The organism is Jeongeupia sp. USM3 (genome assembly GCF_001808185.1).
Classification (GTDB): Bacteria; Pseudomonadota; Gammaproteobacteria; order Burkholderiales; family Chitinibacteraceae; genus Jeongeupia.
In genome coordinates this window covers 2,696,450-2,807,867 of sequence record NZ_CP017668.1, presented here as the reverse complement: position 1 = coordinate 2,807,867, position 111,418 = coordinate 2,696,450, and the positions used below count along the sequence as shown (strand labels likewise).

Sequence of the window (111,418 nt, the reverse complement as noted above, 5' to 3'; positions counted from 1 at the left end):
ACTCGCCGACCATGTCCGACACGAGGTCGGCCTTGGCCAGTTTCGCCGCGCGTTCGCAATCGGCGCGCTGCGCACCGAGCGCCGGGCCGATTTCGCCGGCGAGCTTGACGAGGCGTTCGACGCGCTCGTACTGGGTGCCGATCTTGTTGTGGTAGACGACGCTGCGCAGTCCTTCGACGCGCGATTCGAGTTTCTTCTTCTGGTCCTGCGCGTAGAAGAACTGTGCGTCCGACAGCCGTGCGCGCAGCACGCGCTCGTTGCCGGTGATGATGTGGCTCGGGTCGGCCGCTTCGAGGTTGGACACCAGCAGGAAGCGGTTCATCAGCTTGCCGGCCTGGTCGAGCAGCGGGAAGTACTTCTGGTTCTGCTGCATCGTCAGGATCAGGCATTCCTGCGGCACCTTGAGGAATTCGGCCTCGAAGCCGGCCTCGAGCACCACCGGCCATTCGACCAGCGCGGTCACTTCGTCAAACAGCGCGTCGTCGGCGGCGATGGTCGCATTGAGTTTCGCGGCGGCGGCCTTGAGGCGGTCGACGACCAGCTCGTGACGTGCGGCGAAGCTGGCGACCACCTTGCCTTCCTCGTACATCTTCTTCGCGTAGTCGTCGGCGTGACCGAACTCGACCGCGCCCTGCGACAGGAAACGGTGCCCCTGGCTGACGCGACCCGACTCGAGGTGCAGCACCTTGGCCGGCACCACGTCCGCGCCGTGCAGCGCGACGAGGCCGTGCACCGGGCGGATGAACTGGCCATCGCGGTCGCCCCAGCGCATCATTTTCGGCGCGGGCAGCTTCTTCAGTGCGGCTTCGATCAGCCCCGACAGCACGCTGGCCAGCGTTTCACCGGCCTTGGTGCTGCGGAAGATGAACACGTCCTGCTTGCCGTCCGAGCCCTGCTCTAGCGCAGCAATCTCGACACCGCACGAGCGGGCGAAACCGGCCAGCGCCGGCGTCGGCGATCCGTCCTTGTAGCCCGAGGCGACGGCCGGGCCGCGGCGTTCGATCTGCTGCTCGGGCTGGACCGCAAGCACGGCGGGAATCGTCACCGCCAGCCGGCGCGGGCTGGCGAACGGGTGGCAATCACCGTCCCTGGCGACGAAGCCGAGCTTGGCGAGTTCGTCGAAAATCGACCGGGCGAACGCGTCGCCCAGCTTCTTGAGCGCCTTCGGCGGCAGCTCTTCGGTAAACAGTTCGATCAACAGGGTCTTGCTGGACGGGGTATCGGACATGACGATCACTCTTTGTTCTGGGCCTTGTCGGCCATGATCTTGCAGACCTGGCGCACGAAATCGGCGCCGTAGCTGTCGGGTTCGGGAGCGGCGAACTCCCACTGGTAGCCGGGGACGTCGTAGCGGGCGATCTCGTCGCCGTCGAGCGTGCGCAGCGACACGGCGATCCCGGCCATCCGAGCGCTCGGGCAGTCGATCGCCTGGCGTGCGTACTTGATCCGGTAGCGCCCTTTCGATTCGCCGTCGATCTGGTCTTCGGCGAAGGTCTGGCGCATCCACACATAGGTGTAGTCGCTGCTGCCGGCGCGGTCGCGGTGCGAGATCGAATTGACGTCGACGTCGACCTTCATGCCGTCGGGCTCACCGTAGTTGCGCCAGTCGGCGCTCGTACCCGGCACCGGTTGCGGCCCGCGCGTGCCGTCCTCGAAGTCGCCGCAGGCAGCGAGCAGCAGGGGCAGGCACAGCGCGAGCGCCTTCATTGCATCAGGCTGCCGGGTTGCACATCGGGAAGCCGAGGGCTTCGCGGCTGTCGTAATACGCCTGCGCGACCATGCGCGACAGGTTGCGGACGCGGCCGATGTAGGCGGCACGCTCGGTCACCGAGATCGCGCCGCGGGCGTCGAGCAGGTTGAAAGTGTGCGAGCACTTCATCACCATCTCGTAGCCCGGCAGCGGCAGGCCGGCTTCGATCAGCCGCTGTGCCTCGCCTTCGAAATCGTTGAACAGCCTGAACAGCAGCTCGACGTTGGCGTGCTCGAAGTTGTACGTCGACTGCTCGACCTCGTTCTGGTGGTAGATGTCGCCGTAGGTGACCTTCTGGCCGTTCGGGTAGACGGTCCAGACGAGGTCGTAGACGTTCTCGACGCCCTGCAGATACATCGCCAGCCGTTCGACACCGTAGGTGATCTCGCCGAGCACCGGCTTGCAGTCGAGGCCGCCGACCTGCTGGAAATAGGTGAACTGGGTGACTTCCATGCCGTTCAGCCACACTTCCCACCCCAGCCCCCAGGCGCCCAGCGTCGGGCTTTCCCAGTCGTCCTCGACGAAGCGGATGTCGTGCACCGTCGGGTCGATGCCGAGTTCCTTCAGCGAACCGAGGTAGAGGTCGAGGATGTTGTCCGGGTTCGGCTTGAGCGCGACCTGGAACTGGTAGTAGTGCTGCAGCCGGTTCGGGTTCTCGCCGTAGCGGCCGTCCTTGGGGCGGCGCGACGGCTGCACGTAGGCGGCGTTCCACGGCTCGGGGCCGAGCGAGCGCAGGAAGGTCGCGGTGTGGAAGGTGCCCGCGCCGACTTCGAGGTCGTACGGTTGCAGCAGCGCGCAGCCCTGGCTTGCCCAGTAGGTCTGCAGCTTGAGAAGGATGTCCTGGAAGGTCAGCATGTCGGTCTTGGCCGGATGGTCCGGTTTCCGGTTCTGAAACCTGCTGATTCTACTTGCTTTTGCCCGTGGCCGGCGAGTCGGCCGCCTGCCGCTCGCGCGTCAGTTATGCCTTGCACAGCGTCAGGAAGCGCTGGGCACCTTGCGTCAGCACCTTGTCGCGGGCATGGATCAGGTAAAAGCACCGCGTCAGGTCGAGCGATGGCGCCGCCAGTGCGATCAGTTCGCCGCGCGCCAGCTCGGTCGCGACGGTGCGGCGTGACAGGCAGGCCAACCCCAGCCCGGCGCGCACCGCGCCCTTGACCGCCTCGCTGGTACCAAGTTCGAGCGCGACCTTCGGGCTGCCGACCAGCGGCGCCAGCGCGGCCTCGAGCACCTCGCGCGTTCCCGAGCCCTGTTCGCGCAGCACCCATTGCGCATCCTGCAGCATCGCCTGCGTCAGCGGCGCTGCGGCCCACGGGTGCGCAGGCGCCGCGACGACGACGAGCTCGTCGGCCAGCCACGGCTCGGCGATCACGCGCGCATCGTGGCTGATCCCTTCGATCAGGCCGAGGTCGGCGCGGTAGTCGGCGACGGCGGCGATCGCATCATGGCTGTTGCCGATGGCGATCTCGGCGCGGCTGTCCGGGTCTTCGGCCAGCAGCACGCCCAGCAGTTCGGGCAGCACGCGGTTGCCGATCGTCGAACTCGCTGCCAGCCGCAGCCGCGCCGGCGCATCGCCGCGAAAGCGCGCCTCGATCTCGCGCGCCTGCGCCAGCAGCGCTTCGGCCTGCGGCAGCAGCCAGCGGCCGTGTTCGTTCAACTGCACCCGCCGGCCGATCCGGTCGAATACGGTGACGTCGAGCCGGCGCTCGAGCTCGGCCAGCGCGCCGCTGGCCGCCGACTGCGACAAGCCCAGCTCGGTGCCGGCGGCGGTAATGCCGCCCTGCTGCGCGGTGGTCACGAACACTTCAAGCTCGCGCAAGGTCAGCCGGATCATTTCTTCCTCCCCGATTCATCGACACAACACCGGTAAAAACACCGAAGCGGCCATCACGCCGGCCGACGCCGTTCGCGCTACCGGCACGGCAAGCCGCGCCGGCGCTGGGTTTGCGGCGCATGGCGCCGGATAAATCGGTTTTACCAATTAAATATCGTCATATAACCGTTTTTACACATATAACCATAAAGAACATAGTTATCGCCATCAGCAATAACAACCGTCAGCCAGACAGCTTTCGGTCAAGGATGGCACCATGCACACCGTTCAAACCCACAGCCGCGGCCTGCTGCTCGCACTGGCGCTGGCCACCGTCGCCGCACTGCTCGGCGAAGCCTTCCCGCTGGTCGGCGGCCCGGTGATCGGCATCGTCCTCGGCCTCGCGGTCAACAACCTGTTCCACCCGGGCGAGCGTTTCCGCCCCGGCATCGGCTTTGCCGGCAAGCAGATCCTGCAGTGGTCGATCATCGCGCTCGGCGTCGGCCTCAACTTCACCCAGGTCGCGCATACCGGGATGCAGTCGCTCGAGGTCACGCTGGTCACCGTCGCCACGGCCTTCGTTTCGGCCATCGTGCTCGGCAAGCTGCTCGGCGTGCCGGACAAGCTCAAGGTGCTGATCGGCGTCGGCACGGCGATCTGCGGCGGCTCGGCGATCGCCGCGGTCACGCCGATCATCAAGCCGGACGACCACGAAACGGCGTTCTCGATCTCGACGATCTTCCTGTTCAACCTTGTCGCCGTGCTGCTGTTCCCGCTGCTCGGCCACCTGCTCGGCCTGTCGGACAAGGGCTTCGGCCTGTGGGCCGGTACCGCGATCAACGACACGTCGTCGGTCGTCGCCGCCGGCTACAGCTACAGCCAGCTCGCCGGCCAGTACGCGACCATCGTCAAGCTGACCCGCGCCACGCTGATCATCCCGGTCTGCCTCGTCATGGCGCTTATCGTGGCGCACCAGAACCACAAGGCCGGCAGCGGCAACTTCAGCCTCAAGCGCATCTTCCCGTGGTTCATCCTGTGGTTCGTCGTCGCCTCGCTCGCCAGCACCTTCGGGCTGATTCCGGCGGCGGTCTTCCCGTACGCTCACCATATCGCGCAGTTCCTGATTGTCGTCGCGCTGACTGCGATCGGCCTGTCGTCCAACCTCGGCCAGATGCGCGGCACCGGCTTCCGCCCCATCCTGCTCGGGCTCGGCGTGTGGATCTGTGTCGCGAGCAGCAGCCTCGTCGTTCAGCACCTGATGGGCCAGCTGTAAACGCCGATCCAGCAAGAAAAAAGCGGCCCGCGGGCCGCTTTTTCATCTTCAGTGACGGATCACGCCGCGGCGGCCAGCGCCTGTTCGAGGTCGTCGATGATGTCGTCGATATGCTCGATGCCGATCGACAGCCGCACCGTTTCCTCGCTGACGCCTGCCTTCTTCAGCTCCTCGGGCGACAACTGCCGGTGCGTCGTCGATGCCGGATGGCACGCCAGCGACTTGGCGTCGCCGATGTTGACCAGGCGCGTCACCAGCTTCAGCGCGTCCTGGAAGCGCGCGCCGGCTTCGCGGCCACCCTTGACGCCGAAAGTCAGCAGCCCCGACGCCCGGCCATCAAAGTACTTCTGCACCAGCGCGTGCGACTCATGCCCCGGCAGGCCGGCGTAGTTGACCCATTCGACCGCGCGATGGCCCTGCAGGTATTCGGCGACCTTGAGCGCATTGTCGCTGTGGCGCTCGATCCGCAGCGCCAGCGTTTCCAGTCCCTGCAGGATCAGGAAGGCGTTGAACGGCGAGATCGCCGCGCCGGTATTGCGCAGCGGCACGACGCGGGCACGGCCGATGTAGGCGGCGTCGCCGAGCGCCTCGGTATAGACGACACCGTGATAGCTGACGTCGGGCTCGTTCAGCCGGCGGAAGCGCTGCTTGTGCTCGGCCCACGGGAATTTGCCCGAGTCGACGATGATGCCGCCGATGCTGTTGCCGTGGCCGCCGATGTATTTGGTCAATGAATGCACGACGATGTCGGCGCCGTGCTCGAACGGCCGGGTGATGTACGGCGTCGGCACCGTGTTGTCGACGATCAGCGGAATGCCGTGCGCGTGGGCGACCTCGGCAAACGCCGCGAAGTCGACGACGTTGCCGAGCGGATTGCCGATCGACTCGACGTAGATCGCCTTGGTCCTGGCGTCGATCCGCGCGGCGGCGGCGGCCGGATCGCGGTAATCGACGAAGCGCGTTTCGATGCCGTACTGCGGCAGGGTGTGCGCGAACAGGTTGTAGGTGCCGCCGTACAGTGTCGAGATCGAGATGATGTTGTCGCCGGCCTCGGCGATGGTCAGGATCGAATAGGTGATCGCCGCCTGCCCCGACGCCAGCGCCAGCCCGCCGATGCCGCCTTCGAGCGCCGCGACGCGCTTCTCGAGTACGTCGGTGGTCGGATTCATGATCCGCGTGTAGATGTTGCCGGCGACCTTGAGGTCGAACAGGTCGGCCGCATGCTGGGTGTCGTCGAAGGCGTAGCTGCTCGTCTGGTAGATCGGCACCGCCACCGCCTTGGTGGTCGGATCAGGGCTATAACCGGCATGAATGGCCAGGGTATCGAAGCGCATGCGGAAAACTCCCGGGTGAACGAGGGCTGCGGCCACCGCGGCCGGGCAGCATCGGGACGAATCTAGCACCGCCGGCATATAACCGTTCATACCGATTGAGCGCTGTTTTTATTCCGCTTGATCCAGGTCAAGCTGACGACGGTGCCCGAAGCCGCCACCGTCGGCCAAGATCGCAATATGACAATTCACGTCAGCCCGTAACGGGCTTGGATTAGAATCGGACCACTCTGCCGCGCCGCCGCTGCGTGCGCCGGCGCCCCCGTTTTCGCCCCTTTGCCGGTTGAGCCATGATGAAATCGCTCCTTGCCCTGATCACCCTCGGCGCCAGCCTGTGCGCCCAAGCCCAGATCGACCTGACCCAGTTGCGCGAAGCCGCCCGCTCGCGCGATCTGGCGACGCTGAACCAGCTCGCGCAGAACGCCAACGGCGACGTGCTCGAGATGTACCCGCGCTACTACCTGCTGTCGGCGCAGATCAATACGCTGACCGAGGCGGACGTCGCGCCCTTCCTCGCGCGCTACGACGGCACGCCGATCGCCGAACGGCTGCGCGCCGACTGGCTCAAGGAGCTCGGCAAGCGTCAGGACTGGGTGTCATACGACACCGAATACCCGAAGCTCGACAGCCCGAGCGCCGAACTCAAGTGCTACGCCGCGCAATCGGCCGCGCTGCGCAACGACACCGGCGCGCTGGCGCAGGCCAGGCCGCTGTGGTTCAGCGCCAGGCCGCTCGCCGATGCGTGCAACCCGGTCTTCGACACCTTGTTCACCCGCAACGTGCTGACGCAGGACGACGCGTGGACGCGCATCCGGATGGCGCTGAATGCCAACCGCAGCGACCTCGCCCGCCAGCTCGGCGCGCGCGTCGGCTTTCCGGCCGAGCTGACCGCCAAATCACTCGCCCGCGCCGCCAACACGCCGGACAAGGTCTTCGACGCGGCGGCCGACGGCCGCGCTGCGCGCGAAATGCAGCTCTATGCAATGCAGCGGCTGGCGCGCAAGGACGCCGACCGCGCCGCACAACTGTTCCAGTCGGCGTCGATCAACTGGCCGGCGGCCGACCAGCGCTACGGCTGGCAGCAGCTCGGGCTGATCGCCGCCAAGAACCACAACGACAACGCCAGCGCCTGGTTCGAGCGCGGCGGCATGGCCGGCCTCGACGAAGCCGGGCGCTTCTGGGCGGTGCGCGCGGCGCTGCGCGTGCGCGACTTCAAGACAGTGCTTGCCCGGATCGACGCGATGCCGGCCGACGACCTGCAGCTGTCGGTCTGGCGCTACTGGAAAGCCGAAGCGCTCAGGGCCCAGGGTCGCGGCGCCGAGGCACAGCCGCTGCTGCTCGGGCTGACCGACGGCGACGACTTCTACGCGCTGCTCGCCCGCGAGGAAATCGGCCCGGTCGCCAGCGAGAAACCGCAGCACCGGCGTGCCGACGCAACCGAGCAGCGGACGATCGAGCAGGTGCCCGGCATCCGCCGCGCGCTGGCGCTGTACGCGCAGAACTGGCGCGTCGAAGGCGCACGCGAGTGGGCGTGGGCACTCAGGGGCATGAACGACGGCCAGATGCTCGCCGCGGCGACGCTCGCCGACGCCCGCGGCCTGTACGACCGCTCGATCGATACCGCCGAGCGGCTCAAGCCGCTGTCGGACCCGACCCTGCGCTACCCCTACCCGTGGCGCAATGTCGTCACCCAGGCCGCGCAGGATCAGGGCCTCGACCCGGCCTGGGTCTACGGGCTGATCCGCCAGGAAAGCCGCTTCGTCCCCGACATCCGCTCGAGCGCCGGCGCCGCCGGACTGATGCAGCTGATGCCGGCCACGGCCAAGTGGGTCGCCGGCAAGATGGGCCGCAAGCGCTTCGACCTGTCCGAGGTCACCGACATCTCGACCAACGTCAGCATGGGCACCTTCTACCTGCGCTACCTGCTCGACCGCCTCGACGAGCACCCGGTCCTGGTCACCGCCGGCTACAACGCCGGCCCCGGTCGGGCGCGCAACTGGCAGAACAACGACGCACTCGACGCGGCGATCTATATTGAAACGATCCCCTTCGACGAGACGCGCAACTACGTGAAAAAGGTGCTCGCCAACGCGCAGCACTACGGTGCGAGTTTCGGCTCGAACACCACCTTGCACCAGCGCCTCGCCGCCATTCCCGGCAAGCTCGTCACGCCGCCCCAGGACAACTCGCTCGGCGGCGCCGACGGCGGAGACGGTAACTGAGGTTCAGTGAGGTCCAGCATGCAAATCCTCGTTCTCGGTGGCACAGGCTTCATCGGCAGCAGCCTGGCCGCCCGGCTTTCCGGCGCAGGCCATGCGCTGACGCTGCCGACCCGGCACCGCGAACAGCACGTCGACCTCCTGGTACTGCCGCTGCTCGAACTGGTCGAGGCCGACGTCCACGACCCGGCCACGCTGGCCGAGCTCGTCCGCGGCCAGGACGCGGTGATCAACCTCGTCGGCATCCTGCAGGGCGACGCCGAACATTTCGAGCACGCCCACGTGGCGCTGACCGAGAAGCTCCTCGCCGCGTGCGAAGCCGCCGGCGTGCGCCGCTACCTGCACATGAGCGCGCTCGGCGCCGGCATCGCCGCGCCGTCGATGTACCAGCGCAGCAAGGGGCGCGCAGAGGAAAAGGTCGCCGCCAGCAAGCTGGCCTGGACGATCTTCCGGCCGTCGGTCGTCTTCGGCCGCGACGACCACTTCCTCAACCTGTTCGCCCGGCTGCAGCACCGCCTGCCGCTGATGCCGCTCGCCGGCGCCGACGTGCGCTTCCAGCCGGTCTGGGTCGAGGACGTCAGCCGCGCCTTCGCCACTGCGCTCGAGCGCGACGCGCTGATCGGCCTGCGCCTGCCCCTGGTCGGCCCCAGGGTCTATACGCTGTCCGAGCTCGTTCGCCTTGCCGGCCAGTGGTCCGGCCATCCGCGCCCGGTACTGCCGCTGCCCGACGCCGTCGCCCGCATCGAGGCCAGCCTGATGGCCCTGCTGCCCAAGCCGCCTTTGAGCCACGACAATCTCGACTCGATGAAAATTGATAATGTCTGGTCCGACGGCTTTCCGGCCGTGTTAGGCTGGGACCCGACCGCGCTCGAGACCGTGGCACCGCACTACCTCTCGCCGGACCATGCCGACGACCGCTATCGCCAGGAGGCGGTGAGCCACAAGCGCTCGCCCCCGCCATCCCCGTAAAATCCCTGATTGTAGGAGCCCCGCAATGACTGCGATCCTGATCGGCAACCTGCCGCCCGAAACCAGCGCCGACGACGTGCGCACACTGTTCACCGATCTGGGCATGAGCGCCGAGGTCAGTGACGTGACGATCGCCGAAGGCCTTGGCGAGAAGCTGGCGGCATCGGTAACGATCGCCTGCAGCAGTGCAGCAGCCGAAGTGCTGGTGCAGAAACTCAACGGCCATTTCTGGAACGGCCGCGAGCTCAACGCCAGCTACAACCCGTTCGGCCAGTAAGAACCTGTTCAATGTCTTTTCACGTCAGCGCCGGGCCGGAAAAAGGTCAGGCACAAGGCGTGCGATGCGGGCAATAACCGGTTATTGGCAAGGAGTACAACGCAGTGGATGACCTTTTTCCGGCCCGGCCCTTCGGGTTCGGGGCATTGCCGGCAGCGTGCGGCGTTGCAAACCGCTTGCGGTACCTGTACCGCGGCGCGGCTCGCGCCTTGCCCGCCCCCGGCACTACCCCGAACGCTGACGCGAAAAGACTTTGAACAGGCTCTAAGACTCACACGGACCCAGAGATGCGGATCGCGGTATTCGACAGCAAACGTTACGATGAAACCTCGCTGAACGCGGCCAATGCCCGCTACGGCCACGAGCTGGTCTACTTCGGCGACCGGCTCAACCGCAATACCGTCCCGCTCGCCGCGGGCTTCGACGCCGTCTGCCCCTTCGTCAACGACACGCTCGATGCGTCGACGCTGAACGCGCTGGCGCTGCTCGGCGTCAAGCACGTCGCGCTGCGTTGTGCCGGCTTCAACGGCGTCGATCTCGATGCCGCCAGGCAGCTCGGCATCACCGTGACCCGGGTTCCGGCGTACTCGCCCGAAGCGGTCGCCGAGCACCTGTTCGCGCTGCTGCTGACGCTGGTGCGCAAGACCCACCGCGCCTACACCCGGGTCCGCGACGGCAACTTCTCGCTCGAAGGGCTGGAAGGCTTCAACCTGCACGGCCGGACGTTCGGCGTCGTCGGCGCCGGCAAGATCGGCCAGGCGGCGATGAAGATCGCCAACGGCTTCGGCATGCGCGTGCTCGCGTTCGACCGCTCGCCCGACACCAAGCACGCCGCCGAGCTCGGTTGCACCTTCGTTCCGCTCGAGACGCTGCTGAGCGAATCGGACGTCGTGTCGCTGCACGTACCGCTGTTTCCGGAAACCCGCCACCTGATCAGTGCCGCCTCGCTTTCGACGATGAAGCGCGGCGCGGTGATCATCAACACCAGTCGCGGAGGGCTGATCGACAGCGCGGCGCTGGTCGGCGCGCTCAAGAGCGGCCAGATCGGCGGCGTCGGCCTCGACGTCTACGAGTACGAGGAAGGCGTGTTCTTCGAAGACCTGTCGGGCACCGCGCTGCAGGACGACGTGCTGGCACGGCTGATGACCTTCCCGAACGTCGTGATCACCTCGCACCAGGGCTATCTGACCCACGAGGCGCTGACCAACATCGCCGACACCGTGTTCGAGAACCTCGACGCGTTCGCCAAGGGCCTGCCGCTCGCCAACGCGGTCAGCGCCTGACGTGCGTCTCCCGCACGCCCCGGCCCGCTGGCTGCAGCCGCTGCCGGGGCTGATTGCCGCACTGTTCGCGCTGCTGTTCGCCGGCTTCCTGCTGGTGACGCGCGGCGAAACCGAGACGCTGCGCACCGCCCAGCTCGAGCAGGACATGCTGTGGCAGAAGCAGGCGATCGAACAGCAGGCCGAGGCCAACCGCGAGGCGCTGCTTGCGCTCGCGGCAACGCTGCCCGGCCAGGACTACACCGCGCCGGCCTTCCAGGCCCGGGTGCTGACGCTGATCCAGACCAATCCCGAAATCATCGGCCTGGCGCTGCACAGCGGCGGCCCGCGTGCGCGCTGGACCGCACCGCAGGCCCGGCATACCCAGCCCTTCGACGGCAAGACTGGCTGGGGCGAGCTGCAGACCATCGACGGCCAGCCCATTGTCACCTACACGACCGAAACCCCCGATCACGGCAATTTCGTCGTCGCGACGATCGCGCTCGACGTGCTGCTGCAGCACCAGGTGCCGTGGTGGCTGGGCCAGCGTTACCAGGTGAGCCTGCTCGGCCCCGACGGCAGGGTGCTCGCGTCGAAATACCAGCGCCAGTACGACCCGGGCGACAAGGCCTACACGGTCAGACTCGACAAGCCGCCGCTGGCGCTGACCCTCGTCGCGCGGCCCTACGGCACGCCGCGGACACTGCTCGCCGATCTGCTGCCGTGGCTGCTGTTCATACTCGCCGGCGCCATGCTCGCATCGACCTGGGCGCTGCGCCGGCACATCCGCAAACGCGAAGCCATCGAAGTGCGGCTGCGCAGCGAGACCGCGCTGCGGCTGGCGATGGAGAACTCGCTGGTCACCGGCCTGCGCGCGACCGACCTCGAAGGCCGGGTGCTGCACGTCAACCGCGCGTACACCGAGATGACCGGCTTCTCGAGCGAGGCGCTGATCGGCCTGCGCCCGCCGTTGCCGTACTGGCCGCCGGAGGAGATCGAGCGCTGCCAGGCGGCGTCGGATGCGATCCTCGCCGGCCGGCTCGACCCGAACGGCTTTTCGGTCCGCTTCATGAAAAAGAGCGGCGAGCGTTTCGACGTCCGGCTTTACGCATCGAAGCTGATCGACGGCGACGGCCGGCACATCGGCTGGATGAACGCGATGTACGACATCACCGAGCTGCGGCGCGAACGCAAGGCGCTGCAGGCGTCGCACGAGCGCTTCGTCACCGTGCTCAACGGCCTCGACGCCGCGGTTGCCGTTTCGGACACCGAGACCGGCGAGCTGCTGATGTCCAACCTGCAGTTCGACCGCGCCTTCGGCCTGCCGGACTGGCGCGGCCGCTGCTGCATCGTCCCATTCGTCAAGCGCCGCACCGAGCCCCCGGTCGATGCCGAGTGGTACGACCCGTTCAGCAAACGCTGGTACCAGATCAAGAGCCGCCAGAGCGTCTGGGTCGACGGCTCGGCGGTCTGGCTCGAGATCGCCACCGACATCACCGCGCTGAAGACTGCCGCCGAGCGCGAACGGCGCCAGAACGAGACGCTGCAGCAGACCGCCAGGCTGATCAGCATGGGCGAGATGGCGTCGAGCCTCGCGCACGAACTCAACCAGCCGCTCGGCGCGATCGCCAGCTACGCCTCGGGCTGCCGCAACATCCTCGGCAGCCCCGACCCCAACCTCAAGCAGCTGGCGCAGGCGCTCGACAAGATGGCCGAGCAGGCCAAGCGCGCCGGGCAGATCATCCGCGGCATCCGCGAGTTCGTGCAGCGCCGGGCGCCGTCGCGCAAGCGCTGCGAGATCGGCACGCTGCTCGACACGGTGCTCGACCTGCTGGGCCACGAGATCGTCCGCCGCGACGCCGACGTCTCGCTGCAGCAGTCGCCCGACCTGCCGTCGCTGTACGCCGACCCGGTAATGCTCGAGCAGGTGATCTTTAATTTGATCAAGAACGCGCTCGAAGCAATGGACACGACGCCGCCGGCGCGGCGCGCGCTGGCGATCTCGCTCGGCCGCGACGGCGACTACCTGCGCGTGACGATCGCCGACCGCGGCCCGGGGCTGTCGCCCGAGCAGCTCGAGCAACTGTTCAAACCGTTCTTTACGACCAAGGACACCGGCATGGGCATGGGGCTGAATATCTGCCGCTCGATCATCGAGCACCATCAGGGCCGGATGTGGGTCGAAGCCAATCCCGGCGGCGGCAGCCGCTTCATCTTTACCGTACCGTTCAGCGAGGAACCCGATGCCATCGAACCCTAACCGCCGCATTGCCATCGTCGACGACGACGACGCCCTGCGCGACGCGCTCGCCTGGCTGTTCTCGACCCGCAACCACGACGTCCAGCCCTTCCCGAACGCCGAGGCACTGCTGGCCGACTACACGCCGGACCGCTTCAGCTGCCTGCTGCTCGACGTGCGGATGCCCGGCATGAGCGGCCTCGAGCTGTTCCAGAAACTGCGCGAGTTTCCCTACCTGCCGCCGGTGGTGTTCCTGACCGGCCACGGCGACGTGCCGATGGCGGTCGGCGCGCTCAAGGACGGCGCAACCGACTTCATCGAGAAGCCGTTCAACGACAACGACATCGTCGACCTGGTCGAACGCTCGATCGCCGCCGACGCGCTCAAGCGCACGCAATGGCAGGTGAAGAACGCCGTCGAGGCAAGGCTCGAGTCGCTGACCCCGCGCGAACGCGAGGTGATGAAGCTGATCCTCACCGGCCGGCTCAACAAGCAGATCGCCGACGATCTCTCGATTTCGATGAAGACCGTCGAGGTCCACCGCGCGCGCATCCTCGAGAAAATGCACGTCAAGACCGCGATGGAACTGGCTGCGCTGCTGCGCGACGCCAAGATCGGCGAATGAGGAACGCGTAGTGCTGATGCTGATTTCACCGGCCAAGACGCTGGACTACGCCACCGCCTTGCCGACGCGGCGCCACAGCGAGCCGGATTTCCTCGACCGCAGCGCCACGCTGATCGACGTGCTGCGGCAGAAGTCGCCGGCCGAGCTGTCGCAGCTGATGTCGATCTCGGACGAACTCGCCGTGCTCAACGCCGGCCGTTACCAGGGCTGGCAGCCGCCGTTCACGCCGGACAACGCGCGGCCGGCGGTATTCGCGTTCAAGGGCGACGTCTATGAAGGGCTGAACGCCTACGGCCTCGGACGCGATGCGTTCGACTACCTCGGCCAGCACCTGCGCATCCTCTCGGGGCTGTACGGGCTGCTCAAGCCGTTCGACCTGATCCAGCCCTACCGGCTCGAGATGGGCACGCGGCTCGCCAATCCGGCCGGCACCAATCTGTACGCGCACTGGGGCGACACGATCACCGACGCCGTCAACGACGTTGGCGCCGGCACGCTCGTCAACCTCGCCAGCGACGAATACTTCAAGTCGGTCAAGCCGAAGAAGCTGGCGGCGAAGCTCGTTACGCCGGTGTTCGAGGACTTCAAGGGCGGCCGCTACAAGATCATCAGCTTCTACGCCAAGCGTGCCCGCGGGCTGATGGTCCGCTACGCCGCGCTCAACCGCATCCGCCAGCCCGAAGCGCTGCAGGGCTTCGACCTCGACGGCTACGCCTTCGCGCCCGGCGCCAGCGATGCGCAGCGCTGGGTGTTCCGGCGCCAGCTTGCGGAGTAGGCCATGCTCGATCTCGACTTCGGGCGCACCGCGCTGGTGCTGATCGACCTGCAATGCGGCATCGTCCGCGCCTTCGACGGCAATGCCGTCGTCGAACGGGCAGCCCGGCTGGTCAAGCGCTTCCGCGATCATGACGGCTTCATCGCCTTCGTCAACGTCGACTTCCACGACGGCCGCGATGCGCTTGCGCCACCGTGCGACACGCCGGCGGCGCCAGGGCTACGCCCGCCGGACTAGGGCCGCTTCGTCGAAGCGCTCGGGGTCGGCGACCGCGACTACACCGTCACCAAGCGCCAGTGGGGCGCGTTCTTCGGTACCGACCTCGACCTGCAGCTGCGGCGACGCGGCATCGACACGATCGTGCTTGCCGGCATCGCAACCAATATCGGCGTCGAATCGACCGCAAGGCAGGCGTACGAGCTCGGCTACGCGCAGTATTTCGTCGCCGATGCGATGAAGGCCGGCAGCCAGGAAGCGCATGACGCAACGGTCAAGCACATCTTCCCGCGCATCGGCCACGTCGTCGAGACGGCGACGGTCGCCGGCTAGCTGTGAAGAGTCAAGACGTTGTTTTTCGTTGCTGAGAGACGGGACATGGGCACGTGGCAGCCGATGCCGTGATGCGGACGGTGCCAGTTGTAATAATGATTCCAATACCTCAGGACTGCGCCGCGCTCATCCGAGTGTTGATAGGTTTGGCCGTAGGCCCATTCGCGCAGCGCGGACTGGATGAAGCGCTCGGCCTTGCCGTTGGTTTGCGGTCGGTAGGCGCGGGTGAACCTCTGCTTAATGCCCAGTTCAACGCAAACGCGGCCGAAGTCATGGGAGCGGAAGGCGGGCCCGTTATCGGTGATCAGGCGCTGGAGCGGTACGCCCAGCGTTTTGAAGTAGTCGTTGGCCGCACGCAGGAAGTCGATGGCGCTGGCGCGGCGCTCGTCGGGGTAGAGTCGGGTGAAGGCGATGCGACTATGGTCGTCGATCGCCACGAACAGATATTCCCAGCCGCTGTTTCGGCTGTTCTGGCGACGATCGCCGGTGATGCGATGGCCGACCTGCTCGAAGCGGGCGAGCTTCTTGATGTCGACGTGCAGCAGTTCGCCGGGCGTTTCGCGCTCGTAGCGCTGCACAGGCTCTGCGGGCTGCAGGTCGCTTAACCGCGATAGCCCTGCGTGTCGCAGCACGCGACTGACGGTTGCTTTGGACACGCCGATATAGCTTGCGATGCGAGCCTGCAGGAACAGCTTGCGACGCAATTCGATGATCGTCAGGGCAACGCTGGGCGCAATGGCACGTGGCGAGCGCTCGGGACGCGAGGATTTGTCGAGCAAGGCAGCCGCGCCGCCGACCAGATAGCGGCCCAGCCACTTGCGGGTGGTGACCGCGCTTACGCCATGGCGTGCCGCCGCCGCCGCGGTCGACAAACCATGCTCGGTGATGTCCTGAACCATTTCCAGGCGACGCAGATACGTCAGTCGGGCATCCTTATGTGTGTTCATCCGGTGTCTTGTTCTGTGACTGGGGGTTTGGCGATTTCCAGTCTCGCAGAACTTCTCCGGGTGAACACCCGAAACAACCTATTGAACCTTCACAGCTAGCGCCCCGGAAGCTGCCGGCGCTTTCCCGCGGCCGAACCGGCGCTATGCGCGGCTCGCCCCCGGCGTGACGATGCCGCGCATCGGCTGGGTCCGGCGCTCGCCCAGCCCCTGGCGGATGTTCAGCGCGTGGTATTTCGCCAGCGCAACGCGCTGTTCCTTCGGCAGCGTTTCGTCGTGATACGCCGCCTGGATCAGCTCCTTCTGCACGAAGGCCAGCTGGCGTGCCAGCATCTCGCAGTTCTCCATCGTTGCGCCGCGGTTCATTTCGGCGACGATCATCAGCGCGTCGCGCTTGATCCGGTAGGTCAGCGAATGCCGGAGCGGATGGCTGCCCGCTTCGCTGGCACGCCGCTGTGACGGCATCAGCTCGGTCGGCGGAAAGTGCGACGGCGCCGGGGCGACGAGCTCGCGCCGGAGCAGCTTGTTCAACCACTGTTTCATGCTTGTCCTCAGGCGAGACTCGCCAATGAAAACGGGACGCAGTGCGTCCCGTTGGCTAGCGTTGCCGCGGCTTACTCGCCGAGCAGGATCCGCAGCATCCGGCGCAGCGGTTCGGCCGCGCCCCACAGCAGCTGGTCGCCGATCACGAAGGCGCTGACGTACTCCGGACCCATATTGAGCTTGCGGACGCGGCCGACGCCGATTTCCAGCCCGCCGGTGATCGACGCCGGCGTCAGTTCCCTGACGGTAACGTCGCGGTCGTTCGGCACCCACTTCACCCAGTCGTTGCCCGACTTGATGATGGCTTCGACCTCGGCCAGCGGCAGGTCCTTGTTGAGCTTGAGCGTCAGCGCCAGCGAGTGGCAGCGCATCGCGCCGATGCGCACGCACAGGCCGTCGACCGGCACGGTTTCGCTGGTACCGAGGATCTTGTTGACCTCGGCCTGGCCCTTCCATTCTTCCTTGGACTGGCCGTTGTCGAGCTGCTTGTCGATCCACGGAATCAGACCGCCGGCGAGCGGTGCGCCGAAGAATTCGGTCGGCACGTCCGAACGGATCGCCTGCGCGACCTTGCGGTCGATGTCGAGGATCGCCGAAGCCGGCGTCGCCAGTTCGTCGGCCACGGTGCCGTACACCACGCCCATGCCCTTCAGCAGTTCGCGCATGTGGTTGGCGCCGCCACCCGATGCGGCCTGGTAGGTCATCGAACTGACCCAGTCGACCAGCCCTTCGCGGAACAGGCCACCGACGCCCATCAACAGGATCGAGTTGGTGCAGTTGCCGCCGATGTAGTTCTTCACGCCGCGCGACAATGCCGCGTCGATCACGCCGCGGTTGACCGGGTCGAGGATGATGACCGCGTCGTCTTCCATCCGCAGCGTGCTGGCCGCGTCGATCCAGTAACCGTTCCAGCCGGCCGCACGCAGCTGCGGGAAGACCTCGGTCGTGTAGTCGCCGCCCTGGCAGGAAATGATGATGTCCATCGCCGAGAGTTCGGCGATGTTCTTCGCATCCTTGAGCGAACCGGCGTCCTTGCCGAAATTCGGCGCGGCGCTGCCCGCTTGCGAGGTAGTGAAGAACACCGGTTCGATCAGGTCGAAATCCTTTTCTTCCTGCATCCGCTGCATGAGGACCGAGCCCACCATGCCGCGCCAACCGACGAGACCTACGCGTTTCATCATCAAATCCTTAGGAAAACAGTGAGATAGAGCGAGCTTCCGATCTTAGTGAAAATCCCGATTGATTGCCAGCACCCATAGGCAGGTCGGTGTAGTCGACGGTACTTGCTTACTAATCGGTAAATAATTACAGTTCGATTAAGAAAATCACCATCAGGGCCCAGCCTTGCTCAGTCGCCTGAAAACGCTGTTCAGTACCCAGCTTTCGGAGTTCGCGCCGCGAACGCGCGGCGCATCGCAACTGGACGCCGCGACCGTGCCGATGGAGCGGCCGCTCGGGATGCGCCGTGCCGCGTACCACGACCTGCTGTTCCGGATCGACATGGCCAAGCTCAACGGCCTGGCGCTGGCGATCCGCCTGCCGGTCAAGCAGCAGCCGCAGCAGTTGCGCGACATCGTCGCCGATCTGGACAAGCTGGCGCACTCGCGTCCGGACGAGGCCCGGATGCTCAGGCTCGAGCTCTTCGGCAGCCACGACCCGCACACGCCGGATCCGCGCAGCCGTTTTGTCAGTGAGGCAAGGCAGGCCAGCGTACGGATTCACAACCGCCAACGGCCAAGCTGACAGCACAGCACGCCGGCGCTACCATTTCCGCTTCGCCTCATCGCTAGGAAGCCGGTATGCGGGTCCTGTTGCAGCGCGCCACACGAGCGCACGTTTCGGTCGACGACGCCGTCTGCGGCCGGATCGGCCCCGGCCTCCTGCTGCTGGTCGGCATCGAGGATGCCGACACCGATACCGACCTCGCGTGGATGGCGAACAAGGTGGCCAGCCTGCGCGTATTCGAGGATGACAACGGCGTGATGAACCGCTCGCTGCTCGACACCGGCGGCGAAGCGCTGGCGGTGTCGCAGTTCACGCTCTACGGCAGCTATCGCAAGGGCAACCGCCCGTCCTGGGGCCGCGCCGCCAGGGGGGATGTCTCGCAGCCGCTGTTCGACGCCTTTGTCGAACGCCTCGGCGAGGTGCTCGGCAAACCGGTACCGACCGGGGTCTTCGGCGCCGAAATGCAGGTTGCGCTGGTCAACGACGGTCCGGTCACGCTCATGCTCGATTCGCGCCAGCCCGAGTAATCCGCCCGGCACTTGACGGACGGCGTCGCCGCTCAGCAGAATGGGGGCTCGTTACAGCGCCGATTTGACCCCTCAGCTTGCGGGCGCTGCCAATAAATCCGGCTAAAGCGTGCGAGCGAACCCGCGCCCTGCACGCGGGTTTTTTTACGGTCACGGATGCCGTCTCATCCGCCGCGCCGAGTTAAGCGACAACTTGCGGGGCGCGTACAAATGCCGCTAAAGCGTCGGCCGAGCAGTCGGCCGTCCCGTTCCGATTGGAGGCCGCCATGTACGATTGTCTCGAACCCTGCACCGTGAACCATTCTTCCACCGTCCGGCCACGTACCGGCAGCGAACCCAGCCTGTGTCTGAAGGCCCGCGGCGCGCTCGACGAGGCCGAACTGATCCGCGCCGGCGTCGTCGCCGCCGATCTGGGTTTCCCGGCCCGGCGCGACGGCCTCAGCCTGCATGTCCGCGGCATCGACGTTCACCTGGCCTTGCGGCTGCAGGCGCTGTTCCCGACGCTGATCGCGTGTTACGAGGTACCGACCCGGTACCGCTGTCTACGCCGCTGACCCACAAGGCGCGGCGCATCAAAGGAAGTCCGATGTTGCACCTGCGCCAAGAAGCCCGCGCCACCTGGACCCTCGCCTGGCCGATCATGATCGGCCAGCTGGCATCGACCGGCACGTCGTTCGTCGACGCGGTGATGGCCGGCCACGTCTCGGCCGGCGACCTGGCCGCGGTGTCGGTCGGCGCGTCGATCTGGGTGATGCTGATCGTCACGCTGATCGGTCTGAACCTCGCCGCCAGCCCGCTCGTCGCCCATGCGGTCGGCGCGCGCCGCGAAGCCGAGGTGCCGCCGCTGGTGCAGCAGGCGCTGTACCAGGGGCTGTGCTGGGCGCTGATCGCCTGGCTGATCGCGCTCGCCGCGGCGCCGATCTTTCCGCACCTCGGCCTGCCGCCCGACGTCGCGGCCAAGGCACACGGCTTCCTGATCGCCGTCAGCTGGGGGCTGGTGCCGTTCGCGCTGTTCCGCGTGCTCTATGGCTACAGCGCCAGCCTGGGCCAGACCAAGCCGATGATGGTGATTTCGCTGATCGGTCTGGCGCTGAACGTGCCGGCGAACTGGATGCTGATCTACGGCCACTTCGGCTTCCCGGCGATGGGCGGCGTCGGCTGCGGCTGGGCAACGGCATTCTGCATGTGGGTGACGCTGCTGCTGATGGTCGGCTGGATCCGTTATGCGCCGGCCTATCGCGCAACCTATCCGTTCCGCCGCTGGCAGCGGATCGACTGGCGCCGCCAGCGCGAGCTGTTCCGGCTCGGCGCACCGATGGGCGTGATGTTCTTCGTCGAGGTCAGCGCCTTCGGCGGCATCGCGCTGCTGATGGCACGGCTGGGCACGACCTCGGTCGCCGCGCACCAGATCGCGCTCAACGTCGCCTCGCTGACCTTCATGATCCCGTCCGCGCTCGGCACCGCGCTGACGGTGCGCGTCGGCCATGCGCTCGGCAGCGGCGACGCCCGCCGGGCCCGCGAGATCGGCAATGCCGGACTCGTGCTCGGTCTGATCGTCGCCTGCGCACTGGCGGCCATGATCATCGTCGGCCGCACCCAGATCGCCGGCTGGTATACCAAGGACGTTGCGGTGCTGGCGCTGGCCGGCGTGCTGCTGCTGTATGCCGGACTGTTCCAGCTCGCCGACGCAACCCAGGTCGTCGCGGCCGGCATCCTGCGCGGCTACAAGGTCACCCGCCAGCCGATGCTGGTCCACCTGACCGCGTTCTGGCTGGTCGGGATTCCGCTCGGCTATGCGCTGGCTTTCGGCTGGCAGGGCCAGCCCGGCAGCGGCGCCACCGGCTACTGGCAGGCGCTGGTGCTCGCGCTGGTCTGCGCCGCGGCCTTGCTGGTCTGGTTGTTCATCCGCACCAGCAGACGGCTCTCCAAGACGCCGAACCGATTACGGTAGACGAACGAGCGCCGGTAAAGTCAAGGCGGCCGGCGCGCAGGAAGCGCAACGGGCATGTGGCCGATGAGGATTTCGAGCGCCGCCCAGAGCTCACCAAGCGCAGCCGCCTACTCGCCCCAGCGCTGCATCAGCTGGTGCGGCACGCCAAGCTGGTCGAGGATGCGCGCGACGACAAAATCGACCAGATCGCCGATGCTCTGCGGATGATGATAGAAGCCGGGGTTCGGCGGCAGGATCACCACGCCGATCCGCGCCAGCCTGAGCATGTTCTCGAGGTGGATCACCGAGAACGGCGCCTCGCGCGGCACGACGATCAGCGTCTTGCGCTCCTTGATCATCACGTCGGCGGCGCGCTCGAGCAGGTTGTCGCTGGCGCCGCCCGCGATCGCCGCCAGCGCGCCCATCGTGCACGGCACGATCACCATCGCGTCGCCGGGGTTCGAGCCCGACGCCATCGGTGCAAACCACTCCTGCTGCCCCCAGACCTTGAGCCTGTCCTCGCCGACGCCGTAGTTGCTGCGGAACTGCTCGGCCAAGGCCTCGGCGCGGCCGGGCCAGGTCTGGCCGAGCTCCTGTTTGGCGACGATCTGCGCCGCCTGCGTATACAGCACGTGCACGGTGCAGCCGGCCGCCAGCAGGCATTCGAGCGTCCGCAGGCCATACGGCAGCCCCGAAGCGCCGGTAAAGGCGAGCGTGATGGTTTTCATGGTGAATCCTCGAGCAGATGGGCGGCAATCAGGCCGTTGACGATGCCGAAGCCCCACGCCGCGGCGGCAAACAGCGGTACCAGGTGTTTCAGGCCGTCGTGCGGGATCAGCCACAGCCGCGCGACAAGCAGTTGTCCGGCGATATGGGCAAAGGCCGCGATCAACGACAGGCTGAGCACGCCAAACCAGCGTGCCGGCAACAGGCGCGCCGGTGCCAGCGCCGCCAGACTCGCGATGCCGCCGGCAAGGCTGAGCACGAAGCCCGGCGACAGGAAGCCGCCAAGCAGGATCGCGCCGCCGAAGATCCGCAGCAGCGCCACCGCCGCGGCAACGCGCCAGCCATGGCGGACCAGCGCGTACAGCGTGACGATATTCGCCAGCCCGGGCTTGATCCCCGGCACCGGCGACGGAACCCCGGCCTCGAGCACCGCCAGCGCAATCGCCGCCGCCGCCAGCCGCGCGATCCGGATGTCGTCGGCGTCGGGAACGAGTTCAGTAACTGAGGCTGTCAAAGCCGCGCCCTCCCTGTCCGACCAGCTCGACACTGGTCCGGTTCGGCAGGCAGATCGCCGCCTCGCCGGCCCGGGTCAGCCAGCCCTCGCGCACGCAGTATTGGCGCGGACTCGGGTCTGCGGCAATCCGCGCCTTGCCGGCGGCGATTTCGACGATGGTCATGCCCAGCGGCCCCGGCACTTCGAGCCTGCGTGTCGCCGCCAGATCGACTTCGGCAAAGACCTTGCCGCCCTGGTACACGCGCACGCGCGCCGCATCGCCGCCGCGCCAGCCCCAGACCGCAGCGGCAATCACCAGCGCCAGCCCGAGCGCCAGCGTCAGCCAGTCGCCGGCGGGCCATCGCCGGATCACTGCTCGCGGTGCCGTATCAGTACCTGCCTGTGTTTGGCGAAGTGCCGGTTCAGCTGTTCGGCCAGATAGACCGAGCGGTGCTGGCCGCCGGTGCAGCCGATCGCCACGGTCACGTAGCTGCGGTTGTCGCGGTCGAACTCCGGCAACCAGCGCTCGAGAAACCCAAGAATATGGGTCAGATAGCGCCCGACTTGCGGCTGGCGTTCGAGAAAGTCGATCACCGGCTGGTCCTTGCCGGTCAGCGGCCGCAGCACCGGGTCGTAATGCGGGTTCGGCAGGCAGCGGACGTCGAAGACGAAATCGGCATCGAGCGGCAGGCCGTGTTTGAAACCGAACGACTGAATCACCAGCGTCAGCTTGCTGCGGTCGAGCGCGACGAATTCGCGCACCCAGGCGCGCAGCTGGTTGGCCGACAGGCCGCTGGTGTCGATCCGGTGCGCCAGCTCGGCGAAGTACGCCAGCATCTCGCGCTCCAGCTCGACCGCCTCGGTCACCGTCAGTTCACCGTGCGCCAACGGATGGCTGCGGCGGGTTTCGGAGAAGCGCTTGACCAGGGTCTCGCTGTTCGACTCCAGATACAGCAGGTGCACGTCAAGCCCGAGCTCGACCAGCGCCTCGTAGTGATGCGGAAAACTGGCCAGATTGTGCGCGCTGCGGGCGTCGATCGCGATCGCCACACGCGGATAGCCGTCCTCGTCGAGCATCGCCACCGTCTGCGGCAGCAGCGGCGCCGGCAGGTTGTCGATGCAGAAGTAGCCGAGGTCCTCGAGCGCCTTGAGCGCGACGCTCTTGCCGGCGCCGGACAGGCCGGACAGCAACACGACCTGCTGACGACTCCAAGCCATGGTCAACGCTCCTTCGGGCCTATTCGCCCATTTCCATGAAACGCTGGTGCCGCTCGATGAACTCTCGGGTCGAATCGATGCCGCGCAGCTGCAGGATGTAATTGCGCACCGCCGCCTCGACCAGCACCGCAAGGTTGCGGCCGGCCGCAACCGGGATCACCAGCTTGCGCGTCGGCACGCCGAGGATTTCCTGCGTCGCCGCCTGCATCTGCAAGCGGTCGATCGGCGCCAGCGTGTCGCCGCCGGCCTTGGCCAGATGGATGATCAGCTTCAGCGTCTTCTTCGGCCGGACCGCGGTTTCGCCGAAGATCGTCCGGATGTTCAGCACGCCGATCCCGCGCACCTCGAGAAAATCGCGCAGCATCGGCGGGCAGCGCCCTTCCAGCGTTTCGGGGTTGGTCCGGTAGACCTCGACGACGTCGTCGGCAACGAGGCCGTGGCCGCGCGAGATCAGCTCGAGCGCCAGCTCGGACTTGCCCATCGACGACTCGCCGGTCAGCAGCACGCCGACCTCGAGCACGTCGAGGAAAACGCCGTGCAGATGCGTCGATACCGCCAGTGCCTTGGCAAGGTAATAGCGCAGCACGTCCATCAGGTACGGCGACTGCTCGGGGCTGGTCAGCAGCGGCACGTGGTGACGCTCGGCCCCCTCGCGCAGCGCATCGGGTACCGGCTGGCCGTTGGCGATGATCATCGCCGCCATCTCGCTGGCGAACAGCCGTTCGACCGACTCGCGCTGCGCCTCGGGCGACAGGTCGAGGAAGTACTTGGTCTCGGCAATCCCGAGCACCTGGATCCGGTTCGGGTGGATGAAGTTCAGGTGGCCGACCAGCGCGAGGATCGGCTTCTGCTCGGCCGAATCGTTGGTCAGCAGGTTGTTGGCGCCGGACTGCCCCGCGACCCAGGTCAGCCGCAGCTTCTCGGCGTTGTCGATGAAGAGTTGCCTGGTCGTGATCTGCGGCATGGTCGCTCGGGGCTGAAAGAAAACGGGGCGAACGCATTGCGTCGCCCGTTGAGCTTACACGAGGAAGGACGGGCTCAGAAGCCCGCGTACGGCTCCCAGGTCGAAATCAGCTTGTACGCCTGGCCCGGCTCGTCGAACGTCGCGAGCTGCTCGCGCACGGTCTTGTCCGAAAACAGCTGCGCGAGCTCCGAGAGGATCTGCAGGTGCAAGTCGGTCGCATTGGCGGGCACCAGCAGCACGAAGATCAGCGACACCGGCTTGCCGTCCGGCGCGTCGTACGGAATCGGCGCCTTCAGCCGAACGAAGGCGCCGGTCGCCTCCTTCAGGCCCTTGATCCGGCCGTGCGGGATCGCCACGCCCTGACCTAGGCCGGTCGAGCCGAGTTTTTCGCGTGCGAACAGGCTGTCGAAAATCACGCTGCGGGCGATGCCGTGGCTGTTTTCGAACAGGATGCCGACTTGTTCGAACACGCGTTTCTTGCTGCCGACATCCATGTCGAGAAACACGTTCTGGGTCGGCAGTATCTTGGAAATCAGGCTCATTGCGAGAATCCATGAGCAGGAGGAACGTCGAAGCGCATCATTGTATCGCCAGCCGGCCCGTAAACAAAAACGGGAACCCGTTTAACGGGTTCCCGTTGGCAGGAAAAGAACACTTACTCTTCTTCGGATACGACCTGACGGCGGATGCTCTCGCCATCGTGGCCGTTGCGCTTTTCCTTGTGCTTGACGATCTGCCGGTCGAGCTTGTCGGCCAGCGCGTCGATCGCGGCATACATGTCTTCGTCGATCGCCTCGACGTGGATGTCCTTGCCCGGCACGTGCACGGTTGCCTCAATTTTCTGCTGCAGGCGTTCGACCGACAGGACGACGCCGACTTCGATCACCGCGTCAAAATGACGCGTCACCCGGTCGAGCTTGCTCGTGATGTAATCACGGATCGCCGGGGTCACTTCAAGGTGATGGCCGCTGATATTGAGGTTCATAGATCTTCTCCTTACAGGGAAATCGCCGTTACAGGCATTTGCGCAGATTGACGGGAGGGATTTGCATCGCCTCCCTGTATTTGGCAACGGTTCGTCGCGCAACCACGACCCCTTGCCCTGCCAACGCTTCGGCGATGGCACTATCCGACAACGGCTTGAGCTTGTCCTCCGACTGGATCATCTGGCGAATCTGCGCCTTGATCGCAGTCGCCGACGCTTCGCCGCCGGCCTCGGTCTCGACATGACTGCCGAAGAAATACTTGAATTCGAAGATGCCGCGCGGCGTCAGCATGTACTTCTGGGTGGTGACGCGCGAAACGGTCGATTCGTGCAGGTCGAGTTCGGACGCGATGTCGCGCAGCACCAGAGGGCGCATGGCGATCTCGCCATGCTCGAAGAAGGCGCGCTGCTTGTCGACGATGGCCTGGCCGACGCGCAGGATGGTATCGAAGCGCTGCTGGACGCTCTTGACCAGCCACTTGGCTTCCTGCAGCTCGCGGGCCATCGATCCGCCATCGCTGCGCTGCAGAATGTCGGCGTACATCCGGTTGACCCTGAGTTTGGGTCGGGCCGCGTCGTTCAACCGCACTCGCCATTGCCCCTTGAACTTGCTGACCAAGACGTCAGCGACCACATAATGCGACGATTCGTCGCTCCATTGTGCCCCTGGCCGCGGATTCAGGCTGACGATCAGCGCTTGCGCCGCCTTCAGTTCCGTTTCATCGCATTTCAGACGCCGTTTCAACCTAGTGTAGTCCCGTGCCGCGAGCAAATCGAGACTGTCCCGCACGATCTCGAGCGCCAGTTGACGCACGTCAGACACTGGCAACGCTGCGAGTTGAAGTGCCAGCGACTCGGCCATATCTCTGGCGCCGACACCGAGCGGCTCGAGCTGCTTGAGCCGCGCCAGCGCGATCGCCAGGTCATCGGGTTCGAACTCGAACTCGCCGGCAAGTTCCGCCGGCAGCAGCACGAGGATTTCCTCGAGCGGCTGGGTCAGGAAGCCGTCGTCGTCGAGCGCGTCAATCAGCCAGGTCAGCGCCGCGCGGTCGCGCAGCGGAATCGGCAGCAGTCCGGCCTGCGCCAGCAGGTGCTCGCGCAAGGTCAGCTCGCGAGCGATGTTGCTGGCGGGGTCGAAATCATCGTCGTCATCGCCGCCGCTGCGCGCGCCGCCGCCACTACCTTCCCAGCCCCAGTCGTCATTGTCGAATGCCGACTCGCTTGCCGGCGCATCATCGCTGCCGCTGTTCTCGGCCGGCGCCTCGGCGCCGCCTTCGCCCTCGCTTGAGGCGTGATGGTCTTCGCCGCGCTCAAGCAGCGGATTTTCGGCCAGGAAGCGCTCGACCTCCTGCTGGAAATCGAGCGTCGACAGCTGCAGCAGCTTGATCGACTGCTGCAGCTGCGGCGTCAGGTTCAGCTGTTGCGAGAGGCGGAGTTGCAGCGATTGCTTCATTCGCGCGCTTTAGACCCTGTTTACGATCTTTTCACGGCCGCGTTCCGGGCAGTGCCGGTGGCGGGCAAGGCGTGAACCGCGCCGCGGTACGAGTACCGCAAGCGGTTTGCAACGCGGCTCGCCGCCGGCAATGCCCGGAAGCCGAAGGGCCGAGCCGGAAAAAATGCATCCACTGCGTTGTACTCCTTGCCAATAACCGGTTGTTGCCCGCGTCGCACGCCTTGTGGCTGCATTTTTTCCGGCTCGGCGCGGTCGCGAAAAGATCATAAACAGGTTCTTACATCCGGAAGTGTTCGCCGAGGTAGACCCGGCGGACCTGCTCGTCGGCAATGATCGCGCTCGGCAATCCCGACGCCATCACCGAACCTTCGGAAATGATGTAGGCGCGATCGCAGATGCCCAGCGTTTCGCGGACATTGTGGTCGGTGATCAGTACGCCGATACCGCGCTCCTTGAGAAAACGGATGATGCGCTGGATGTCCATCACCGCGATCGGGTCGACGCCGGCAAACGGCTCGTCGAGCAGGATGAAGCGGGGGCTGGCCGCAAGCGCGCGGGCGATTTCGGCGCGGCGGCGCTCGCCGCCCGACAGGCTCATCGCGTTGTTTTCGCGCAGATGCGAGATATGCAGATCCTCGAGCAACTCGTCGAGCCGCTTGGCGCGCTCGACCTTGTCGGCGACGTGCAGCTCGAGCACCGAGAGGATGTTCTGTTCGACCGTCATCTTGCGAAAGATCGACGCCTCCTGCGGCAGGTAGCCGACGCCCATCCGTGCACGCTCGTGCATCGGCAGGTGGCCGATGTCGATGCCGTCGAGCCGGATCTCGCCACCATCCTTGGCGACAAGGCCGACGATCATGTAGAAGCTCGTCGTCTTGCCTGCGCCGTTCGGGCCGAGCAGGCCGACGACCTCGCCGGCGGCAACGTCGATCGACACGTCCTTGACGACGGTGCGCTTCTTGTAGCGCTTCATCAGCCCGCCGGCGCTCAGCACCGCCCTGGTCTCGCTCATTGCGCGTCCTTGCTCCACGAACCGCCGGCCTTCGGTGCACTCGCGACCGGCTTGCTGGCAACGGGCTTGGCCGGTTTAGGTGCGCTGGCGTCCTTTTTCTTCGGCATCAGCGTGATGTTGACCCGGCTGCCCGGCTTGCCGTCGGTCTGAGCCTGGTAGGTCGATGTCGCCATGTCATAGATGATCACGTCGCCGATCACCTCGTCGCCGGTATCGCGACGCACCCAGGCCTTGTTGATCAGCTTAAGGATGCCGGTCTTGCCGTCGTAATCGTAGTGCAGCGAGTTGGCGTCGACCCACTCGCCGGTGTCCATGCGCTGGCGGAACTTGACCGGCTTGCCGTCGCCCAGCGAGAACTGGTTGCCGTCGGCGTCCTGGCGCACGGTGACCTTGTCGGCCTTCAGCGTCATCGTCCCCTGGACGACGATCACGTTGCCGGTATAGACGCCGACGTTGTTCTTCTGGTCGAAGTTGGCGTAGTCGGCCGTGATGTTCATCGGCTTTTCGCGGTCGGCGGTTTCTGCCTGTGCCAGCGGGGCGGCCAGCAGGATCAGCGCCGATAGTTCAGCGGCGCGGCGGCGGCGGGACATAGGTCGTGCTCACTTTGGAGAGTAGTTCCAGGGTTTCCTTGTCGAGGTCGGCATTGAAGCCGACCCCGGACACGGTGTATGCGCCCATCTTGCCGTTGACCGGCGTCTTGGACCAGACGAAGTTCTCTTTCGGCTTGACCCAGACATCCGAGCTGACGACGTCGAGCTGCGGCTTGTCCGCGCTCGGCGCCCGGGTCAGCTTGGCATCGTCGGGAAACCAGACGAGGGTACCATTTTGTTCGGTGCGCGCGCGCCTGCCGACGACGGTCAGCTCTGCCGTATCGGGCTTGGTGTAGTGGATGCGCGGCTGGTCGAGCCAGTTGGTATCGCCGGCCGGATAGTGCCGGAGCCGATCGGCGTAGATCCGTGACAGCAGCTTGCCGTTCACGTCGAAACGGTAGGCGGTCGCGTTCTGCGCGATCAGGTCCGGCTCGTTCGGCCGCTCCGGCCGGCCGATGCCGGGCACCTGCGCGACCTCGTTGAGGATCAGCACCAGCGCACCGAGCGTTGCCAGCAGCAGGATGGGCAGGAGTTTGGTCGACAGGCCGCCCATGGATCAGCGCAGGTAATGGGCGATCAGCCCGTCGTAAGTGCCCTGCGCCTGCATGATCAGCTCGCAGACCTCGCGCACCGCACCATGGCCACCGGCGCGGCCGGTCACGTAGTGGGCATTCTGCAGCACGATTTCGGGCGAATCGGGCACCGCAACGGCGAACGCTGCGCGGCGCATCACCGGCAGGTCGATCACGTCGTCACCCATATAGCCGCACTCGGCCGCGCTCACGCCGGCCGCTTCGAGCAGCTCGCCAAACGTCGCCAGCTTGTCGTGCGCGCCCTGATAGACGAAGTCGATTCCCAGGTTGTTGGCGCGGTGTTCGAGCAGCCTGGATTTGCGACCGGTGATGATCGCCAGCTTCACGCCGGTTTGCTGCAGCATGCGCAGGCCGTGGCCGTCGAGCGAGTTGAACGCCTTCATTTCCTCACCGGCGTCGTTGTAATACAGACCGCCATCGGTCATGACGCCGTCGACGTCGAATATCATCAGCCGCACGGCGCGGGCTTTTTCCATCATCGCTTTCATCCTTGAGTTTCGGGTCAGACGACCCGGGCACGCAGCAGGTCGTGCATGTTCAGTGCACCGGCGAGTCTGCCGGCGTCGAGCACCAGCAGGCCGTTGATCCGGCGGCTTTCCATCACCTGTACCGCCTCGGCGGCCAGATGGTCGGCGTCTATCGTCAGCGGATTGCGCGTCATCACCTGCGCGACCGGCGTTGCCATCACGTCGCGGCCGGCGTCGAGCGCACGGCGCAGGTCCCCGTCGGTGAACACGCCGACCAGCGCCCCTGCCGCGTCGACGACGGCGGTCATGCCGAGGCCTTTGCGGCTGATTTCGAGCAGCGCGTCGCGCAGCAGCACGTCGTCGCGGACCACCGGCAGCGCGTCGCCGCCGTGCATCACGTCACGCACGTGCACCAGCAGCCGGCGGCCGAGGCTGCCGCCCGGGTGCGACAGCGCGAAGTCCTCGGCCTTGAAGCCGCGCGCGTCGAGCAGGGCAACCGCCAGCGCGTCGCCGAGCGCCAGTGCCGCGGTCGTGCTCGCCGTCGGCGCCAGATTGAGCGGGCACGCTTCCTGCGCCACGCCGGCGTCGAGCCAGATCTCGGCCGCACGCGTCAGGGTCGAATCTTCGCGACCGGTCATCGCGATCACCTTGACGCCAAGGCGCTTCAGGCTGGGCAGGATCGCCAGTATCTCGTCACTCTCGCCCGAATACGACAGCGCCAACACGACGTCGGCAGCGGTGATCATGCCGAGGTCACCGTGCACGGCTTCGGCCGGATGGATGAACATCGCCGTCGTGCCGGTACTGGCCAGCGTCGCGGCGATCTTGCGCGCGATATGGCCGGACTTGCCCATGCCGGTCACGACGACGCGGCCGGTACAGCCGAGCAGCAGCGCACAGGCGGCGTCGAAGCGATGGTCGAGTCGTTCGGCCAGCGCGGCGATCGCGTCGGCCTCGATCGCCAGCACCTGGCGCGCTCGCGCCAGTGATTGCGTGATTTCAGTCATGGACGTCAGTATAAAAGAGCCGTGCCGGACGCCGCCAGCAAGTAGGCCACACCGGCAGGTATAATTTTTGCCAGACCCATCACGGAACCTTCCGGCCGCAGCCCATGCCCGTCCATCTCTCGTCCCTGTTGCTGCTGCTCGCCGCCGCGGTGATCACCGTCGTGCTTTGCCGGCTGGTCAAGCTGCCGGCCATGCTCGGCTACCTGTTCGTCGGCATGCTGATCGGCCCGCACGTGCTCGGGCTGATCGCCAGCAGCGAGGAGGCGACCCATCTGGCCGAATACGGCGTGGTGTTCCTGATGTTCACGCTCGGGCTCGAGTTCAACCTCGCCAAGCTCAAGGCGATGCGCCGCATCGTGTTCGGCCTCGGCGCGGCGCAGGTCGGCGCGATGGTGCTGCTGGTGATCATCGGTCTGGTCCTGATCGTCCGGCTGAACTGGGCGGCCGGGCTGGCACTCGGTGGCGCGCTGGCGATGTCGTCGACGGCGATGGTCTCCAAGCTGCTGGCCGACCGCAACGAACTGAACGCCGCGCACGGCCAGAACGCGATCGGCATCCTGCTGTTCCAGGACCTCGCGGTCGTGCCGCTGCTGATCATGCTGCCAGTGCTCAGTCATCCCGGCGAAGAACTCGTCAACGCGCTCGGGCTCGCCGCGCTGAAGATCGTCGTCGTGCTGTTCCTGCTGCTCAACCTCGGCCAGAAGCTGATGCGGCCGTGGTTCAACCTTGTCGCCAAGCAGCATTCGAGCGAGCTGTTCATGCTCAATCTGCTGCTAGTGACGCTCGGCATCGCCTGGCTGACCGAACTCTCCGGCCTGTCGCTGGCGCTCGGCGCCTTCCTCGCTGGCATGCTGATCGCCGAAACCGAGTACCGCTACCAGGTCGAGGACGACATCCGGCCGTTCCGCGACCTACTACTCGGGCTGTTCTTCGTCACCGTCGGCATGACACTGAACTTCAGCCAGCTGGCGACGCAGTGGTGGCTGGTGCTGATCATCCTGGTCGTGCTGCTGCCACTGAAGATCGCAATGATCGCCGGACTTGCACGCTGGTTCGGCGCCAGCGCCGGCGTGTCGCTGCGCACCGGCTTCGCGCTCGGCCAGGGGGGCGAATTCGCCTTCGTGCTGCTGACGCTGGCCGGCAGCGGCAAGTTGCTGCCCGAACCGCTGCTGCAGGCGACGACGGCGGCGATCGTGCTGTCGATGCTGGCCACGCCGTTCATCGTCCAGCACTCGGACAAGCTGGTGCTGCGGTTCGCAGCGTCCGAATGGATGAACATGGCGGCCAACCTGCACCAGATCGCCGTGCGGACGATGCAGAGCCAGGGCCACGTGATCGTCTGTGGCTACGGCCGCAGCGGCCAGAGCCTGGCGCGCATCCTTTCGGAGGAAGGCATCCCGTTCTTCGCGCTCGATCTCGATCCGGAAAAGGTCCGTGAAGCCACCACCGCCGGCGAATCGGTCGTGTTCGGCGACGCCGCCAAGCGCGAGGTACTGATGGCCGCCGGGCTGATGCGCGCCCGCGCGCTGGTCGTCAGCTATGCCGATACGCATTCGGCGATGAAGATCCTCGAGCTTGCGCACCAGATCCGCCCGGAGCTGCCGGTGATCGTCCGCACCTACGACGAGACCGACATCGACAAGCTGAAGAATGCCGGTGCCACCGAAGTCGTCGCCGAGATCCTCGAAGGCAGCCTGATGCTGGCATCGCACACGCTGATGATGCTCGGCGTGCCGCTGAACACCGTGCTCAAGCGCATCCGCCGCGTCCGGGAGGACCGCTACCAGATGTTCCGCGGCTTCTTCCGCGGCACAACCGAAGACCTCGACGAGAGCGCCAACCTGCCGCGACTGCACACGGTGCTGCTCAGCAGCGACGCCAGCGCGATCGGCCGCACGCTCGGTGAACTCCAGCTCGCCGAGCTGCACGTCGAGATCAAGAGCATTCGCCGCAAGGCGACGCCATCGGTGCCGCTCGACAGCACGCTGATGCTGCAGGAAAACGACGTCCTGGTGCTGCTCGGCGAGCCCGAGAACCTCGCCGCGGCCGAGATGGTGTTGCTGCAGGGCAGCTGAAACCGCTAGCGACCGCTGAGTTTGGGCCGCCGGCCGATCTTCACCGTCACCGCCTGCTGCTTGCCGGCGCGGTAGATGTCCATCTTCACCTCGGCGTCGGGCTTGAGTTCGGCGATCTGGTTGAGCATGTCCGACGAGTCCTTGACCGGAGTGCCGGCGATCGCCAGCAGGATATCGCCCGGACGCATGCCGGCCGCGTCGGCCGGGCCGGCACGGACGACGCCGGCGATCAGCGCGCCATGTGCGTCGGCAAGCCTGAACGACGCCGCCAGCTCCGGCGTCACGTCCTGCGCCTCGATGCCGAGCCAGCCGCGGGTGACGCCGCCGTCCTTGATGATCGCGTCCATCACCTGCCGGACCGTCGTCGACGGAATCGCGAAGCCGATGCCGAGCGAGCCGCCGGTGCGCGAATAGATCGCCGTATTGATCCCGACCAGATTGCCGTGGGTGTCGACCAGCGCGCCGCCCGAATTGCCCGGATTGATCGCCGCGTCGGTCTGGATGAAGTTCTCGAAGGTGTTGATGCCCAGCTGCGAGCGCCCCAGCGCCGAGACGATGCCCATCGTCACCGTCTGGCCGACGCCGAACGGATTGCCGATCGCCAGCACGACGTCGCCGACCTGCATCTTGCCGACATCGGCGAAGGCCAGTGTCGGCAGCTTGTCGAGTTCGACCTTGATCACCGCGATGTCGGTGTCCGGATCGCTGCCGATGATCGTCGCCTCGGCGGTCCGGCCGTCAGCGAGCGCGACCTCGATCTCGTCGGCCGATTCGACGACGTGGTTGTTGGTGACGATATAGCCGCTGCCGGAGACGATCACGCCCGAGCCGAGACTCGAAGTGCGCTGCGTCTCGTCGCCGCCGAAACGGTCGCCGAAGAAGCGCTTGAAGAACGGATCGTTCAGCAGCGGATGGCTGCGCGCCTTCACGTCCTTGGCCGTGTAGATATTGACCACCGCCGGCATCGCCTGGTGCGCCGCATCGTGATAGCTGTTCACCACCGCCACGCCCGACGCGTCGGGTGGCGCCGTCACGACGCCGCCCTGCTGCCGCGGCAGCCATTGCGGCGCGACCAGCGAGATCACGAACCAGACGGCAAGGCCGACCGTGGCGGTTTGTGCGAAAATCAACCAAAGCTTTTTCATCGGCAGAGACGACGTTGATCGCAAGACTCGAATTGGAAAATTATATCGGACAACTGCTCGCGGTTGACCGCTTCCGCGACTATTGTCCGAACGGGCTGCAGGTCGAGGGCCGGGAATCGGTCGGCAAGATCGCGACCGCAGTCACCGCTAGCCAGGCCGCCGTCGATGCGGCGATTGCCGCCGGTGCCGACGCGCTGCTCGTCCATCACGGCTATTTCTGGAAGAGCGAGAGCCCGGCAATCCGCGGCACCAAGAAGGCGCGGATCGCCGCGCTGATCAAGGCCGACGTCAACCTGTACGCCTACCACCTGCCGCTCGACGCGCACGCCGAGCTCGGCAACAACGCCCGGCTCGGCGCCAAGCTCGGCCTGAACCCGACCGGCCGCTTCGGCGACCAGGACCTCGGCTGGCTCGGCGAAGCCGCCGAACCGTCCACGCTGGCCGACCTTGCCCGCCGCGTCGCTACCGCACTTGACCGCGAACCGCTAGTGATCGGCGACGCAGCCAGGCCGATCCGCCGCGTGGCATGGTGCACCGGTGGCGCGCAGGGTTATTTCCACCAGGCCGTAGAACTCGGCATCGACGCCTTCATCACCGGCGAAGCGTCCGAATTCGTCACCCACCTCGCCCGCGAAACCGGCGTCGCCTTCATCGCCGCCGGCCACCACGCCACCGAACGCTATGGCGTGCGCGCGCTCGGGGAACATCTGGCCGGGCATTTCGGTCTGGCACTTATCCATCTCGACATCGAGAACCCGGTATGAACCGTCGTACCCTCATCCCCATCGTCGTCGCGCTGCTGCTCGCCGGCTGTGCCACCCCGACGCAGCCGCCGGTGAGCGAACCCGCGCCGGCCCAGCCGCCGTCGCAAACGTCCTCGGCGCCGAGCGTGATCATCGACGGCCGCACGCCGCAGGCGATCCTCGACGACGTCGTCGCCTACCGCACCCAGAAAGGCATGCGCGTGCTCGCGCGCACGGCGAACCGCGTCGAGTTCAAGCAGGTCGTGCCGAAGGCCAAGGTGCCGACCGAAGCGCGCATGCGTTACGAGCTGACCCCGAGCGGCAAGAGCTGGAAGCTGTCGGCGCGCGTCTTCCAGGTCAGCCATCCGGGCACCACACGCGAGGCGGTCAGCGACATCACCCCGCAAGTCGCCGACAAGCTCGCCGACGAACTGCCGCGCTACACGCGCGGCGGCGCAAGCTGGTAGCAAGCCGAACACCCGATCCCTTTCCCGCCCACACCGGCCGCGCGGTCAGCTTCCTGTTCCCCCGCCGCTCGGGTAGAATTCACGGGTTTAGGTATTAGTTCCAGACATCAGGGATTGGGTATGAGTGACCAACAAGTCGATAACAGCAAGCGGCGCTTCCTGCTCATCGCCACCAGCGTCGCCGGCGCCGGTGCGGTGGCGGGCATTGCGACTCCGTTCATCGCGAGCTTTCTGCCATCCGAGCGCGCCAAGGCCGCCGGTGCACCGGTCGAGGTGGACATCAGCAAGCTCGAGCTGGGCCAGCAGATCAACGTCGAATGGCGCGGCAACCCGGTCTGGGTGCTCAAGCGCACGCCGGAAATGCTCGCCAACCTGCCCAAGCTCACCGGCCAGTTGCTCGACCCGAAATCCGAAGCCAGCGAACAGCCGGACAACTGCAAGAACGAGGCCCGCTCGATCAAGCCCGAGATCCTCGTCGCGGTCGGCGTCTGTACCCACCTGGGCTGTTCGCCGACCTACCGCCCGGACCTCGGCCCGGCCGACCTCGGCGGCGACTGGCTCGGCGGCTACTACTGCCCCTGTCACGGCTCCAAATACGACCTCGCAGGCCGCGTCTACTCGGGCGTCCCGGCCCCGAAGAACCTCATCATCCCGCCCTACAAATACCTGTCCGATGCCCGGATCATGGTTGGCGAATAGGAGACCTGAGGCATGAGCAAAGCACAACAAGTCGGACAACAGGTCCTGAACTGGGTCGATGAGCGCTTTCCGCTGACGTCGACCTGGAAGGCGCACGTATCGGAATACTACGCGCCGAAGAACTTCAACTTCTGGTACTTCTTCGGTTCGCTGGCGATGCTGGTGCTGGTGATCCAGATCGTCACCGGCATCTTCCTGACGATGAACTACAAGCCGGACGGCAGCCTGATCCCGGGCACCAATGTCTCGGTGGCGTTCAACTCGGTCGAATACATCATGCGCGACGTCGCGGGTGGCTGGATCATCCGCTACATGCACTCGACCGGCGCGTCGATGTTCTTCGTCGTCGTCTACCTGCACATGTTCCGCGGGCTGATCTACGGCTCGTACCAGAAGCCGCGCGAACTGGTCTGGGTGTTCGGCACGCTGATCTTCCTGTGCCTGATGGCCGAAGCCTTCCTCGGCTACCTGCTGCCGTGGGGCCAGATGTCGTTCTGGGGCGCGCAGGTGATCGTCAACCTGTTCGCATCGCTGCCGATCATCGGCCCGGACCTGTCGACCTTCATCCGCGGCGACTTCGTCGTCTCGGACGTGACGCTGAACCGCTTCTTCGCGCTGCACGTCATTGCCGTGCCGCTGGTGCTGCTGGCGCTGGTCGTCGCCCACCTCGTCGCGCTGCACGAAGTCGGCTCGAACAACCCGGACGGCGTCGAGATCAAGAAGAACAAGGATCCGAAAACCGGCATTCCGCTCGACGGCATCCCGTTCCACCCGTACTACACGGTCAAGGACATCTTCGGCGTCGCGGTCTTCCTCGCGGTGTTCTCGGTCATCGTGTTCTTCTTCCCGAACATGTTCGGCTACTTCCTCGAGAACAACAACTTCATCCCGGCCGACCCGCTGAAGACGCCGCCGCACATTGCGCCGGTCTGGTACTTCACGCCGTTCTACGCGATCCTGCGCGCGGTGCCGTCCTTCCTCGGCACCCAGGTCTGGGGCGTGCTGGCGATGGGTGCGGCCGTGGTGGTGATCGCCTTCCTGCCGTGGCTCGACCGCAGCCCGGTCAAGTCGATCCGCTATCGCCCGGCGTTCTTCAAGTGGATCCTGGCCGTGTTCCTGGTCGCGTTCTTCGGCCTGGGCATCCTCGGCGCACTGCCGCCGGACGGCCCGCGCACCATCCTGTCGCAAGTGTTCTCGGTGATCTACTTCGCGTTCTTCCTCGGCATGCCGTTCTACACCCGCTGGGGCAAGACGCTGCCGGTGCCGGAACGCGTGACCGAGACCAACGGCCGCCGCCAGATGATCTTCGGCATCCTGATGCTGGTGACCTTCCTCGGCTCCGCGATTTTCGCGAAACTGGTTTGATTGAGGACGACCACAAATGACCAAGCAATTCCGTCGTTTCCTGGCCGCCGTGGCACTCCTCGTCCCGGTTGCCGGCTTTGCCAGCGAGGCCGACGTCCACCTGGACAAGGCCCCCGTCAACCTGCGGGACGTCGAAGGCCTGCAGCGCGGTGCGCAGACCTTCGCCAACTACTGCCTGTCGTGTCACGGCGCAATCAATATGCGCTACAACCGGCTGCAGGACATCGGCCTGACCGAGGAGCAGATCAAGGCCAACCTGATGTTCGCCTCCGAAAAGGTCGGCGATCCGATGAGGATCGCGATGCGGGCCGCCGACGCCAAGGAATGGTTCGGCGCGACGCCGCCGGACCTGTCGCTGATCGCGCGTTCGCGCGGCGCCGACTGGCTCTATACCTACCTGCGCGGTTTCTACCGTGACGACTCGCGTCCGACCGGCTGGAACAACACCGCCTTCGACAAGGTCGGCATGCCGCACGTGCTGTGGGAGCTGCAGGGTATCCAGGAACCGGTCTACAAGACGGTGAAGGGCCATGACGGCAAGGAGCAGAAGGTGCTCGAGGGCCTGAAGCTGGTGAAGCCGGGCCTGCTGACCCAGGTCGGCGAGAACAACCAGTACGACCAGCACGAGTTCGACAAGCGTGTCGGCGATCTGGTCAGCTACCTCGTCTACATGGGCGAGCCGGCACAGGTGAAGCGCCAGCAGATCGGTTACGGCGTGCTGCTGTTCCTGCTGTTCATCCTGATCCCGATCACCTACCTGCTGAAGAAGGAATACTGGCGCGACGTGCACTGAGCACGCACTCCAGCGAAAAAGGCGCCTTCGGGCGCCTTTTGTTTTTCACGAATTCCCCATTAGATTCATTGGCTTAGGTCATTCCTGCTGGCTTATCGAAGGCAAGCTCGCTAAAATCGGCGCCATCGTTTGAACCCAAGGGAAGCCTGCCGTCATGATGAAGCTCTACTCCGGTACCTCGTGCCCGTTCAGCCACCGCTGCCGCATCGTCCTGTTCGAAAAAGGCATGGACTTCGAGATCCTCGACGTCGACACGCACAGCATGCCGGAAGACCTGGCGGTGATGAACCCGTACAACGAAGTGCCGGTGCTGGTCGAACGTGACCTGACCCTGTACGAGTCGAACATCATCAACGAGTACATCGACGAGCGCTTCCCGCACCCGCAGCTGATGCCGGCCGACCCGGTGATGCGCGCCCGCGCGCGACTGATGCTGTTCAACTTCGAACGCGAACTCTTCGTTCACATGAAGACGCTCGAAGACGGCACCGCGACCAAGAAGGTGCTCGACGCGGCCCGCATCGCCGTGCGCGACAGCCTGACCCAGATCGCCCCGCTGTTCGCCAAGCAGAAGTACATGCTCGGCGAGGAGTTCTCGATGCTCGACGTTGCGATTGCGCCGTTGCTGTGGCGCCTCGAGCACTACGGTATCGAGATGACCAAGCCGCTGGTGCCGATCCTCAAGTATGCCGAACGCCTGTTCAGCCGCCAAGCCTTCATCGACTCGCTGACGCCGAACGAAAAGGCCATGCGCAAGTAAGCCAGCGACCCGTAAAACTGCTGCGCTGACGAACTGCTGCGTCATGCGGTGCTCGCAATCCTCACGTACCACCCGTACGTTCCGGTTGCTGCGCTCCTGTTCCTTGCATTTCGTCAGCTCACGACGTTTTCCGAATCACTGCCAGGCCAATACTTAGCCGATTGTCCTCGGAGCCAGCCATGCAATCCGTTTCGACCAAGCCCTATCTGATCCGCGCGATCCACGAGTGGTGTTCCGACCACGACTTCACGCCCTACCTCGTCGTCGCCGTGCGCGGCAAGATGCAGGTGCCGATGGAGTACGTGAAGAATGCGGAAATCGTGCTCAACATCAGCTACAACGCCACGCGCAACCTGAACCTGGGCAACGACTACATCAGCTTCTCGGCGCGCTTCAACGGCGTATCGCGCGACATCACGATTCCGGTCGGCGCCGTCGTGTCGATCTTCTCGCGCGAAAACGGCGAGGGCATGGGCTTCGAGTACGAAGGTCCGACCGATGGCGAGCAGGAAGATGCACCGGAAAGCGCATCGGCGGGCAAGGACGACGACGAGCCGCCGCCCAGCCGCCCGAGCGGCGGTCGCCCGTCGCTGCGGGTCGTCAAGTAGTCAAAAAGCCCGCTTTCGCGGGCTTTTTTTCTGGCCGCCGGGCGACTCAGCCGCGCTGCATCACCGCGGCAAAGAAACCGTCGGTACCGTGCCGCATCGGCGACATCTGCAGGCAGTCGCCGTCGAGCCCGAGGTCGATCTTCTCTTTTGCCAGCAACTCGCGCACGTCGACAAGCTGGAATTCCGGATGCTCGGCGAGGAAGGCGTCGACAATCTTGCGGTTCTCGCTCGGCAGAATGCTGCACGTGGCGTAAACGAGCCGGCCACCGGCCTTCACCAGCCGCGACGCCGACGCGAGGATGCTGGCCTGCTTGGCGTTCAGTTCGGCAACGCTCTGCGCGCTCTGGCGGTACTTGAGGTCCGGATTGCGGCGCAGGGTGCCGAGGCCCGAGCACGGTGCGTCGACCAGCACCGCGTCCATCTTGCCGGCGAGCCGCTTGACCTTGGTGTCGTTCTCGCTGGCCAGCAGTTGCGGCCGCACGTTCGACAGCCCCGAGCGCGCCAGCCGCGGCTTGAGGTTGGACAGGCGTTTCTCGGAAATATCGAACGCGTACAGCGAGCCCGACGACTGCATCATCGCGCCGATCGCCAGCGTCTTGCCGCCGGCACCGGCGCAGAAATCGGCGATCATCTGGCCGCGCTTGGCACCGGTCAGCAAGGCCAGCAGCTGGCTGCCTTCGTCCTGAACCTCGAACGCGCCTTCCTTGAACAGCGTCAGCCTCGAGAGCCCCGGCTTGCCGGTGACGCGCAGGCCCCACGGCGAGTACGGCGTCGGCACCGATTCGATGCCCTGCGCCGCCAGTTCGGTCTGAACCGGCTCGCGCTTCATTTTCAGCGCATTGGCGCGCAGGTCGAGCGGCGCCGACTGCAGCATTGCCCGGCCGATTTCGAGGATCGCGGCCTCGTCGAACCCGTCGGCGATCATCGCGTCGACGGTCCATTGCGGCAGCGCCGCGCGGACCGCCAGCGGTGCATCGTCCCAGCGCACCGCCTTGTATTCCTTGGCCTGCTCCATCCGGCGCGCGTCGAAGATCGCCGTCAGCTCCTTGAGGTTGCGCTTCTCGACCGCGGCCCAGTAGGCAACCATCCAGTCGATCACGCCGGCCTTGTCGCCGCACGCCCACTTCAGCCGCGGCAGGTGGCGCAGCAGGCCGAAGACGGTTTCGGCGATCTCGGCGCGATCGCGCGCGCCGAGTTTGGGGTGATCGCGAAAGTAGCGCGACAGGCACACGTCGGCCGGCGCGGTGAACGGCAGCACGGTGTGCAGCACGTCGAGAATGGCATCGAATTGGGTCTTGTTCATATCGGTAGCGACGTAGTTTGGTTGGTGCGGGCTCCTGCCCGCCTGAGTCGTTTGCGCTGCACGGCTAGCGCAGCTGCGGATTGTTGCGGTTGCTGCCGTTGGCCGACGACAGCGGCTTGAGCACCTGCTCGCCGTTGATCGTGATCGCATTGGCGAGGATGTCGATGCTGCCGCTGTCCTTGCCCAGCGTCAGCTGGATGCGCACCGGCATGTTGTTCCATTGTGGCGCCAGCCAGAAGTCGAAGCTGCGGTCCTCGAAATCGCCGTGCAGCAGGATCGCGTCGACCTTCTGGTCGCCGAGCCGCAGCGTCGTCTCGCCGCGAATCTCGAACGTGACCTCCGGGTAGAGCTTGCGACCGCTGACCATCGCGAAAGTGAAGTTTTTCATCTTCGCACCCTGCAGCGCGAACTGGAATGCCGCCGAGAACAGGTCCTGATCGCCGGGCGAGATTTCCTCGGTCTTCAGCTTGCCCTTGTCGTTCAGCGTCACCGTTTTCGCATCCCAGTCGAAGTTCGCCTCGTTCAGCAGCTTGCCGTCCTTGTGGTCGGAAAAGCGCTGCGGCACGACGCCGTGCCTGCCGACCTTGCCCTCGCTCTCGATCACCCGGGTCCGGCCGAACAGCGCGCCTGCGAGCTTGAGCCGGTAGTCGCCCTGCTCGACCTGCCAAGTCATTCTGACCGGGAACACGCCGTAGACATAGGTGATTTCGACATTCTTCGGAAAAGCCCTGGCCTGTTTGCCAAACCCGGCCGGTGCACTGGCTTGCGCCGCACGGCCATTCTCGGCCGGCGCAGAGGCGGCGACGACAACCGGTGCGCTGGCGACCTCCCGCTCCGGCGTGCTTGCCGCTGCGCTGGCGACCACGGCACTGGCGACCTCGCTGGCAATGCCGCTCGCCACGGTGCGGATGTCGGCGGCGGCCTGCGTCACCGGAGCCGATGCGACGGCGAGCCGCTTTGCCGGCTGCGGCTTGGCAACGGGTTTGGCGGCCGGCCTGGGCGCCGGGCGCGGCGGCGGCACCAGCTCGGCCAGCGGCCGCAGGTAAACGACCTGCTTGTCCGCCGGCTTGACCCCGGCGAGTCCGGCCGGCCTGGTCTCGTCGTCGAGCTCCTGCGCCGCGAGCTGTTGCGTCGGCTTGCGCAGCGGCGTGTCGTCGCCGCGCGGCCGCTCCCACCATGCCAGCGCCAGCTCGCCGAACAGGCCAGACAGGTGCAGCAGCAGCGAGGCGATCAGCGCGAACGCAAGCAGCCGGCGGCCGAGGCGCAGATTCATCGGCGTGTCAGTCCCGGCGCAGCACGCGCTGGCCGGCGATCGTCAGCCGGCCGGCGACGAAGTCGGCAACCGCCTGCGGATACAGCCGGTGTTCCTCGACGAGGATGCGTGCGGCCAGTGCCGCCGCGTCGTCGGCGTCATGGACCGGGACGACGGCCTGCGCAACGATCGGGCCGTGGTCGAGCTCGGCGGTGACGAAATGCACCGTGCAGCCGGCGAACTTCACGCCCTCGGCGATCGCGCGCTCGTGCGTATGCAGGCCGGTGAACGCGGGCAGCAGCGAGGGGTGGATGTTCATCAGCCGGTTTTCATAATGGCCGACAAAACCCGGCGTCAGGATGCGCATGAAGCCGGCGAGAATGACCAGATCGGGCGCAAAGGTGTCGATCAGTTCGGCCAGCGCCGCATCGAAGGCGTCGCGGCCGTCGAAGTCCTTGTGGTTGAGCGACGCGGTCGTGATGCCGCGCGCGCGCGCCCACGCCAGTCCCTCGGCGTCGGCCTTGTTCGAGATCACCGCAGCGATGCGCGCGCCGGCAATCCGTGCATCGGCGATGGCCTGCATGTTCGAGCCGCGGCCCGAAATCAGGATGACAATATTTTTCATGGTTCCAAAAATGCGCCTACTTCAATCTCTTGCTTTCAATAGCAAAGGGCGAGGTGTCGCCACCTCGCCCGGTCCGGCCTGCGCCTGTTCGGAACTTGTCCCGATAGGTGAGCGAGCCAAGACAGTTTGACCTCGCCCGGAGCGCAGGAACCGGAATGGACATGCAGTCCATGAGGATTCCGAGCACCGGACGAGGTCAAAATGCGCAGGCGCAGCCGCCTAACGGGATAAGTTCTCAGGCGACCTGGGTCTGGTGCTCGTCACCGTTGCGTGCGCGAACCGCACCCAGCGTGTAGACGGTTTCGCCCTCGGCTTCGAGCAGCGCCTTGGCAGCGGCCGCATCCTGTGCCGAAACGATCACGACCATGCCGACGCCGCAGTTGAACGTCTTGTACATTTCCTGCGCTTCGACATTGCCTTCCTTCTGCAGCCACTGGAACAGCTTCGGCAGCGTCCAGCTCTTGGCGTCGATCTGCGCGACGACATTGGTCGGCAGCACGCGCGGCACGTTCTCGGTGATGCCGCCGCCGGTGATGTGCGCCATTCCCTTGACCGTGAGCGACTCGAGGAGTTTCAGGATCGGCTTCACATAAATGCGCGTCGGCGCGATCACCACGTCGGCGAGGCTCTTGCCGGCATCGAACTCGGCGGCGTAATCGGCCTCGGTCAGATGTAGGATCTTGCGCACCAGCGAGTAACCGTTCGAGTGCGCGCCGTTCGACGCCAGGCCGAGCACGACGTCGCCGGCGACGATGCTGTCGCCGGTGATGATCTTGCTCTTTTCGACCACGCCGACGGCAAAACCGGCCAGATCGTACTCACCGACCGGGTACATGCCCGGCATTTCGGCGGTTTCGCCGCCGATCAGCGCGCAGCCCGACAGCTCGCAGCCGTGGGCGATGCCGCGGATCACTTCGGTCGCGGTGTCGACGTCGAGCTTGCCGCAGGCGAAGTAGTCGAGGAAGAACAGCGGCTCGGCGCCCTGGACCAGGATGTCGTTGACGCTCATCGCGACCAGATCCTGGCCGACGGTGTCGTGGCGGTTCAGCTCGAACGCGAGCTTGAGCTTGGTACCGACGCCGTCGGTACCCGATACGAGCACCGGCTCCTTGAATTTCTTGGAGATTTCGATCAGCCCGCCGAAGCCGCCGATGCCGGACAGCACTTCGGGACGCATCGTGCGCTTGGCGAACGGCTTGATGTTTTCGACCAGCTGATCGCCAGCGTCGATATCGACACCCGCGTCGCGGTAGCTCAGGCTTTGGGAACTCATGAACGGCCTCGTGAAGGAATTCGGGTTCTGCAGCGCGCCAACTCGGGTAAAATGGCGGCAAGCTGCTGAAAACGCGGTAGTTTACCGCATCCTGCCATGAAACGCCTGTCCGCCCGCCGGCGCACCGCGCCACCGGCCACCTGCCCTGTCCCGAGTTCCCCGCACGCTGCCACCACGGCCGTGCGCGCCCGTGCGTCCGCCCCGATTTGCCGATGAAGCAGCTTGTTCTCGACCTGATGCTCCCGCAGCCCGCGGGTTTCGCCGGCTTTGTCCCCGGCGACAACGCCGAACTGCTGTTCATGCTCGGCGACTGGCTGGCCGGCAGCGACGACGTGCGCTTCCTCTACCTGTGGGGCGGCTCCGGCGTCGGCAAGAGCCATCTGCTCGACGCCGCGGCCGCTCGCTTGGCCGACGCGATCCGCGTCGACGCCCGGCACGGCGCGCTGCCGACCGAGATCGCCGCCGATGCGGCGCTGATCGTCGACAACGTCGAGGCGCTCGACTTCGAGCAGCAGATCCGCCTTTTCGACCACTACAACACGCTGCGCGAAGGCAGCGGCCGGCTGCTCGCGGCCGGCCCGCTGCCGCCGATGCTGCTCGACCTGCGCGACGACCTGACGACCCGGCTCGGCTGGGGCCTCGTCTACCAGCTCAAGGGGCTGTCGGACCGCAACAAGGCGGCGGTGCTGCAGCAGCTGGCGCACCAGCTGGGCTTCGAGCTCGCCGACGAGGCGTGCGACTATCTGCTGCAGCACGCCAGCCGCGACCTCACCGACCTGCAGGCGCTGATCGGCCGCGCCAACCGCTACGCGCTGTCGCTGCGCCGGCCGGTGACGCTGCCGCTGCTGCGCGAGGTGCTTGGCGGTGCCGATGCCGGCAACGACTGACCTGCCGCGCCTGAAGCAGAAACCCGCCATGTGGCGGGTTTCCGGGCATGCAACACCTGGGATCAAGGCAGGATCCGGATACTCAGCCCCACCTGACCGGTCTTGCTCCAGCAATCTGCATTGGCCTGATACTGATTGACCGCCACGCCGACCGCGGCCGAGCTGCGGATATTGCCAGCGTTCGGCACGCCGTCGTCGTACTGGCTATCCAGTGCGCAGACATAACGGATATCTGTAGCCGCCGTATTGGTCGCCGGTCCCGAGGTCAGGTAACTGATATTGGTCGTGGTCCCGCCGACACCGTTCGCGCCGGCTGCAACGCCCCACTGCGTACCGAACGGCGTGGTGCGCTCGGCGTTGGTCAGGATGGCCGTGTTGATCAGCAGGGTCCAGAACGCCGCAATCTCATCAGCCCCGTTGATCAGCCCGTTACGTGCCCCATTGCATTGCGCGGGCTGCGCCACACCTGCCGGGCAGCCGTCGCCCGGATAAAACTGGTAGCGCTCGAAGAAAATATTGACTGCCGCCTGAATCTTGTTGGCACTGGCCTGCGCGCTCTTGACCCGCGCGCCGTCGATCAGGTCGCGCCCCTTGAACGCCAGCCCGAGGATCAGGCCGACGATCACCAGTACGATCGCCAGCTCGACCAGGGTAAAACCACGTTGCTTCATTGCTTCTCTCCTTGGTTGTTCACTGCTTGGTTTGAATCGGTTTTGCATCACGGCAGCCGGCCGGCCGCCAGCATGCGGCTGAGCACCGTGGTCGGCGCGAGCCAGTCGGTCAGGTCGTCGTAGACCACGGCGCCACCCGGGCCGTCGACGCGATCCCGGCTGACAAATTCGGCGTCGTCACCGGTGTTCCCTGCCTCGTCACCGTTGCCGCCCGGCTCCAGGGGGCCGGGGCCGTTGCGGCCGTGCGAGACGACGACCGCGGCAATGTCGCGCGCCAGTTCCGCAGCCGAACCGGCCTCCGGCCGCACGACGATGTCGCCCAGCGAGCACATCGCGAACGACACGCCGGCCGGCGGTGGTGCGCCATTGCATTTGTCTCCGGGAGAGGAAGCCGTCGTGTCCGGGCTGGTGTCGGCGTACCAGCCGGTGACCCGGTAGCTGAACGGCCGGCCGAACGCATCGGCCCGGCCAAGCCCCAGCGTTGCCCACGGCAGCAGCCCCTGCAGGCGGTTGCAGGCGCCGCCAGCGGCGCGGTCTTCGGTGCCGACCGCTGCGCCGGCCTCAGCCGGGCTGGCCGGACAAGGCAGGCGCCCCACCCGCACGACGAAGCCCAGCAGCGCCTCGCGGATCTCGCCGAGCTGGGCGCGGGTGTCGCGGACGCGCTGCGCGTCGTCGAGCGAGCGCGTCGCATGCAGGGCGCCGGCCATCAGCAGGCCGATCGCGGCCAGCACCACGGCCAGTTCAATCAGCGTGAATCCAGTGCGTCGTTTCATTGCTTCTCACCAGCAGATGGAGGCTGTCGTTACCGCCGGGGCGGGTGTATTCGTCGGGCCGGGCCGGCGGGGCATCCCAGGCCTGGCGGTTGAGCGCCGGATCGACGCCGACGGCCGGGCCGGACGGCTCGAGGTAGTTGGCCAGCGCGGCCTTGTCGGCGGCGCTGGTACGCCGCTGCCCGGACTGCACCGGGCCGGCGCCGATCATCACGCCCAGGAGCGTCGCACCGGGTGGCAGGCCCACGCCATGCACCGCCGGCGTCGCTGCGCAGCCCGGCAGCGGCGCATCACGCAGCGCCGCGGTTCCGACGGCATAGTGGAACTGCTGTTCCCAGCGGTTCCGGTACAGCCAGTCGTAGGCCTTGAGGCGCGCCGACCATGCCGCGGCACCGATGCCGGCCGGCCGGTAGGCGCTACGATCGAGATCGCCGGTCAGCGCCGCCGTTTTCGGCAAACGGCCGCGGCAGCGCGCCGCATCCGGCCGGCACCCGAGCTGATCGAAGCCGCCGCCGCTCTGCGTGCAGCCCGGATCGGCAGGGTCGGCCGGGTTCGGCCAGCTGCCGGTCGAGGCCGCCCAGAGCGCCAGCAGCTGCTGGTACTCGTGCGCGGCGCGGCGCGCCACCGGCCCCATGATCTCGCTACGCCGGATCGGCAGGACGCGGTCGTTCAGCGCGCCCTCCAGCGGGCCGTCGAGAAAGCGCGCCCGGCCGGGATCGCTATTGGAAAAACGCCCGTAGGCGGTGGCCGCGGTTTCGAGGTAGTTGGCCGGATTGCGCTGTTGCGCATCGCTGCCCCGCACTTGCCCCGGCAGCGGCGGCCCCGGTGCGATCAGCACCGCGACCACCGGGTCGGCATCGGCCGACAGTGCATCGCGGCCGGCGCTGGCCCAGACACCGAACCACGGCGCACCGTTCTCGGGGACGAAATCGTCGTTGAGCGGCGTGTCGTCCTGATTGTCGAGGCCGCGTACCAGCGCGTACCACAAGGGCTCGCCGCTGCCATCGCGCAGCGCCGGTTGCGACAGCGTTGCCGACGGCAGCCGGCCGAGCCGCGCCGCGTTCGACGGACACGTTACCGTTCCGCCCAGTCCGGCACGGCCGGCGTCCGCCGAAGCCGGCGCGTTCCGGTCGGGACACGGCAGCGAGCCCGGCCGGTTGTTGTTGCCGATGCCGACCGGCTGCTGCGCGACCGCCATCGAGATCAACTGGCGCTTCGCGTCGGCCAGCACCCGCATGCTCACCGCATCGCGGCGCCCGGCATGCAGCCGGATTAACGCGCTGGCCGATGCCAGCGTCGCCGCGATCAGCACGAGCAGGAACAGCGCCATCGCCAGGCCTTGCTCCGCGGACCGCATCTCAGCGTTCGTCCGCTTGATAGGCATCGCGCACCTTGCCGTCGACCCGCCGCTGCCCCGGCTTGAGCCCGGCCGGTGCATCGCGGCGCGCAACACCGTCGACCCAGCGGATCGCGCCGCGCGGGCCGCGGACCTCGCCGTCGAAGCGGACCGCGGCCGCCGAAGCCTGCTGTGCCGCATCGCCACGGCGCTCGGCCGGCGAGGTGAACAACGTGCCCCAGCCGTCGTCGGCGATGGCCGCGCCGGCGATCAGCCACGCGCAGACGGCGTGATGCAGCCTCATTCCGCCACCCCGGATTCGGCCCGGTCGATGCTCAGCCAGTCGTAGCTGCAATCGATCTCCAGGCCCGCGTCACCGCGTCCGATCCGGCAGCGGCTTTCGACCGGCCAGCCGGGCAGCCTGCGCAGGCCGGCATTGAACGCCGACCACGCGGTCTCGTCGCCTGCCGCGAAACGGACGTCCAGCCTGCTGGCGTAGAGTTGCAGCCCGTCTCGCGCCGCCACGCCGGCCACCGCCGCGCGTGCGCCGATCCGGTAGTCCAGTCCGCGGTGGCGGCGTGCTTCGGCGTCGAGGTACTCGACCCACTCGAGCCGGTGCTCGCCGCCGATCACGCCGCGGCGGCGCAGCATCTGGTAGTCGCGCTGGTGGCCGGCCAGATGATCGAGCTGGGCCCGGGCCTCGCCGACCCTGGCCTGCGCTGCGCCCCTGGCGGCGCGCACCTGCTCGAATGCCGTCGTTGCCGCATCCCGGCTGCGGGCGACGACGACGACAAGCGCAATGCCGAGCACGAGCAGCAGCGCCAGCACGCACAGCTCGGCTCGCAGCAAGCGCCAATCGGAACGACGGCTCATTGCAGCGCACCGTCGGCCAGCGTCAGCTTCAGCGCGAAGTGCATCGCCTCGGCCGCCTCCGCCGGGCGCCCCTGCAGCGTCGCATGCGACCGGACGTCGAGCGGCAGCGTGACCACGTCGACGCTCAGCCCCGGCTCGGCACGCAAGCGCCTGACCAGCGCGTCGACGCGCGCCAGCGCCTGGCGATAATCCGCCGGCGCTTGTACCTGCCCTGCCAGCGAAAGCGTCTGCACCCGGGTGTTCGGCGCGGCCGGGCTCGCCCCCTGCGACGCCACGCCGCCGGTCGACGGCTCGGCGTCGGTCGCCGCTTCATCCGGCGGCGCGGCCGGCAGCGCCACGTCCCATTCGAGCGCGTCGATCCGCAAGCCCGGATACGCCGCCATCACCCTGCTGAGCCGGCGCGCACTGGCCTCGGCGCTCGGCCACGACGCCATGGTGCCGCGATAGAGCGCATCGACCGCGCGCAGCGCGACCGGATCGCCGACATCGCGTTTGAGCAGTGCGTCGCTGACGCGCTGCGACTCGCGCTGCAGCGACCGCAGCGCGGCCTGTTCGGCCACGGTCCGCGCCTCGAGTTCGCGCACGCCGTGCCAGACTGACGCCGACCACAGCAGCGACGCGGCCAGCACCAACCCGCCGGCGGCGCGCAGCGCCAGACCGGCGCGGCGGAGCGTTTCGAAACGGCGCACGTCGGCGGCCGCATAGTGCGCCGGCCAGCGGCCGCGGCCGATCTCGCCGGCCAGCAGCGCCGGCAGATCGGGCCCGGACGAACCGCCAGGCCCGGACAGCGGCACGACGTGCACCCCTTCGCCCGATTCGGCCAGTTGCCGTTGCAGCAGGCCGGCCAGCGCGGCGACGCGGCTGCCGTCGTCGAGCAGGAGCACGGTCACCGTGCTGCCGCGCTGCAGCACGCGTTCGCTCGTCAGATACTGCAAGGTCAGACGGACTTCGTCGGCCAGCACCGGCGCCAGCGCCTCGGCCGGCAGTCCGGCAAAGGACGCCTGCCCCTGGCTCAGCCGGGTGAAGCGCAGGCCCGCCGCGGTCAGCCACGCCTGCTGGATGCCGGCGTCGGCCAGCGGCGACAGCAGCAGCGTCGGCCCGTGGACGGCACCGATCCGGAACAGCATCGCTTCGATCAGCGCCGACGTCGCGTGGATGCCGGCAACGGCGCAGCGCGCATCGAGCAGGGTCTGGACCACGGCGTCGAGCGGCGCCCGCTGCGTCAGCGCCGACAGCACCAGCGTGCCGTCGGCGAGCAGCCGGGCGTAGCGGTACGGCATGCCGCGGTACGCCTGATCGAGCCGGCGCTGCATCAGCGCCCGGCGATCGCGGCGGCCGAGCGGCGGCAGCGTGTCGAAACTGAACGCCTCGTCGCCACCGGGAACCAGAATGCGGAAGCGCCGGTAGCCCCGGTGACGGCAATAGGCGGCAAAGTCGGCCAGCCCCGCCGCATCGGAGGCGAAGTGCGCATCGGCGACCCACGCTCCGGCAGCCAGCGCGCCGACCGCAAGGCCGCGTGGCGACAGCACGATCAGGCCGTCGGGGGCCAGACCGGGCCACATCAGCGCAACCTGCCTATGGTGTCGAAAATCGGCCCGAGCACCGCCGACATCACCCACAGCAGCAGCAGGCCGAGCACGACGGTCATGGTCGGTTCGATCAGCCCCTGGATTCGCGCGATCGCCTCGCGCACGTCGCGGTGGAAGAAATAGGCGACGTTGCGCATGCCGGTATCGAGGCCGCCGGTCTGCTCGCCGACCTTGAGCATGCGCAGCACCAGCGGCGGGAACAGCTGCTCGCGCTCGAAGCTGGCGGCAATGCCGCCGCCCTGGCCGATCTGCACCCGCACGCGGGCCAGCGCAGCGGCGATCGCCCGGTTACCTACGACGCTTTCGCAGATCGCAAGCGCGTCGAGAATCGGCAGCCCGGCCGAGTACAGCAGCCCGAACTGGTCGGCAAAGCGCGCCAGCGACAGCTTCTTCAGCGTGCCGCCGACAAAGGGAGCGGCCAGCTTGAGCGCATCGAGCCGCAACGCCAGCGCCGGGTTACGCCGCGCCCAGAGCAGCACGCCGGCCCACAGTACCGGCGGCAACAGCAGCAGCCACGCACCGTAGCCGACCAGCAGCTCCGACAGCGCGATCAGCAAGCGGGTGTTGAACGACAGGTCCTGGTTGATCGAACGCATGAACTCGACCAGCTGCGGCACGAGGTAACTTAGGAGGAAGGCGATCACCGCGACGACGACGACGGCGACGAACACCGGGTAGGACAGGACTTTCTTTGCCTGTGCGGCCAGTTCGTCCTGCCATTTGAGCGATTCGGCCAGGTTCGCCAGCACCGTCACCAGCTGGCCGCTGGCCTCTCCGGCGCGGACCAGACTGACGAAGAGCGGATTGAAGACGGCCGGGTGCAGCGCCAGCGCCTGCGAGAACAGCCTGCCGCCCTCGATCTCTTCGACCAGTTGCGCGATGACCATGCGAAACCGCGGATGCTCGACGCTGTCGCGCAGGTCGACCAAGCCTTCGATCAGCGGCACGCCGGCCCGGCTGGTCTGCTCGAGGTGAAAGCAGAACGAGACCAGCTCGCGCCGGCCGATCCGGCCGGCCAGCAGGCCGGGCAAGGCACGCGCGGGCCGGGCGCTGATCAGCGCCAGCGCCAGCCGCTTGAGCCGCAGCTCGAGGTCGGCGGCGTTGGCGGCGTCCATCGTCCCCCGGCGGATTCGGCCGTCGCCGTCGACAGCACGATAGCGGAACTGCATCAGCCTGCCGCCCGCGCGGTCATGTCGACGACGCGCGAGACCTCGTCGAGCGTCGTCGAACCGTCGCGCACGCGCCGGCACGCGTCGTCGATCAGCGGCACGAAACCGGTCGCCGCGACGGCGGCGCGCAGCTCGCGCAGGCTCGCACGGCGGGCGACGAGTTCATCGAGTTCGTCGTTGAACTTGAGGATTTCCATCACCGACATCCGGCCCCGGTAGCCCTGATGGTCGCAATGGCCGCAGCCGGCAGCCCTGTACAGCGTGACCGGCGCGTCGGCCGCTTCCGCGCCGAGCAGCCGCAGCTCGAAGTCGTCGGCCACGTAGGCCTCGCGGCAGTGGCGGCACAGCTTGCGCACCAGCCGCTGCGCGACCACGCCGATCAGGTTGCCGGCAAGGATGTCGGGCAGCACGCCGATGTCGAGCAGGCGGGGCAAGGCGCCGAGCGCCGAATTGGTGTGCAGGGTCGAGTAGACCTGGTGGCCGGTCATCGCCGCGCGCAAGGCCATCTCGGCGGTGTCGTGGTCGCGGATTTCGCCGACCAGGATCACGTCGGGGTCCTGGCGCATCAGCGAGCGGATGCCGTCGGCGAAATCCATCTTCACCGCTTCGTTCAGCGAGGTCTGCCGGACCAGCGGCAGCGGATACTCGACCGGGTCCTCGAGCGTCATCACGTTGATCGCTTCGGAACTCAGGTGCTTGAGCACCGAATACAGTGTCGTCGTCTTGCCGCTGCCGGTCGGGCCGGTGACGAGGATCAGCCCTTCCGGCCGGGCGATCATCAGCTGCAGCAACTGCAGGTTGGCGTCGGTCAGGCCGAGCGCGTCGAGCGGCACGAGCCCTTTCTGCCGGTCGAGGATGCGCAGCACGACGTTCTCGCCCCAGGTCGTCGGCTGGCTGGCGACGCGGAAATCGAGCGGCCGGCCCGCGAGCGTCAGCGAAATCCGCCCGTCCTGCGGCGCGCGCGTCTCGGCGAGGTTCATCTTCGCCATCACCTTGAGCCGCACGACCATCGCCGGCCAGTAGGTCCGATGCAGCGCGCGGATCTGCCGCAGCACGCCGTCGATCCGGTAGCGGATGCGCACGAAGCTCTGCTCGGGCTCGAAATGGAGGTCCGACGCGCCGCGCGACACCGCGTCGGCCAGCAGCGCGTCGATCAGCCGCACCACCGGCTGGTTGTATTCGGCGCCCTGCGACTGCAGGCCGCGCTCGTCGATCTCGCCGGTCTCGATCTCGTGCAGGATGCCGTCGATCGACAGCTCGAAACCGTAGTACTGGTCGATCGCATGGTTGAGCTGCGACTCGGCCGCAAGCTGCGTGACGATGGCGTAGCGGTTGCCGAGCTGCAGCCGCAGCTGGTCGAGCGCGACCAGATTGTTCGGCTGGACCATCGCCACCGTCAGCGTCGCCGTCTCGGTGTCGAGCGCGATCGGCAGCAGTTGCAGGCGCTTGGCCACGTCCTTGGCGATCAGCGCGACCGCGCGCGGGTCGGCGATCGTGTGCGCCAGATCGACACTGTCCTGCCCGAGGCTTACCGACAGCGCATCGCGCAGGATCGCCTCCGACACGAAACCGAGCCGGACCAGGATCTGCCCGAGCGGCAGGTTGCTGCGGCGCTGCTCAATCAGGCCGATGCGCAACTGATCGTCGCTGAGCAGGCCCTGACGAACGAGCTGTTCGCCGAGCGGCAGCCGGTGCGGCGCGTTCATTGCGCCCCCCCCAGCCCGTCGAGCCGCGCGCGCACCGCCGCCGGATCGAAGCGGCCCGGCCGGTCGGCGGCCAGCGCCAGCGCACGCCGGTAATAATCGGCGGCCAGTTGCGCCTGCTGCAGCCGGTCGAGGCTGATCGCCAGGTTGTAGGCGTAATCGGCCGACGTCGGCGAGCGGGTGAATGCCTGGAAGTACGCGGCCTGCGCCTCGGCCCAGCGCCCTTCGGCCGCGAGGCCGTTGCCGAGCACGAAGGCGGCATCGCCGTCACCACCGTCGGCCTGCTGCCTCAGCGTCGCGCGCTGGCGCTCGTCGCCCTGCCGCAGCGCAGCCAGCCCCGCCGATACGGCCGCGTCCTCCGGGTAGAGCTGGCCCAGCCGGCGGTACACGTCGGTCGCCGCGGCCGTCTTGCCCTGCCGCGCCAGCGTTGCGGCAAGGCCGAGCAAGGCGTCGCGCGAACGCGGATCCTGCCGTTCGGCCAGCCGGTAGTGCTGCTCGGCAAGGTCGAGCCGGCCCTGCTGGTAGGCATCGAAGCCGGCCTCGACCGCGACCGGAACGCGTTCGGCCGCCTCGCTGCGGCGCACCTCGACACGCTCCGCCGGCAGCGCCTGCTGCGGCTCGGTCCGGTCGTCCCGACCGGCTTTCTCGACGGCCGTCTCCACGGCAGCCGCTGCAACGCCGGAAGGCTGCGGCGTCGGCAGGGTGGCGGCCGGCGTCGACGCGACCACGGCGGGCCGTACCGGCTCGGCTTCGGCAGGCAGTGCAGCCGGCGCCGCGACCTCGGTCACCGGCAGCGGCCGGGTGGCGTACCAGACCCAGACGGCCGCCGCGAGCAGCGCAACGGCCAGTGCCAGCCACAGGTGGTAGGGCCGCTGCGGCCGGGCGGCCGCAGCAAGGAGGATCCGCGCATGCGCGGCGTCACCGGCCGGCGCCTTCACCGCTGCCGGTTCGACCGGCGCGACCGGCTCGGCGAGCGGGGGCAGCGCCTCGGCCGCTTCGGCCGGAGCCTCGGCGACCTGCTCCAGCGCCAGCGCCATCGGCGCGTCGGCCGGCAGGTCGAGCCCGCGCTTCTGCGCGTCGGCGCGCTTGAGCGCCTGCAGCAACAAGCTCACCGCGTGCCCCTGTTCGGCGACGCGGTCAGCCCGCCCTGAAAGGCGGAGAGGTCCTGATCCTGCGGCTTGTCGAAGAAGTCGGCGCCGGGCAGATAGCCCTTGAGTCCGGACAGATCGCCGTCGACGCTCGCGTTGCGGACCACCATCGGCCGCAGGAAAACGACGAGTTCGATCTTGCGCACCTTGTCGTCGCGAAAGCTGAACAGATCGCCGGCAAGCGGAACGCGCGAGACACCGGGCACGCCCGAACGGTGGGTGTCGAGCAGGTCCTGGATCAGCCCGCCGAGCACGGCGATCTGCCCGCTCGGCACCTTCAGCGTCGAATCGAACTCGCGCACCTGCAGCACCGGCACCAGGCTCTGCAGGCTGACCCTGGCCTGCGCCGCCAGCAGGGCCACCGCCGGGTCGGCAACATAACCGCTGATATTGGTGATCGTCGGCCGCACGTTGAGCGAAATCGTGCTGTCCTCGGCGATCTGCGGCGTCACCTGCATCACCAGCCCCACCGGTACGGTATTGAGCGTGCTGGTCAGGTTGGTCACGGTCTGGCTGTCGTTCTGGTTGGTCTGCTGCGTGATGGTGAAGTAGACCTGCTCCTCGACAACCTTCATCAGCGCGGTCTGGTTGTTCAGCGCGATGATCTTCGGGCTCGACAGCACACGCGTGCGGCCGAACTGCTCGAGCATCTTCACGGTCACGTCGAAGCCGTGGTTCGGATTGCTGTACGACACCGCGGTGAACGGCGCCTGCGCCAGCGCGGCACCGATGTTCTGCACCGCGAAATTGACGCCATTGGTCGCGATCCGGCTCCAGTCGACGCCGGCCTGGTATTCGTTCGACAGCGCAACCTCGACGATCGTCGCCTCGATCAGCACCTGCCGCGATGCGCTCGCCTGCACCGCTGCGAGCATCTCAGCCACGCGCAGCTGGTCCTTGTGCGCGGCACGCACGGTGATCGTGCCGGTTTCCGGATGCACGATCACCTGGTTGGCCACCGGGGCCGGCGGCGGCGCCACGGGCACCGTCCTTGCCAGCAGCGCACCGGTCTCGGCCTGCGCCTTGCCGGCCTGCGCCAGCGTTTTCTCGATCTGCGCCAGCTGCTGCACGGTTTGCGGCGTGACCGGCGACGCCATCGCCACCTGCGCGGCGGCCTGCTGCGCGACACTGGGCGACGCACCGTCGGTGATGCCCAGCATCACCTTCAGGTTGTTTTCCAGCCGGCGCCAGAACTGGTGCTCGGAAGCCATTTCCAGCTGCGTACTCGATGTGTTGCCGTAATCGCCGGCACTCGACGGCGCCGGCGCCGCGCCGCCACTGGCGGAGCCGCTGCTGCCAACGCTCGATACCGAATTGAGCACGTTCACCGCCGACTTCACGTTGCGCGACACATTCATATAGTCGAGCGAATACGTCTTCAGGTACGGCGCATCCGGCATCACCGTCAGCACGCCGTCGGCAAGCGTCCAGCGGATATCGGCCTGGCGCGCAACGCGGTCCATGATCTGCGGCAGTGTCTGGTTGATCGCGTTCAGCGTGATCACGCCGGCGGCGTCCGGATGTACGTCGACGTTGACCCTGGCATCGCGGCCGAGCGCGAACAGCAGCTCGGCGAGCGGCAGCCTGTGCACGACGACGCTGAATGTCTCGGTTCTGGGCGCCGGGCGCGGCCTGGGGAGCGGCGGCAGGCCGTTGACCGTCGGCGGAATCGCCGCAGCCGGCGCGCTGGCCGCGGCCAGATGCCGGGCGGGCGGGATCGTCAGCCCCGCATTGCCGGCGCAGCCGCCCAGCAAGGCCGCAAACAGCGGCCAGAACGGGCGCGGATCAAGCACGGGACCACCTGCCGGCGAACAGCGCGCCGAGGCGCTGCCAGTACCGCGGCCGGCGGTAGGCGCAATCGGCCACCGCAGCCCGGGCATGCCGGCCGCGGACCGCGTGCTCGCCGTCGGCAAACGCCGCCAGCAAGGCCTTGTCGGCCAGGATGTTGGCGCGCCGGGCCAGGCCGCCGGCGGCGCCGGCAATCCGCCGCAGCGCCGCCGGCGAGAACGGCTGCGGGCCGCGATAGCCGGCCGCGCGCAAGCGGAACTCCAGATACGCCGACAGCTCGTCGCGCCCGAACGGGCCCAGCGCAAACGCATGGGTGATGCGCTCGGAAAGCTGTCTCAACTCGTAACCCTGCAGTCGGGAATCGAGCTCGGGCTGACCGAACAGCACGATCTGCAGCAGCTTGTCGTGGCCGTGATCGAGGTTGGACAGCAGCCGGATCGTTTCCAGCCCCTGCACCGGCATCGCATGCGCTTCATCGACGACGACGACGACGCGCCGGCCCCGGGCAAAGCGTTCGATCAGCGCCAGTTGCAGCGCCTGCACCCGCAAGCCGGTCCGCCCCGGCTCGAGCGGCAGACCCAGCTCGCCCGCGATCGCCTCGAGCAGTTCGTCGCGGTCGAGCTGCGGATGCGGAATGAAGACGAGGTCGGCATCGCCCGCCAGTCGCTCGAGCAGCATCCGGCACAACATCGTCTTGCCGCTGCCGACTTCGCCGACTACCTTGATCAGGCCTTCACCGTTCAGCACCGCGTAACGCAGCGCCGCCAGCATTTCGCCCCTTCGCCCGCCGGCAAAGAAGAACGCCGGGTGCGGCGTGATCCGGAACGGCGGGGCATCGAGGCCGAAATGTTGCAAATACATGACAATTGGTAATATTCACGAAATTTTTGTCAGCCGGATACTAGGCGGGACGTGAATATTTGCCAAGTTTTCTTACACTGTATGTGTTGTATCGGCGGTTCTTTGTCATGGCCCTGAACATGACAGCCGTCGTACAATGACCAATCCCTGTACTCATCAGTCTAGTCAGCCACCTTGTCCAATTCGCCCGCCATGGTCGTCTTCGACGACGTCTCGTTTGCCTACGGCGAGCAGTCCGTGCTGCGCGACCTGTCGCTGCGCATCGACCGCGGCCAGGTGGTCGCGATCATGGGCGGCTCGGGTTCGGGCAAGACCACGCTGCTCAAGCTGATCGGCGGGCAGCTCCGTGCCGGCACCGGCCGGGTGCTGGTCGACGGCGACGACGTCGGCGCCATGAACGAGGCGCGGCTCTACGGCATGCGCCGCAAGCTCGGCATGCTGTTCCAGTTCGGCGCACTGTTCACCGACCTCTCGGTCTACGACAACGTCGCGTTTCCGCTGCGCGAACGCGGCAAGGTGCCCGAATCGGTGATCCGCGACCTGGTGCTGATGAAGCTGCACGCGGTCGGCCTGCGCGGTGCGGCGCAACTGATGCCGAACGAACTGTCGGGCGGCATGGCCAGGCGCGTGGCGCTGGCACGGGCGATCGCGCTCGACCCGCGCATCATGCTTTACGACGAACCGTTCACCGGGCTCGACCCGATTTCGCTCGGCGTCACCGGCCAGCTGATCCGCGAGCTCAACGACGCGCTCGGCGGCGCATCGATCGTCGTCACCCACGACGTCGCCGAATCGCTGGCCATCGTCGACTACGTCTATTTCCTCGCCGACGGCGCGGTCGTCGCCCAGGGCACGCCGGACGAGGTGCGTGCCTCGACGCACCCCTTCGTCAAACAGTTCGTCAACGGCGAGCCCGACGGCCCGGTGCCGTTCCACCGCGAGGCCGAACCGTACGCGGCGGCACTGAACCTGGAGCGGCCATGACGAATCCGCTTTCCCGCGCGCTGCAGAGCCTCGGCGCCCCGGTCACCGGCGCGCTGATCAAGCTCGGCTTCGCCTGCCGCTTTCTCTGGTCGGTGCTGAAGGCATCGCCGTTCGCGCTGAGCCGTTTCTCGCTGACGATGCGCGAGATCTGGTTCGCCGGCGTACTGTCGGTGCTGATCGTCGCGGTCTCGGGGCTTTTCGTCGGCATGGTGCTGGCACTGCAGGGTTACGAGACGCTGGTGCGTTTCGGCGCGTCGAGCTCGCTCGGCGTGCTGGTCGCGCTGTCGCTGGTGCGGGAACTCGGACCGGTGATCGGCGCGCTGCTGTTCGCCAGCCGCGCCGGCAGCGCGATCACCGCCGAGATCGGCCTGATGAAGGCGACCGAGCAGTTGTCGGCAATGGAAATGATGGCGGTCAACCCGGTCGCGCGCGTCGTCGCCCCGAAGTTCTGGGGTGGCGTGATTTCGATGCCGTTGCTGGCGGCACTGTTCAGCGCGATGGGGATTTTCGGCGGCTACCTCGTCGGCGTGCATCTGCTCGGGCTCGATGCCGGCAGTTTCTGGAGCCAGATGCAGGCCTCGGTCGATTTCCGCCTCGACGTGATCAACGGCGTGATCAAGAGCGTGTTTTTCGGCATCGCGGTCAGCCTGATCGCGGTGTTCGAGGGCTACGACGCGCCGCCGACGGCCGAAGGCGTCTCGGGCGCAACGACGCGCACCGTCGTCACCAGCGCGCTGGTGATCCTCGGTCTGGACGTGCTGCTGACGGCCTTCATGTTCCGCGGCGTTTGACGCGGCCGCAGGACGGCACACAATTAACACAATTGGATACTTGAGATTGTTGCGATGAAACGGACAATGATCGACTTCTGGGTCGGGCTTTTTATTGCGATCGGCATCGTCGCGCTGCTGTTCCTGGCGCTGAAGGTCAGCAGCCAGAGCAGCCTGCCGGCGGCGAGCACCTACACGGTCACCGCCAACTTCGAGAACATCGGCGGGCTGAAGGTGCGCGCACCGGTCAAGAGCGCCGGTGTCGTCGTCGGCCGGGTATCGGCGATCTCGCTCGACCCGCAGCGTTACGTCGCCAGCGTGACGATGAAGCTCGACGACCGTTACCGATTCAGCCGCGATACCAGCGCCGAGATCCTCACCTCGGGCCTTCTGGGCGAACAGTACATCGGTCTCGAGCCGGGCGCCGACGACAAGATGCTCAAGGATGGCGACCGGATCACGATCACCTCGTCGGCGATCGTGCTGGAACAACTGATCAGCCGCTTCCTGTTTTCCAAGGCAGATGAAGGCGGCACGAGTACTACGGAGAAATAAGACATGAAAAAATGGATTGCTGCCCTGCTCTTCTCGTTGCTGCCGGCCTTCGCGCTCGCCGCGGCGGAGCCCGAACAGATCGTCCGTGGCGTCAGCAACGACGTGCTGGCCATCCTCAAGCAGGGAGACAAGGACCCGGCCAGGGTACGCGACCAGGTCGACGCCCGCGTCTCGCCGCTGGCCGACTACACCCGGATGACCTCGCTCGCCGTCGGCAAGTACTGGCGCCAGGCCACGCCGGAGCAGCAGCAGGCGCTGGCGCGGGAGTTCCGCACCATGCTGGTCCGCACCTATATGTCGGCGCTGACGATCTACAAGAACGCCGAAGTCGACGTCAAGGGTTCCCGCCCGGGCGCCGATTCGAGCGAGCAGACCGTCCGCACCGAGGTGTCGATTCCGGGCCAGAAGCCGATCCCGCTCGACTTCTATTTCGAGAAGGTCGGCAGCAACTGGAAGGTGTTCGACATCGCCGTCGACGGCATCAGCTTCACCGTCAACAACCGCAACCAGTTCGGTACGGTGATCCGCAAGGACGGCATCGACGGCCTGATCAAGACGCTGTCCGACCGCAACGCCAAGCTCGCCGCCAGTGGCAAGCAAGGTGGCTGATGTGCGCAGGCTCGCCATGAACGGCGAGCTAACCCTTGCCACCGCGGCCTCGCGGCTGACGCTGGCCGACTGGCCGGCCGCGAACGGCAGGCTCGACATCGACCTGGCCGACGTCACCAAAGCCGACTCGGCCGGTGTCTCGGTCCTGCTGCACTGGCTGCGCGAAGCACGACGACGGCAAGTAACGCTACACTTTGTCAATCTGCCACCGACGCTGGCGCAACTGGCGCGCCTTTATGGCGTGGCCGACTGGTTGCACGAACGCTGAAAACCGGCCGCACTTGCGGCCGGTGCTCTTTCATCCTGCACCCCGGTGCAGACGCGCTACCCTGAACAGACCATGACCCACAAAGCCTTGCGCCTGGCGGGCCTGATGCTCCCGCTGCTGCTGACTGCCTGTGCAACGCCACAGAACAACTACGACCCGATCGAGCCGGTCAACCGGGGCGTTTTCGCCTTCAATCGCGCGGTCGACCGTGCGGTACTGCGCCCGGTGGCGCAGACCTATGTCGATTACGTACCAGGTCCGGTCAAGGACGGCACGTCCAACTTCTTTTCGAACATCGACGACCTGTTCGGCTCGGTCGCCGCGCTGTTCCAGGGCAAGTTCTCCGAGGCCGGGACCGGTGCCGGCCGCGTCCTCGTCAACACCACCTTCGGCATGTTCGGCCTGTTCGACTGGGGCACCCGGATGGGGCTGGAAAAGGGCAACGCCGATTTCGGCCAGACCCTCGGCCACTGGGGCGTCGGCTCCGGCCCCTATCTGATGGTGCCGTTCTACGGCCCGCTGACCTTGCGCGACACCGCCGACCCGCTGGTCCGGCTGACCTGGGGGCCAATCGACTACATCGACCCGCTGGCCGGGCAGATCGCCTACTACGGCGTCTACTTCGTCGACGCGCGCAGCCGGCTGCTGCCGCTCGACGCGATGCTCGACAGCCAGATCGATCCGTACGCGTACATGCGCGACGCCTACCTGCAGGCACGCTGGAACAAGGTCTACGACGGCCAGCCGCCGCATCCGCTGCAGCTGGGTGACGACGACGATGACGACATCGCGCCGACCGCCTCCGGCGTCGCAGCGGAAGCCGCCAGCGCCGCGGCCGCGATCGATCCGTCGGCTTCGGCTTCGGCTTCGGCTTCGGCTTCGGCTTCGGCTTCGGCTTCGGCTTCGGCACCAGCATCGGCCACCGCGTCCGAACCGGCCGAAGCACCGGCGCCCGCCACGGCAACGCCATGAGCGCCATCTCGTTCGACCGCGTCGTCAAGCGTTACGGCGACTTCAACGCGCTGTCCGGCGTCAGCTTCGACGTCGCCGAGGGCGATTTCTTCGCCCTGCTCGGCCCGAACGGCGCCGGCAAGACCACGCTGATCTCGATCCTCGGCGGCCTGGCGCGCGCCAGCAGCGGCCGCATCTCGGTGATGGGCCACGACGTCGCCGACGACTACCGTGCCGCGCGCCGCGCGGTCGGCATCGTGCCGCAGGAGCTGGTGTTCGACCCCTTCTTCAGCGTGCGCGAGTCGCTGGTGTTCCAGTCCGGCTACTTCGGGCTGAAGAAGAACGGCGACTGGATCGACGAAATCCTCGAGAACCTCGGCCTGACCGCCAAGGCGAACGCCAATATGCGCGCGCTGTCGGGCGGGATGAAGCGCCGGGTGATGGTCGCCCAGGCGCTGGTCCACCGGCCGCCGGTGATCGTCCTCGACGAGCCGACCGCCGGCGTCGACGTCGAGCTGCGCCAGACGCTGTGGGATTTCGTCCAGCGGCTCAACGACCAGGGCCACACCATCGTGCTGACGACGCACTACCTCGAAGAAGCCGAGGCGCTGTGCAACCGGATCGCCATGCTCAAGCAGGGCAGGCTGCTGGCACTCGAAGACAAGCACACGCTGCTCGATCACGGCCGCAGCCGGACCTTGCGGCTCAGGCTCGACGGCGCGCTGCCGGCCAGCCTTGCCCCGCTGGCACTGCGCGGCAGCGACGGCCTGGTCGAGCTGAAGCTCGCCGACGTCGGCGCACTCGAAACCATCCTCGCAACGCTGAAGTCCGCGTCGGTCACGGTCCGCGACATCGAAGTCGTCAAGCCGGACCTCGAGGACATCTTCGTCGAAATGATGCACAGCCAATGACCCCGACAACGATCCGCCCGGCGCAACTGACCGATGCACCCATCCTCGCCCGGCTGATGACCTCGCTGGGCTACCCGAGCACCGACTGCGAGATGCAGACGCGGCTCGGCCAGCTCGACAAGGCCGGCGGCTACGGTGCACTGGTCGCCGAGCAGGACGGCGCCGTCGTCGGCCTGATCGGCCTCGCACTCGGGCTGTCGCTCGACCAGGACGGCGCGCACGCGCGCATCATCGCCCTTGTCGTCGCCGAACACTGCCGCGGCGGCGGCGTCGGCCAGGCGCTGCTCGCCGCCGGCGAAGCGTGGGCGCGCGAGCACGGCGCCGACCGGCTGATCGTCAACAGCGCCCACCAGCGCGAACACGCCCACCACTTCTACGAAACGCAGGGCTACCGCGATACCGGGCTGCGCTTCGTCAAAACGCTGGATTAACCCGCAGGCTCCCGATGCAAGGCTTTACCACGCTGTTCTACAAGGAGCTGCTGCGCTTCTGGAAGGTTTCGTTCCAGACCGTCGCCGCGCCGGTGCTCACCGCGCTGCTCTACCTGCTGATCTTCGCCCACGTGCTCGACGCCCATGTCCAGCCCTACCCTGGCGTGCGCTACACCGCTTTCCTGATCCCGGGGCTGGCGATGATGAGCATGCTGCAGAACGCGTTCTCGAACACGAGTTCGAGCCTGATCCAGTCCAAGATCACCGGCAACCTGGTGTTCATCCTGCTGCCGCCGCTGTCGCACTTCGAGTTCTTCGCCGCCTACGTGCTCGCCGCCGTCGTGCGCGGTGTCATGGTCGGCGCCGGCGTGCTGCTGGTGACCTTGCTGTTCGCGGTGCCGCCGGTCGCCAACCCGCTCTGGGTGCTCGCATTCGCGCTGCTCGGCAGCGCGCTGATGGCGGTGCTCGGGCTGATCGCCGGCATCTGGGCGGAGAAATTCGACCAGCTCGCCGCGTTCCAGAACTTCCTGATCATGCCGCTGACCTTCCTGTCGGGCGTGTTCTACTCGATCCACTCGCTCCCGCCGTTCTGGTACAGCGTGTCGCAGTGGAACCCGGTGTTCTACGCCATCGACGGTTTCCGGCACGGATTCTTCGGCGTCTCGGACGTTTCGCCGTGGCAAAGCCTCGCGGTCGTCGGCGTGGCGCTGATAGCGCTGTCGCTCTGGGCCTACTCGCTGATAAAATCGGGCTACAAAATCAGGCACTAAGCCCCACCAAGCCCATGACTCCCGAATTCGTCCAGCAACTGATCACCGACCGTCTCGATGCCACCCACGTCCACGTGAACGGCGACGGCCACCACTTCTACGCCCGCATCGTCAGCCCGCGCTTCGAAGGCCTCGGCCTCCTGGCGCGGCACCGGCTCGTCAAGGACGCGCTGAAGGACGTGATCGACTCGGGCGAACTGCACGCGCTGTCGCTGGAAAAGACCGCCACGCCGGCCGAATGGGCCGCGCAGTGAGCGAGCCGAACGAGCGCTTCTCGCTCGACGCGATCGAGCGCGAGCGCGCCAAGCTCGAAGCCGCCAAAAAAGCGGCCATCGAGTCCGGCAAGCGCGACCAGACCCACGGCCTCGTGGCGCTGACCAACCTGCCGTGGCTGATCGCCGCGGCCGCGCTGGCCTACTGGTACTTCTTCCGCTAGCCCCCAATCAATCCGCCGGCGCCCTGCGCGCCGGCCCAGTCGTAGACACACCATGGACAAACTCAGAATCATCGGCGGTACGCCGCTCAATGGCGAGATCACCATTTCCGGCGCCAAGAACGCCGCCCTGCCCATCCTCTGCGCCAGCCTCCTGACCGCCGACACGCTGCGCCTGACCAATGTGCCGCAACTGGCCGACGTCAAGACGACGCAGAAACTGCTGCAGGGCATGGGCGTGCGCGTGATGACCGACAACGTCCACGAGTACGAGATCACCGCCAGCCACATCAGCAGCCTCGTCGCACCGTACGAGCTGGTGAAGACGATGCGTGCGTCGATCCTCGTGCTCGGCCCGACCTTGGCGCGCTTCGGCGAAGCCCAGGTGTCGCTGCCCGGCGGCTGCGCGATCGGCGCGCGCCCGGTCGACCAGCACATCAAGGGCCTGCAGGCGATGGGCGCCGAGATCGTCATCGAACACGGCTACGTCAAGGCCAAGGGCAAGCTCCGTGGCGCACGCTTCCGCTCGGACATGATCACCGTCACCGGCACCGAAAACCTGCTGATGGCCGCGACGCTGGCCGAAGGCACGACGGTGCTGGAAAACGCCGCACGCGAACCCGAAATCGTCGATCTGGCCGAGCTCTTGATCAAGATGGGCGCAAAGATCAGCGGCCACGGTACCGACACGATCACGATCGAAGGCGTCGAGCAGCTGCACGGCGCCGAGCACGCGATCGTCGCCGACCGGATCGAGACCGGCACCTTCCTCGTTGCCGCTGCCGCCGCACAGGGCCGCATCGTCTGCCGCAACACCCGCGCCGACATCCTCGGCGCCGTGCTCGACAAGCTGGTCGAGGCCGGTGCGCACATCGAGGCCGGCGACGACTGGATCGCGCTCGACATGAAGCAGCGCGCCAAGGCCGTCGACATCCGCACGCTCGAATACCCGGCGTTCCCGACCGACATGCAGGCGCAGTTCATGACGCTGAACGCGATCGCCAGCGGTACCAGCGTGATGACCGAAACGATCTTCGAAAACCGCTTCATGCACGTGCCGGAGCTCGGCCGGATGGGCGCGCAGATCAAGGCCGAGGGCAATACCGCCATCGTCACCGGCGTCGACCGGCTGTCCGGCGCCACGGTGATGGCGACCGACCTGCGCGCGTCGGCCAGCCTGGTGATCGCCGGCATGGTGGCCGACGGCGAGACCATCGTCGACCGCATTTATCATCTCGACCGCGGCTACGAGCACATCGAAGCCAAGCTCGCCGGCGTCGGCGCGCAGATCGAACGCCTCTCCTGAACCGGATGACCGCATGCTGACGCTCAACCCCAAACCCCGCGGCGACGACAACGACGGCAAGCCGCGTCCGCCGCAGCCGGTCGAAAAGGGCTTTGCCGCGCTCGCACATCTGGCCGGGCTGTTCTGGATTCCCTACCTGCCGATGCCCATCCTCGCGCTGGTGATCCCCTTCCTGATCCTGCAGTTCGCCCGTGTCCATTCGGAGTTCGTCGAACAGCATGCGGTGCAGGCGGTCAACTTCCAGCTGCTGATGGGCAGCCTCTACCTGTTCGCGATGATCGCCGGCTTTGCGCTGCACTCGATGCTCCTGATCTGGTGGGTTGCGATCGGCTCGACCATCTTCTCGATGTGGGAAGGCGCCAAGGCCATCAATGGCTGGCAGTCCAAATACCCGCTGACCATTAAACTCTTCAAGTGAGCCTGCGATGATCACGATCGCGCTGTCCAAGGGACGCATTTTCGAAGAAACGCTGCCGCTGCTCGCCGCCGCCGGCATCACCCCGGCCGAAGACCCGGAAGCGAGCCGCAAGCTCATCATCGGCACCAACCGCGACGACGTGCGGCTGATCATCGTCCGCGCCAGCGACGTGCCGACCTATGTCGAGTACGGCGCAGCCGACCTCGGCGTTGCCGGCCGCGACGTGCTGATCGAGCACGGCGGCGCCGGCCTGTACCAGCCGCTCGACCTCGAGATCGCCCGGTGCCGGCTGATGGTCGCCACGCGCAACGGCTTCGACTACGACGGCGCCGTGCGCCAGGGCGCACGGCTGAAGATCGCGACCAAGTACGTCCAGCAGGCGCGCGAGCACTTCGCCGCCAAGGGCGTTCATGTCGACATCATCAAGCTCTATGGCTCGATGGAGCTCGCCCCGCTGGTCGGCCTCGCCGACGCCATCGTCGACCTCGTATCGACCGGCGGCACGCTCAAGGCCAACGACCTCGTCGCGGTCGAGCACATCCGCGAGATTTCGAGCCGCCTCGTCGTCAACCAGGCCGCACTCAAGCTCAAGGAAGAGCGGATCCAGCCGATGCTCGAGGCCTTTGCTGGTGCAATCGGCTCCAGCGCGATCGGCTCCGGCGCGACCGGCCAGTAAGCCCGGCCACGCCACCGTCAGCAAAGCCGGCGCAATGCCGGCTTTTTTGCGTCATGAATCCGCAAGCGTCGACGTTTTTCTTGCTCGAAACTGAATCAAACAATATCGTCACTGGAAATAAATCCAGACCGGAACCGACCGATGCACGACCCCGTTCGCCTCGTCCTGACCGGCGAGCTGCAGCCCGGCGTATCGCCTGAAACCGCGACGGCCAACCTCGCCGCGCTGCTGAAGATCGACATCGAACGCGCACGCCAGTTGCTCGGCACGGCACCCAAAACCATCAAGCCCAGCGTATCCGGCAGGGAAACGGCGGTGTATCTGGCGCATTTGAAACGTGCCGGCGTCGTCGTCCGCGCCGAGCCGCTGCCCCCGCCGGCCGGCATCGACCACCAGCGGCGCATCGTCAGCGATGATCTCGACATCGCCAGCCTGACCGTCGAACCCGCCGCCGGGCCCGCCATCGAGAACGGCGTCGCCTGCCCCGCCTGCGGACGGCAGCAGCCACCGCGCACGCTGTGTCTGGGCTGCGGCGTCGACATGCCGCGTTATCGTGCAGCGCAGGCAGGCCAAGCCGCCCAGCAGTCGGGGGGCGCTCGCGACACCGCGCCGACACCCCCCGTACTGAATGGCCGGGTTCCCGATGACGACATCGACTTTCTTACACCATCGCTGCTCGGTGTATTCATTGATGGCCGACTGGGCCGGATACGCTACCTCGCCTACAGCCTTGCGCTGTTGGTGGTGATTAGCGCGGCGGCGCTACTGGGCTCACCGTTGCTGGTGCTGCTCGACGGCTTTATCTACGCCTTTGCTGCCGGAGCACTCTGGCTGATGCTGCGCCTTACCATGCTCAGGCTGCATGATTTCGACTTTTCCGGCTGGTGGTGCCTGGCCGCAATCGCCCTTTCCGCAGTCGCCTATGCCATCGACCCGCGTTTGGGGATGCTGCTGTCGGGTGGCGTTTCGCTCGCTTCGCTCGGCCTGTGTCTGGTCCCCGGCGATACCGAAGTCAACCGCTTCGGCCCGCCGGCAGCGCCCCCGACTGCGCTGATCCAGATCGGCGCGGCCCTGTGCCTGCTCGCCGGCATCGCAACGCTACCAGCTGCGCTGAAATCGCCGAAAGCACGCCAGGCGATATTCGATCACCCGACCGCGAGCGAAACCACGACAGCGGAAGGCGATGCACCGAAGATCTACGACAATCACGGCCGCGAAATCACCGATGCGCAAGTCCACGAAATAGCCGAACGGTTGCGCGCGGCCGGTATTGACGTCAGCGATGCCGAAATGCGTGAAAAACTGCTGCAAAAACAGGCCGAACGCGACCGCGAGGCGGATTGAGCAGCAGCAAGCCGTACACAGGCAGACGGCAGGTATAATCGGTGAAACCCCAATGTCCAGCCTGAGCCGCCATGATCCGCCGCCTCGACACCCGCACCAAAGACTTCGAATCCGAACTCGCCGCGCTGCTGGCGTTCGAAACCTCGCAGGACCCCGAGGTCGACGCCCGCGTCGCCGCCATCCTTGCCGACGTGAAAGCGCGCGGCGATGCCGCCGTGGTCGAGTACACCAACCGTTTCGACGGCACGTCGGTGAAGGACATGACCGCGCTCGAGCTGACGCAGGACGAACTCAAGGCCGCGTTCGAGCGGCTGCCGCAGGTGCAGAAGGACGCACTGAGCTTCGCCGCCCGCCGCGTGCGCAGCTACCACGAACACCAGAAGATGAGTTCGTGGAGCTACGAGGACGAAGATGGCACGCTGCTCGGCCAGCAGATCACCGCGCTCGACCGCGTCGGCATCTACGTGCCCGGCGGCAAGGCCGCGTATCCGTCGTCGGTGCTGATGAACGCGATTCCGGCCCACGTCGCCGGTGTGGCCGAAATCATCATGGTCGTGCCGACGCCGAAGGGCGAGCGCAACGATCTGGTGCTGGCCGCCGCTTATGTCGCGGGCGTGTCGCGCGCGTTCACCGTCGGCGGTGCGCAGGCCGTCGGTGCGCTCGCCTACGGCACGCAGACCGTGCCGCAGGTCGACAAGATCACCGGCCCGGGCAACGCCTACGTCGCCAGCGCCAAGCGTGCGGTGTTCGGTGTCGTCGGCATCGACATGGTCGCCGGCCCGTCGGAAATCCTCGTGCTGTGCGACGGCAGCACCGATCCGGACTGGGTGGCGATCGATTTGTTCAGCCAGGCCGAACACGACGAAATCGCCCAGGCGATCCTGCTGTGCCCGGATGCGGCATACATCGATGCCGTCGCCGCCAGCATCGAGAAACTGCTGCCGGGCCAGCCGCGCCGCGACATCATCGCCGCGTCGCTGAAAAACCGCGGGGCGCTGATCCACGTCGCCGACCTCGACGAGGCGTGTGCGATCTCGAACCGGATCGCGCCGGAGCACCTTGAACTGCAGGTCGCCGATCCGAAGGCCTGGGTCGAAAAGCTGCGCCACGCCGGTGCGATCTTCATGGGCAAGTTCACGTCCGAGAGCCTCGGCGACTACTGTGCCGGGCCGAATCACGTGCTGCCGACCGCACGCAGCGCGCGCTTCTCCAGCCCGCTTGGCGTCTACGACTTCCAGAAGCGCTCGAGCCTGATCATGGTGTCCGAGGCCGGCGCACAGACGCTCGGCCGCGTCGCCGCAACGCTGGCGCACGGCGAAGGGCTGACGGCACACGCGAACGCCGCCGAGCTGCGGCTGAAATAGGCGCGACCAAGCAAATCCTGCTGGCTGCGTTGCGCTCGCTTGCCGTACTAGCTTGTACTGTCTGCGCTCGCACGCCTTGCCAGCATCGTTGCACTGGATTTGCTCGGCCGGGCCAATCCCCCCTCTTGTAATCGGGTTAATCGGCCCGACATGCAATCCATGACAGGCCGCGACCGATGTCGCGGCTTTTTACTATCTACAGACAGGACCTGATCCATGGCCATTCTCGTCAACGGCGTTGAAATCACCGATGCACAGATCGAAGCGGAACTGCCGCACCACCAGGACGCGCCGAGCCCGGTCGACGCCACCGTTCAGGAACTGATCCTGCGCGAACTGCTGACCCAGCGCGCGCGCGCCAAGGGCATCGAAGCCGCCGACCCGCAGGAAGCCGTCGGCGAGCTGCTCGGCCAGGAAATCGAGGCGCCGAAGGTCGACGAAGCCCAGGCCCGCGCCTTCTACGATGCCAACCCGCAAGCCTTCGTCCAGGGCGAGCAGGTCGAAGCCAGCCACATCCTGTTCAAGTCCACGCCGGAAACGCCGGCTGCGCTGCTGCGCGGCAAGGCCGAACAGGTGCTGATGGAACTGCGCCTCGCGCCGCACCTGTTCGAAACCCGCGCCAAGGAACTGTCTGCCTGCCCGTCGGGCCAGCAAGGCGGCGCACTCGGTGCGTTCGGCCGCGGCCAGATGGTGCCGGAGTTCGAGCAGGCCGCGTTCGCGCTCGGCGAAGGCGAGCTGGCCAAGGAGCTGGTCGAAACCCAGTTCGGCCTGCACATCATCAAGGCCGGCAAGAAGACCGAAGGCGCCAGCGTCGGCTTCGACGAGGTCAAGGAACGCCTGACCGCCTACCTGACCGAGATGGAAGCGCGCCGCGCGATGCACACCTACCTGCAGGGTCTGGTCGAAGCCGCCGACATCCAGGGCTACGACCTCAAGGCCGCCGGCTAAGCCCCCCATTAGGCGGTTACGCCTGCGCATTTTGTCCCCGTCCGATGCTCGGAATCCTCATGGACCGCCCGTCCATTCCGGTTCCTGCGCTTCGGGCGGGAACAAACTGCTTTGGCTCACTCGCCTATTGGAATGGCTTCGCATCCCACATGCAATCGCCCCGGCCCCCACCGGGGCGATTGCTTATCCACAGCCGCAGCGCAGCGGCATAAAATGACCGGTGTATAGTCCAAATGGACTAGCCTGCCTGCATCGACAGGCGAACAGCCCTTGCCCCACGATCCGCCTAGAATGGCAGCATGAGGAGGAGGCAATGCTCACCGACCCCAAGCTCACCAACCGCCCGCTGATCGACCGCTTCGGCCGTTCGATCCGCTACCTGCGCGTTTCGGTCACCGATCGCTGCGACCTGCGCTGCAGCTACTGCATGCCCAAGGGCTTCCACGGCTTCGAAGAGCCCGAGCACTGGCTGAGTTTCGACGAGCTCGAACGCCTCGTCGCCGCCTTCGTGCGCGCCGGCGTCGCCCGCGTCCGCCTCACCGGTGGCGAGCCGCTGCTGCGCCGCAACCTTGCCGACCTCGCCGGCCGGCTCAAGGCGCTCGACGGCCTCGACGACCTGTCGCTGTCGACCAACGCCACCCAGCTGGTCCGCCACGCCCGCGCGCTGCGCGCCGCCGGCGTCGACCGCCTCAACATCAGCCTCGATACGCTCGACCGCGGCTGCTATGAAAAGCTCGCCGGCCGCGACGCCTTCGACGCCAGCCTTGCCGGCATCATGGCCGCGCGCGACGAAGGCTTTGCGCCGATCAAGCTCAATATGGTCGCGATGAAGGGCGTCAACGAAGCCGAGATCGAACGGATGACCGAGTTCGCGATGCGGCACGGCTTCATCCTGCGGCTGATCGAAACGATGCCGATGGGCGACACCGGCCGCAACGCCCAGTACCTCGACCTCGCGCCGGTGCGCGCACGACTCGTCGAGCGTTTCGGCCTGACTCCCGAAGCCGACGAACTCGGCGGCGGCCCGGCGCGCTACTGGAAAACTCCCGACGGCAGCGGCCGCGTCGGTTTCATCACGCCGATCTCGCAGCATTTCTGTGCCACCTGCAACCGCGTCCGGCTGTCGGTCGACGGCACGCTCTACCTGTGCCTCGGGCAGGAAGAGAAATTCGAGTTCCGCCCGATGCTGCGCGCCGGCTGCAGCGATGCCGACCTCGACGCGGCGATCGCCCGGGCGATCGAACTCAAGCCCGAGCGCCACGAGTTCACCGAGGCACCGACCAAGCTCGTGCGTTTCATGTCGCAGACGGGCGGTTGATGGCGCGCGTCTTCGGCATCGTCGGTTACTCCGGCAGCGGCAAGACCACGCTGACCGAGCGGCTGATCGCCCACTTCAGCGCCCTCGGCCTGAAGGTCAACGCGATCAAGCACTCGCACCACGATCTCGAACTCGAGCCGCCGGGCAAGGACAGCGCGCGCTTTCGCGCCGCCGGCGCCGGCGAGGTGCTGGTCGCATCGCCCTACCGCTACGCGATCGTCCACGAGCTGCGTGACCAGCCCGAACCGGCGCTCGCCGAGCAACTCGCCCGGCTGTCGCCGGCCGACCTGACCCTGGTCGAAGGTTTCAAGCGCGAAGCCATCCCGAAGCTCGAAGTCTGGCGTGCCGCCACCGGCAAGCCGCTGCTGCACCCGGACGACCCGTTCATCGTCGCCGTCGCCAGCGACGGCCCGGTCGAGATGCCGATTGATCACGGACTGCCGCTGCTCGACCTGAACGACGCCGGCGCGATTGCCGGCTTCATTGCCCGCCACCTGTCACTCACCCTGCCGCCCCTGGACCACCATGCTGACCGTTGATCAGGCACTCGCCCAGTTGCTGGGCGGCGCCCGCCGCATTACCGACACCGAAACACTGCCGCTGGGTGCGGCGCTGGGCCGCACGCTCGCCGCCGACGTCGTCTCGACGCTGGCCGTCCCCGGCTTCGACAACAGCGCCATGGACGGTTACGCGCTCAACGTCGCCGACTTTGGCCCCGGCGCGACGTTCAGCGTCGTCCAGCGCATCGCTGCCGGCGATACCGGCGACGCGCTGGCGCCCGGCGAGGCCGCGCGCATCTTCACCGGCGCACCGGTACCCGACGGCACCAACGCGGTCGCGATGCAGGAAGACTGCGCCGTCGAGGGCGGCATTCTCAGCATCGGCACACCGCTGCGGACCGGTCAGCACATCCGCCGGCGCGGCGAGGACGTGATGGCCGGCGCCGCCGTGATCAAAGCCGGCACCCGGCTCGGCGCGGCCGAGCTCGGCCTGCTGGCCGCCGTCGGCGTCGCGCGCGTCGGGGTCATGAGGCAGCTGCGCGTCGCGCTGCTGTCGACCGGCAACGAACTGGTCGAGCCCGGCGCGCCGCTGGCACCGGGCAAGATCTACAACTCGAACCGCTATGCGATCTCGGCGCTGCTGACGGACGCCGGCTGCATCGTCGACGACCTCGGCATCGTGCCCGACCAGTTCGCCGCCACCCGCGACATCCTCGCCGACGCGGCGGCAACGCACGACGTCGTGCTGTCGACCGGCGGCGTCTCGGTCGGTGAAGAGGACCACGTCAAGGCGGCGGTCGAATCGCTCGGCGCGCTGTCGCTGTGGAAGATCGCGATCAAGCCCGGCAAGCCGTTCGCCTTCGGCCGCATCCCCGCCGGCGAGGTCCGCGCCGGCTCCGGCGGTGAGACCGGGTCCGACCCGGGCGCCGACTTCATCGGCCTGCCCGGCAACCCGGTGTCGAGCTACATCACCTTCCTGCTCTTCGTCCGGCCCTTCCTCGCCGCTCGCGTCGGCGGAGAAGCACCGGTGCAGGCCGTCAGGGTTCCGGCCGGTTTCGCGATCGGCCGCGCCGGCAACCGCCGCGAATACCTGCGCGCGCGGCTCGAAAACGGCCGCGCCGTGCTCTATCCGAACCAGGGATCGGGCGTACTGACGTCGGTGGTCTGGGCCGACGGCCTCGTCGTCATCCCCGAAGGAGCGACGGTCGCCGACGGCGACGCCGTCGACTTCGTGCCGCTCGCCGCATTGAGGTAAGGCCATGAACACCATCCAGTTGCTCTACTTCGCCCGCCTGCGCGACGTCTTCGGCCTGGCCGCGGAAACGCTGGCCGTGCGCGACGGCAGCGCCGTCGCCGACCTGATCGCCCAACTGATCGGCCGCGGTGGCGCCTTTGCCGACGAGCTCGGCGGCACGCGCGTGTTCCGCGTCGCGGTCAACCAGGAAATGGCCCGGCCCGACGACGTGATCCCGGCCGGTGCCGAGGTCGCGATCTTTCCGCCGGTGACCGGGGGCTGAAATGAGCGTGCGTATCGACATCCGCGTCGGTCAGGCCGACTTCGACCTCGGCGCCGAATACGCAGCACTCGTCAGCGACGAGGCCGCCAGCGGTGCCGTCGTCGCCTTTGTCGGCCGGGTCCGCGACCTGAACCTCGACCGGCACGTCGCCGTCCTCGAGCTTGAGCACTATCCGGGCATGACCGAGAAGGCGCTGACCAGGATCGCGACCGAAGCCGCCGCGCGCTGGCCGCTGACCGCGGTGACCATCGTCCACCGCGTCGGCCCGCTGCATCCGGGCGACCAGATCGTGCTGGTGCTGACCGCCAGTGCCCACCGCCACGCCGCCTACGACGCCAATGCCTTCGTGATGGATTACCTGAAGACCGAGGCGCCGTTCTGGAAGCGAGAATCGGACGGAACCAGCGCGCACTGGGTCGACGCGCGCGAGAGCGACACCGAGGCGATGGCCCGCTGGCACCCTGAAGACGCGCCATGAGGATCGAAACCGTCGTCTTCGCCGGCGGAGGTACTCGATGAAAATCGCCGCCATCATGCTTTCCGGCGGAGGTACTCGATGAAGATCGCCGCCGTCGTCCTCGCCGGCGGCGAAGGCCGGCGCATGGGCGGCCGGGACAAGGGCCTGCTGCCGCTGGCAGGCCGGCCGCTGGTCGAGTGGGTGCTCGCCGCACTTGCCGCGCAGACGCGCCCGCCCGATTGGGTGACGATTTCGGCCAACCGCAACCTCGACGCCTATCGCCGTTACAATGTACCGGTACTGAGCGACGCGCCTCCCCGCGGCCTCGGCCCGCTCGGCGGCATCCACACCGCGCTGGCCGCGACCGACGCCGACGCGCTGCTGGTGTTGCCGTGCGACGTACCGGTACTGCCCGACGACCTCGTCGCGCGCCTTGCCGACGCGCTGGCCGACGAACAGGCCGCCGTCGCGCATGCCGGCACTGCGATCCAGCCCAGCATCTGCCTGGTGCGCCGCAGCGCCGCCGACGCGCTGGCCGGGCGGCTGCAGCGGCGCGAGCTGAAGCTGCGCGACTGGCTGGCAAGCCTGGCCGCCGTACCGGCCGTCTTTCCGGCCGACGCCTTCGCCAACCTGAATACGCCGGAAGCGCTCGCCGCCTTCGGCAAGGACCAGCCTTCACCATGAGCGGACTCACCCATTTCAACGATCAAGGCCAGGCGCACATGGTCGACGTCGGCGCCAAGGCGGACACCCACCGCGTCGCCCGCACCGAAGGCCGGATCCGGATGCAGCCGGCGACGCTGGCGCTGGTCGCCCAGGGCGGCCACAAGAAGGGCGACGTGCTCGGCATTGCCCGGATCGCCGCGATCATGGCGGCCAAGAAGGCGTCCGAGCTGATTCCGCTGTGCCACCCGCTGCCGCTGACCCGTGTCGACGTGGCGTTCGAACTCGAAGCCGACGGCGTGCGCTGCGAGGTCGTCGCCGAAACCGTCGGCAAGACCGGCGTCGAGATGGAGGCGCTGACCGCGGTCAACGTCGCGCTGCTGACGATCTACGACATGTGCAAGGCGGTCGACCGCGGCATGGTGATCGGCGACATCCGCCTGCTCGAAAAACGCGGCGGCAAGTCCGGAGACTGGCGGGCCGGCGACGGCCAGGCCGCCGGGGCCGGCTGATGGTCAACGCCGACGCCTTGCCGGCGCGCAAGCAGCTCTCGCACAAGGTCGTCACGCTGCTGCTGGTTTCGCTGCTGGCGGGCCTGACCGCCGTCGGCATGACGCTCTACCTGTCGTGGCAGCTCGAAGGCGGTGCAGCGGCGATCAACGCCGCCGGCAGCCTGCGCATGCAGACCTACCGGCTTGGCTATACGCTGCAGCTGAACCGCGAAAGCCCGACCCCCGAGCTGGCGGCGCAGATCGACGCCGAACGGCGCCAGTTTGCCGACACGCTGGCGCTGCTCGACCACGGCGATCCGGCGCGGCCGCTCTACCTGCCGGGCGACCCGGCGGTGCGGGAACGCTTCAGGGCGATCGAAGCGCGCTACGCGCGGCTGCTGGCCGCACCACCGAGCACGCTCAAGCGTGCCCCGGCGGAAATGCGCGTGCAGATGGACCATTTCGTCGAGCAGATCAACGCACTCGTGCTCGACATCGAGCAGTACAACGCCCGGCGGACCATGCTGCTGCGCGGCTCGCAGATGCTGCTGATCGTGCTGGCGGTCGTCGGCACCGTCGCGCAGATCTACCTGATGTTCCTGCTGGTGTTCCGGCCGCTGTACCGGCTCTCGGGCGGCATCTCGCGCATGGCCGAGCGGGACTACAGCGTCCGGCTGCCGGTCGAGACCGACGACGAGTTCGGCGAGCTGACCCGCGGCTTCAACCGGATGGCCGACCGCGTTGCCGACGCGCACGGCTCGCTCGAGGCGCGGGTGCAGGCCAAGACCGCGGCGCTCAACACCCGCAACCGCGAACTGGCCCTGCGCAACGACATCGGCGCCGGGCTCAACGCCGGGCTGTCGGCCGAGGCGATGTGCCGCGACTTCCTCGGCAAGCTGATGACCTGGTTCGACGCCGACGGCGGCAGCGTGCGCATCGTCGACCCGCAATCGGACGCCGCGCACATGGTCGTCTACGAGGGCATCTCCGACGCGCTGGCGGCGGCCGAACACTGCCTGCAGCCGGGCGACTGCCTGTGCGGCGCCAGCCTCAAGGACGGTGTCGCCGTCGTCCACGATTTCCGCAAGCTGCCGAGCGCGGCCGCACCGTACTCGTGCGAGCGCGAAGGCTTCGTCCAGGTCAGCGCCTTTCCGGTCCGCGCCCGGACGCGGTCGACCGGCCAGTTCAACCTGCACTTCCGCCGCAGCCGCGACATCGGCCGGAGCGAGCGCGCACTGCTCGAGGCACTGGGCGAACAGCTCGGCATCGCGCTCGAGAACCTGCGGCTGGCCGCGCGCGAGCGCGAGATCGCCGTCTACGAGGAACGCAACCTGCTGGCGCAGGGGCTGCACGACAGCATCGCCCAGGGACTGTCGTTCCTGAACCTGCAGGTGCAGATGCTCAACGACTCGCTCAGGCGCGGCGCGATGGCCGAGGCGCTGGACGTCGTGCCGCTGCTCAAGGCCGGGGTGCAGGAAAGCTACGACGACGTGCGCGAGCTCCTGAACAACTTCCGCACGCGGCTGGCCGAGGGCGACCTCGTTTCGAGCATGCGCGCAACGATCGAGCGCTTCCGCCGCCAGACCGGCATCGCCGTCGACTTCGATGCGAGCGGCTCGGGCGCGCCGCTGCCGGCCGAGGACCAGCTGCAGCTGCTGTTCGTGCTGCAGGAGGCGCTGTCGAACGTGCGCAAGCATGCGTATGCAACCGCGATCCGGGTCCGCTTTGCCAACGAGCGCGACGTGACACTGGAAATCAGCGACGACGGGCGCGGTTTCGACGCGGCCGAGGTCGCGGCGCGCGCCGAAGGCCATGTCGGGCTTAAAATCATGCAGGAACGTGCCGACCGCTTGTCGGCACGGCTTGTCGTCGAGTCGGATCACGGCGCCGTCGTGCGGCTGACCATTCCGTCCGAAGCACGCCGGCTCGACGAACGCACACAGGAAAGGAAGGGGCCTCATGGCGATCAGGGTATTGCTGGTTGACGATCACACGCTGTTCCGCAGCGGCATCAAGCTGCTGCTGTCGCGCCAGCCGGAGTTCGACGTCGTCGGCGAAGCCGCCGACGGGGCCGAAGGCGTCAAGCGCTGCCACGAGCTCGCGCCCGACGTGGTGCTGCTCGACCTGAACATGCCCGGGCTGTCGGGCCTCGAGGCGCTGCAGCTGATCCTCGAGGACAACCCGAAAACCGCCGTGCTGATGCTGACGGTGTCCGAAGACGCCGAAGACCTCGCCGAGGCGCTGCGCGGCGGTGCGCGCGGCTACCTCTTGAAGAACATCGACGCCGATTATCTCGTCGGCGCCATCGTCCGCGCCCACGCCGGCGAGGCCGTCGTTGCCGAAGCGATGACGGCCAAGCTCGTCGCCCAGTTCCGCAGCGCGGCGGTCCCGGCCGAACCGCGCGACGAGGACCGGCTGACGCCGCGCGAACGCGAGATCCTCGGTTTTCTCGCCCGCGGCGACAGCAACAAGGCCATCGCGCGCGAACTCGACCTGGCCGAAAGCACGGTCAAGATCCACGTGCAGAACATCCTCAAGAAGCTCGGCCTGTCGAGCCGGGTCCAGGCCGCCGTCTACGCGGTCGAGCACGGACTGGGCCGGCCGGCTTGACCCTGCGCAGGAAGCCCTCCGCCGCACGGCGCTAAGCTGGAGGAGGTACCACTTGGATCCGGAGGCCGTATGCGCGTGCTGCTGCAAGTCGATTTCGTTTTCTCTCCCGACGCCCTGACCGGCGAGGCGCTGCCGGCGCCGCTGCTCGCGCTGGCCGACTCCATCAACCGCGAGCCGGGCTTCGTCTGGAAGGTCTGGACCTTCAGCGAGGCCGCCGGCCGCAGCGGCGGCGTCTACCTGTTCGAGAACCGCGCATGTGCCGAGCAGTATCTGGCGATGCACTGGCTGCGGCTGAGCGAGATGGGCGCCACCGACATCCGTTCGATCATTTTCGACATCAGCGAACCGCTCAGCCTGATCAACCACGCCCCGATCGCGTGAGTCGTGCGTCCCGGCTCGCCACCGGGCGCCCGATTCGCTAAGCTGCTCGGTTTTCCCGGAGCGAGCCCATGGAACCGATCCGCCTTTCCAAACGCATGGCCGAACTCGGCCTGTGCTCGCGCCGCGAAGCCGACGAATACATTGCCCGCGGCTGGGTCCGCGTCGACGGCGTCGTCGTCGACGTGCTCGGCAGCAAGGTGCTGCCGACGCAGACCGTCACGCTGAACAAGGCCGCCGAGCGCGAGCAGGCCGGCCGCGTCACCGTACTGATCAACAAGCCGATCGGCTACGTTTCGGGCCAGGCCGAAGACGGCTACCAGCCGGCGGTGGTACTGGTGAAGCCCGACAACCAGTGGGCCGAGGACCAGAGCGGCATCCGTTTCGAGCGCGAACACCTCAAGAGCCTCGTCCCCGCCGGCCGGCTCGACATCGACTCGGTCGGCCTCTTGGTACTGACGCAGGATGGCCGCATCGCCAAGCACCTGATCGGCGAGAACTCGAGCGTCGAGAAGGAATACCTCGTCCGCGTCAGCGGCCAGCTGGCGCCGGGCGACCTGAAACGGCTCAACTACGGGCTGGAGCTCGACGGCCAGAAGCTCAAGCGCGCCGAAGTCTGGTGGCAGAACCGCGACCAGCTGCGCTTCATCCTGCACGAGGGCAAGAAGCGGCAGATCCGCCGGATGTGCGAAATGGTCGGCCTGCGCGTGGTCGGCCTCAAGCGCATCCGCATCGGCAAGGTCGAGCTCGGCGACCTGCCGACCGGCCAGTGGCGCTACCTGCAACCGGGCGAAGAATTCTGATGGCCCGCGCCGATGTACTGCTGGTCGAGCTCGGGCTCGCCGGTTCGCGCACCCATGCGCAGCAGCTGATCGCCGCAGGCCGGGTCAGCGCGGAAGGCAAGATCGTCGGCAAGGCGAGCGCCAAGCTCGACGCCGGCATGGCGATCGCCATCGCGGCCGATGAGGAGGCTGACCGCTTCGTCTCGCGCGGCGGGCTCAAGCTCGCCGGTGCGCTGGCACATACCGGTCTCGATGTTACGGGCATGACCGTGCTCGACGTCGGCCAGAGCACCGGCGGTTTTACCGACTGCCTGCTGCAGGCCGGTGCGCGCCACGTCATCGGCCTCGAGGTCGGCCACGACCAGCTGCACCGCAGCCTGATCGGCGATGCGCGCATCGTCACGCTCGAAGGCCTCAACGCGCGCCATCTGGCGGCGGGTGATCTGGACGATCATCTGGATGCACCGGTCGACCTGATCGTCGGCGATGTGTCGTTCATCTCGCTGGCGCTGATCCTGCCGGCGCTGGCAACGCAGCTCGCATCGGGCGGGCTGCTGCTGTTCCTCGTCAAGCCGCAGTTCGAAGTTGGTCTGGCGGGCCTCGGCAAGGGCGGCATCGTCCGCGACGCAAGCAGCTACCCCGAGGTCGAGGCAAAGATTCGCAGTGCGGCGCTCGACGCCGGTTTCGACGTGAGCGACTACTTCGACAGCCCGATCACCGGCGGCGACGGCAACCGCGAGTTCTTCATCTACGCTCGGCGCCGCTGATCGACGCACGAATGAAAAACGGCCCGGATATCCGGGCCGTTTTGACTTGAACGGGCTTACTCGCCGTCGTGCGGCTGCTTGCCGAACATTATTTCGGCATCGCCGACCGGTTTGGCCAGCGCCTGCACCCGGGCATCATGAGGGAAGCGCGCCAGTTCGTCGCGGAAGTAGTCGAGGCTTTCCGGGTAGGCGAATGCGGCCTGCCGCATCAGCGTCTGCCCCAGCGCAGCGTCGCCCTTGATCGCGTGCATGATCGCCGCATCGGACAGCTGGCCCGGATACGGCCGGACCGCGTTGAGCCGGTCGAGGATGTCGAGCTTCCAGGCGATGTTCTCGCCGCTGGCGGTGATGTAGTTCGACAGCGCGTAGTCGGCGTAGAAATCGACCAGCGGGTTGTGGCGCAGCTCGCCGAGCGTCTTCAGGTTGCGCTCGTTGGTCGCGACATTGTCGCTCGGGTCGATGATCGGGTAGATCTTCAGGTAGGTCAGCCCGCCGAACACCGCAACGGCGACCGACGCCACGCCGTAGAGCGCGAAGCCGGCCCGCGACGTCGCCGGCCCCTTGCGTGGCGCGGCGCCGAAGGCGAGGAAGAGCATCAGCGCGAACGGCCCGAAGAAGTGGTAGTACCACAGCGGGTATTCGACCAGGCTGTGCAGGATGGATACAGCGACGAGCGCCGCGGCAAACATCGCCACGTCGTCGTTGCGACGCGACCACAGCCCGAAGAAGGCGGCGAGGATGCCGCCAACGACGATGACGGTGCCGACGATGCCGGTCTCGGCCATCAGGTTCAGGAGCGAGTTGTGCGCATGGGTGAACAGCACGCTCTCGACGACCTTGGCGAACTCCGGCTGCACCTGCAGCGCAACGCCGTGGGCCGGGTACTCGCCCCAGCCGACGCCGAGCCACGGATGCGCCTGGAACGTCAACCACGCCTTGTGCCACTCGACCAGCCGGCGCGCGCCGTTCGAATCGAGCCGGTCGAGACCGGTCGGCACTTCGTTCTGCGAGCGCAACAGGCTGCCGATCACGTCGTTGATCAGCGGCGCGACGAACTGCATCGCGACGATCAGCGCACCGGCGATCATCAGCAAGCGGCCGAGGCGACGGACGACGTCGTCCTTGCCGAACGCCAGCAGCAGCCCGAACACCAGCCACGCGACCGCGTACAGGAAGGGCGAGCGGGAACCGCAATACGCCATCGACAGCGCAAACCACAGCGACAGCGTCACCGTCAGCCAGCGCGGCATCCTGCCGGTCGCCGACAGCCACATCACCGAAGCGAAGCCCCAGGCCAGATAGTGGCCGTACATGTTCTTCTGGCCGATGTGGCCGAAGATCAGCCGCGGGCCGGTCGTGATCAGCTGGTAGATCTGCTCGACCGCGACCGCCGAATTGAACAGCGCACCGGCCACCAGCCCCCAGGCGAGCGCCTGCGCCAGCGGCACGATGCCGAACTCGTCACGCGCACGCGCCAGCGCCCACACCGACATGCCGGCGGTGACCATGTACAGCGCCGGAATCGTCAGGTCGGACCAGTACGGCACCGTCAGCACCAGCGCCTGCAACCCGAGTACGGCAGCGAGGCCGAACCAGATCGCCGCCATCCACGGCATGCGCGTGGGCTCGGTCCGCCGCTGCGGCAGCCCGGCGGCGGCGAGCACCAGCAGGGTCGCCAGCGTGTACGCGGCAAGCTCGGACGGAAACACCGGATTCGGCGGATAACGGAACGGAATGCCGCACGGTACGGCGGCAAGCAGGAAGAGCAGGACTTGGAAAACGCGGAGCATGAGACTCAGGCAGGAATGGGCGAACGGGGGGAAATCAGCCGGGCGATCACGCAACCGAGCTCGTACAAGAGCCACAGCGGGATCGCCAGCAGGCATTGCGACAGCACGTCGGGCGGCGTCACCACCGCGGCGATCACGAAGGCGCCGACGATCACGTAGGGCCGCCAGCTGACGAGCTGGGCGACGCTGACGATATTGAGGTAGACGAGCACGACGATCGCCACCGGCACCTCGAAGGTCGTGCCGAAGGCGAGGAACATGCCGAAGATGAAGTCGAGGTATTCGCCCGAATCGGGCAGCCACTGCATCGACGCCGGCACGACCGAGGCGATGAACTTGAACACGACGCCAAAGACCAGGAAGTACGCGAACGCCATGCCGGCAAGGAACAGCAGCGTCGACGCGACAATCAGCGGCAGCACGAGCTTCTTCTCGTGCGCGTACAGCCCCGGCGCGATGAACGCCCACACCTGGTACAGCGTATGCGGCAGCGTGACGATGAAGGCGGCCAGCGCGGCGATCTTCACCTGCAGCAGGAACGGCGTTGCGATGCCGATCGACACCAGTTTCTGTCCGGGCAGCACGTGGGCCAGCGGCGAAACGATCAGGTCGTAGAGCTGCGCCGAGTAGGCAAAGCACAGGCCGAAACCGAGCAGGAAAACCAGCCCGGCACGGACCAGCCGGTTGCGCAGTTCGATCAGGTGGGCCAGCAGCGGCTGGAAGTCGGCAGCGTTCATGGATCAGCGGCGGTCGCGCGCCGGCAGCGGCGCGGGGTCGGCAAGGAACAGGTCGGGCTGGCGCTCGTCCCGGACGGGTTCGGGGGATGGTGCCTCGGCCCCTTCGGGGACCGGCTCGGCAGCCGGATCGGCCGTCACTGCGCCGGCGGCCGGCTCGCTCAGCATGCCGCGCGCGTCGGCCAGCGTTTCGCGCAATTCGGCAACCGGTGCATGGATCGTCTGTCTGAGCTGCTCGCCCTCGGCACGCAGCTCGGCCTCGATCTGCGCAAGCTCGCTGCTGCGGACCTCGCGCTCGAGATCGGCCTTGACGCTGGTGACGAAGCGCTGCGCGCGGCCGATCAGCGCGCCGACGGTACGTGCAACCGTCGGCAGGCGCTCGGGGCCGATCACCACCAGCGCCACTGCGCCGATGATGGCGAGTTCGCCGAGACTGACGTCGAACACTTAGCGCCTGCTCAACGCTTGTCCTTGTCGACCACGTCGATCACGCGGCCGGAATCGGGCGACACGTCCTTGGTCTCGGACTTGTCGGACTCGCCCTCGCGAACGCCCTCCTTGAAGCCGCGCACGGCCGAACCGAGGTCCTTGCCGATGCTGCCCAGCCGCTTGGTGCCGAAGACGAGAATGACGATGACCAGCACGATGAGCCAGTGCCAGATGCTGAAGGAACCCATGTGTTTGTCTCCTTGGAGTCAGTGGGTACTGAGGTCGACGATCTTGGTCGGCAGCGGCGCGCCGCCGATCACATGCAAATGCAGGTGGAACACGCTCTGGCCCCCGCCTGCGCCAGTATTGATGATGGTGCGGAAGCCCTTGTCCAGCCCCTGTTCGGCGGCGACGCGTGCGGCGACCAGCATCAGCTTGCCCAGCAAGGTTTGGTGTTGGACCCCCGCGTGCGCCATAGATTCGATGTGCGGCTTCGGAACGACGAGAAAATGCACCGGCGCAACCGGATGCAGGTCGTTGAAGACGAGGATGTCGTCGTCCTCGTAGAGCTTGGCCGTCGGAAACTCGCCGCTGGCCAGCTTGCAGAAAATGCAGTCGCTCATGGTGCCTCCGTCTCAGCCCGCGGTTCGCGAGGCTTTTTCGTCGATGCCCGAAATGCCTTCGCGCCGGGCCAGTTCGGCCAGCACGTCCTCGTGGCTCAGGCCCTCGTGGGCGAGCAGCACCAGGGTGTGGAACCACAGGTCGGCGACTTCGCGCACCAGGTGCAGCTTGTCGCCGTCCTTGGCGGCCATCACGACCTCGAACGACTCCTCGCCGACCTTCTTGAGGATCGCTTCCTGCCCCTTGTGGAACAGCTTGGCGACGTAGGACGTGGACGGATCGGCGTCGCGGCGGCTCGCCAGCGTCGCGGACAGGCGTTCGAGAATCTCGGTGGAAACCATGCGGGGCCTCGGAGGTGGGCGTGATTTAGCGGCAATTATATTGCCGTTTGGTGACACTGGCGTGGCAGAAAGCCCGGTGCGGTCCAAAAAAGCGCGGCACCAACGAAAACAGGCCGGAAACCGGCCTGTTGCTGGATTGCGCTGCAATCAATGGTGCTTGTGGTAGATCGCCGCCGGATCCTTGAGCACCGGATCGACCGTCTCCCATTCGCCGTCGCTCAGCACGCGGTAGAAACAGCTCTCGCGGCCGGTGTGGCAGGCGATGCCGCCGTCCTGCTCGATCACGTAGATCAGCACGTCACCGTCGCAGTCGAGGCGAATCTCCAGCACGTGCTGGAAGTGGCCGCTCTCCTCGCCCTTGTGCCAGAGCTTGCCGCGCGAGCGGGTCCAGTAATGCGCGGTACCGTGTTCGGCGGTCTTCTCGACCGCGTCGCGGTTGGCGTACGCGAACATCAGCACCCGGCCCGTGTGCGCATCCTGCGCGATCACCGGCACCAGGCCCTTGTCGTCCCACTTGATCTCGTCGAGCCAGCTCACAGTCTCACCTCGATGCCGGCCGCGCGCATCGCCTCCTTGGCCTGGCGCACCGTGTATTCGCCGAAATGGAAGATCGACGCCGCCAGCACCGCATCGGCATGGCCGTCGATGACCCCGTCGACCAGATGCTGCAGATTGCCGACACCGCCCGAGGCGATCACCGGAATGTCGACGGCGTCGGACACCGCACGCGTCAGCGGCAGGTTGAAGCCGATCCGGGTGCCGTCGCGGTCCATGCTGGTCAGGAGGATTTCGCCGGCGCCCAGTTGCTGCATCTTCACCGCCCACTCGACCGCGTCGAGCCCGGTCGGCCGGCGGCCGCCGTGGGTGAAGATTTCCCAGCGGGTATTGGTTTCGTCGACCGCCTTGGCGTCGATCGCGACAACGATGGCCTGGCTGCCGAAGCGGCTGGCCGCCGCCTCGACGACTTCAGGGTTGCTCACCGCGGTGGTGTTGATCGACACCTTGTCGGCGCCGGCGTTGAGCAGCCGGCGCACGTCGTCGACCTTGCGCACGCCACCGCCGACGGTCAGCGGAATGAAGACCTGCGACGCGACCGCGTCGATCACGTGCAGGATCAGGTCGCGGTCGTCCGAGCTGGCGGTGATGTCGAGGAAGGTCAGCTCGTCGGCCCCCTGCGCGTCGTACTTCCTGGCGATCTCGACCGGATCGCCGGCGTCGCGCAGGCCGACGAAATTGACGCCCTTGACGACGCGACCGGCGGTCACGTCGAGGCAGGGGATGATGCGTTTGGCGAGCGGCATCAGGCTTCCACGGCTTCGAGCTTGCCGTCGGCGAGTTCCTGCGCCGCCTTGAAGTCGATCGTGCCTTCGTAGATCGCCCGGCCGGTGATCACGCCCTCGATGCCTTCGGACTCGACTTCGACGAGTTTCTTCACGTCGTCGAGGTCGGTCAGCCCGCCCGAGGCGATCACCGGAATGCGCAGTGCCTGCGCCAGTTTCACCGTCGCTTCGATGTTCACGCCCGAGAGCATGCCGTCGCGGCCGATGTCGGTGTAGATCACGCTTTCGACGCCGTAGCCTTCGAAGCGCTGCGCCAGGTCGATCACGTCGTGGTCGGTGACCTTGGCCCAGCCGTCGGTCGCGACCTTGCCGTCCTTGGCGTCGAGGCCGACGATGATGTGGCCCGGAAACGCGTCGCACGCCTCGTGCAGGAAACCGGGCTGCTTGACCGCGGCGGTGCCGATGATCACGTAGTCGATGCCGGCATCGAGGTACATCTCGATCGTGTCGAGGTTGCGGATGCCGCCGCCGAGCTGCACCGGCACTTCACCGTCGATCGCCTTGATGATGCTCTTGACCGCATCGAGGTTCTTCGGCTTGCCGGCAAAGGCGCCGTTCAGGTCGACAAGGTGCATGCGGCGCGCGCCCTGGCCGAGCCAGTGGCTGACAAAGCTCGCCGGATCGTCGGAGAAGACGGTGGCGTCGTTCATGAGGCCCTGGCGCAGGCGAACGCACTGGCCGTCCTTGAGGTCGATAGCAGGAATGATCAGCATGATGCGGTATCAGAGTTGAAGTGGTTGATTACGCGGCGTTTTCAGTCGCCACGGCCATCCCAGTTTACGAAATTGCCCAGCAATTGCAGCCCGGCGCGATGGCTCTTCTCCGGGTGGCACTGGATTGCGAAGATGTTGTCGCGCGCCACCGCGGCGGCGAAGCGGTACGGATAGGCCGATTCGACCACGGCGATGTCGTCAGCACCGGCGAAATGGTAGCTGTGGACGAAGTAGAAGCGCTCGCCGTCGGCAATGCCCTGCCACAGCGGGTGGGCGCGCCTGATGAACATTTCGTTCCAGCCCATGTGCGGCACCTTGAGCTTGCGGCCCGCGTCGTCATGCATTTTCTCGGGAGGAAAGCGCACGACCTCGCCCGGAAACACGCCGAGACTCTCGGTCGGGCCTTCCTCGCTGCGTGCGAACAAGAGTTGCGCACCGACGCAGATGCCGAGGAAAGGCCGCTCGCTTGCTGCCTTGAGCACTTCGGCCTTGAGGCCGGACTCGTCGAGGTGGCGCATGCAGTCGGGCATCGCGCCCTGGCCCGGAAACACGACCTTGTCGGCCGATGCGACCACAAACGGGTCGGCGGTCAGCACGACCTCGGCCCGGCCTTCGGCGACAAGCTCGAAAGCCTTGGTCACCGAGTGCAGGTTGCCCATGCCGTAATCGACGATGGCGATTTTTTGCATGGTCAGCGCCTGTCCAAGGTCTTTTCACGGCAGCGTTCGGGGCAGTGCCGGATGGAGGGCAAGGCGCAAGCCGCGCCGCGGTACGAGTACCGCAAGCGGTTTGCAACGCCGCGATCCGCCGGCAATGCCCCGAACCCGAAGGGCCGGGCCGGAAAAAGGTCATTCACTACGTTGTACTCCTTGCCAATAACCGGTTATTGCCTGCGTCGTACGCCTTGTGCCTGACCTTTTTCCGGCCCGGCGCTGACGTGAAAAGACCTTGGGCAGGCGCTTAGCCTACCAGCGTGCCCTTGGTCGACGGCGTGATGCCGGCCATGCGTTCGTCGTGCTCGACCGCCATGCGCAGCGCGCGGCCCAGTGCCTTGAAGATGGTCTCGGCCTGGTGGTGGGCGTTCTTGCCCTTCAGGTTGTCGATATGCAGGCTGATCGCCGCGTGGTTGACGAAGCCGCGGAAGAACTCGCCGAACAGGTCGACGTCGAAGCCGCCGATCATCGCGCGGGTGTACTCGCAGTCGTATTCGAGACAGGGGCGGCCCGACAGGTCGACGACGACGCGCGACAGCGCCTCGTCGAGCGGCACGTAGGCGTGGCCGTAGCGGCGGATGCCCTTCTTGTCGCCGACGGCCTTGGCAAAGGCCTGGCCGAAGGTGATGCCGACGTCTTCGACGGTGTGGTGCGCGTCGATGTGCAGATCGCCGACGGCCTTGATGTCGATGTCGATCAGCCCGTGGCGGGCGATCTGGTCGAGCATGTGCTCGAAGAACGGCACGCCGGTATCGAACTTGGACTGGCCGGAGCCATCGAGATTGATCGAAACCGTGATCTGGGTTTCGAGGGTATTACGGGTAACGGTAACCTGACGCATGGATGGCCCCGATTGCGGGCGGAAGTTGGACGTGATTAATGCAGATTCTCCAACAGTTTGCCCGCGGCGGGAAGGGGCGCGCCGACATGCGCGCCCTCGCCGTGGCGGCCGGCGTCACCGGAACGCGTCGCGGACGCCCGGATTTGTCCGCCGCCGGTGCATGCGTGCGGCGCCCGGGGCCGGTCGTCCGACCGCTCCGGGCACGGCCAAACCCCGTCACGACTTCCGTTTGGTGGCCTGCGCACGCAGTGCGGCCTCGAAAGCGGTGCGCGCCCAGCGGAGCAGTTCGGACGTGTCGTCGAGCGCCGCATCGGGCAGGGTGTAGTACGACATGGTCTGGGTCTTGCCGCGAACCGCATAGCTGAACGGCCGTGTCGCGGCGGCAACGAAGGCCGCCCGGCTCACGTCGTCGGCCTTCAGGTACAGCACGTCGTCATCGACGATGGCGAAGAACGCCTCGTCGCAGTACAGCCCCCATGCGCCGAACATGCGCCGGGCGCGGATGGGGCCGAGCGGCGCCAGCTCGTCGATCAGCCAGTCCAGATACTCGCTGCGTGCGCGCACTCAGCCTCCCTTGACCGTCCTGCCGAGCGATTCGCCAAGTCGGCGCATCGCCGACGACGGGTCGTCGGCGGCAAGCCTGACCGCGATCAGCGTCGGCCGGTCCGTGTTGGACAGCGCATGCTGCCACGCCGCGTCGAACGCCTGCTCGTCGCCGACGCTGAACGCGTACAGCGGGCCGAACACCCCGGCCAGCGCGTCGAGCCGCCACGGCGCGATGTCGTTGAACGGGCCGTCGAGAATGAAGCGCTCGGTGCTGTAGCCGCCGTTGTCGAACACGATCACCACCGGGTTGAGCCCCTTCCACGCCGCCGTCGACAGCTCCATCCCGGTCATCTGGAACGCGCCGTCGCCGACAAGGACCAGCGGCCGCAGCCCGCTGCCGAGCTGGGCGCCGAGCGCCGCCGGTACCGCGAAGCCCATCGTCGTGTAGTACGCCGACGCGAGAAAGCCGGTGCGCGGGTGCGTGCGCAGCTCGAGCGATGCGAACAGGCAGTCGCCGGTATCCGAGACGACGATCATGTCGTCGGGCAGCGTGTCGTTGAGGCGGCCGATCAGCCGCGACACCGTCATCGCGTCGCCCGGCTCGGGAAAACCCGGCGCCGACGGCGGCAGGCTGTGCGCCGGCCATTCGGCCCGGCGCTCGGGCAGCGCCGCGATCAGCGCGGCGACGAAATCGGCGAGCCGCACGTTCGGGTAGCGGTGGTGGCGCACGCAGACTTCGTCGTTGCGCGCCTGGATCATGTGGCGCGGATCGAGCCTGGCGGTGAACACGCCGAGATCGACATCGTTGAGCGCCGAGCCGAGCAGCAGCAGGATATCGGCGCCTTCGACCACGTCGCGCGCGTAGTCGGCGCCCATCGCGCCCTCGTAGATGCCGAGATAGGCCGGGTGCTGCTCGGACAGCACCGACTTGCCCGACAGAGTTGCCGCGACCGGCCAGCGCAGCCGTTCGACCAGCGCCGCCAGTGCATCCTGCTGCCGGTAGCGGTGCAGCTCGACGCCGGCAAGGATCGCGCCGCGCTCGGCACCGGCGAGCAGCGCAACGGTTTCGGCGACGGCCTCGGCGAGCGCGTCCGGATCGCTGCCTTCATCCTCGATCACGCATTCGGGCTGCAGGTGGATCACCGTATCGACGCGGTCGCGCGGCAGCTCCAGATACACCGGCTTGCTGTAGCGCTTGGCCGCCGCCAGCGCCCGGTCGATCTGCCGCGCCGCGAGCAGCGGGTCGTCGAGCACCGCGCAGTAGCACGTCAGCCGCTCGAAGATCTCGCGCTGGAAGTGGTAGGGCCCGAAGCGGTGGTGCAAGAGCGGATGCTCGCGCTGCTCGACCACGCCCGGCGCACCGGAGATCACCACCACCGGCGACGACTCGGCCGCCGCGCCGGCGACCGCGTTGACGACCGACAGCGCGCCGACGCCATAGGTGACCGCCAGCGCGCCGAGGCCGTGGACGCGGGCGTAGGCGTCGGCGGCAAACGCCGCGTTGTCCTCGCGCGTGGCGCCGACCTGGATCAGCTCGCTCTGCGCGAGCTGCTGGTACCAGCGCAGGATGTAGTCGCCCGGCACGCCGAAGACGTGGCGCACGCCCTCCTCGTGCAGCCGTTGCAGCAGGTACTGACCGATGCTGGTGCTCATGACGTTCTCCCACGCCGTGGACTCTGGTTTCAATCTAGACCGGGGTTGATGGGCAAGATCTGTTTAGCGCCTTCGCCGCTGGGTAAAAGCGTTGATGCCGGTTCCGCCCGGCGGATGCACAAGCGGGCCGTTTAGCGCCTTCGGCGCGAGCTAAAGACATTTGACGCGCGTTCCGCCGCGCGTACGGGAAGGGGGCTTTGTCTCGCCAAAGCCCCCTTCACCCCAAAGGCGTGCGCTGCATCGCGCGTCGCTAGGCGGCAGAGCCGCCAAGCTTTGGCGTGACCGCGCCCTGCGGCCCTCCGGGCTGCCCTCGATCGGTCGCGAGCCAAGCCATAAGACCGGCTCGTCTCGCTCCACTCCTCGGCGCTGGCGAACGGGATGAAAGGCAGCGCACTGTTCACCGTAACGCGTGTTTGTTCGCTGCCGATTGCATACCGCCCGTATCCCCTCAGAAGCGCCGAGCAGCGCAAGTCGACACGGGGCAGTCGGGAATCGCTGTTTGAGCGCAGCGAGTTTGCGATTCCCGCCGTGGCGGCTGAGCAGCACAGGGCACCCGCAAAGCGGGCGCGGATGCGGGGTCGTCTTTGGGGTGAAGGGGGCTTTGGCGAGACAAAGCCCCCTTCCCGTTCGCGCGGCGGAACGCGCATCAAAATGCCTTTACCCGCGCCGAAGGCGCTAAAACCCGACCCACCCAGCCCACAAATGCAAAAAGGGCGCCCGCAGGCGCCCTCCTCGCTTTCAGCCAGCCAGACTCAACCGCGCGGCCGCACCAGTTGCCATGCCCGGGTCACATAGCCGGCAGCACCGAAGCCGCTCCACACGTGCACCAGCCGGGTGAACGGGAAGATCACGAACAGCGTCATGCCCATGAAGATGTGCAGCTTGAAGATCCCCGGTGCATCGACGATGTAGGTCGCCGCGTCGCCACGGAAGGTCAGGATGCGCTGCGCCCATTCCATGAACAGCGTCATCATGTGGCCGTCGAGGTGGTCTTTCGAGACGAAGATCGTCGACAGGCCGAGGATCAGCGTCACGGTGATCCAGCCCAGGGTCAGCTTGTCGCGCCAGGTGGTGATCGCGCGCAGCCGCTCGCTGCTCCAGCGCCGGTAGATCAGGATCAGCGCACCGATCAGCCCCATGCCGCCGAAGATGCCGCCGGCGATCATCGCCAGCAGCTGCTTGGCGCTGTGGCTGACGCCGAGCGCATCCCAGACCGCCAGCGGCGTCAGCAGGCCGACGAGGTGGCCGGCGAAGACGCCGAGCACGCCGATGTGGAACAGGTAGGAACCGGCGCGCAACAGACGGCGGTCGATCAGCTGGCTCGAATCGCTCTTCCACGTGTACTGCTCGCGCTCGAAGCGCACCAGACTGCCAAACAGGAAGATCGCCAGACCGATGTAGGGGTAGACCCCGAAAACGAAATGATGCAGATAAGTCATGGCCGGGCCTCCTGGTTGCGCGGGTAGAACTTCACCGTCTGGGGCCCTGCGGCCTGCGACAGCAGCGGTTCGGTGCCGTCGGCACCGGGTCCGAAGGTTTCGAGCATCTCGTCCATGTCGCGGATCGGTGGCGCGACCAGCGGCTGGATCTTGACGCTGGCGAGCGCGACCAGCGCGTTCATCACGCAGGCGTAGCGGCTTTCGGCTTCGCCGAGGCGCTCCGCCAGCGCGGCGATCACGTGAACCGCCTCGTTGAGGAAGTCCTGCGCCGTCGCAGCGTCGACGCTGCCGAGGAACTCGAGGAACAGCGGCAGGTAGTCGGGCAGCTCGTTGGCGTCGATCTCGAAACCGTGCTCGCGGTAGGCGTTCATCAGGTCGACCAGCGCCGGGCCGCGTTCGCGGCTTTCGCCGTGGATGTGCTCGAACAGGTGCAGCGAATGGCCGCGCGAGCGGTCGAACGTCGCGACATAGCCTTCCTGCGCGGCGATCAGGTCACCCGCCGCCAGCTCGGCCAGCAGCGGCGCAACGGTGATGCGCAGCCCCGTCGGCGCGTTGGCCAGCGCGGCGTCGAGTTCGGACAGCGCGTCGATCAGCTCGGCTTCCGGGTACTGCAGCAGCGCCGAGAGGACACGGAAATGCAGTGTGTCGGTCGTCATGGTTTACACCTCCGCCTTGTTCTTACGCGATTTGGGCATGTCGACGAAGATCACCGAGCCTTCCTTGCGCGCGCCGAACAGCCCCTGCGGCGAGGTACCGCCCGAGCAGCCGTTGCCGAAGGTGAAGCCGCAGGCAGCCTTGTCGTTGAAGCTGTCCTCGACCTCTTCCTTGTGGCTGCTCGGAATCACGAAGCGGTCTTCGTAATTGGCGATCGCCATGATCTTGTACATGTCCTCGACCTGCGCCTGCGTCAGCCCGACCTGCTTGAGCACTTCGAGGTCTTCGCTGCCGTGCACCGACTTGCCGCGCATGTAGACGCGCATCGCCAGCATCCGTTCGAGCGCCGACAGCACCGGCGCTTCGTCACCGGCGGTCAAGAGGTTGGCCAGATACTTGACCGGAATGCGCATTTCGCTGACGTCGGGCAAGAGGCCCTTCTGGTTCATCAGCCCGCGTTCGGCCGCCGACTGGATCGGCGACAGCGGCGGGATGTACCAGACCATCGGCAGGGTGCGGTATTCCGGATGCAGCGGGAAGGCAACCTTCCACTCCATCGCCATCTTGTAGACCGGCGACTTCTGCGCGGCGGTCAGCCACGAATCCGGGATGCCCTGACGGCGGGCTTCTTCGATCACCGCGTCCGAATGCGGGTCGAGGAAGACCTGCAACTGGGCCTTGTAGAGGTCCTTCTCGTCGGCAACGCTGGCGGCGGCTTCGATCTTGTCGGCGTCGTACAGGATGACGCCGAGGTAGCGGATCCGGCCGACGCACGATTCCGAGCACACCGTCGGCTGGCCGCCCTCGATGCGCGGGAAGCAGAAGGTGCACTTCTCGGCCTTGCCGCTCTGCCAGTTGTAGTAGATCTTCTTGTACGGGCAGCCCGACACGCACATGCGCCAGCCGCGGCACTTGTCCTGGTCGACCAGCACGATGCCGTCGTCCTCGCGCTTGTACACCGAGCCCGACGGGCACGAGGCGACACAGGCCGGGTTCAGGCAGTGCTCGCACAGCCGCGGCAGATACATCATGAAGGTGTTCTCGAACGTGCTGTACATCTCCTTCTGCACGTCCTCGAACAACTGGTCCTTGCTGCGCTTGGCGAACTCGCCGCCAAGGTCGTCTTCCCAGTTCGGACCCCAGTTGATCTTGTCCATCTTCTTGCCGGTGATCACCGACACCGGCCTAGCCGTCGGCGGCGTCTGCACCTCCGGCGCGTTCTGCAGCCGGTCGTAGTCGTAGGTGAACGGCTCGTAGTAGTCGTCGATCTCGGGCAGGTTCGGGTTGGCGAACATGCTCGCCAGAATCCGCAGCTTGCCGCCCTGACGCGGTTCGAGCTTGCCGTTCGGAAGCCGTTTCCAGCCACCGTTCCACTTCTTCTGGTTTTCCCATTCCTTCGGGTAACCGATGCCGGGCTTGGTCTCGACGTTGTTGAACCACGCGTACTCGACACCGTCGCGCGAAGTCCAGACGTTCTTGCAGGTGACCGAACAGGTATGGCAGCCGATGCACTTGTCGAGGTTGAGCACCATCGCTACCTGGGCGCGAATCTTCATGCTTTTTCTCCCTTGAGTTCGCCTTCCATCCAGTCGACCTTCTTCATCTTGCGGATCACGACGAACTCGTCACGGTTGGCGCCAACGGTGCCGTAGTAGTTGAAGCCGTAGGCCTGCTGCGCGTAGCCGCCGATCATGTGCGTCGGCTTGGTCACCGTACGCGTCACCGAGTTGTGGATGCCGCCGCGCTTGCCGCTCTGCTCGGCGCCCGGCACGTTGATGATCTTTTCCTGCGCGTGGTACATCAGCGTCATCCCTTCCGGAACGCGCTGGCTCACCACGGCGCGGGCGGTCAGCGTGCCGTTGACGTTGAACACCTCGATCCAGTCGTTGTCCGCTATGCCGGCCTTCTTGGCGTCGGTTTCGGACAGCCACACGTGCGGGCCACCGCGGCTCAGCGTCAGCATCCGCAGGTTGTCCGAGTAGGTGGAGTGGATGCCCCATTTCTGGTGCGGCGTGATGAAGTTGAGCACGATCTCCTGCTCGCCGTTCGGCTGGCGGCCGAGCATCGGCTGCACCGTCTTCAGGTCGATCGCCGGCTTGTAGACGGCAAAGCCTTCGCCGAAGTCGAGCATCCAGCGGTGGTCCTGATAGAACTGCTGGCGGCCGGTCAGCGTGCGCCATGGGATCAGCTCGTGGACGTTGGTGTAACCGGCGTTGTAGCTGACTTCCTCGCTCTCGATCCCCGACCAGGTCGGCGACGAAATGATCTTGCGCGGCTGCGCCTGCACGTCGCGGAAGCGGATTTTTTCATGCTCGCGGCCGTTCGCCAGATGGGTGTGGTCGCGTCCGGTGACCTTCGACAGCGCCGCCCACGATTTCACCGCGACGTGGCCGTTGGTTTCCGGTGCCAGCGTCAGGATCATCTCGGCGGCGTCGATCGCCGTGTCGAGCTTCGGCTGGCCGTTGGCGGCGACGCCGTTCAGCGCGGCCAGTTCGTCGATCTCATGACCGGTCTGCCAGAAGATGCCCTTGCCGCCGTTATTGACGTTCTTCAAGAGCGGGCCGATGGTGGTGAACTTCTCGTAGATGCGGGCGTAGTCGCGCTCGACCACGGTCATGTTCGGCGCGGTCTTGCCCGGAATCAGCTCGCACTCGCCCTTCTTCCAGTCCTTCGGCGCAAACGGCTGGCCCAGCTCGCCCGGGCTGTCGTGCATCAGCGGCGTCAGGACCAGATCCTTCTGCACGCCCAGATACGGCCCGGCGATTTCGGAGAACTTCTTCGCGATCGCCTTGTAGATTTCCCAGTCGGTCTTGCTCTGCCACAGCGGTTGCACGGCTTCGGACAACGGGTGGATGAAGGGGTGCATGTCCGAGGTGTTCAGGTCGTCCTTCTCGTACCACGTCGCCGTCGGCAGCACGATGTCGCCGTACAGGCAGGTCGTGCTCATCCGGAAGTCGAGCACCGTCAGCAGGTCGAGCTTGCCTTCTGCAGCCGGGCGGACCTTGATTTCGGACGGCGTGATCGCGTCGTTTTCATCCGAGAACACGGCGTTCTGCGTGCCGAGCAGGTACTTGAGGAAGTACTCGTGGCCCTTGCCCGAGCTGCCCAGCAGGTTCGAGCGCCAGACGAAGAGGTTGCGCGGGAAGTTCTTCGGGTTGTCCGGGTCGTCGCAGCTCATGTTGAGCTGGCCGGATTTGAGCTGCTCGGCGGCAAACTCGGCCGGATTGCGCCCAAGCGCTTCGGCCTGGCGGACGACGTCGAGCGGGTTGGTTTCGAGCTGCGGTGCGCTCGGCAGCCAGCCCATCCGTTCGGCCTTGGCGTTGAAGTCGATCAGCGACAGGTCCTTGTACGCATCGACATTGGCGCTCGGGCCGAGGATTTCGGAGACCGAGAGCTTTTCGTGCCGCCACTGGCTGGTGTGGGCGTAGAAGAACGAGGTGCCGTTCATCTGGCGCGCCGGGCGCTGCCAGTCGAGCGCGAACGCCAGCGGCGTCCAGCCCGGTTGCGGGCGCAGCTTTTCCTGGCCGACGTAATGCGCCCAGCCGCCGCCGCTCTGGCCGACGCAGCCGCACATCATCAAGAGGTTGATGATGCCGCGGTAGGTCATGTCGTTGTGGAACCAGTGGTTCAGCGCCGCGCCGACGATGACCATGCTCTTGCCGTGGGTGTCGTGGGCGTTCTGGGCGAACTCGCGCGCAACGGTCTCGACGTCGATCGCCGGCACGCCGGTGTGCTTGACCTGCCACGCCGGGGTGTACGGCACGTCGTCGGCGTACGAGGTCGCAACGTTGGCGCCGCCCATGCCGTTGTCGACGCCGTAGTTGGCAAGCAGCAGGTCGTAGACGGTGGCGACCAGTGCGGTCGAGCCGTCGGCCAGGGTCACGCGCTTGGCCGGGACGTTGCGGAACAGCAGGTCTTCGGCTTCACCGCCGAAATAGTCGAAACCGACCGAGGCGACGTCGTCGTGTTTCCCCTTGAGCGACAGCAGCGGATCAATCTCGACGCCGTCAGCGACGTTCTTCATTTCGAGGTTCCACTTGCCCTTGCGGCCCTCGGACTCGTTCCAGCGCGAGCCGATCGTGCCGTTCGGCACCGTCAGCGCGCCGGTGGCGGCGTCGATCAGCACCGTTTTCCAGTCCGGGTTCTGCGCTTCGCCGAGGTTGTCCGGCAGTTGCGAGGCGCGCAGGAAGTGGTCGGCGACAAAGCCGTCACCCTTGGCGCGCAGGGTCACCAGCATCGGGAAGTCGGTGTACTGCTTGCCGTAGTCGCGGAAATAGTCCGAGGCGCCGGTCTTGTGGAACTCGTTCAGCACCACGTGGCCCATCGCCATCGCCAGCGCCGCGTCGGTGCCCTGCTTCGGCGCCATCCACAGGTCGCCGAACTTGACCATTTCGCCGAAGTCGCTCGAGACGGCGACGGTCTTGGTGCCCTTGTAGCGGACCTCGGTGTAGAAGTGCGCGTCCGGCGTGCGCGTCATCGGCACGTTCGAGCCCCAGACCATCAGATAGGTCGAGTTGTACCAGTCGGCCGATTCGGGCACGTCGGTCTGCTCGCCCCAGACTTGCGGGCTGGCCGGCGGCAGGTCGCAGTACCAGTCGTAGAACGACAGCGGCACGCCACCGATCAGGCCGAGGTAACGCGCGCCGGCGGCGTAGCTGACCATCGACATCGCCGGGATCGGCGAGAAGCCGATCACCCGGTCCGGGCCGTAGTTCTTGATCGTGTACGCGTTCGACGCGGCGATCAGCTCGGTGACCTCGTCCCAGCCGGTGCGCACGAAACCGCCCAGACCGCGGACCGACTTGTACGACGCCGACTTGGCCGGGTCTTCGACGATGCTCGCCCATGCGGCGATCGGGTCCATGGTCTTGCGCGCCTCGCGCCACAGCCGTGCGAGCCGGCCGCGGATCATCGGGTGCTTGACGCGCTGTGCCGAGTAGACGTACCACGAATAGGAGGCGCCACGCGGGCAGCCGCGCGGTTCGTGGTTCGGCAGGTCCGGCCGGGTGCGCGGGTAATCGGTCTGCTGCAGCTCCCAGGTGATCAGCCCGTTCTTGACGAAGATGCGCCAGCTACAGGAGCCGGTGCAGTTGACGCCGTGGGTCGAGCGGACGACCTTGTCGTGGGTCCAGCGGTTGCGGTAACCGTTCTCCCACTGGCGGTCTTCGTTGACCACGGCACCGTGGCCGTCGGCGAAGGTGTCGCGGGTCTTGGAGAGGAACTTCAGTCGGTCCAGAAAATGGCTCATGCTGCCTCCGGTTGCGGTTCTGGTCAGCGCGCGAAGGCGCCTCTTTGGATGAACCGAGCTTACGGCGGGCATGCCAAGCGCAACATTCGCCGCACGATCAGGCCGTGCGGCGCAATCGGCTTAGCGGCCCTAGTCCGAAGTGACTAGATGTGAAGAGTCAAGACGTTGTTTTTCGTTGCTGAGAGACGGGACATGGGCACGTGGCAGCCGATGCCGTGATGCGGACGGTGCCAGTTGTAATAATGATTCCAATACCTCAGGACTGCGCCGCGCTCATCCGAGTGTTGATAGGTTTGGCCGTAGGCCCATTCGCGCAGCGCGGACTGGATGAAGCGCTCGGCCTTGCCGTTGGTTTGCGGTCGGTAGGCGCGGGTGAACCTCTGCTTAATGCCCAGTTCAACGCAAACGCGGCCGAAGTCATGGGAGCGGAAGGCGGGCCCGTTATCGGTGATCAGGCGCTGGAGCGGTACGCCCAGCGTTTTGAAGTAGTCGTTGGCCGCACGCAGGAAGTCGATGGCGCTGGCGCGGCGCTCGTCGGGGTAGAGTCGGGTGAAGGCGATGCGACTATGGTCGTCGATCGCCACGAACAGATATTCCCAGCCGCTGTTTCGGCTGTTCTGGCGACGATCGCCGGTGATGCGATGGCCGACCTGCTCGAAGCGGGCGAGCTTCTTGATGTCGACGTGCAGCAGTTCGCCGGGCGTTTCGCGCTCGTAGCGCTGCACAGGCTCTGCGGGCTGCAGGTCGCTTAACCGCGATAGCCCTGCGTGTCGCAGCACGCGACTGACGGTTGCTTTGGACACGCCGATATAGCTTGCGATGCGAGCCTGCAGGAACAGCTTGCGACGCAATTCGATGATCGTCAGGGCAACGCTGGGCGCAATGGCACGTGGCGAGCGCTCGGGACGCGAGGATTTGTCGAGCAAGGCAGCCGCGCCGCCGACCAGATAGCGGCCCAGCCACTTGCGGGTGGTGACCGCGCTTACGCCATGGCGTGCCGCCGCCGCCGCGGTCGACAAACCATGCTCGGTGATGTCCTGAACCATTTCCAGGCGACGCAGATACGTCAGTCGGGCATTCTTATGTGTGTTCATCCGGTGTCTTGTTCTGTGACTGGGGGTTTGGCGATTTCCAGTCTCGCAGAACTTCTCCGGGTGAACACCCGAAACAACCTATTGAACCTTCACACCTAGAAGCGCCCGCCCGAAACGCGGCGGATGCCCCAAGGGCGCTTCCTGCCGGGCGCAAACCCGGCGCGCCGGCAAGGCGCACGAAACGTCCCGCGGGGATGCCCTTCGGCCGCGGCGGTACGGGCAGTACGGCAAGTGATGCAGCCGGCAGGATTTCGTCAGCCGTGCCAAGGAGGAAGTGATGCGCAACCTCGTGATCCTGGCCCACCCCCATCTGGGCAGTTCGGTCGTCCATGCCCGGCTGGCCGAGATGCTCGCCGAAACCGGCGACGTCTCGCTGCACCATGCCGACACGCTGATCTTCGAGGGCGCCCTCGACGTCGACGAGGAGCGCGATGCCTGCGGCCACGCCTCCCGGCTGGTGCTGCAGTTTCCGCTGTACTGGTTCGCGCCGCCGGCGTCGCTCAAGGTCTGGCTCGATACCGTGCTCGACCCTGCGTGGGCGCTGGCCGAGCCGAAGCCGCTTGCCGGCAAGACCGTGCAGGTCGTCGCCAGCTACGGCAGCCCGCGCTGGGGCGAATCGGCACCGGCATTGCTGCTGCGACCGCTGATCGAAACCGCGCACCTGTGCGGCATGCACTGGGCCGAGCCGCTGCTGCTCGACGTCGGCGATGCGCCGCTCGCGGTGATCGGCCCGTTTGCCGAGCGCTACCGGACGCTGCTCGAAGCGCCGGCCTGACAAGACAAAACCCCGCCTTGGCGGGGTTTTGTCTGGCGAGAGGCCGAAATCAGCAAGGCATTTCGGCGTTCTTGCGCGAGAAGTACCACCAGGTGATCACCGCGCACGACACGTAGAAGGCGATGAACGCGTACAGCGCCGCTTCGGCCGCCCCGGTCGCCTTCATCGAAAAACCGAAGGTCTGCGGAATGATGAAGCCGCCGTAGGCGCCGATCGCGCTGATGAAACCGGCGGCAGCCGCCGATTCACGGGCGCCGTCGGCCTCGGCTTCCTTGATCGACGCGGCATCCTTGCCCTTGGCTTCGCGCATTGCCAGCGTCGAGAAGATCGTCGGAATCATCCGGTAGGTCGAGCCGTTGCCGATCCCGGCCAGCAGGAACAGCGCGAGGAAGCACAGGAAGAAGCCCATGAAGCTGCCGGCGCCGCTGGCCCCCGGCAGGAAGGACAGCACGCCGAACACCGCGACCACCATGCCGACGAAGATGCCGAGCGTGACCTTGGCGCCGCCGACCTTGTCCGACACCATGCCGCCGATGGGACGGATCAGCGCGCCAACCAGCGGGCCGATGAAGGCGACCTTGGTCGGGTCGACGTCGGGGAACTGGGTCTTGGAGAGCAGCATGAAGCCGGCCGAAAAGCCGATGAAGCTGCCGAAGGTGCCCAGATACAGCCAGCACATCAGCCAGTTGTGCTTGCGCTTGAAGATCACCGCCTGCTCGGCGAACGAGGCCTTGGCCGATGCGAGGTCGTTCATGCCGAACCATGCGGCCAGCGTTGCCGCAGCAACGAAGGGCACCCAGACGAAGGTGGCGTTCTGCAGCCAGATCTCGCCGCCGTTGGGCAGCGCCTGCGGGTTGCCGCCGAAGGCACCGAACATGCCGACGGTGATCGCCAGCGGCATCACGAACTGGGCGATCGACACGCCGAGGTTGCCAAGGCCGGCGTTCATGCCGTTGGCGTAGCCCTTCTGCGACTTCGGGAAGAAGTAGGCGATGTTGGCCATCGAGCTGGCGAAGTTGCCGCCGCCGAAACCGGTCAGCAGCGCGATGATCAGCATCACCGGGTACGGCGTGGTCGGATCCTGCACCGCGTAGCCGAGCCAGATCGCCGGAATCAGCAAGGATGCGGTCGAGAGCGTCGTCCACTTGCGCCCGCCGAGCATCGACGGCAGGAAGCTGTAGAAGATCCGCAAGGTCGCGCCCGACAGCGACGGCAAGGCGGTCAGCAGGAAGAGCTGGTCCTTGGTGTACGAGAAGCCGACTTGCGGCATCTTCAGTACGACGATGCTCCAGACGATCGAGCACGAGAAGGCAAGCAGCAGGCACGGAATCGAGATCCACAGATTGCGCTTTGCAACCTGCGAACCGGTATCCCGCCAGAAGACCGGATCCTCGGGCTCCCAGCGTTTGATCAAGGCATTGGACATTGCGTTATCCCCGTTTGGCGGGCGCTGACGCGCCACATGTTTTTGAACGGTAGTACAAACGCCCCGAAAACGAGGCCATTGCACGCAATGTAGTCCTGCCCCGGCAATCCGGCCATTCGCCATCGGATCAGCATCGACAGGTCGAATGGCCGGGCCGGCTACTCCTTTCGGACTAGTCGGTGGCCGGGCCGGCACTCAACCCGGCTTGCCGTCGGTGCGCGCCTTCAGGTAGATCGGCAGGGCCTGCGCCGCCCAGACCGCGAACGCCAGCAGCGCCGCACCGCCGGCGGCGGCATGCAGCGCGAACTGCGCCTGCGGCCAGATTTCGCTGGCGACGCGCGCCAGCGCCACGGCGTGCAGCAGCCAGTACGCGGTCCAGGTCAGCCCGCCGGCCGCCAGCGGCCGGCCCGAATGGCCCATCGTCACGCGGGTGACGAAGCCGAGCAGCATCGTCGCGAAAAAGCCGATCGTCAGCGCGTGCAGCGGTGCGAACGCGAACAGCGGCCGGCCCAGCGCATCGGCGACGTCCTGCACGGCAAACAGCAGCATGGCGATGCCGGCCCAGGCAAACGACGCATGCAGCATCGCCAGCAGCCGGTTCCCAAACGATGCGAACAGCCGCCAGCGCCAGCTCGTGTACAGCAGCAGCCCGGCAAACAGCACGTCGACGGCAACCGGATTGAACTGCATCAGCACGAAGCCGCCGTGCGCCCACGACAGCACGACGAAGGCGCCGAGCAGCCCGCCCGGCCGCCATGCGGTGTAGCCCGGAATCACGTTGGCCGAAAAGAACGGCACCATCCGGTGCGCGACGATGAGGAAAACCGGCAGCAGGAAGCCCCACACCCCCAGCGTCACCGCCGGCTGGAACGCTTCGGCGATGCCGAACCACGAGACGCCGGTCATCGTCGCCAGCGCGATCGCGCCGAGGCCGAAAGCGAACGCGACGGCCGTCGCGTGCTTCTTGTCCGCAGCGCGGCTGGCGCGGATGCGGCCGATCCACAATATCGTCGCGCCGACCCAGGCCATCCAGTGCATCGCATCGCCCAGCGACCACGCCATGGGCCAGCGCAGCGCGATCAGCTGCAGCACCGTGCCGGTCGTGTAGCCGAGGATCGCCGGCGCCCACGCCGCCAGCGGCGGCGGCTCGACGTTCAGCCACTTCGGCCCGGCGGTATAGATGAAGCCGAGCATGAACAGCGGAAAGAAGCCGAACAGCATCAGGTCGGCATGCAGCCACATCGGCGGAATTGCACTGTGCGTCGAGCCGCCGGAGAGCCGCAGCACCATCTCGGCGGCCCACCATGCCAGCGCCAGTACGGCGCCGAGGCCGCCGAAGAAAAATGCCGCACGGTGCGGCGCGTCCCAGAGTCGCTTCATCGTCAGTCCTTGTGGATACGGCGCGCCGCCATCGCCTGGCCGATCCGCGCCAGCACGTCGGCCGGGATCAGGCGCTCGGCGTGCGGATAGAGTTCGGCCTCTTCGCGGGCCGCGTGCGCCGGATAATCGCGGGCAAAGCCTTGCACCGCAGCCGGATCGAGCCGTGCCGCCCGCCCTTCGGCCAGTGCCAGCAAGGCCGGGCGCAAGGCCTGCCATTGCGCGCCGAGGGCATCGTGCTCGGCGGCGATCTCGTCGACCGCCGCGCGCAGGGCCGCGTCGCCGCGTTCGCGCAGCAACGGGAACACGTCGTCGTCCTCGTCCTGGTGATGCAGCGGCGCGGCAACGTCAAAGTAGCGCAGGATCGCCGCAGCGGCCCGCACCGCCTCGGCATCGACGCCGCGCGTCGCAACGTGGCCGGCCAGCTTCGGCAGCAGGCCGGCGTAATGCCGGACCCGGTCGTGGCAGGCGATCAGCATCGCGATCGGCGTATCGAAACCGACCGCGTCGGTGGCAAAGGGATTGCGCACGGCACTAAAGAGGTATTTTCAATACACCAATCATATCCGAACAATGCCGGCATGCAAGCCGGCATTTTCACTCAGACGGCCATCGCGTCGAACCGGCGCTGCGGTCTGGCGATCTCGTCCTGCGCCGCGACGATCTGCAGCTCGTACTCGCCGGCGGCATGGGTGGCCGCCATCACCGCGTCGACCGCCGCCAGCGTGTGCTCGAATGCCGCCTTGAGCGTATCGCCGTGCAGCAGCCGCGCCAGAAACACGCCCGACGTCAGGTCGCCGACGCCGACCGGCTGGCGGTCGAACGCGTACAGCGGCCGGCGGCCGAGCCACGCCCCGGCCTCGCTGACGACGAGCATCTCGAACTGGTCGGCCGGCTTGCCGGCGTAATCGAGGTGCTTGACCAGCACGACCTTCGGCCCGCGCGCGATCAGGTCGCGGCACGCGGCGAGTGCATCGTCGAAGGTATCGATCTCGCGGCCGGCGAGCTTTTCCAGTTCGAGGTGGTTCGGCGCCATGATGTCGGCCACCGCCGGCATGTGCTCGACCAGATACTGCTGGATGCCCGGCTGCACGACGCAGCCCTTCTCGGGATGACCCATCACCGGGTCGCACAGGTAGACCGCCCGCGGGTTGGCCGCTTTCACCCTGCGCACCGCCTCGATCACGTACGCCGCCTGTTCGGGCGCGCCGAGGTAGCCCGACAGCACCGCGTCGCAACGATCCAGCGCGCCGATCGCGGCTATGCCGTCGACCAGCGCGGTGATCTGCGACTGCTCGAGTGCCTGCCCGGCCCAGCGGCCGTACTGGGTGTGGTTGGAGAACTGCACGGTGTTGATCGGCCAGACGTCGACGCCGAGCCGGCGCATCGGAAACACCGCCGCGCTGTTGCCGGCGTGGCCGTAGACGACGTGGGACTGGATGCTCAGGACATGTTTCATGGGGACTCCCGCAATGCAAAAGCCCGGCCACCAGGGCCGTGCCTGTCAATTCCGGCGAAAACCCGCTCAGTCGGCGAGCGAGCCAAAGCAGTTTGCGCCCGCCCGAAGCACAGGAACCGGAATGGACACGTGGTCCATGAGGATTCCGAGCATCGGACGGGTGCAAAATGCGCAGGCGCAGCCGCCGAATGAGCGGGTTTCAGTCTTGCCAGACGACGAGGCTGTAGTGCTTCTTGCCGCGACGCAGCAGCGTGTACCGGCCGAACAGGCGCTCGCCGTCGGCAAACGCGTGATCGATCGCATCGGCCTTGGCGCCGTTGATCGCGACCGCGCCGCTGGTGATGAAGGTGCGGGCCTCGCTCTTCGACTTGGCCAGCTCGCCGGCGACGATCGCGTCGATCAGGCCGGTATCGCGCGGCAGGCTCACGCTCGGCATGCCGTCGAGCGCCAGCTGCTCGAAGTCGTCCTGCGTCAGCGACGCCAGGCTGTCGCTGAACAGCGATTGCGAAATCCGCTGCGCCGCAACCACGGCATCCTGGCCGTGCACCAGCGCGGTCGCGGCTTCGGCGAGGATGCGCTGCGCCTCGGGCTTGCCGTCGCGCGCCTTGTCGGCGGCCTCGATCGCGGCGATCTCTTCCATGCTCAGGAAGGTGAAGTAGCTCAGGAACTTGTACACGTCGGCATCGGCGGTGCCGAGCCAGAACTGGTAGAACTTGTAAGGCGAAGTCTTCTTCGGGTCGAGCCACACCGCGCCGCCTTCGGTCTTGCCGAACTTGGTGCCGTCGGACTTGGTCACCAGCGGCAGCGTCAGGCCGAACACCTGCTGCTGGTTGCTGCGGCGGGTCAGGTCGATGCCGGCGGTGATGTTGCCCCACTGGTCCGAACCGCCGATCTGCAGCCGGCAGCCATGCTGGCGATTGAGTTCGACGAAATCGTAGCCCTGCAACAGGCTGTAGCTGAATTCGGTGAACGAGATGCCGCTCTCGTCACGGTCGAGCCGCTGCTGGACCGACTCCTTCTTGATCATCGCATTGACCGAGAAGTGCTTGCCGATGTCGCGCAGGAAATCGAGCACGTTCATCTTGCCGAACCAGTCGTGGTTGTTCGCCATGATCGCGGCATTGCCGCCTTCAAACGACAGGAAAGGCTCGACCTGCTTGCGGATCCGCCCCACCCAGCCCTCGATCACGTCGGGCGTGTTGAGCTTGCGCTCGGTCGCCTTGAAGCTCGGGTCGCCGATCATGCCGGTCGCACCACCGACCAGCGCGATCGGCCTGTGGCCGGCAAGCTGGAAGCGCTTGAGCACCAGCACCGGAACCAGATGGCCGAGGTGCAGGCTGTCGGCGGTCGGGTCGAAACCGCAGTACAGCGTCACCGGGCCCTGTTCGAGCAGCGCGCCCAGCGCTTCGGTATCGGTCACCTGGGCAATCAGCCCGCGTTCTTGCAGTTGCTGGATCAGTGTGGACATCGTCTATTCCTGGCTTGCGGCCCGCCGGCGAGCCGCTCATATGCGCCTCCCGGCGCGGATTCAGCCGCAATGATAAAGGCTGTCGCGGCGCGCGGCCATCGTGCACGGGACACATCGCCGCCGCAGCACGGCAAAAAAAACGGGTACGGCAAGCCGTACCCGGTCCGGGGGAAGACGCGGCTAGCTGTGAAGGTTCAATAGGTTGTTTCGGGTGTTCACCCGGAGAAGTTCTGCGAGACTGGAAATCGCCAAACCCCCAGTCACAGAACAAGACACCGGATGAACACACATAAGAATGCCCGACTGACGTATCTGCGTCGCCTGGAAATGGTTCAGGACATCACCGAGCATGGTTTGTCGACCGCGGCGGCGGCGGCACGCCATGGCGTAAGCGCGGTCACCACCCGCAAGTGGCTGGGCCGCTATCTGGTCGGCGGCGCGGCTGCCTTGCTCGACAAATCCTCGCGTCCCGAGCGCTCGCCACGTGCCATTGCGCCCAGCGTTGCCCTGACGATCATCGAATTGCGTCGCAAGCTGTTCCTGCAGGCTCGCATCGCAAGCTATATCGGCGTGTCCAAAGCAACCGTCAGTCGCGTGCTGCGACACGCAGGGCTATCGCGGTTAAGCGACCTGCAGCCCGCAGAGCCTGTGCAGCGCTACGAGCGCGAAACGCCCGGCGAACTGCTGCACGTCGACATCAAGAAGCTCGCCCGCTTCGAGCAGGTCGGCCATCGCATCACCGGCGATCGTCGCCAGAACAGCCGAAACAGCGGCTGGGAATATCTGTTCGTGGCGATCGACGACCATAGTCGCATCGCCTTCACCCGACTCTACCCCGACGAGCGCCGCGCCAGCGCCATCGACTTCCTGCGTGCGGCCAACGACTACTTCAAAACGCTGGGCGTACCGCTCCAGCGCCTGATCACCGATAACGGGCCCGCCTTCCGCTCCCATGACTTCGGCCGCGTTTGCGTTGAACTGGGCATTAAGCAGAGGTTCACCCGCGCCTACCGACCGCAAACCAACGGCAAGGCCGAGCGCTTCATCCAGTCCGCGCTGCGCGAATGGGCCTACGGCCAAACCTATCAACACTCGGATGAGCGCGGCGCAGTCCTGAGGTATTGGAGTCATTATTACAACTGGCACCGTCCGCATCACGGCATCGGCTGCCACGTGCCCATGTCCCGTCTCTCAGCAACGAAAAACAACGTCTTGACTCTTCACAGCTAGACGGTTTCGACCGCGATCAGCCGGCGGATATGGCCGAGCAGCTCGTCTTCCTGATAGGGCTTGCCGAGGAAGACGTCGACGCCGAGCTCGAACGCGTAGTTCCGGTGCTTGTCGGCGGTCCGCGAGGTGATCATCACGATCGGCGTCGAGCGCGTACCTTCGTTGTTGCGCACATTGCGGGTCAGCTCGAAGCCGTCCATCCGCGGCATCTCGATGTCGACCAGCATCACCGCCGGCGTGACGTCCTGCAGCTGCTGCAGTGCGTCGACGCCGTCCTTGGCGGTCACGACCTGGAAGCCCTCGCGCGCCAGCAGGCGCGAGGTGATCTTGCGCACGGTCAGCGAATCGTCGACGACCATCACCACCGGCGCGGTTTCGAGCCGCTCGGGCACGGCGCTCGCGCGCAGGCCGGTCGCCACCTCGCCGCGCGCCAGCAGCGTGATCGGGTTCATGATCGGCACGATGTCGCCGTTGCCGAGCACCGTCGCGCCGACGACGCCGGGAATCCGCGCCAGTTGCGGGCCGATCGCCTTGACGACGACTTCCTGATTCTTGACCAGCGCGTCGACGTGCAGGGCCATGCGCGCCGCGCCGGCGCGCAGCAGCAGCACCGTCGAGAAGCGCTTCTGCTCGGGCACCGTCTCGGCGTCGCCGACGAGACGCGGGAAATAGGCAAACGGATAACTTGCACCCATCCACGTCTGCACGCGGTGCTGGTACAGCCCCGCCAGCGCTTCCTGCTTGAGTTCCTGCACCTGCTCGATCATCACCGACGGAATCGCGAACTGGAGCCCGCCGGCCTTGACCAGCAGCACCTGCGTCACCGCCAGCGTCAGCGGCAGATGGATCGTGAACGTCGTGCCGGCACCGGCGGTACTGGCAACCTCGATGCTGCCGCCAAGGTTGCCGATCTCGTTGCGGACCACGTCCATGCCGATGCCGCGGCCGGACAGCTGGGTGACGTTCGATGCGGTCGAGAAACCCGGCTCGAAAATCAGCTGCGCCAGCGCCACGTCGGAAACGTCGCCGCCGATCAGCCCGAGCGCTTCGCCCTTGGCGCGGATCCTGGCAAAGTCCAGACCGCGGCCGTCGTCCCGCAGCGTCAGCACCAGCTCGTTGCCTTCCTGGCGCACTTCGACGAACACCTCGCCGAACTCGGGCTTGCCGGCGGCCAGCCGGACGTCGGTATCCTCAAGGCCGTGGTCGATCGCGTTGCGCAGCATGTGCTCGAACGGCGAGATCATCTTTTCCAGCACGCCGCGGTCGATTTCGACGCGGCCGCCGCGCAGCTCGAGGTTGACCTTCTTGCCGACCTCCTTGCCGGTCTGCCGCGTCAGCCGGTACAGCCGATCCGACACGCTCGAGAACGGCACCATGCGCACGCGCATCAGGCTCTGCTGCAGCTCGCGCGTCATCCGCCCCTGCGCGGTCAGCGCACCGGCCGAGTCGTCGAGGTTCTTCAGCAGGCCGTGCTGGATCGTCGCGACGTCGTTGACGCTCTCGGCGATAAAGCGGGTGATTTCCTGCAGCCGGGTAAAGCGGTCGAACTCGAGCGGATCGAAGTTCGCATGGTTGTCGTCGATCTCGCGCGAGCGTGCCTGCATCTGGCTCTCTGCCTGGATTTCAAGCTCGCGCAGCTGGTTGCGCAGCCGGCCGACGTTGTCGGTCAGCTCCAGCAGCGATGTCTTCAGCGACAGCATTTCGGCCTCGATCCGCGAACGCGCGATCGCGACCTCGCCGGCCTGGTTGACGAGCTGGTCGACGAGCTCCGACTTGACGCGGATCGTCGCCTTGCCGTCGGTTTCGGCGGCGGTCGGCAGCAGGTTCGGCACCGCCGGCGCCTGCGGTTGCTCGGCGGGAGCCTGCCCGCGGCCGCACAGCACGTCGTAGAGGGCGACAACCTGGTCGTAGTCGGTGTCGAGCTCGTCGAGCAACGCCGGCGTCAGCGTCGCCGTCGCGGCGAGCAGCCGGCTTTCCATCCGGTGCACCGCCTCGCCCAGACGCATCGCGCCCGACATCCGCGCACTGCCCTTGAGCGTGTGCAGCACGCGCTTCAGCGTCGCCGCGGCGGCCTCGTCGGCAGGCGCGCCATGCAGCGCGCGCAGCTGGGCGACGAGTTGCGGCAGCAGCTCGTCGGCTTCTTCGATAAAGACCGGCAGCAGTTGCTCGTCGATGTCGTCGACCACGCCATGCTCGTCGTGCGGTGCAGCGGACGGCTCGTCGCCGAGCAAGCTGGCCAGCGGCGACCTGTCGTCATCCGCGAGCGGCAGTGGCGCGGGTTGATCGGCATCGTCCGGCCCGGCATCGGCCACGACCGCCTCAGGCGCGAACGCTTCAATCGCCTGCAGAGCAGGCGTCGGTTCGGGTAGCGCCTCCTCGGATGGCAAGGCATCGATTGCGGCACCGGCCGTCTCATCGGCAGCGTCCATGTCCGCCACGGCATCGGCAGTCGCATCCACGGCTTTGCCGCCGTGATCGAGCAGACCGTCGAGATCGAGCGTCAGCGCCTCGTCGACATCCGGCACGCCGGCGTCGAACACGGCGGGCTCATCCGCTACCGCGTCAAGGTCGGGCACCGCATCGGCGCCATCGAGAACATGCAGGTCGGCCAGATCGAGCACCAGCGCGTCATCGGCCTGCGGCGGCACGGTGTCGAGCGCGTCCTTCTCAACGTCGTCCGTCAGCGTCACCGCCGCATCGCGGTCGGGCACCGCATCGGCGCCGTCGGGAAGGTGCAGGTCGGTCAGGTCGAGCACCAGCGCGTCATCGGTCTGCGGCGGCACGGTGTCAGGCGCTTCCGGCTCGCCGTCGTCCGTCAGCGATGCAAAGTCGAGCGTGAATCCGGACGTCGCGTCGATGCCGTCGAGGATCTGCAGGTCGGCGAGATCGGCAACGTCGTCGGCAGGCGCCAGGCCGTCGGAGGCCGCGGCATCGTCGAGCGCCAACAGCCCGGCAAGCTCGGTGGCCGGTTCGGCGGCCTGCGCCTCAACCGCCGAAGCGGCCGTCCCGTCGGCCAGGCCGGCCTGCGCCCCGGACTCGAGCGACAGCGTGTCATCGGCATCGCCGGCGAATTCGGCCGGCCCGGTCGCCGGATCGTCCGTTTCGGCGGGTACCACCAGTTGGGCATCGCGCAGCGCCGCCAGCCGGGCCAGCGTCTCGGCCGGGTCGGCGGGCGCCTGCAGCGCCAGCACGGCGGCAAGCATCTCGCCGAGCACGTCGATCGCGTCGTCGACCGCGTCGGCATGGTAGACGAGCTGCAGGTCCAGCGACTGCAGCGCGCCTTCGATCGCATAGGCAAGCTCGCCCATCGGCCGCAGGCCGGCGGTCGACGCGATGCCGCCGAGCGTGTGCGCGGCCAGCTCGACGTTCGCGGCCAGCGGCTTGCCGGCACGCAGCGCCAGTTGGCCCTGCCGCAGCGTCTCGATATAGCGCTGCGCCTCGTCGCGGAACAGCGCAAACAGCGACGCGGACACCGTGACCTCGCCGATCCGGACCTCGTCGGACGGCTCTGCGTGCGCTTCGGCAACCGGTTCGGCGACGGGCTGGGGTGCGGGCGCCGCCACACCGGTGCGCAGCGCATTGGCGCGCGCCAGCAGTTCATCGGCGGCGACGACGGCCGAGCCGGCCTCGCCGAGCTCGCGCACCCAGCCTGCGAACGCGTCGTGCGCGTCGGCGACCAGTGCGAGCAGCGATGGCGACGCCGGCACCTCGTCCTGCAACCACTTGTTCATCACCTGCTCGATCGCCCAAGCGACGTCGCCGAGCTGGGTCAGGCCGACCATTCGGCCACTGCCCTTGAGCGTATGGAAACCGCGCCGGATCACCGTCAGTGCATCGCGGTCGCCCGGTGCCGTGCGGCAGCGTTCGAGCTGGCCGGCGATCGTCGCCAGCACTTCGACGGCCTCTTCGAGGTAGACGTCGAGCAGCTCGGCGTCGATCGCTTCGTCCGACTGCGGCAAGGGCCTGGTTTCGACCACTGCCACCTCGGCCGGCGCCGGCGCAGCCAGCGACGCCTCGGCTTCGAGTTCCTGCTCGGCCGCTGCCGCTTCGGCAACGACCGTATCGCCGCACATTGCCGCCAGCGATGCGGCAATCAGCCGGTCACGGTCGGGGCGGCCGGACTCGAGCGCGTCGATATAGAAACCGAGGCTGGAGAATGCCTCGGCAAGGGTTTCCAGCTCGGCCGGTTCGGGCTGCGCGGTGCCGGCCGCGTAGTCGGTGATCCGCGACCGGCAGGCGTCGAGCAGACGCGCCGCGCCGTCGCATTCGAGCATCGCCAGCGCACCGAGCGTCTGGCGCAGGCTGGGTTCGAGTTCGGCCAGACCGGCGCCCGAATCCGGCGTGCGGAAATAGCCGTCGAGCACGTCCTCGACATGACGCAGGTTGTTGCGCATTTCCTGCGCCAGCTGCGCCCGCAACAGGCGCTCCTGCGCCTGCCGGCTCACCGCATCGAGATGCGGCACGTCGCCGTCGCTGCCGGCCAGTCGCGCGGCCATCGCCTCGACCTGGGCGGCAAAATCGCCGGCCTGGTTCGGATAATTGGCGAGCGCGTTGTCGACCAGCAGCAGCGCGGTCGCCATTTCCAGCGCGTCGGCCTCGACGACGCCACGCTCGGTATAGCGGCGGCAAGCGGCCTGCATCGCTTCCCACAACGCCGGCAGGCCGGCGATCCCGAGCGGCTGGCTCGCCGCCGCGAGCCGGTCCAGCTCCGACTGCAGCGCAGGCAGACGCTCGCTCTGGCCGGCCGCGGCACGCGACCATATCTCGCGCGCGGTGCCGAGCTCGTCGCGCAACATCGTCGCCAGACCGAGCCTCGCTTCGCTTTCCGGCGACAGCGCCGCCGAACCGCTGCCGCCCGGCAGCAGCGCATCGAGTCCGAACGCCAGCCGCAGCCGCTGTGCCAGCGCCGACGGTGCATCGCCGGCGGCCAGCACATAGAGCAGATCGCGGAACAAGCGTTCGGCAACCTTGCCCGAGCCGTCGGCAAGCCGACGCAGCTGCAGGTTCAAACGCATCAACAACTGTTTCGGATCGACATCGCCCCGGACCGGCAGCGCTTCGGTGACGGCGGCGGCGCTCCACCAGAACACCCGCGCCAGGCCGGCAGGCTGCACCGCCGCCAGTTCGGCGAGCGCGCGCGCCATCGGCGCAGTAGCGGCGTCGTCGCCGCGTATCCAGCGCAACAGGCCCGATTCGTAGCGGCCGCGCTGCTGGCGGACAAAGGCGGCGCGCACGTCGGCGGCCAGCCCCTGCTGCGGCAGGCCCTGCGGCAGGGCCAGTTCGCCCAGACGCGGAAAAAACAGTTCGGCAGCGCCTGCGTCGCCACCACGGGCGGCGGAGAGTTCGGCAAAGCGCGGGGCCAGATAGAGCGGAACGTTCGGCGCACCGGCAGCGATGCGTTCGAGGAAGCGGCTCGCGTCCTGGATCGCCGCCTGCGCCAGCGCCAGCGCCGCTTCGGCGACGTCGCCCGCGGCAGTCCCGGCGATCAGCTGTTCGATTTCTTCGCAGAAGCGGGCCAGCCCGTCGAGCTCGACCATCTGCAGCGCGCCGAAACACTGGTGCAGATGGGTCTGGGCATGCTTGAGCAAGGCCGCGTCCGGCTCGTTGCGGTACTGGCCGAGGGCATCGGCGGCGCGGGTCAGCGTCTGGTCGATTTCGCTCTTCACCCAGACCAGCGAGCCGCGGTCAAATTCGGTATGAACGCTCATGGCGGGTTCTCTTCATCGTGGCCCGGCGAATCGGGCGGGAGCGGGGACCATGCGGCCCCCGATTCGTGCAGGAATCAGGCGAGCTTGAAGCCGGAGACCGAGTCCTTCAGATCCTGCGCCAGCCCGGAGAGCTGGCCGACGATCTGCGCCGACTGCTGGGTGCCGGTCGACGTCTGGCCGGTAATCGCCAGAATGTCGCGCATCGACGCATTCACCCGCGCAGCCAGATCTGTCTGGTCTTCGGTTTCGTGGGCGATCGACTCGATCAGCCTTGCCAGCTCGCCGGTAACCCGGCGGATTTCCGACAGCGCCGCACCGGCCGCGTCGGACAGCTTGGCCCCTTCGACCACGCCCTGGGTCGACACTTCCATCGCCGCGACCGCGTCGTGCGTGTCGGTCTGAATGGTCTTGACGATCGCGCCGATCTGCTTGGTCGCCTCGGCCGAGCGTTCGGCCAGCCGCTGCACTTCCTCGGCAACGATCGAGAAGCCACGGCCGGCTTCACCGGCAGCCGCAGCCTGGATCGCCGCGTTCAGCGCCAGCACGTTGGTCTGTTCGGTAATGTCCGAGATCAGTTCGACGATTTCGCCGATCTCCTGCGAGCTTTCGCCGAGGCGCTTGATTCGCTTGGCGGTCTCCTGGATCTGCTCGCGGATTTCGCCCATGCCCTTGATCTGGTTCTGCACCGCATCGGCGCCCTTTTCGGCGGCGAGCAGCGACGCCTGCGCCACGTCGGCCGACTGCGAGGCGTTGCCCGACACGCCCTGGATCGATTTCACCATCTGCTCGACGGTGCCGGTGGTGCCGTTGATCTCGTTCGACTGCCGTTCGGCCGCGGCCAGCAGGTCGCTGGTCACGCCCTGCGCCTCGTCGGCGGCGCGGGTCACCTGCTCGGTGGCGCGGTTGATCTCGGTGATCAGCGCCCGCAGCTCTTCGATCGTGTAGTTGACCGAGTCGGCGATCGCGCCGGTCAGGTCTTCGGTCACCGAGGCGCGCACGGTCAGGTCACCGTCGGCGAGGTCGGCCATTTCGTTCAGCAGCCGCAGAATCGCTTCCTGGTTCCGCTTGTTCTCGCCTTCCGACGCGACGCGGCGGCGAACGGCCTCCTGGTTGAACACGCGCACCAGCAGGTACAGCGACAGCAGCGCAACGCCGATCAAGGCCAGTTCGAGCACCGAGGTCAGGACGCCGCCGACCTTGTTCTCGTAGGCGTCGGCCAGCGCGATGGTGTCCTTCAGCAGCGGCTCGGAATCGCGGACGATCGCCTGGTTGGCCAGACGGGTGTTGACCAGCGGCTGCATGTTCTTCGAGAACGCGCTGACGACGATTTCGAAGTCGTGGAACAGCGCGCGGATTTCGCCGAGCTTGTCGACCAGCGCCGAGCTCGAAACCGGACGGACCTGCAGTTCTTCGCTGCCGTCGTTGAAACCCTTGATGATGTC

General features: G+C 66.9%; 115 protein-coding genes and 1 pseudogene (2 of these 116 cut by a window edge). 54 read left to right on the top strand and 62 right to left on the bottom strand.

Annotation, left to right across the window (positions count from 1 at the left end; genetic code table 11):
* From glyS to BJP62_RS13275, 4 genes are all read right to left on the bottom strand, one after another.
* Positions 1-1,228, bottom strand: partial view of a glycine--tRNA ligase subunit beta gene (glyS, locus tag BJP62_RS13290; RefSeq protein WP_070532724.1) — the 5' portion only. 848 nt of this gene lie to the left of the window's left edge; 1,228 of the gene's 2,076 nt are visible here — the first part of the coding sequence; it begins with the start codon at positions 1,226-1,228; its stop codon lies beyond the left edge, outside the window.
* A 5-nt stretch (positions 1,229-1,233) separates the two neighbouring features.
* A complete protein-coding gene (locus BJP62_RS13285) occupies positions 1,234-1,707 on the bottom strand; it encodes a surface-adhesin E family protein (RefSeq protein ID WP_070530300.1) in 474 nt (157 codons plus the stop codon).
* 4 nt (positions 1,708-1,711) lie between these two features.
* Positions 1,712-2,605, bottom strand: coding sequence for a glycine--tRNA ligase subunit alpha (glyQ, locus tag BJP62_RS13280; RefSeq protein ID WP_070530299.1), 894 nt, complete (start codon positions 2,603-2,605; stop codon positions 1,712-1,714).
* A 103-nt stretch (positions 2,606-2,708) separates the two neighbouring features.
* Positions 2,709-3,581, bottom strand: a complete 873-nt coding sequence (locus BJP62_RS13275) for a LysR family transcriptional regulator (RefSeq protein ID WP_205700902.1) — start codon at positions 3,579-3,581, stop codon at positions 2,709-2,711.
* Between the two features lie 256 nt (positions 3,582-3,837).
* Here BJP62_RS13275 and BJP62_RS13270 point away from each other — a divergent pair, with 256 nt between their 5' ends.
* Complete coding sequence (locus tag BJP62_RS13270; protein WP_070530297.1) at positions 3,838-4,833, top strand: YeiH family protein; 996 nt, start codon at positions 3,838-3,840, stop codon at positions 4,831-4,833.
* Between the two features lie 59 nt (positions 4,834-4,892).
* Here BJP62_RS13270 and BJP62_RS13265 read toward each other — a convergent pair whose 3' ends face one another.
* A complete protein-coding gene (locus tag BJP62_RS13265) occupies positions 4,893-6,167 on the bottom strand; it encodes an O-acetylhomoserine aminocarboxypropyltransferase/cysteine synthase family protein (protein WP_070530295.1) in 1,275 nt (424 codons plus the stop codon).
* Between the two features lie 290 nt (positions 6,168-6,457).
* Here BJP62_RS13265 and BJP62_RS13260 point away from each other — a divergent pair, with 290 nt between their 5' ends.
* From BJP62_RS13260 to BJP62_RS19280, 9 genes and pseudogenes are all read left to right on the top strand, one after another.
* Positions 6,458-8,386 carry a lytic transglycosylase domain-containing protein gene (locus tag BJP62_RS13260; RefSeq protein ID WP_070530294.1) on the top strand — a complete coding sequence of 643 codons (1,929 nt, stop codon included), beginning with the start codon at positions 6,458-6,460 and terminating at the stop codon, positions 8,384-8,386.
* Positions 8,387-8,404: 18 nt separating this feature from the next.
* On the top strand, positions 8,405-9,352 hold the full coding sequence (locus tag BJP62_RS13255; RefSeq protein WP_070530292.1) for a complex I NDUFA9 subunit family protein: 948 nt from the start codon (positions 8,405-8,407) through the stop codon (positions 9,350-9,352).
* A 25-nt stretch (positions 9,353-9,377) separates the two neighbouring features.
* Positions 9,378-9,629, top strand: coding sequence for an RNA-binding protein (locus BJP62_RS13250; protein WP_070530290.1), 252 nt, complete (start codon positions 9,378-9,380; stop codon positions 9,627-9,629).
* Positions 9,630-9,916: 287 nt separating this feature from the next.
* Positions 9,917-10,912 (top strand): 2-hydroxyacid dehydrogenase, encoded by a 996-nt coding sequence (locus BJP62_RS13245; RefSeq protein WP_070530288.1) that lies wholly within the window; start codon positions 9,917-9,919, stop codon positions 10,910-10,912.
* Position 10,913: 1 nt separating this feature from the next.
* Positions 10,914-13,148 (top strand): ATP-binding protein, encoded by a 2,235-nt coding sequence (locus BJP62_RS13240; protein ID WP_070530286.1) that lies wholly within the window; start codon positions 10,914-10,916, stop codon positions 13,146-13,148.
* Entirely contained in the window at positions 13,132-13,752 is a 621-nt protein-coding gene (locus BJP62_RS13235) for a response regulator transcription factor (RefSeq protein ID WP_070530284.1), read from the top strand. The genes BJP62_RS13240 and BJP62_RS13235 overlap by 17 nt, the downstream gene beginning before the upstream one ends.
* A gap of 10 nt (positions 13,753-13,762) precedes the next feature.
* Positions 13,763-14,527 (top strand): peroxide stress protein YaaA, encoded by a 765-nt coding sequence (yaaA, locus tag BJP62_RS13230; RefSeq protein ID WP_070530282.1) that lies wholly within the window; start codon positions 13,763-13,765, stop codon positions 14,525-14,527.
* Positions 14,528-14,530: 3 nt separating this feature from the next.
* Positions 14,531-14,764 carry a hypothetical protein gene (locus tag BJP62_RS19285; protein ID WP_308417865.1) on the top strand — a complete coding sequence of 78 codons (234 nt, stop codon included), beginning with the start codon at positions 14,531-14,533 and terminating at the stop codon, positions 14,762-14,764.
* A gap of 18 nt (positions 14,765-14,782) precedes the next feature.
* Positions 14,783-15,076 (top strand): annotated as a pseudogene (locus BJP62_RS19280) (isochorismatase family protein); the annotation flags it as partial.
* Here BJP62_RS19280 and BJP62_RS13220 read toward each other — a convergent pair.
* The 3 genes from BJP62_RS13220 to asd form a co-directional block, all read right to left on the bottom strand.
* The gene (locus tag BJP62_RS13220; RefSeq protein ID WP_070530281.1) at positions 15,073-16,023 is read right to left on the bottom strand and encodes an IS481 family transposase; all 951 of its coding nucleotides are present in this window, start codon (positions 16,021-16,023) and stop codon (positions 15,073-15,075) included. The pseudogene BJP62_RS19280 and the gene BJP62_RS13220 sit on opposite strands and share 4 nt — an antisense overlap.
* A 141-nt stretch (positions 16,024-16,164) precedes the next feature.
* Positions 16,165-16,563 carry a hypothetical protein gene (locus BJP62_RS13215; protein ID WP_070530279.1) on the bottom strand — a complete coding sequence of 133 codons (399 nt, stop codon included), beginning with the start codon at positions 16,561-16,563 and terminating at the stop codon, positions 16,165-16,167.
* A 71-nt stretch (positions 16,564-16,634) separates the two neighbouring features.
* The gene (asd, locus tag BJP62_RS13210) at positions 16,635-17,741 is read right to left on the bottom strand and encodes an aspartate-semialdehyde dehydrogenase (RefSeq protein ID WP_205700901.1); all 1,107 of its coding nucleotides are present in this window, start codon (positions 17,739-17,741) and stop codon (positions 16,635-16,637) included.
* Between the two features lie 166 nt (positions 17,742-17,907).
* Between asd and BJP62_RS13205 the strand changes: the two genes are divergently transcribed.
* The 4 genes from BJP62_RS13205 (at position 17,908) to BJP62_RS13190 (ending at position 20,766) form a co-directional block, all read left to right on the top strand.
* Entirely contained in the window at positions 17,908-18,306 is a 399-nt protein-coding gene (locus tag BJP62_RS13205; protein WP_070530276.1) for a hypothetical protein, read from the top strand.
* A gap of 56 nt (positions 18,307-18,362) precedes the next feature.
* On the top strand, positions 18,363-18,815 hold the full coding sequence (gene dtd / locus BJP62_RS13200; protein ID WP_070530274.1) for a D-aminoacyl-tRNA deacylase: 453 nt from the start codon (positions 18,363-18,365) through the stop codon (positions 18,813-18,815).
* Between the two features lie 266 nt (positions 18,816-19,081).
* Positions 19,082-19,369, top strand: a complete 288-nt coding sequence (locus BJP62_RS13195) for a hypothetical protein (protein ID WP_070530272.1) — start codon at positions 19,082-19,084, stop codon at positions 19,367-19,369.
* Positions 19,370-19,401: 32 nt separating this feature from the next.
* Entirely contained in the window at positions 19,402-20,766 is a 1,365-nt protein-coding gene (locus BJP62_RS13190; RefSeq protein ID WP_070530271.1) for an MATE family efflux transporter, read from the top strand.
* A 107-nt stretch (positions 20,767-20,873) separates the two neighbouring features.
* Here BJP62_RS13190 and BJP62_RS13185 read toward each other — a convergent pair whose 3' ends face one another.
* The 13 genes from BJP62_RS13185 to BJP62_RS13125 all read right to left on the bottom strand — a co-directional run bounded on the left by BJP62_RS13185 (position 20,874) and on the right by BJP62_RS13125 (position 30,253).
* The gene (locus tag BJP62_RS13185) at positions 20,874-21,473 is read right to left on the bottom strand and encodes a flavin prenyltransferase UbiX (protein ID WP_070530269.1); all 600 of its coding nucleotides are present in this window, start codon (positions 21,471-21,473) and stop codon (positions 20,874-20,876) included.
* On the bottom strand, positions 21,470-21,985 hold the full coding sequence (locus tag BJP62_RS13180; protein WP_070530267.1) for a Gx transporter family protein: 516 nt from the start codon (positions 21,983-21,985) through the stop codon (positions 21,470-21,472). The genes BJP62_RS13185 and BJP62_RS13180 overlap by 4 nt, the downstream gene beginning before the upstream one ends.
* A complete protein-coding gene (locus tag BJP62_RS13175) occupies positions 21,966-22,337 on the bottom strand; it encodes a NusG domain II-containing protein (protein ID WP_070530265.1) in 372 nt (123 codons plus the stop codon). The genes BJP62_RS13180 and BJP62_RS13175 overlap by 20 nt, the downstream gene beginning before the upstream one ends.
* Positions 22,334-23,182: an RNase adapter RapZ gene (gene rapZ, locus BJP62_RS13170; protein ID WP_070530264.1), complete on the bottom strand. Its 849-nt coding sequence runs from the start codon at positions 23,180-23,182 to the stop codon at positions 22,334-22,336. Before rapZ ends, BJP62_RS13175 begins: the two co-directional genes overlap by 4 nt.
* A 19-nt stretch (positions 23,183-23,201) precedes the next feature.
* Positions 23,202-24,146, bottom strand: coding sequence for an HPr(Ser) kinase/phosphatase (hprK, locus tag BJP62_RS13165; protein ID WP_070530262.1), 945 nt, complete (start codon positions 24,144-24,146; stop codon positions 23,202-23,204).
* Positions 24,147-24,220: 74 nt separating this feature from the next.
* Positions 24,221-24,688, bottom strand: a complete 468-nt coding sequence (ptsN, locus tag BJP62_RS13160) for a PTS IIA-like nitrogen regulatory protein PtsN (protein WP_070530260.1) — start codon at positions 24,686-24,688, stop codon at positions 24,221-24,223.
* 113 nt (positions 24,689-24,801) lie between these two features.
* Complete coding sequence (gene hpf, locus BJP62_RS13155) at positions 24,802-25,131, bottom strand: ribosome hibernation-promoting factor, HPF/YfiA family (RefSeq protein ID WP_070530258.1); 330 nt, start codon at positions 25,129-25,131, stop codon at positions 24,802-24,804.
* Positions 25,132-25,159: 28 nt separating this feature from the next.
* The gene (locus tag BJP62_RS13150) at positions 25,160-26,584 is read right to left on the bottom strand and encodes an RNA polymerase factor sigma-54 (protein ID WP_070530256.1); all 1,425 of its coding nucleotides are present in this window, start codon (positions 26,582-26,584) and stop codon (positions 25,160-25,162) included.
* 277 nt (positions 26,585-26,861) lie between these two features.
* Positions 26,862-27,596, bottom strand: coding sequence for an LPS export ABC transporter ATP-binding protein (gene lptB / locus BJP62_RS13145; RefSeq protein WP_070530254.1), 735 nt, complete (start codon positions 27,594-27,596; stop codon positions 26,862-26,864).
* The gene (gene lptA, locus BJP62_RS13140) at positions 27,593-28,186 is read right to left on the bottom strand and encodes a lipopolysaccharide transport periplasmic protein LptA (protein WP_070530252.1); all 594 of its coding nucleotides are present in this window, start codon (positions 28,184-28,186) and stop codon (positions 27,593-27,595) included. Before lptA ends, lptB begins: the two co-directional genes overlap by 4 nt.
* On the bottom strand, positions 28,161-28,739 hold the full coding sequence (gene lptC, locus BJP62_RS13135; protein WP_070530251.1) for an LPS export ABC transporter periplasmic protein LptC: 579 nt from the start codon (positions 28,737-28,739) through the stop codon (positions 28,161-28,163). Before lptC ends, lptA begins: the two co-directional genes overlap by 26 nt.
* A 3-nt stretch (positions 28,740-28,742) precedes the next feature.
* Entirely contained in the window at positions 28,743-29,267 is a 525-nt protein-coding gene (locus tag BJP62_RS13130) for an HAD family hydrolase (RefSeq protein WP_070530249.1), read from the bottom strand.
* 14 nt (positions 29,268-29,281) lie between these two features.
* Positions 29,282-30,253: a KpsF/GutQ family sugar-phosphate isomerase gene (locus tag BJP62_RS13125; protein ID WP_070530248.1), complete on the bottom strand. Its 972-nt coding sequence runs from the start codon at positions 30,251-30,253 to the stop codon at positions 29,282-29,284.
* 104 nt (positions 30,254-30,357) lie between these two features.
* On the opposite strand from BJP62_RS13125, the gene BJP62_RS13120 reads away from it, so the two are divergent.
* Entirely contained in the window at positions 30,358-32,328 is a 1,971-nt protein-coding gene (locus BJP62_RS13120; RefSeq protein ID WP_070530246.1) for a monovalent cation:proton antiporter family protein, read from the top strand.
* Positions 32,329-32,333: 5 nt separating this feature from the next.
* Here BJP62_RS13120 and BJP62_RS13115 read toward each other — a convergent pair whose 3' ends face one another.
* Positions 32,334-33,458 (bottom strand): Do family serine endopeptidase, encoded by a 1,125-nt coding sequence (locus BJP62_RS13115; RefSeq protein ID WP_236943607.1) that lies wholly within the window; start codon positions 33,456-33,458, stop codon positions 32,334-32,336.
* Between the two features lie 29 nt (positions 33,459-33,487).
* Here BJP62_RS13115 and BJP62_RS13110 point away from each other — a divergent pair, with 29 nt between their 5' ends.
* The 7 genes from BJP62_RS13110 to BJP62_RS13080 all read left to right on the top strand — a co-directional run bounded on the left by BJP62_RS13110 (position 33,488) and on the right by BJP62_RS13080 (position 38,908).
* Positions 33,488-34,237: a Nif3-like dinuclear metal center hexameric protein gene (locus tag BJP62_RS13110; protein ID WP_374749716.1), complete on the top strand. Its 750-nt coding sequence runs from the start codon at positions 33,488-33,490 to the stop codon at positions 34,235-34,237.
* Positions 34,234-34,683, top strand: a complete 450-nt coding sequence (locus BJP62_RS13105) for a hypothetical protein (RefSeq protein WP_070530242.1) — start codon at positions 34,234-34,236, stop codon at positions 34,681-34,683. The genes BJP62_RS13110 and BJP62_RS13105 overlap by 4 nt, the downstream gene beginning before the upstream one ends.
* 120 nt (positions 34,684-34,803) lie before the next feature.
* Positions 34,804-35,382 carry a ubiquinol-cytochrome c reductase iron-sulfur subunit gene (gene petA, locus BJP62_RS13100; RefSeq protein ID WP_070530240.1) on the top strand — a complete coding sequence of 193 codons (579 nt, stop codon included), beginning with the start codon at positions 34,804-34,806 and terminating at the stop codon, positions 35,380-35,382.
* 12 nt (positions 35,383-35,394) lie between these two features.
* Entirely contained in the window at positions 35,395-36,747 is a 1,353-nt protein-coding gene (locus tag BJP62_RS13095; protein ID WP_070530238.1) for a cytochrome bc complex cytochrome b subunit, read from the top strand.
* A 16-nt stretch (positions 36,748-36,763) separates the two neighbouring features.
* Complete coding sequence (locus BJP62_RS13090; protein ID WP_070530237.1) at positions 36,764-37,540, top strand: cytochrome c1; 777 nt, start codon at positions 36,764-36,766, stop codon at positions 37,538-37,540.
* Between the two features lie 154 nt (positions 37,541-37,694).
* The gene (locus BJP62_RS13085) at positions 37,695-38,300 is read left to right on the top strand and encodes a glutathione S-transferase N-terminal domain-containing protein (RefSeq protein ID WP_070530235.1); all 606 of its coding nucleotides are present in this window, start codon (positions 37,695-37,697) and stop codon (positions 38,298-38,300) included.
* 179 nt (positions 38,301-38,479) lie between these two features.
* Positions 38,480-38,908, top strand: a complete 429-nt coding sequence (locus tag BJP62_RS13080) for a ClpXP protease specificity-enhancing factor (RefSeq protein WP_070530234.1) — start codon at positions 38,480-38,482, stop codon at positions 38,906-38,908.
* Between the two features lie 46 nt (positions 38,909-38,954).
* Here the strand turns inward: BJP62_RS13080 and BJP62_RS13075 are convergent, their stop codons facing one another.
* From BJP62_RS13075 to purM, 4 genes are all read right to left on the bottom strand, one after another.
* Positions 38,955-40,211, bottom strand: a complete 1,257-nt coding sequence (locus BJP62_RS13075; protein WP_070530232.1) for an RsmB/NOP family class I SAM-dependent RNA methyltransferase — start codon at positions 40,209-40,211, stop codon at positions 38,955-38,957.
* A 64-nt stretch (positions 40,212-40,275) separates the two neighbouring features.
* The gene (locus BJP62_RS13070; protein WP_070530230.1) at positions 40,276-41,484 is read right to left on the bottom strand and encodes a DUF3108 domain-containing protein; all 1,209 of its coding nucleotides are present in this window, start codon (positions 41,482-41,484) and stop codon (positions 40,276-40,278) included.
* Positions 41,485-41,491: 7 nt separating this feature from the next.
* Entirely contained in the window at positions 41,492-42,088 is a 597-nt protein-coding gene (gene purN / locus BJP62_RS13065; protein WP_070530229.1) for a phosphoribosylglycinamide formyltransferase, read from the bottom strand.
* A gap of 235 nt (positions 42,089-42,323) precedes the next feature.
* Complete coding sequence (gene purM, locus BJP62_RS13060; protein ID WP_070530227.1) at positions 42,324-43,361, bottom strand: phosphoribosylformylglycinamidine cyclo-ligase; 1,038 nt, start codon at positions 43,359-43,361, stop codon at positions 42,324-42,326.
* Positions 43,362-43,573: 212 nt separating this feature from the next.
* Between purM and hda the strand changes: the two genes are divergently transcribed.
* Positions 43,574-44,248, top strand: a complete 675-nt coding sequence (gene hda, locus BJP62_RS13055; protein WP_070530226.1) for a DnaA regulatory inactivator Hda — start codon at positions 43,574-43,576, stop codon at positions 44,246-44,248.
* Between the two features lie 62 nt (positions 44,249-44,310).
* On the opposite strand, the gene BJP62_RS13050 is transcribed toward hda, so the two are convergent.
* From BJP62_RS13050 to BJP62_RS13000, 11 genes are read right to left on the bottom strand one after another with little or no spacing between them, the layout of a single operon-like run.
* Positions 44,311-44,919, bottom strand: coding sequence for a prepilin-type N-terminal cleavage/methylation domain-containing protein (locus tag BJP62_RS13050; protein WP_070530224.1), 609 nt, complete (start codon positions 44,917-44,919; stop codon positions 44,311-44,313).
* A gap of 47 nt (positions 44,920-44,966) precedes the next feature.
* Complete coding sequence (locus BJP62_RS13045) at positions 44,967-45,692, bottom strand: type II secretion system protein (RefSeq protein WP_070530223.1); 726 nt, start codon at positions 45,690-45,692, stop codon at positions 44,967-44,969.
* The gene (locus BJP62_RS13040; protein ID WP_070530221.1) at positions 45,661-47,046 is read right to left on the bottom strand and encodes a hypothetical protein; all 1,386 of its coding nucleotides are present in this window, start codon (positions 47,044-47,046) and stop codon (positions 45,661-45,663) included. Before BJP62_RS13040 ends, BJP62_RS13045 begins: the two co-directional genes overlap by 32 nt.
* A 1-nt stretch (position 47,047) precedes the next feature.
* Positions 47,048-47,329 carry a hypothetical protein gene (locus BJP62_RS13035; protein ID WP_070530220.1) on the bottom strand — a complete coding sequence of 94 codons (282 nt, stop codon included), beginning with the start codon at positions 47,327-47,329 and terminating at the stop codon, positions 47,048-47,050.
* A complete protein-coding gene (locus BJP62_RS13030) occupies positions 47,326-47,898 on the bottom strand; it encodes a hypothetical protein (RefSeq protein WP_145927206.1) in 573 nt (190 codons plus the stop codon). Before BJP62_RS13030 ends, BJP62_RS13035 begins: the two co-directional genes overlap by 4 nt.
* Positions 47,895-49,460, bottom strand: a complete 1,566-nt coding sequence (locus BJP62_RS13025; RefSeq protein WP_070530217.1) for a hypothetical protein — start codon at positions 49,458-49,460, stop codon at positions 47,895-47,897. The genes BJP62_RS13030 and BJP62_RS13025 overlap by 4 nt, the downstream gene beginning before the upstream one ends.
* Positions 49,460-50,656, bottom strand: coding sequence for a type II secretion system F family protein (locus tag BJP62_RS13020; protein ID WP_083300912.1), 1,197 nt, complete (start codon positions 50,654-50,656; stop codon positions 49,460-49,462). The genes BJP62_RS13025 and BJP62_RS13020 overlap by 1 nt, the downstream gene beginning before the upstream one ends.
* Positions 50,656-52,362 (bottom strand): GspE/PulE family protein, encoded by a 1,707-nt coding sequence (locus BJP62_RS13015; protein WP_070530215.1) that lies wholly within the window; start codon positions 52,360-52,362, stop codon positions 50,656-50,658. The genes BJP62_RS13020 and BJP62_RS13015 overlap by 1 nt, the downstream gene beginning before the upstream one ends.
* On the bottom strand, positions 52,359-53,471 hold the full coding sequence (locus tag BJP62_RS13010) for a lipopolysaccharide assembly protein LapB (protein ID WP_145927205.1): 1,113 nt from the start codon (positions 53,469-53,471) through the stop codon (positions 52,359-52,361). Before BJP62_RS13010 ends, BJP62_RS13015 begins: the two co-directional genes overlap by 4 nt.
* Entirely contained in the window at positions 53,468-55,300 is a 1,833-nt protein-coding gene (locus BJP62_RS13005) for a type II secretion system protein GspD (protein WP_070530213.1), read from the bottom strand. The genes BJP62_RS13010 and BJP62_RS13005 overlap by 4 nt, the downstream gene beginning before the upstream one ends.
* Complete coding sequence (locus BJP62_RS13000) at positions 55,293-56,156, bottom strand: ExeA family protein (RefSeq protein WP_070530212.1); 864 nt, start codon at positions 56,154-56,156, stop codon at positions 55,293-55,295. Before BJP62_RS13000 ends, BJP62_RS13005 begins: the two co-directional genes overlap by 8 nt.
* A 192-nt stretch (positions 56,157-56,348) precedes the next feature.
* Between BJP62_RS13000 and BJP62_RS12995 the strand changes: the two genes are divergently transcribed.
* From BJP62_RS12995 to BJP62_RS12855, 29 genes are all read left to right on the top strand, one after another.
* On the top strand, positions 56,349-57,140 hold the full coding sequence (locus BJP62_RS12995; protein WP_070530210.1) for an ABC transporter ATP-binding protein: 792 nt from the start codon (positions 56,349-56,351) through the stop codon (positions 57,138-57,140).
* Positions 57,137-57,931, top strand: coding sequence for a lipid asymmetry maintenance ABC transporter permease subunit MlaE (gene mlaE / locus BJP62_RS12990; protein WP_070530208.1), 795 nt, complete (start codon positions 57,137-57,139; stop codon positions 57,929-57,931). The genes BJP62_RS12995 and mlaE overlap by 4 nt, the downstream gene beginning before the upstream one ends.
* A 54-nt stretch (positions 57,932-57,985) precedes the next feature.
* On the top strand, positions 57,986-58,465 hold the full coding sequence (mlaD, locus tag BJP62_RS12985) for an outer membrane lipid asymmetry maintenance protein MlaD (RefSeq protein ID WP_070530207.1): 480 nt from the start codon (positions 57,986-57,988) through the stop codon (positions 58,463-58,465).
* A 3-nt stretch (positions 58,466-58,468) separates the two neighbouring features.
* Positions 58,469-59,074 carry a phospholipid-binding protein MlaC gene (locus BJP62_RS12980; protein ID WP_070530205.1) on the top strand — a complete coding sequence of 202 codons (606 nt, stop codon included), beginning with the start codon at positions 58,469-58,471 and terminating at the stop codon, positions 59,072-59,074.
* Between the two features lies 1 nt (position 59,075).
* Positions 59,076-59,342 (top strand): lipid asymmetry maintenance protein MlaB, encoded by a 267-nt coding sequence (locus BJP62_RS12975; protein WP_145927204.1) that lies wholly within the window; start codon positions 59,076-59,078, stop codon positions 59,340-59,342.
* Between the two features lie 72 nt (positions 59,343-59,414).
* Positions 59,415-60,314: a VacJ family lipoprotein gene (locus BJP62_RS12970; RefSeq protein WP_070530202.1), complete on the top strand. Its 900-nt coding sequence runs from the start codon at positions 59,415-59,417 to the stop codon at positions 60,312-60,314.
* Entirely contained in the window at positions 60,311-61,204 is an 894-nt protein-coding gene (locus tag BJP62_RS12965) for an ABC transporter ATP-binding protein (protein ID WP_070530200.1), read from the top strand. The genes BJP62_RS12970 and BJP62_RS12965 overlap by 4 nt, the downstream gene beginning before the upstream one ends.
* Positions 61,201-61,635, top strand: a complete 435-nt coding sequence (locus tag BJP62_RS12960; protein ID WP_070530198.1) for a GNAT family N-acetyltransferase — start codon at positions 61,201-61,203, stop codon at positions 61,633-61,635. The genes BJP62_RS12965 and BJP62_RS12960 overlap by 4 nt, the downstream gene beginning before the upstream one ends.
* A 14-nt stretch (positions 61,636-61,649) precedes the next feature.
* Positions 61,650-62,405, top strand: a complete 756-nt coding sequence (locus BJP62_RS12955; protein WP_070530196.1) for an ABC transporter permease — start codon at positions 61,650-61,652, stop codon at positions 62,403-62,405.
* Positions 62,406-62,419: 14 nt separating this feature from the next.
* Positions 62,420-62,659: a BolA family protein gene (locus BJP62_RS12950; protein ID WP_070530195.1), complete on the top strand. Its 240-nt coding sequence runs from the start codon at positions 62,420-62,422 to the stop codon at positions 62,657-62,659.
* Positions 62,656-62,841: a hypothetical protein gene (locus tag BJP62_RS12945; RefSeq protein ID WP_145927203.1), complete on the top strand. Its 186-nt coding sequence runs from the start codon at positions 62,656-62,658 to the stop codon at positions 62,839-62,841. The genes BJP62_RS12950 and BJP62_RS12945 overlap by 4 nt, the downstream gene beginning before the upstream one ends.
* A gap of 52 nt (positions 62,842-62,893) precedes the next feature.
* Positions 62,894-64,144: a UDP-N-acetylglucosamine 1-carboxyvinyltransferase gene (gene murA, locus BJP62_RS12940; protein ID WP_070530191.1), complete on the top strand. Its 1,251-nt coding sequence runs from the start codon at positions 62,894-62,896 to the stop codon at positions 64,142-64,144.
* Between the two features lie 13 nt (positions 64,145-64,157).
* Positions 64,158-64,562 carry a DUF4870 domain-containing protein gene (locus BJP62_RS12935; RefSeq protein WP_070530190.1) on the top strand — a complete coding sequence of 135 codons (405 nt, stop codon included), beginning with the start codon at positions 64,158-64,160 and terminating at the stop codon, positions 64,560-64,562.
* A gap of 7 nt (positions 64,563-64,569) precedes the next feature.
* Positions 64,570-65,238, top strand: coding sequence for an ATP phosphoribosyltransferase (gene hisG / locus BJP62_RS12930; protein ID WP_070530186.1), 669 nt, complete (start codon positions 64,570-64,572; stop codon positions 65,236-65,238).
* Between the two features lie 258 nt (positions 65,239-65,496).
* Positions 65,497-66,582 (top strand): DUF805 domain-containing protein, encoded by a 1,086-nt coding sequence (locus BJP62_RS12925; RefSeq protein WP_168163836.1) that lies wholly within the window; start codon positions 65,497-65,499, stop codon positions 66,580-66,582.
* Positions 66,583-66,653: 71 nt separating this feature from the next.
* Positions 66,654-67,946 carry a histidinol dehydrogenase gene (gene hisD / locus BJP62_RS12920; protein ID WP_145927202.1) on the top strand — a complete coding sequence of 431 codons (1,293 nt, stop codon included), beginning with the start codon at positions 66,654-66,656 and terminating at the stop codon, positions 67,944-67,946.
* Positions 67,947-68,162: 216 nt separating this feature from the next.
* A complete protein-coding gene (locus BJP62_RS12915; protein ID WP_070530183.1) occupies positions 68,163-68,894 on the top strand; it encodes a peptidylprolyl isomerase in 732 nt (243 codons plus the stop codon).
* A gap of 313 nt (positions 68,895-69,207) precedes the next feature.
* Complete coding sequence (gene moaA / locus BJP62_RS12910) at positions 69,208-70,212, top strand: GTP 3',8-cyclase MoaA (RefSeq protein WP_070530181.1); 1,005 nt, start codon at positions 69,208-69,210, stop codon at positions 70,210-70,212.
* Positions 70,212-70,751 carry a molybdopterin-guanine dinucleotide biosynthesis protein B gene (gene mobB, locus BJP62_RS12905; RefSeq protein ID WP_070530179.1) on the top strand — a complete coding sequence of 180 codons (540 nt, stop codon included), beginning with the start codon at positions 70,212-70,214 and terminating at the stop codon, positions 70,749-70,751. The genes moaA and mobB overlap by 1 nt, the downstream gene beginning before the upstream one ends.
* Positions 70,738-71,967 carry a gephyrin-like molybdotransferase Glp gene (gene glp, locus BJP62_RS12900; protein ID WP_070530177.1) on the top strand — a complete coding sequence of 410 codons (1,230 nt, stop codon included), beginning with the start codon at positions 70,738-70,740 and terminating at the stop codon, positions 71,965-71,967. Before mobB ends, glp begins: the two co-directional genes overlap by 14 nt.
* Positions 71,968-71,971: 4 nt before the next feature.
* Positions 71,972-72,229 (top strand): molybdopterin converting factor subunit 1, encoded by a 258-nt coding sequence (gene moaD, locus BJP62_RS12895; protein WP_070530175.1) that lies wholly within the window; start codon positions 71,972-71,974, stop codon positions 72,227-72,229.
* A 1-nt stretch (position 72,230) separates the two neighbouring features.
* Positions 72,231-72,707 (top strand): molybdopterin synthase catalytic subunit MoaE, encoded by a 477-nt coding sequence (moaE, locus tag BJP62_RS12890; protein ID WP_070530174.1) that lies wholly within the window; start codon positions 72,231-72,233, stop codon positions 72,705-72,707.
* 78 nt (positions 72,708-72,785) lie between these two features.
* Positions 72,786-73,370, top strand: coding sequence for a molybdenum cofactor guanylyltransferase MobA (gene mobA / locus BJP62_RS12885; protein ID WP_070530172.1), 585 nt, complete (start codon positions 72,786-72,788; stop codon positions 73,368-73,370).
* Positions 73,367-73,861, top strand: a complete 495-nt coding sequence (moaC, locus tag BJP62_RS12880) for a cyclic pyranopterin monophosphate synthase MoaC (protein WP_070530170.1) — start codon at positions 73,367-73,369, stop codon at positions 73,859-73,861. Before mobA ends, moaC begins: the two co-directional genes overlap by 4 nt.
* Positions 73,861-75,825: a type IV pili methyl-accepting chemotaxis transducer N-terminal domain-containing protein gene (locus BJP62_RS12875; RefSeq protein WP_070530168.1), complete on the top strand. Its 1,965-nt coding sequence runs from the start codon at positions 73,861-73,863 to the stop codon at positions 75,823-75,825. The genes moaC and BJP62_RS12875 overlap by 1 nt, the downstream gene beginning before the upstream one ends.
* Positions 75,800-76,450, top strand: coding sequence for a response regulator transcription factor (locus BJP62_RS12870; RefSeq protein WP_070530166.1), 651 nt, complete (start codon positions 75,800-75,802; stop codon positions 76,448-76,450). The genes BJP62_RS12875 and BJP62_RS12870 overlap by 26 nt, the downstream gene beginning before the upstream one ends.
* Positions 76,451-76,519: 69 nt before the next feature.
* On the top strand, positions 76,520-76,831 hold the full coding sequence (locus BJP62_RS12865; RefSeq protein ID WP_070530164.1) for a monooxygenase: 312 nt from the start codon (positions 76,520-76,522) through the stop codon (positions 76,829-76,831).
* Positions 76,832-76,899: 68 nt separating this feature from the next.
* A complete protein-coding gene (locus BJP62_RS12860) occupies positions 76,900-77,631 on the top strand; it encodes a pseudouridine synthase (protein WP_070530162.1) in 732 nt (243 codons plus the stop codon).
* A complete protein-coding gene (locus BJP62_RS12855) occupies positions 77,631-78,377 on the top strand; it encodes a TlyA family RNA methyltransferase (protein ID WP_070530160.1) in 747 nt (248 codons plus the stop codon). The genes BJP62_RS12860 and BJP62_RS12855 overlap by 1 nt, the downstream gene beginning before the upstream one ends.
* Positions 78,378-78,433: 56 nt before the next feature.
* Here the strand turns inward: BJP62_RS12855 and BJP62_RS12850 are convergent, their stop codons facing one another.
* The 18 genes from BJP62_RS12850 to BJP62_RS12765 all read right to left on the bottom strand — a co-directional run bounded on the left by BJP62_RS12850 (position 78,434) and on the right by BJP62_RS12765 (position 96,533).
* Positions 78,434-80,167 carry a PglL family O-oligosaccharyltransferase gene (locus BJP62_RS12850; protein ID WP_070530159.1) on the bottom strand — a complete coding sequence of 578 codons (1,734 nt, stop codon included), beginning with the start codon at positions 80,165-80,167 and terminating at the stop codon, positions 78,434-78,436.
* Positions 80,168-80,172: 5 nt separating this feature from the next.
* A complete protein-coding gene (gene tatC / locus BJP62_RS12845; RefSeq protein ID WP_070530157.1) occupies positions 80,173-80,904 on the bottom strand; it encodes a twin-arginine translocase subunit TatC in 732 nt (243 codons plus the stop codon).
* 3 nt (positions 80,905-80,907) lie between these two features.
* Entirely contained in the window at positions 80,908-81,348 is a 441-nt protein-coding gene (tatB, locus tag BJP62_RS12840; RefSeq protein ID WP_070530155.1) for a Sec-independent protein translocase protein TatB, read from the bottom strand.
* Between the two features lie 11 nt (positions 81,349-81,359).
* Positions 81,360-81,578, bottom strand: a complete 219-nt coding sequence (gene tatA, locus BJP62_RS12835; protein ID WP_070530151.1) for a Sec-independent protein translocase subunit TatA — start codon at positions 81,576-81,578, stop codon at positions 81,360-81,362.
* 18 nt (positions 81,579-81,596) lie between these two features.
* Positions 81,597-81,953 carry a histidine triad nucleotide-binding protein gene (locus BJP62_RS12830; RefSeq protein ID WP_070530150.1) on the bottom strand — a complete coding sequence of 119 codons (357 nt, stop codon included), beginning with the start codon at positions 81,951-81,953 and terminating at the stop codon, positions 81,597-81,599.
* Between the two features lie 12 nt (positions 81,954-81,965).
* Entirely contained in the window at positions 81,966-82,292 is a 327-nt protein-coding gene (locus BJP62_RS12825; RefSeq protein ID WP_070530148.1) for a phosphoribosyl-ATP diphosphatase, read from the bottom strand.
* 147 nt (positions 82,293-82,439) lie between these two features.
* Positions 82,440-82,829: a phosphoribosyl-AMP cyclohydrolase gene (hisI, locus tag BJP62_RS12820; RefSeq protein WP_070530147.1), complete on the bottom strand. Its 390-nt coding sequence runs from the start codon at positions 82,827-82,829 to the stop codon at positions 82,440-82,442.
* Positions 82,826-83,593 (bottom strand): imidazole glycerol phosphate synthase subunit HisF, encoded by a 768-nt coding sequence (hisF, locus tag BJP62_RS12815; protein ID WP_070530145.1) that lies wholly within the window; start codon positions 83,591-83,593, stop codon positions 82,826-82,828. The genes hisI and hisF overlap by 4 nt, the downstream gene beginning before the upstream one ends.
* Positions 83,593-84,345 carry a 1-(5-phosphoribosyl)-5-[(5-phosphoribosylamino)methylideneamino]imidazole-4-carboxamide isomerase gene (hisA, locus tag BJP62_RS12810; protein ID WP_070530144.1) on the bottom strand — a complete coding sequence of 251 codons (753 nt, stop codon included), beginning with the start codon at positions 84,343-84,345 and terminating at the stop codon, positions 83,593-83,595. The genes hisF and hisA overlap by 1 nt, the downstream gene beginning before the upstream one ends.
* Positions 84,346-84,386: 41 nt before the next feature.
* Positions 84,387-85,034 (bottom strand): imidazole glycerol phosphate synthase subunit HisH, encoded by a 648-nt coding sequence (gene hisH / locus BJP62_RS12805; protein WP_070530142.1) that lies wholly within the window; start codon positions 85,032-85,034, stop codon positions 84,387-84,389.
* Positions 85,035-85,305: 271 nt separating this feature from the next.
* The gene (gene hisB, locus BJP62_RS12800) at positions 85,306-85,899 is read right to left on the bottom strand and encodes an imidazoleglycerol-phosphate dehydratase HisB (protein WP_070530141.1); all 594 of its coding nucleotides are present in this window, start codon (positions 85,897-85,899) and stop codon (positions 85,306-85,308) included.
* 216 nt (positions 85,900-86,115) lie between these two features.
* Positions 86,116-86,463, bottom strand: a complete 348-nt coding sequence (locus BJP62_RS12795) for a TfoX/Sxy family protein (protein ID WP_070530139.1) — start codon at positions 86,461-86,463, stop codon at positions 86,116-86,118.
* Positions 86,464-88,098 carry an alpha-keto acid decarboxylase family protein gene (locus BJP62_RS12790; protein WP_070530137.1) on the bottom strand — a complete coding sequence of 545 codons (1,635 nt, stop codon included), beginning with the start codon at positions 88,096-88,098 and terminating at the stop codon, positions 86,464-86,466. It lies immediately after the preceding gene.
* A 752-nt stretch (positions 88,099-88,850) separates the two neighbouring features.
* On the bottom strand, positions 88,851-89,537 hold the full coding sequence (gene narI / locus BJP62_RS12785) for a respiratory nitrate reductase subunit gamma (protein WP_070530135.1): 687 nt from the start codon (positions 89,535-89,537) through the stop codon (positions 88,851-88,853).
* Positions 89,534-90,193 (bottom strand): nitrate reductase molybdenum cofactor assembly chaperone, encoded by a 660-nt coding sequence (narJ, locus tag BJP62_RS12780; RefSeq protein WP_070530133.1) that lies wholly within the window; start codon positions 90,191-90,193, stop codon positions 89,534-89,536. The genes narI and narJ overlap by 4 nt, the downstream gene beginning before the upstream one ends.
* A gap of 3 nt (positions 90,194-90,196) precedes the next feature.
* The gene (gene narH, locus BJP62_RS12775; protein WP_070530132.1) at positions 90,197-91,747 is read right to left on the bottom strand and encodes a nitrate reductase subunit beta; all 1,551 of its coding nucleotides are present in this window, start codon (positions 91,745-91,747) and stop codon (positions 90,197-90,199) included.
* Entirely contained in the window at positions 91,744-95,439 is a 3,696-nt protein-coding gene (locus tag BJP62_RS12770; RefSeq protein ID WP_070530130.1) for a nitrate reductase subunit alpha, read from the bottom strand. Before BJP62_RS12770 ends, narH begins: the two co-directional genes overlap by 4 nt.
* Before the next feature lie 143 nt (positions 95,440-95,582).
* Positions 95,583-96,533, bottom strand: coding sequence for an IS481 family transposase (locus BJP62_RS12765; protein WP_070529791.1), 951 nt, complete (start codon positions 96,531-96,533; stop codon positions 95,583-95,585).
* Between the two features lie 277 nt (positions 96,534-96,810).
* Between BJP62_RS12765 and BJP62_RS12760 the strand changes: the two genes are divergently transcribed.
* The gene (locus BJP62_RS12760; RefSeq protein ID WP_070530128.1) at positions 96,811-97,308 is read left to right on the top strand and encodes an NAD(P)H-dependent oxidoreductase; all 498 of its coding nucleotides are present in this window, start codon (positions 96,811-96,813) and stop codon (positions 97,306-97,308) included.
* A 49-nt stretch (positions 97,309-97,357) separates the two neighbouring features.
* Here the strand turns inward: BJP62_RS12760 and BJP62_RS12755 are convergent, their stop codons facing one another.
* From BJP62_RS12755 to tyrS, 5 genes are all read right to left on the bottom strand, one after another.
* Entirely contained in the window at positions 97,358-98,734 is a 1,377-nt protein-coding gene (locus BJP62_RS12755) for a NarK family nitrate/nitrite MFS transporter (RefSeq protein WP_070530126.1), read from the bottom strand.
* 195 nt (positions 98,735-98,929) lie between these two features.
* Entirely contained in the window at positions 98,930-100,114 is a 1,185-nt protein-coding gene (locus BJP62_RS12750) for an NnrS family protein (RefSeq protein WP_070530125.1), read from the bottom strand.
* A 2-nt stretch (positions 100,115-100,116) separates the two neighbouring features.
* Complete coding sequence (locus BJP62_RS12745; protein ID WP_205700900.1) at positions 100,117-100,641, bottom strand: hemerythrin domain-containing protein; 525 nt, start codon at positions 100,639-100,641, stop codon at positions 100,117-100,119.
* 71 nt (positions 100,642-100,712) lie between these two features.
* Complete coding sequence (gene pdxY / locus BJP62_RS12740; RefSeq protein ID WP_070530121.1) at positions 100,713-101,570, bottom strand: pyridoxal kinase PdxY; 858 nt, start codon at positions 101,568-101,570, stop codon at positions 100,713-100,715.
* A gap of 199 nt (positions 101,571-101,769) precedes the next feature.
* The gene (gene tyrS, locus BJP62_RS12735; RefSeq protein ID WP_070530119.1) at positions 101,770-103,038 is read right to left on the bottom strand and encodes a tyrosine--tRNA ligase; all 1,269 of its coding nucleotides are present in this window, start codon (positions 103,036-103,038) and stop codon (positions 101,770-101,772) included.
* A 279-nt stretch (positions 103,039-103,317) separates the two neighbouring features.
* On the opposite strand from tyrS, the gene BJP62_RS12730 reads away from it, so the two are divergent.
* Entirely contained in the window at positions 103,318-104,268 is a 951-nt protein-coding gene (locus tag BJP62_RS12730) for an IS481 family transposase (protein ID WP_070530118.1), read from the top strand.
* Here BJP62_RS12730 and BJP62_RS12725 read toward each other — a convergent pair.
* Both BJP62_RS12725 and BJP62_RS12720 read right to left on the bottom strand, forming a co-directional pair.
* The gene (locus BJP62_RS12725; protein ID WP_070530115.1) at positions 104,265-109,976 is read right to left on the bottom strand and encodes an Hpt domain-containing protein; all 5,712 of its coding nucleotides are present in this window, start codon (positions 109,974-109,976) and stop codon (positions 104,265-104,267) included. The two genes, BJP62_RS12730 and BJP62_RS12725, sit on opposite strands and share 4 nt — an antisense overlap.
* Positions 109,977-110,050: 74 nt before the next feature.
* Positions 110,051-111,418, bottom strand: partial view of a methyl-accepting chemotaxis protein gene (locus BJP62_RS12720; RefSeq protein ID WP_070530114.1) — the 3' portion only. The gene runs 795 nt beyond the window's last position; only the last 1,368 of its 2,163 coding nucleotides appear in the window; its start codon lies beyond the right edge, outside the window — the gene reads right to left on this strand; the stop codon is at positions 110,051-110,053.

Bases quoted from the DNA above. Each gene is read 5' to 3' on its own strand.
- BJP62_RS13285 (WP_070530300.1), bottom strand. From the start codon at position 1,707: ATGAAGGCGCTCGCGCTGTGCCTGCCCCTGCTGCTCGCTGCCTGCGGC.
- glyQ (WP_070530299.1), bottom strand. From the start codon at position 2,605: ATGCTGACCTTCCAGGACATCCTTCTCAAGCTGCAGACCTACTGGGCA.
- BJP62_RS13275 (WP_205700902.1), bottom strand. From the start codon at position 3,581: ATGATCCGGCTGACCTTGCGCGAGCTTGAAGTGTTCGTGACCACCGCG.
- BJP62_RS13270 (WP_070530297.1), top strand. From the start codon at position 3,838: ATGCACACCGTTCAAACCCACAGCCGCGGCCTGCTGCTCGCACTGGCG.
- BJP62_RS13265 (WP_070530295.1), bottom strand. From the start codon at position 6,167: ATGCGCTTCGATACCCTGGCCATTCATGCCGGTTATAGCCCTGATCCG.
- BJP62_RS13260 (WP_070530294.1), top strand. From the start codon at position 6,458: ATGAAATCGCTCCTTGCCCTGATCACCCTCGGCGCCAGCCTGTGCGCC.
- BJP62_RS13255 (WP_070530292.1), top strand. From the start codon at position 8,405: ATGCAAATCCTCGTTCTCGGTGGCACAGGCTTCATCGGCAGCAGCCTG.
- BJP62_RS13250 (WP_070530290.1), top strand. From the start codon at position 9,378: ATGACTGCGATCCTGATCGGCAACCTGCCGCCCGAAACCAGCGCCGAC.
- BJP62_RS13245 (WP_070530288.1), top strand. From the start codon at position 9,917: ATGCGGATCGCGGTATTCGACAGCAAACGTTACGATGAAACCTCGCTG.
- BJP62_RS13235 (WP_070530284.1), top strand. From the start codon at position 13,132: ATGCCATCGAACCCTAACCGCCGCATTGCCATCGTCGACGACGACGAC.
- BJP62_RS19285 (WP_308417865.1), top strand. From the start codon at position 14,531: ATGCTCGATCTCGACTTCGGGCGCACCGCGCTGGTGCTGATCGACCTG.
- BJP62_RS13220 (WP_070530281.1), bottom strand. From the start codon at position 16,023: ATGAACACACATAAGGATGCCCGACTGACGTATCTGCGTCGCCTGGAA.
- BJP62_RS13215 (WP_070530279.1), bottom strand. From the start codon at position 16,563: ATGAAACAGTGGTTGAACAAGCTGCTCCGGCGCGAGCTCGTCGCCCCG.
- asd (WP_205700901.1), bottom strand. From the start codon at position 17,741: ATGAAACGCGTAGGTCTCGTCGGTTGGCGCGGCATGGTGGGCTCGGTC.
- dtd (WP_070530274.1), top strand. From the start codon at position 18,363: ATGCGGGTCCTGTTGCAGCGCGCCACACGAGCGCACGTTTCGGTCGAC.
- BJP62_RS13195 (WP_070530272.1), top strand. From the start codon at position 19,082: ATGTACGATTGTCTCGAACCCTGCACCGTGAACCATTCTTCCACCGTC.
- BJP62_RS13190 (WP_070530271.1), top strand. From the start codon at position 19,402: ATGTTGCACCTGCGCCAAGAAGCCCGCGCCACCTGGACCCTCGCCTGG.
- BJP62_RS13185 (WP_070530269.1), bottom strand. From the start codon at position 21,473: ATGAAAACCATCACGCTCGCCTTTACCGGCGCTTCGGGGCTGCCGTAT.
- rapZ (WP_070530264.1), bottom strand. From the start codon at position 23,182: ATGGCTTGGAGTCGTCAGCAGGTCGTGTTGCTGTCCGGCCTGTCCGGC.
- hprK (WP_070530262.1), bottom strand. From the start codon at position 24,146: ATGCCGCAGATCACGACCAGGCAACTCTTCATCGACAACGCCGAGAAG.
- ptsN (WP_070530260.1), bottom strand. From the start codon at position 24,688: ATGAGCCTGATTTCCAAGATACTGCCGACCCAGAACGTGTTTCTCGAC.
- hpf (WP_070530258.1), bottom strand. From the start codon at position 25,131: ATGAACCTCAATATCAGCGGCCATCACCTTGAAGTGACCCCGGCGATC.
- BJP62_RS13150 (WP_070530256.1), bottom strand. From the start codon at position 26,584: ATGAAGCAATCGCTGCAACTCCGCCTCTCGCAACAGCTGAACCTGACG.
- lptB (WP_070530254.1), bottom strand. From the start codon at position 27,596: ATGAGCGAGACCAGGGCGGTGCTGAGCGCCGGCGGGCTGATGAAGCGC.
- lptA (WP_070530252.1), bottom strand. From the start codon at position 28,186: ATGTCCCGCCGCCGCCGCGCCGCTGAACTATCGGCGCTGATCCTGCTG.
- lptC (WP_070530251.1), bottom strand. From the start codon at position 28,739: ATGGGCGGCCTGTCGACCAAACTCCTGCCCATCCTGCTGCTGGCAACG.
- BJP62_RS13130 (WP_070530249.1), bottom strand. From the start codon at position 29,267: ATGAAAGCGATGATGGAAAAAGCCCGCGCCGTGCGGCTGATGATATTC.
- BJP62_RS13125 (WP_070530248.1), bottom strand. From the start codon at position 30,253: ATGACTGAAATCACGCAATCACTGGCGCGAGCGCGCCAGGTGCTGGCG.
- BJP62_RS13120 (WP_070530246.1), top strand. From the start codon at position 30,358: ATGCCCGTCCATCTCTCGTCCCTGTTGCTGCTGCTCGCCGCCGCGGTG.
- BJP62_RS13105 (WP_070530242.1), top strand. From the start codon at position 34,234: ATGAACCGTCGTACCCTCATCCCCATCGTCGTCGCGCTGCTGCTCGCC.
- petA (WP_070530240.1), top strand. From the start codon at position 34,804: ATGAGTGACCAACAAGTCGATAACAGCAAGCGGCGCTTCCTGCTCATC.
- BJP62_RS13095 (WP_070530238.1), top strand. From the start codon at position 35,395: ATGAGCAAAGCACAACAAGTCGGACAACAGGTCCTGAACTGGGTCGAT.
- BJP62_RS13090 (WP_070530237.1), top strand. From the start codon at position 36,764: ATGACCAAGCAATTCCGTCGTTTCCTGGCCGCCGTGGCACTCCTCGTC.
- BJP62_RS13085 (WP_070530235.1), top strand. From the start codon at position 37,695: ATGATGAAGCTCTACTCCGGTACCTCGTGCCCGTTCAGCCACCGCTGC.
- BJP62_RS13080 (WP_070530234.1), top strand. From the start codon at position 38,480: ATGCAATCCGTTTCGACCAAGCCCTATCTGATCCGCGCGATCCACGAG.
- BJP62_RS13075 (WP_070530232.1), bottom strand. From the start codon at position 40,211: ATGAACAAGACCCAATTCGATGCCATTCTCGACGTGCTGCACACCGTG.
- BJP62_RS13070 (WP_070530230.1), bottom strand. From the start codon at position 41,484: ATGAATCTGCGCCTCGGCCGCCGGCTGCTTGCGTTCGCGCTGATCGCC.
- purN (WP_070530229.1), bottom strand. From the start codon at position 42,088: ATGAAAAATATTGTCATCCTGATTTCGGGCCGCGGCTCGAACATGCAG.
- purM (WP_070530227.1), bottom strand. From the start codon at position 43,361: ATGAGTTCCCAAAGCCTGAGCTACCGCGACGCGGGTGTCGATATCGAC.
- hda (WP_070530226.1), top strand. From the start codon at position 43,574: ATGAAGCAGCTTGTTCTCGACCTGATGCTCCCGCAGCCCGCGGGTTTC.
- BJP62_RS13050 (WP_070530224.1), bottom strand. From the start codon at position 44,919: ATGAAGCAACGTGGTTTTACCCTGGTCGAGCTGGCGATCGTACTGGTG.
- BJP62_RS13045 (WP_070530223.1), bottom strand. From the start codon at position 45,692: ATGAAACGACGCACTGGATTCACGCTGATTGAACTGGCCGTGGTGCTG.
- BJP62_RS13040 (WP_070530221.1), bottom strand. From the start codon at position 47,046: ATGCGGTCCGCGGAGCAAGGCCTGGCGATGGCGCTGTTCCTGCTCGTG.
- BJP62_RS13035 (WP_070530220.1), bottom strand. From the start codon at position 47,329: ATGAGGCTGCATCACGCCGTCTGCGCGTGGCTGATCGCCGGCGCGGCC.
- BJP62_RS13030 (WP_145927206.1), bottom strand. From the start codon at position 47,898: ATGAGCCGTCGTTCCGATTGGCGCTTGCTGCGAGCCGAGCTGTGCGTG.
- BJP62_RS13025 (WP_070530217.1), bottom strand. From the start codon at position 49,460: ATGTGGCCCGGTCTGGCCCCCGACGGCCTGATCGTGCTGTCGCCACGC.
- BJP62_RS13020 (WP_083300912.1), bottom strand. From the start codon at position 50,656: ATGCAGTTCCGCTATCGTGCTGTCGACGGCGACGGCCGAATCCGCCGG.
- BJP62_RS13015 (WP_070530215.1), bottom strand. From the start codon at position 52,362: ATGAACGCGCCGCACCGGCTGCCGCTCGGCGAACAGCTCGTTCGTCAG.
- BJP62_RS13000 (WP_070530212.1), bottom strand. From the start codon at position 56,156: ATGTATTTGCAACATTTCGGCCTCGATGCCCCGCCGTTCCGGATCACG.
- BJP62_RS12995 (WP_070530210.1), top strand. From the start codon at position 56,349: ATGGTCGTCTTCGACGACGTCTCGTTTGCCTACGGCGAGCAGTCCGTG.
- mlaE (WP_070530208.1), top strand. From the start codon at position 57,137: ATGACGAATCCGCTTTCCCGCGCGCTGCAGAGCCTCGGCGCCCCGGTC.
- mlaD (WP_070530207.1), top strand. From the start codon at position 57,986: ATGAAACGGACAATGATCGACTTCTGGGTCGGGCTTTTTATTGCGATC.
- BJP62_RS12980 (WP_070530205.1), top strand. From the start codon at position 58,469: ATGAAAAAATGGATTGCTGCCCTGCTCTTCTCGTTGCTGCCGGCCTTC.
- BJP62_RS12970 (WP_070530202.1), top strand. From the start codon at position 59,415: ATGACCCACAAAGCCTTGCGCCTGGCGGGCCTGATGCTCCCGCTGCTG.
- BJP62_RS12965 (WP_070530200.1), top strand. From the start codon at position 60,311: ATGAGCGCCATCTCGTTCGACCGCGTCGTCAAGCGTTACGGCGACTTC.
- BJP62_RS12960 (WP_070530198.1), top strand. From the start codon at position 61,201: ATGACCCCGACAACGATCCGCCCGGCGCAACTGACCGATGCACCCATC.
- BJP62_RS12955 (WP_070530196.1), top strand. From the start codon at position 61,650: ATGCAAGGCTTTACCACGCTGTTCTACAAGGAGCTGCTGCGCTTCTGG.
- BJP62_RS12950 (WP_070530195.1), top strand. From the start codon at position 62,420: ATGACTCCCGAATTCGTCCAGCAACTGATCACCGACCGTCTCGATGCC.
- murA (WP_070530191.1), top strand. From the start codon at position 62,894: ATGGACAAACTCAGAATCATCGGCGGTACGCCGCTCAATGGCGAGATC.
- BJP62_RS12935 (WP_070530190.1), top strand. From the start codon at position 64,158: ATGCTGACGCTCAACCCCAAACCCCGCGGCGACGACAACGACGGCAAG.
- hisG (WP_070530186.1), top strand. From the start codon at position 64,570: ATGATCACGATCGCGCTGTCCAAGGGACGCATTTTCGAAGAAACGCTG.
- hisD (WP_145927202.1), top strand. From the start codon at position 66,654: ATGATCCGCCGCCTCGACACCCGCACCAAAGACTTCGAATCCGAACTC.
- BJP62_RS12915 (WP_070530183.1), top strand. From the start codon at position 68,163: ATGGCCATTCTCGTCAACGGCGTTGAAATCACCGATGCACAGATCGAA.
- moaA (WP_070530181.1), top strand. From the start codon at position 69,208: ATGCTCACCGACCCCAAGCTCACCAACCGCCCGCTGATCGACCGCTTC.
- mobB (WP_070530179.1), top strand. From the start codon at position 70,212: ATGGCGCGCGTCTTCGGCATCGTCGGTTACTCCGGCAGCGGCAAGACC.
- glp (WP_070530177.1), top strand. From the start codon at position 70,738: ATGCTGACCGTTGATCAGGCACTCGCCCAGTTGCTGGGCGGCGCCCGC.
- moaD (WP_070530175.1), top strand. From the start codon at position 71,972: ATGAACACCATCCAGTTGCTCTACTTCGCCCGCCTGCGCGACGTCTTC.
- moaE (WP_070530174.1), top strand. From the start codon at position 72,231: ATGAGCGTGCGTATCGACATCCGCGTCGGTCAGGCCGACTTCGACCTC.
- mobA (WP_070530172.1), top strand. From the start codon at position 72,786: ATGAAGATCGCCGCCGTCGTCCTCGCCGGCGGCGAAGGCCGGCGCATG.
- moaC (WP_070530170.1), top strand. From the start codon at position 73,367: ATGAGCGGACTCACCCATTTCAACGATCAAGGCCAGGCGCACATGGTC.
- BJP62_RS12875 (WP_070530168.1), top strand. From the start codon at position 73,861: ATGGTCAACGCCGACGCCTTGCCGGCGCGCAAGCAGCTCTCGCACAAG.
- BJP62_RS12870 (WP_070530166.1), top strand. From the start codon at position 75,800: ATGGCGATCAGGGTATTGCTGGTTGACGATCACACGCTGTTCCGCAGC.
- BJP62_RS12865 (WP_070530164.1), top strand. From the start codon at position 76,520: ATGCGCGTGCTGCTGCAAGTCGATTTCGTTTTCTCTCCCGACGCCCTG.
- BJP62_RS12860 (WP_070530162.1), top strand. From the start codon at position 76,900: ATGGAACCGATCCGCCTTTCCAAACGCATGGCCGAACTCGGCCTGTGC.
- BJP62_RS12855 (WP_070530160.1), top strand. From the start codon at position 77,631: ATGGCCCGCGCCGATGTACTGCTGGTCGAGCTCGGGCTCGCCGGTTCG.
- BJP62_RS12850 (WP_070530159.1), bottom strand. From the start codon at position 80,167: ATGCTCCGCGTTTTCCAAGTCCTGCTCTTCCTGCTTGCCGCCGTACCG.
- tatC (WP_070530157.1), bottom strand. From the start codon at position 80,904: ATGAACGCTGCCGACTTCCAGCCGCTGCTGGCCCACCTGATCGAACTG.
- tatA (WP_070530151.1), bottom strand. From the start codon at position 81,578: ATGGGTTCCTTCAGCATCTGGCACTGGCTCATCGTGCTGGTCATCGTC.
- BJP62_RS12830 (WP_070530150.1), bottom strand. From the start codon at position 81,953: ATGAGCGACTGCATTTTCTGCAAGCTGGCCAGCGGCGAGTTTCCGACG.
- BJP62_RS12825 (WP_070530148.1), bottom strand. From the start codon at position 82,292: ATGGTTTCCACCGAGATTCTCGAACGCCTGTCCGCGACGCTGGCGAGC.
- hisF (WP_070530145.1), bottom strand. From the start codon at position 83,593: ATGCCGCTCGCCAAACGCATCATCCCCTGCCTCGACGTGACCGCCGGT.
- hisA (WP_070530144.1), bottom strand. From the start codon at position 84,345: ATGCTGATCATTCCTGCTATCGACCTCAAGGACGGCCAGTGCGTTCGC.
- hisH (WP_070530142.1), bottom strand. From the start codon at position 85,034: ATGCAAAAAATCGCCATCGTCGATTACGGCATGGGCAACCTGCACTCG.
- hisB (WP_070530141.1), bottom strand. From the start codon at position 85,899: ATGCGTCAGGTTACCGTTACCCGTAATACCCTCGAAACCCAGATCACG.
- BJP62_RS12790 (WP_070530137.1), bottom strand. From the start codon at position 88,098: ATGAGCACCAGCATCGGTCAGTACCTGCTGCAACGGCTGCACGAGGAG.
- narI (WP_070530135.1), bottom strand. From the start codon at position 89,537: ATGACTTATCTGCATCATTTCGTTTTCGGGGTCTACCCCTACATCGGT.
- narJ (WP_070530133.1), bottom strand. From the start codon at position 90,193: ATGACGACCGACACACTGCATTTCCGTGTCCTCTCGGCGCTGCTGCAG.
- narH (WP_070530132.1), bottom strand. From the start codon at position 91,747: ATGAAGATTCGCGCCCAGGTAGCGATGGTGCTCAACCTCGACAAGTGC.
- BJP62_RS12770 (WP_070530130.1), bottom strand. From the start codon at position 95,439: ATGAGCCATTTTCTGGACCGACTGAAGTTCCTCTCCAAGACCCGCGAC.
- BJP62_RS12765 (WP_070529791.1), bottom strand. From the start codon at position 96,533: ATGAACACACATAAGAATGCCCGACTGACGTATCTGCGTCGCCTGGAA.
- BJP62_RS12760 (WP_070530128.1), top strand. From the start codon at position 96,811: ATGCGCAACCTCGTGATCCTGGCCCACCCCCATCTGGGCAGTTCGGTC.
- BJP62_RS12755 (WP_070530126.1), bottom strand. From the start codon at position 98,734: ATGTCCAATGCCTTGATCAAACGCTGGGAGCCCGAGGATCCGGTCTTC.
- BJP62_RS12750 (WP_070530125.1), bottom strand. From the start codon at position 100,114: ATGAAGCGACTCTGGGACGCGCCGCACCGTGCGGCATTTTTCTTCGGC.
- pdxY (WP_070530121.1), bottom strand. From the start codon at position 101,570: ATGAAACATGTCCTGAGCATCCAGTCCCACGTCGTCTACGGCCACGCC.
- tyrS (WP_070530119.1), bottom strand. From the start codon at position 103,038: ATGTCCACACTGATCCAGCAACTGCAAGAACGCGGGCTGATTGCCCAG.
- BJP62_RS12730 (WP_070530118.1), top strand. From the start codon at position 103,318: ATGAACACACATAAGAATGCCCGACTGACGTATCTGCGTCGCCTGGAA.
- BJP62_RS12725 (WP_070530115.1), bottom strand. From the start codon at position 109,976: ATGAGCGTTCATACCGAATTTGACCGCGGCTCGCTGGTCTGGGTGAAG.